We start from the raw sequence: 89,743 nt of genomic DNA, 5'->3' as shown, positions 1-89,743 counted from the left end.
AAATGTTTGCGAATTCGCCCATTTAATTCAGGCCCATATTGATGTACCCAACGCATAATCGTTGTATGAGCAATGGATAAACCACGCTCTTCCATCATTTCCACTAAATCCGCAAGCTTATGTTGTACCGTAGGTACTAACGTATAGTTAATAAAATGATGTCTCGTTGATAATGCTTCCACTTAAATACATTATTCTTTTCCATATGGATCACGCTCCTTTTTTAGATTCATACTATCAGTATGTCCAAGTTTGAGAAACCATTTTCATATACTTCACGTTTTTTGCACCAGACCCATAAAAACGTCATTCTTTCTCATCTAGCTTGTTAAGAAAGATTTTATACTTGGGGGTAGTGGAAATTCTTAAGTTGATGGGCATGTATGGTGACCCCTATATATAAACAAAACCGCAATTTGCGACTAAACTGCGGTTTTTCAACGTACAATGAATTACAAAAATTACTTGCAATGGTTCTGTTGCAAAGATGTCTAAGCAAAGTTAAAATTTAAAGAAAATGACTCGAGGGGCATGATACATGAGATATTTTAAAGGAAAACAATTCAAGAAAGATATTATTTTGGTAGCCTTTGGCTATTACTGTCGTTTTTCTTTAAGTTATCGTGATATATCTGAAATTTTGAGGGAACGTGGCATCTCTGTTCATCCGACAACCATTATGCGGTGGGTACATGAATATGGAAATCAGATGTATCAAATTTGGAAAAAGAAAAACAAATCCGCACAGCTATCTTGGCACCTGGATGAAACCTATATCAAAGTGAAAGGCGAATGGTGTTATCTCTATCGAGCAATCGATAAAGATGGACATACATTGGATATTCAACTTCGCAAAAAACGAGATCATCAAGCTGCATATGCCTTTATGAAAAGACTAGTGAAAACATTTGGAGAACCAACGGATCTCACAACAGACAAAGCGCCCGCGCTACTTTGTGCGTTCAATAAATTGAGAGAACAAGGCTTTTATAAGCATACCACTCATTGTACAATCAAGCATTTGAATAATCTCATTGAACAGGATCATAGACATATCAAGCGACGTTTTTCCAGATCCGCAGGATTTCAAAGTCTTCGCCATGCTTCACGCACCTTGAAAGGAATCGAAACAATTCATGCTATATATAAACGAAAACGAAGTTTGCAACAACCAAACTTCGCTTTTTCGACGTACAATGAATTACAACAATTTCTAACGATCGCATAAAATCTATCTGCAATCATACCAACTTTTTATCTGTTAAGAAACTTTGCAACAGAACCATTAAATCTCACCCAACCTGAATTTTTATCCGTTAAGAAACTTTGCAACGGAACCGTCTAGAGATCATTTATAGTTATTTTTAAAAATTTTGCGACAAAACTATTTAAAACATAATAATTGATAATTATCCTACCTTTATTAATGTAACTTGAGTTGACGTTATCGGAGATGCTGATAATGTTATACTACCGGTAGCTGAATTAATAAGACTCAATGTACTTCCTGCTGTTACAATAATAAGCTTTGTTCCAGTGGCAGGCTGAGAACCAATGCCCCCTGTAGGTGGAGTAGGATTAGAAAATATATTTCCACCTGGAACAGCTACATCATTCAAGACAAGTTGAACAGGAGAAACACTGTTTTCAGGAGATGTATCGAGAGGCGTGTAGAGATAATTAACAAGGTATACTCCAGCTGTAGCAATTGTTATTGTGTTACTTGCAAGAGTTAAATCAGCTGTTGTTCCTGCATCTGTTGTATCTAAGGGTAAAATACCATTAGATACAATTGTACCACCCGCTGTTGAATAGAAAGATCCTTTTGTTGTTAATGCAGCGGCTGTTAATCCTGTAGCCCCTGGAGTAGCACCAATTAATTGAGTTAATAAATTTAAGAGCAGTTGTAAACTTGAAGGGTCGATAATTAAAGAAAAGAAGAATGATGCAAGAGCGCTGTAGAATTGTTGTAACAAGGAAAGTAATTCGCTTAAGTCTGAATTAGGGGATTGTAGTACATTGATAATATTTTGAATTAATTGTTTTAGATAATTTCCTTCTGGAGAAGGTAGTAGTGAGTTTAGTAAATCTAATAATTGAGTAAATAAATTTAGTAACGCTAATCTTTTTGTATCACTTGGATTTTCAAAAAATGCTGCAATAGCCGAAACTAAAGAGTTTAGTAAAGTAATTAATTGGCCTAGTTGTTGGCTAGTAATTGGAACTGTTTGCGGATTGTTACAACATTCTGGAGTGAAAAAAATTGATTACAGCCGTTAAAACAATTGTTATGTTTCATATATTCCCTCCTAAATTTTCTAATATTTAAGCATTTTTTCTATTTTAAGAAACATAATAGACTAAAAATATTGTTTTCTTAGAATAGAACGCATAAATAATAATTAAGCTTTAAATCGGTACTTAATTATATCCATAATTTACACACTAATTATATGTTTTTAATAATTGAGTGCTTAGATTAAACACCTAAATGTAAGAATATATTTTAATTGGCCACGTTTATTTCCTAGGTTCGGTTATAAGGTTTCTTAACAGATAAAAAATTGAGTAAAATACAGTCAAATTTTATGCAATGGTCAGTAATTGTTATACGTCAAAAAAACAAAAATCTGGCTTCAGACTTTTGTTTCTATAAGGCGTGAACGGTTTCGATACCTTTCAAGGTACATGAAGCAAGGCGAAGATTGTGAAATAAGATTATTAAGAAGTTTGATAGTACAATGCTTTGTATAGTTATAGAATTCGTTTTTCTTTAAAATAGCTCATATATCCTATTCCTCAAATCATTTTTCTTACATTCTAATTTTGTTTAGGAAACTTTGCACCAGAACCCGTACAATTAAAGAAATCGAAACCACCCATGCTTTATATAAGAAAAAAGGAGTCTTACATCAAACTCCTTTTTTTCGACGTGCAGTGAATTACAAAAAATATTTATAATTGCATAATAGTTGGTGATAAATACCGCATTTAATTATATGCTAAGAAACTTTGCACCGGAACCATTCATGGGTTGATTTTCATATAATGGTTTCATCAACCAATTAATACAAAGTAATTTATATAAAGCAAATTATTGCATAAAGCACCATTATCAGTGATTAATACAATGATTATAATGTCATCTGACTTTTTTCAAAAAATGTCGGAAAATAATACAAGGATTTTTGGTGATAATAGCAAATTTTTATGTATTAAAAGGAAAAGTCTGATTTTTGGGAGGTTTATATGGATCAATTTCGGGATAAATTAATGCAAGGTGCTATTCCCATTCATCAAATTGACAGAAATGGAGTACCTTTATATCAATTTGATGAAGTGAAATATAATGGGGAGCAATATATTATTATTTGGCATCCTATGTATTATCAATATGTAGCTTCTCATTGCACTGGAGAGTTTATTCCATTTAGTGGTCTAGTAAGAGTAGAATATATAAGAAATTTAAAAAATTCTTACCCGGCTGAGAAAAGAACATTTCATATATAAACTAAAATTTATTTGAGAGGTGTGCTATTTATGATTGAGAAATGGCTTACTATTTTTGAAATTGAAAAAGAAACAAAAATTCCTTATGTAACTATTAAACGCTATATCAGATTACATGGTCATCATCTGAAAATAAAAAGGAAAGGTAATAGTTATTTAATTGCAAACGATTTTATTCCTTTATTACTAAAACTACAATTATATTATCAAGAAGGTAAAGATATTAATCAAATAGAAGAGGTGCTATCTTCCACACATGTATTACCTGAAATAAAGATAGATTATCAAGAAAAATCCACGGTAGTTCTTGTAACAGAAACTTTAATACATATGAATGCGAGTTTATACGACTTGAATAAAAAATACGACGCAATAGTTAATGAATTTCAAAAACAAAAGGAATATATGGATAAACAGCTTAAAGAACGAGATGAAATTTTGTTGCAAATTATTCTAAAAGGGGATTCTTTACATAAAGGAGTTGCTAAATATAAATCTCATAAAAATTGGTGGGAATTTTGGAAACTATAATAGTTTAAAGGCGGTAAATACCAACTTGAATTTAATCTATCTTTTTCTGACATAAAACTCCTTCCTTAAAAATATGAAAATTTAAAATGCCTATTTTAGGAGGGAGATGAATGTCGATAGGCACAAACCTAAGTTTTTTGTATAATAGAAAAGGTAAAAGACAATATACATTAATCCATGAAGCATATAAAATTTGCATCTATCTAACTTAAGAAAATAAGTCTTACTTCCAAGAGCCGCTGGTTGTAATCGTTTCCTTAATTATGAAATGATACTGATAAAGAATCTAGGAACAGATTAACCTATCGTTTTGCTTTGCAAAGCTCACCTAATAAAAAAAGAAAATAAAATGATATGATTACAAGAAGTAATAGTATTGTGCTAAAAGTTACATTAAAAAATCAATCAAATACTTTTTCATGCAACAAAACGATCTTTCATGATTCAGGTCTAATCTTACATAGCAAAAAATAGAAATATCGCTTTAATATGATAATAGAGTCAAAATATCAAAAAGAGAATCTAGAAGATAATAAATTGTTTATAAACACTGAAATTCGCATAGTTACTAAGTAAATCGTGTTATAACTTTTTATTTTTAAATGAATCTATTAATTTGATTATTAAATTTAATGAGTAATTTTTTATTTATAATAATAGGTGTACCATCATTATTATAAAATCGATGTTATTTGGAATGATAAAATTAAACAAGAAGAATATTTTTGTGAATAACTTCTTCTTGGCATTAAAGCCTATTCTAGGATACCCACAAATAAGCAAATTTTTAATTTGAATTTTAAAGAGTGATATTAAGTAAGTTAAATAGAATAATAATTATACTTTTAACATATACTCTACAAAAGTAGACCCTACTTTTGTTTTGCTTCTATGACCCTTACAAATTAAAGGAAATGTAGAAGTTATTTCTATTATAAACAATATACTGTTGGGGGAGATGAAATTGTTAAGAGATCGTGATAAAAAAATAATACAAGCTTTGCAAATTTTTCGTTTTATGTCAAGGGATCAAATTGCCAACTTATTTTTTGCAGACGTAAAAAAACCTATTACATCTGCAAATTTTGTATTAAAAAGATTAAGGAGAGAAAAGTATATTGATGCCTATGTAGCTAATCAGCCATATATTTATTTTCCGGAGCCATCTATTCTTAAAAAGAATTCTCAAAAAATAAAACATTATTTAGCTATTGTGGATTTTTATATAGGTGTATGTAAATATGAATATCCAACTATTTTTGAGGTAGAAAAAAGGTATAGTCCTGGATATGTCCAGCCAGATATATTTATGATTTGGCAGGGGAGATTATTTTTTGTTGAGGTTCAACTTTCTAGATATTCATCAAAAGTAATGAAAGAAAAATTAAATCGTTATGTAAATTACTTCAAGTCAGAATCATGGGAGCACAAAAAAATAAAATTTGACCTTAATACTTCACCCGTAATTTGGATTATTTCGAAAAATCCATATGCCATAAAAAATGATAATCTTCAAATTATCCAAACTTCTAGTACGGACGATTTATTTAGCAATAACTTAATATAAAATTCCATGTAGTATATATATCGTAAGAATTGGTCTTTTATACCAAAAATTATTAAAATATTGCTTATTTCACCAAAGTATCATTAAAAAGACACCAAGACAGGTAAAATTAGTTAAAATATATAAAGTAATGGCTTAAGGGGGGAAGGTAATGGGACATAGAATTAAAGAAATAAGAAAAAATAATGGAGATACGTTAAAAACATTAGCAAATAAAATTAACTATGACTACAGCAATTTATCTAAAATTGAAAGAGGAATATATAATCCCTCCTTAATTTTATTACAAAAAATTGCTAGTATCTACGCTGTTGATATTAAATACGTACTGGGAATAGAACAGAATGACGAGTGTTCATTAGATGAAACTCAATTTATAAAGGATATTGACTTGAACTCGACAGATTTACTAAAAAAATACAATTTGATATTGGATGGTAAACCGGCTACAAAAGGTGAAGTAGAATTAGTTATACAAGTAATTCGCAAATTACGTGAAACTTTACAAAAGCAAAAATAACAATAATTTTGAATACTAATTTATGCACATCATGTATTAGCTGTTTATTTAATTCATAAATTGGATGATTTAGGTTATTAAAATTTTGAAAATTAAGAAAATGAGTTTTTACAGACTCTGTAGTTTAAAAAACGTATGCTTAATAATTAGCACACGTTCTTAAATAATTTGTGTTCATAATAGATGGTTAAAGCTATATGCTCTAAGATAGTAAAACTATACTTATATACAACTAGACATGAGGTGTGGAGGGATGTAAATCCTAATTATTAAATAAAGTCGTTACGATTAAATATAGCCATGCTATTTGTAACTCTGAATTCTCCATCAAGCTCTATTGGAACACAGTAGCCTCTTCCCGTTTTTCCTCCCTGTTTATTTTTGATAGTTTTTAAAATGAAACAATATAAAGTGTCATTTAGATTAATAGTAAATATATTTGCTAAATTACTTTCCCAAGCTGTTTGGTAAACGCTATATAATAAACTTTCCGTTTTTTGATTACTACAAATATCTTTTAAATTTTTATTAATAATATTTTTTTTAGATAAATGTAATAATTTTAATAAATTATAATCTATGTCAGTAAAAAAGAAGTCATCATCAATTTTTTTAAAGCTATATGTCCCTATTTTTTGAATCTGTTCACATTCTTCTATCATTTTGTAAAGTGTTGAATTCAAGTCAATCTTTGTTTTCATAATAATCTCCTTTATAATATGATTTTAATAAAATTAGATGGTGTAGTTAAATATCCTTGTTTAGTAAGTTTTTTGTACGTAAAGTTTTCTATTTTGCCTCTATATTTTTGAAATGTACAATTAGATTATAAGTAATTATGTAACAATTCGTAAATTGGAATTAATTCACACTTTAATTTTTTTTGCCAGCAGTTATATGGGAAACTTTGCAGATTATTATATGAAATAACCAATTTTAACTGGGATTGTTTATTTATTTTAGTGCGTAGTAAGTACATATAATCCTATGCTGACAAGTTTATTTTGATGCATAAAAGGTTACTTTTATAGATATTGAAGCTGACTAAAATATGTATTATTGTACCTGTATATGCTTCTCTTGACTTTTTATTTCGTTTTTTATAGTAATTTGTTAGCCTATTCATAACTTAACTTCCTGGAGGAGTGCTTGAAGATAGGGAGGGAAGGAAGTCTACAATGTACAACATAGGTGCCATTCATAAATATAAAAGTAGAGTGAACACTGATTCAAACTAGAAATATTTGAGTCCTATGTATTAATACATTTTTTTGTACCACAGAAAATACAGATATTGACTGCAAAAATAAATGGGGGATAGTTCAATCGTTCTAGATTTGTATCGTGAGAAATTCTTTTGTTCCCCAAATGTATATTGAAAATATCAGCTGTTGATTGGGACACCCTGCCTAATTTTGTTCACCTTTGTATATCCTCATACTGTTTAGCTTGAAAAAGAAAGAAGAATATGTTAATTCTTCCCCCTTTTTTTTATGCGTACGATTCTACATGGTAAGAAACCAATTGAATACACAGTGACTATAAATAATCAGTTTCATAATGAATATTTTTTTTCGTTTATTCGGATAGATACAAAATTTATATGTTTTATTTATTAATATTGTTTGCACTATACCTTTTGGTACGCCTCCCTAAAATAGGTGTTTTACACTGCACATTGTTAAGAAAGATTATTCTTACAGGAAATGATACTAAGAGTGCGGTGTCCATAGTAAAAACTAGAGGTGCTATTCAAAAATTTTTCATTCCACCTCTTACCCCAATATTAATAATAAATATTGAAATGTGCAAAATCACACTAAATAAAGCAATAATAATATAGTGATAGTAAGTTTATGTCGTGTATTATTCGTTTGATGGTTAGTAAACATAAGTAAAACGGGAGTAAAATGCTACTTTATAAGGGGAGAGAACATCCCGAAATTAAAAAAATTCATTATTTTATGGGTTCTGTTGCAAAGTTTCTTAACAGATAAAAAGTTGGTATGATTGCAGATAGATTTTATGCGATCGTTAGAAATTGTTGTAATTCATTGTACGTCGAAAAAGCGAAGTTTGGTTGTTGCAAACTTCGTTTTCGTTTATATATAGCATGAATTGTTTCGATTCCTTTCAAGGTGCGTGAAGCATGGCGAAGACTTTGAAATCCTGCGGATCTGGAAAAACGTCGCTTGATATGTCTATGATCCTGTTCAATGAGATTATTCAAATGCTTGATTGTACAATGAGTGGTATGCTTATAAAAGCCTTGTTCTCTCAATTTATTGAACGCACAAAGTAGCGCGGGCGCTTTGTCTGTTGTGAGATCCGTTGGTTCTCCAAATGTTTTCACTAGTCTTTTCATAAAGGCATATGCAGCTTGATGATCTCGTTTTTTGCGAAGTTGAATATCCAATGTATGTCCATCTTTATCGATTGCTCGATAGAGATAACACCATTCGCCTTTCACTTTGATATAGGTTTCATCCAGGTGCCAAGATAGCTGTGCGGATTTGTTTTTCTTTTTCCAAATTTGATACATCTGATTTCCATATTCATGTACCCACCGCATAATGGTTGTCGGATGAACAGAGATGCCACGTTCCCTCAAAATTTCAGATATATCACGATAACTTAAAGAAAAACGACAGTAATAGCCAAAGGCTACCAAAATAATATCTTTCTTGAATTGTTTTCCTTTAAAATATCTCATGTATCATGCCCCTCGAGTCATTTTCTTTAAATTTTAACTTTGCTTAGACATCTTTGCAACAGAACCTTGTTTCTCAACTAAAACTTGTATATTACATACTAGTTCATTATTTTTAAGAACCATATCAATTTCCATTGTGTCATTTTCAAAAATTTGTGATATTTTAAGTTGTAATTTGTTTTCTTTCATGTATTCTTTTATCAGATCATACATTTTCTTTTTGTCAGTCTGATAATTATCTTCTGTGGTCAAAAAATCTAAGTTTAAATACTTTCCAGCTGGGAATGTGACTATATCTACGTCTTCAATTAGATGTTCGGAACCGACAGGATAGTAAGCTTTTTGGGGAATACCATCTGAAATAGTTTTATCTAAGTTTTCAATAGGATAAACATCAAATATCCCTTCTGTAGGTAATAATTGTTTCATTGGATATTTTGAGATGAAGTATTGAAATACCTCTAGATTTTCTTTCAAGTCTATACAATAACTTTTTCGTTCTTGATAATAAATTTCCTGAATACTATTTAACTGAGGGATCCTATTTTTTATTAAAGATAGAGTCCTTTGTAGTTTATTTTTCATTTTTACTAGTTGGTCTACTTTCATTTCCATCTGAGAGTATTTTCTTTCCAATATTCCGGTGATATTCATTTCTTTTTTCTTCATTATTGATGATATTTCTTCAATGGATAACCCAATTTCCTTGTAAAATAAAATCTGAATTAAGTGTTTTAATTCTTGATTTCCATAGTTACGGTAGTTGTTTTTTTCGATATTAGGTTGGATTAGTCCTTTATCCTCATAAAACCTAAGCGTTTCCTTCGTAATGCCAAAAACCTTAGCTATTTCACCTTTTTTCATTTGAATATCATTCATCTATAGTATCCTCCTATTTAATGATTCGATATAATAATTACATTATGAAGTGTGTTGCTGCTACACAGTCAATCATGCAATACTTTTTCTACAATGAAAGAAAATATTGCATGATTAATTTGGACTTGTATATGTGTTGGTAGTGAAAAAGTTCTGAGTTCTGTTGCAAAGTTTTCTAAACGAAATTAAAATGGAAGAAAAATGATTCAAGGAGCATGATGCATGAGATATTTTAAAGGAAAACAATTCAAAAAAGATATTATTTTGGTAGCCGTCGGCTATTACTGTCGTTTTCTTTAAGTTATCGCGATGTATCTAAACTTTTGGGAGAACGTGGCATATCGGTTCATCCTACAACCATTATGCGGTGGGTGCATGAATATGGCAATTTGATCTATCAAATTTAGAAGAAGAAAAATAAATCAGCACATTTCGCATGGTATTTAGATGAAACCTACATCAAAATCAAAGGAGAGTGGTGTTATCTGTATCGTGCGATTGATCGAAAAGGGTACACCTTGGATATTCAACTTCGTAAAACAAGGGATCATCAAGCCGCGTATATGTTTATGAAAAGGTTAGTGAAAGCAACAACAGTTCTCACAACAGATAAGGCTCCAGCTCTACTTTTTGCGCTCAAAAAACTGAAAAATAATGATTTTTATGTGGATACGAAACATTGTACTGTTAAGTATTTCAATAATCTCATTGAACAAGATCATAGACATATCAAGCGACGTTTTGTCAAATCCGCAGGATTTCAAAACCTCCGCCATGCTTCACATACAATCAAAAGAATCGAAACCATTCATGCCCTTTATAAACGAAGGCGAAGTCTTTCACAAGACTTCGCCTTTTCGACATACCAAGAATTACAACAGTTAATGATGATTGCTTAAATTCTATCCCTAATGTATCGATCTATGTATACTTTTTTAAAACTTTGCAACAGCACCCTTTAAAATATCTCATGTATCATGCTCCTCGAGTCATTTTCTTTAAATTTTAACTTTGCTTAGACATCTTTGCAACAGAACCAAACATGTACTCAAAGGAAACACGATTGATTTTTACTTGAGTAGGAAACGAGATGCAAAGGCTGCCAAGCGCTTTCTAAAAAAGTCTTGGCTTCTTGTCATGTCGCAAAACCTTGTATCATAATGTGGATGGTGATAAAGCGTATTCCGTTGCGAGACGGGAATTAAAAGCGCATACCACATGGTATGCCACTTCGAGTAAAAAAATATGTAAACAACATAATTGAACAAGACCATCGGTTTATTAAAAAACGCATTCGGAATATGCTTGGATTAAAATCATTACGAACTGCTACAAAAATGATTGCTGGAATAGAAGCCATACATACGATCAAAAAAGGACAAATCAACTTAAGGAAGCAGTCTGTCCAAAATCAAAATAGATGTATTCATCAGTTATTTCGGTTAACTGCTTAAGAGTGGATTCCATTCGGAATCTATGTCTTTTGTAGTCTTTGTTCATTATTTGCACTAGAACCATTTTTTATCCGTTAAGAAACTTTGCACCAGAACCGTTCTTTTTATATTTTTTATGTATACCATAGAACTTTTTCGAACAAAATATTAGTACCATATAGTTTTTTACGTATAAATTGGTCTAAGGAGGATACGATGAATGCATATAACAAACGTATTCAGGAAAAATCAAAAGATGTTTTTTTGGAATTATGCGAAAAAGAAAATTATAAGGTTTTAGGAAATTATATCAATATTTATACCAAAGTTTTGGTGAGGTGTAGACATGGTCACATGGTGAATATCATTCCTAGGAATTTCAAAACCGGTCAGCGATGTGCGAAATGTGCTGGAAACTGTAAGGAAGAAGCGAAGAAGAGTTTTTTAGAATTATGTGAAAAAGAAGGGTATATAGTTTTAAGTAGCTATATTAATAAATTTACTAAAGTTCAATTAAGATGTGTTCACGGTCACATAGTAAATATAGCTCCTGGGAAGTTTAAAATAGGCAGACGATGTGCGAAATGTGCTGGAAACTGTAAGGAAGAAGCGAAAAAAAAGTTTGATGACTTGATGAAATGTAATAGATATACAGCATTAACTAATTATAGAAATAGCGTGGCGAGGGTTCTAATTCGGTGTAATTGGTGTGATAAAGAATTTTTCGCTATACCCAAAAAATTGTATAGCAATAGTAGTGGTTGTCCTCGATGTGCTGGAAGGGACAAAGAAACTGCAAGAGAAAAATTTTATAGGAAACTAATATTGAATGATGTACAACCTTTAACTGACTATGTTGATGTTCGTACTACAGTAAAGGTTATCCATGAAAAATGTGGAACAATATGGGATATAAGGCCAAACCGATTTATGTATGAAGATAGTAATTGGTGTCCAGTTTGCAAAAAATAAAGGAGGAAGTGTTTATGCAAAAAATTGAAATGATAAAAATTGACGATGTAAAGGTAAAATCTAATCGTTATCAAAAGCTAAACAATGAGGTTGTTCAGCAACTGGCAGCGTCTATTAGGGAAATTGGATTAAAGAATCCTCTAATTGTAACGGAAAATAAAATTTTAGTTAGTGGCCTTCATCGTTTAAGTGCACTGAAAAATTTAGAATATACACAAGTCCCTGTTATTTACACGAATACAAATGAATACAAAAATGACATTGAGGAAATTGATGAAAACCTTGTACGCCAAACACTTGTTTTTATTGAAAAAGCGGAACAAAATGTCCGTAAAGTAAAATTGATGATTAAAGAACAAGAAAAGTTGTCGAGTACAGAGGGAAAAGAAATGACGGCATATTTAAATGATTCTAGTACAGTCAGGCCTATTCTAGACCGTTTAAAAGTAAGCTACAGCGATTTTAATGATTATAAAGATGTTATTTTAGGCTTAGATAATCCAGTATTACAATTCATGAAAAGAATTGAATTTGATAAGAAAATTCCGATAAATAAAATTACGTATATGACATTAGCGAATTTACCACGTGAATGGCAGTTTAAATTTGTAAATGAGCTAGGAAAAAATAATCCGAACTCTGAAATCAAAGCACTGGAAGTCGAATATAGCAAGTATAAGCGTGAATTAGAATTAGAAAAAATCAGATATGAAGCTGAACAAGTAGCGAGAAAGGCAGAGGAAGAACGGGTAAGAAAGGCAGAGGAAGAACGTAAACGTATAGAAGCAGAGCGCAAAATACATGAAGCTGAAGTAGAAAGAAAGCGTGTTGAACTAATGGGAAAAATGAAAAAGGCAAAGGCAGAGGAAGAACGACAAGCCCTTATAAGACGCCAAGAGGAACTAGAACGTCAAGAACGTGTTAGAAAAGAAGCGGAAGCAAGACGTTTAGAAATGCTAAAACAGCAACAGGAAGCAGAAAGAAAACGTATTGAGGAAGCGGAAAAAAAACGTAGAGAAGAAGACATTGAGAAAAAAAGATTGGATGAATATTATAAACTCTACAATACAACACCACCAGCCTTGACAAAAGAGGATAGTAAAAATCTATCAATCGGTGAAATTGTAAAGAAAAATGCTATAAACGAACAAGAAAATTATCGTGTGTTACATATTAAAGATACATTTACAGTAAATACATTTTTAAATCGCGTTGAGTATAGCGATTGGATTAACTCAATAGATGATCATGTATACCGTGTGGCTGATGCTGTTAAAAATCATGAAAGTGCATTACTTATTTGTCGTAATAAAGCCGATATGTTGAAAGTAATAACTGAAGTAGAAAGATGTGTGAATATGAAGAAGAATAGAGAAAACCTCGCTTAAGAATCAGTGCAAAATGAACGCTATAAAAATAAAACAGAACAAGGAGAATTCAGTATGACAGTAGAATGTTTATCTCTTCCGTGCATTGTTACATCAACATCTTATGGAAACAAATACACTACCGTACTTGATTATAGATTATTACAGAATCATGATTTAGAATTGTTCTCTAATAAAACTTCACAACGGGCAGTTAATAAAAGACGTGCACAAAAAATTGCGAGAGATTATTTCAATATTTTAACAAAGGGAGACGTTGGAGAACACGAAATTCCATTTCAATCTTCATTTGTTTGTAGTATGGATTTAAATGATCATGGAATAGATGAGGAATGTATTTATGAAGATGGCTTTTTAAAAATACCGATCATTAAGAAAATAGTGACCATCCGAGATGGTGGGCATCGAAAAGTTGCATCAAGTGACTTGATTGCTAGACTATACAATTTAATTGACGAGGCGAAAACAAAGCGTTCAAAAACATTTTATGAAGCCGTTTTAGATAAATTTCTTAATGTGAATTTCACTGTTGATTTTTATGCTAACTTAGAAGAGAAATATGGGAAAAGGTGTCTATTAGATCTTGGGAAAAGTGAGCCTGTTTCAGAAGGAAGAGCATTTTATTTTGTACAGGATAAATTTGTTGGGTCCATTGAACACTTAACAACGGAAGAAAATATCGCTATTACACTGAATTTGGATAACACTCGATATAGCAAATATGATGGATTAACAGTACCATTAAATTATACGACATCGATTTTTAAAAATATTGGTAATGCTTTCGCTTTTCAAGGGATTAATGATAGTGAAATGAATAATTATATCATTAGTTTTATGAGTGATGTTTTATTAAACCTTGAAATTGATTCGTTTGTTATTAAAAATGAGAAAATCGATTATTTAAGTGAATGCAAAGTTAATTATTTTACTGCTATAGCACGGTTATTAAAAAATGAGTTCGATCAAATGAAAAGGAAGTTAATTAATGAAACGATTGGAAGAGAGGAGGTTTATAGTAAGCTGAGTCAATCAGAAAAAGAAATTGTTCACGCAGCTTCAAAGCAATATGATCTAATGCAAAAGTTCGAGGGTATTAAAGAGCTCGTGCTAACAAAACACTTTAAAGAAAATATATCTCAATTTTCTTCAAGAAAGCAACAATTTGAAGCATAAGAGAGAAACTGTTTTGGTGCAAATAAAATTATAGGTTAAAAAGGTTCTGTTGCAAAGTTTCTTAACAGATAAAAAGTTGGTATGATTGCAGATGGATTTTATGCGATTGTTAGTAATTGATGTAATTCATTATACGTTTTCGTTTATATAGAGCATGAACGGTTTCAATGCCTTTCAAGGTACGTGAAGTATGGCGAATACTTTGAAATCCTCCGGATTTGGCAAAACGACGTTTTACATGTCTATGGTCCTCTATGAGATTATTTAAATGCTTCATTGTACAATGTGTTGTATGTTTATAAAAGCCTTGTTCCTTTAATTTTTTGAATGCATAAAGTAATGCTGGTGCTTTGTCTGTTGTTAAAACCGTTGGTTCTCCAAACATTTTCACTAACCTTTTCATAAAGGCATAGGCAGCCTGATGATCCCGTTTTTTACGAAGTTGAATATCCAATGTGTACCCTTTTTTATCAATTGCACGATATAGGTAACACCATTCTCCTTTGACTTTTATATAGGTCTCATCCAATTTCCAAGATAATTGTACTCTTTTATTTTTCTTCTTCCAAATCTGATAAATCAGATGGCCATATTCATGAACCCAACGCATAATAGTTGTTGGATGGACTGAAACACCACGTTCTTTCAAAATTTCAGAGACATCACGATAACTTAAAGAAAAACGACAGTAATAGCCAACGGCTACCAAAATAATATTTTTCTTGAATTGTTTTCCTTTAAAATATCTCATGTAATATGCTCCTCGAGTCATTTTCCTTACATTTTAACTTCGCGTAGAAATGGTCTGGCCCCATTTGGTGAGACAAAGAAAAAACACCTAGATAACATGTTTCCTAGAAGCTATAGGTGACATATTATCTAATTTTCTCTGAATCCGTTCATTATTATAGTAGTGGATGTATTCATCCACAGTTTGTATTATACTAGCATTATTCGATTGTTTTATATTTTGCGCATAGAATCCTTCGGATTTCAAATGAGAATGAAAGGATTCTATGAGGGCATTATCATGGCAGTTTCCTGTACGAGACATGCTTGTGATAATGCCTTTTTCTTTGGCATATGTTTGAAATTGTTTTGATGTATACACCTTTCCTTGATCCGAATGTAAAATCGTATCAATCACATTTCGCTTTTTTAAAGCCTCTTTTAGAGTATCTAATACAAGAGAAACATCCTGTGTCTCAGCTATTTTATAACTTACAATTTCATTGTTAAACCCATCTATAATAGATGAAAAATAAAGAGTCTTATTGCCGAACATCAAATATGTGATATCAGTGAACCATTTTTCATTAGGCTTGGTAGCTTTAAATCTCCGTTGTATTCTATTTTTAGCTACCACTGGTTCATGACCGAGTACAAATATCTTTTTCTTTTTTCTAACCCGAGATAATACGTTGTATTTTCTCATGATACGTAATACTTTTTTATGATTCATTACGATGTTAAATTGATCACGTAGACAAGCTGTAACCCGACGATATCCATACCGATATTTATGATGTTGACATATTTCTATTACGGTTTTTTCTTCATGGTTAGTTACTGTTTTCTCCTGCTTTTTCCAACGATAATAAGTAGCACGTGAAATATTAAATATGGAACACAGTTCTGCAATTGTAAAAATTGATTGCCATTCCTTTATCATTTTCATTATTTCTTCTTTTCCTCCCACCTCCTTAAGATTTCTTGGCACTTTTCCAGCAATATAATCTTTGCCTTTAAATAACGTATTTCTAATTCTTTTTGTTCAAGTTCTGTTAACCTTTTTAAGCCTTTTCCATGTGCAGATTGTCTTCCAATAGATTGTTCAAACCGATAGGTTTCGCCTTCACGATACCATTTCATCCAAGTTTTAATTTGAGCTACATGTCTAATTCCTAAGGCATCCATAATTTCTTTATTTTTGAATCCTTGGTGTTTCATTTCAACTACTTTCCACTTTATTTCGGCGGGATAATGCACCTTTTTCCCCATACGAAAAACACCTCCATTAAAATCATAACTGATACTTACGATTTAGAGAGGTGTTTTTTATCGTCTCATTCTCAGGGTTCACTCCATACAGAAAGGATGGCGTTTTTGATGAATCCTATCATTTCAAATGAACTGAATCTTTTCGCACAAGAGCTACAATACTTTTTATCTCCAGTATTCCTACAAGATATCGCCGAACAAGTTGGCTTTGTACAGCGATCTAGCAAGTATCAAGCAAACGAACTCATTGCCCTTTGCGTATGGATCAGTCAAGAAATTGCTAGCACACCACTTACACAATTGTGCAGTCAGTTAGAAGTTTCCACTGGGGTACTTATGAGCTCAGAAGGACTGAATCAACGCTTTAATACAGCAGCTGTCGCATTTCTTCGAGAAGTCTTTACTTCTCTTCTCACACAAAAACTCTGTTCAAATCACTCACTTTCTGCACACGTGATTTCTACTTTCAATCGTATCCGTATATTAGATGCAACAGTGTTTCAACTGCCTGACCATTTCGCCACTGAATATCAAGGTTCAGGTGGGAGTAGTAATACCGCAGGCGTGAAAATCCAATTGGAATATGATTTACTTAGTGGTCAATTTCTTAACGTGCAGCTTGGACCAGGAAAGAATAATGATAAAACATACGCTACTATCTGCCTTGAAACCGTAGAAGCGGGCGATTTGTGTTTACGTGATATTGGTTACTTCGATTTAGGAGACTTACAAACTATTCATGATAAAAAGGCTTATTATATCTCGAGGTTGAAATTGAATACACGCATTTATATCAAGAACCCTGAACCAGAATACTTCAACAATGGTACGTTATAAAAAAGCAGACAGAGTACATCCAGCTTGATATGACACAAATGATGTCTGGTCTAATCCCTGGGGCATACATTGGCCAAAATCAGAAACTTCCAGCACGTGTTATTATCCATCGTTTAACCGATGATCAAACGCAAACACGTCTGAAAAACCAAGCGATACGTGAAAAGAAGAAAGGCATTGTCATGAAGGATAAAAGTAAACGTTTAATGGGCATGAATGTATATATCACGAACACGTCGCTAGAAGAAGTACCGACGAACTACGTGCATTCATTATATTCACTTCGTTGGCAGATTGAAATTTTGTTTAAAACGTGGAAGTCATTCTTTGAAATTGATGAATGTAAAAATATTAAAAGAGAACGCCTAGAGTGCCATTTATATGGACAACTCATCGGCATTCTCCTCTGTTTTTCTACGATGTTTCAAATGCAACAGTTTCTGCTTGAAAAGAAAAAGCAGGAGCTGAGTGAATACAAAGCGATTTATATGATTAAAGATTACTTTCCTTTACTGTTTCAAGCGATAGCCGTTGGCACAGAAGAACTTTTAAAAATTCTGCATCGCCTTTATCAGCTGCTCAAAAAAACGGTCGTAAATGTCATAGGTATAAGAAGATGACCGTCTTTGATATTCTAGGGATTGTGTATAAAACGACGGTGAAGCATAGACAAGCTGCCTAGCGAAAAAATCGCATTTTAATAGGCTTCTTTAGCATGTCTACTTTTTTAACACTTGCTAGTTTTGAAACAAGAATCATTTCGTATCTAGTAATTTACTTGGTTAGCTTGATGGGCATGGGGCGCACCAACAAAACGCGAATTTCGTACGCTAAGCAAAATTTTATAAATAAAAAGCAGATTTCCTATATGTTAAAGGAATCAACTCTTTATTTGTCTTGTTCCATTAAAGCGCCCTTTAATAGAATAACCATAGTAGAAGCGCAGATGCAAATTAGCTTATTCTCTTGAACGCGCCCGTCACTTTAAGAATAATTCTTCACAATCTATATAACCTTAAATGTTTTTTACTTCTAAAATTTAAACTAATAACCGAAATAAAAGTGGTAGTTCTCTTGAAGAACCACCACTTTTATTTCGGTTATTTTTATTTAATTCCTGAACCACAAAGAGGAATTATATTTTTTCGGTGCATTCTTATATTCTAAGTAACCTGCATAGTTGACTACTGTTGTGATGGTTTGTTGAATAAAGTATTCTTCAACATTTTCAATAGCAGTACTTGAATTTTTCTATATTATCTGAAGAGAAAATAGAAAAATTACTTAATGAATATAATCATAAAGATTTTTCGCTAACAATAAACAGGTTACTGTAATGAAAAGGGCACGAACATACCCACTTCCTTTTCTTATAGCAAATTTGGAGCCAATGATCCCTCCAGCAATTTGTGAAATTCCCATTATGAAGCCATACGTGTAGTTTACTTGTCCTAAATACATAAACATCAACAATGCACCAATATCACTTCCCAAATTAAGAAACTTCGCATTACCTGCTGCTTTTAAAAAATCATACCCAATAAATAAAAGAGAAAACATTAAAAATGAACCTGTTCCAGGACCTAGAAATCCATCATAAAAGCCAATAGCAAAAACAAAAAAAGTAAAAATAATGAAGTGTCGGCCGGACAACTCCTTATGAGTGGAAATACTACCCCAATCCTTTTTGAATATCGTATAAATAGCAACAGCACCGAGCATTATCAACATCAATGGCTTCAGTACCTCTGGGTTCATTAAATGAACTGTCCATGCACCTATTATGGAACCTATGAAAGTGAGTGGAAATAATTTAAACGCTGATTTCAAATCCAGGTTACCAGAACGATAAAACACAATATTACTAGTTGCACATCCCATTGTCGATGCTAGTTTATTCGTGGCTACTGCACTTGCTGGATTCAGTCCTGTAAATAATAAAGCTGGTAAAGCAATCAATCCACCACCACCTACAACTGAATCAATAAATGAAGCTAAAAATCCAAAAACAATCAAAATAATTAATACTGATGGGTCTAAGTAAAAATCCATATTATCAACCTTCCTTTAGTCACTATCAGAATAGTAACTAATAATTTGCTAAATGTAAAGAGTTATTGTAACGTTGAAATATAAAAACAAACATCGGAGGACGAAAAAAGTGGACTACATAGTGCATCAGCTTAAAAAAATTGGTTTTAATGAATATGAAGCTAAATCTTATGTATCTCTTGTTAAACAAGGTCCTGTTACAGCCTACCAAGTAAGTAAGGATTCAGGTATCCCAAGGGCGAGAATTTATGAGGTTTTGGGTAACCTTGTAGAAAAAGGGATTGTCCTAAAGGAAGAAATACATAACACCACTCGATATTCACCTCTACCTGTTGGGGTTTTTTTACAGAAGGCTCATTCAGAATGGAAGTCTACTTATGAAGTAATCAGTGAGTCGTTAAAAAGTCTAGAAACTTCCGAGGGAAAAGCGGATAATCGAGTGATTACTTTAAAAGACAATAAAACAATAATTAGCTATTGTCAGGCATTAATAAAAAAAGCAGAAAAGCGTATTGTCATTTCGATGTGGGATGATATGTACGAGGTGTTAAAGGAGGAACTGTCTGAGGTGGCTGATAAAGTCACGGTACAAGGTATTACCCTACATGTTGAAAATCCCATTAAAAGTCTAGAAATCCACCGTATAACACCTTATACAGAAACCCAGTCTACAAAAAATTGGTTTATTTTGTCGATAGATTCTAAAGAGATGATTTATGGACCATCACTTGAGAAACGTAGTGTTGCTTTCTATACAGATGACCCTGTTCATATATACCTATTAGAGGATTATGTGTGGCATGATGTGTTAGTGAATCGACTTGTCCGACGTAGCCAAGACAATTTGGAGCAATGGATTACTACAGAGCGAAGATCCTTCTTTATGGAAAAATAAGAACCATATTCAAAGGAGAAAGAAATAAATCATAAGTTAATGAAATGGAAAACTTATGCTTTATTTTATTCTGTGCCGTTTGTAAAGTGATAATAAAATTTTTAAACTTTAAGATATAAATGGAAAAGCTTTTCTAGATTTAGTTGACCTTTTAGTTGAAGAAGAATAGTCCTATAAACGGCTGTTTATGGCACTGGTTTGTTTTTTTTACAACAGCGTTAAAAACTCATCCATATCGAGTACCAAAACCCATATCCAAAAACAAAGTTTCTTATTTAAATTTGATGAGGTTTTTGGCACTATTTTAATAGATATATTTAGATAGGAAGTGAAATAATTTGATTTTTGGTTATGCTCGTGTCAGCACAGAAGAACAAAATCTCAATATGCAAATAGATACTTTGCAACAATATGGTGTAGAAAAGCTATATCAGGAGAAAATGACAGGAATAAAAAAAGATCGTCCGCAACTCGAAGAGTTGCTAAAAGGGTTCTGTTGCAAAGTTTCTTAACAGATAAAAAGTTGGTATGATTGCAGATAGATTTTATGCGATCGTTAGAAATTGTTGTAATTCATTGTACGTCGAAAAAGCGAAGTTTGGTTGTTGCAAACTTCGTTTTCGTTTATATATAGCATGAATTGTTTCGATTCCTTTCAAGGTGCGTGAAGCATGGCGAAGACTTTGAAATCCTGCGGATCTGGAAAAACGTCGCTTGATATGTCTATGATCCTGTTCAATGAGATTATTCAAATGCTTGATTGTACAATGAGTGGTATGCTTATAAAAGCCTTGTTCTCTCAATTTATTGAACGCACAAAGTAGCGCGGGCGCTTTGTCTGTTGTGAGATCCGTTGGTTCTCCAAATGTTTTCACTAGTCTTTTCATAAAGGCATATGCAGCTTGATGATCTCGTTTTTTGCGAAGTTGAATATCCAATGTATGTCCATCTTTATCGATTGCTCGATAGAGATAACACCATTCGCCTTTCACTTTGATATAGGTTTCATCCAGGTGCCAAGATAGCTGTGCGGATTTGTTTTTCTTTTTCCAAATTTGATACATCTGATTTCCATATTCATGTACCCACCGCATAATGGTTGTCGGATGAACAGAGATGCCACGTTCCCTCAAAATTTCAGATATATCACGATAACTTAAAGAAAAACGACAGTAATAGCCAAAGGCTACCAAAATAATATCTTTCTTGAATTGTTTTCCTTTAAAATATCTCATGTATCATGCCCCTCGAGTCATTTTCTTTAAATTTTAACTTTGCTTAGACATCTTTGCAACAGAACCATCAGTTCTTATGCTGTCAATCCAAACAAATGCTGGATACATCTATTCTGATTTTTGACAGACTGCTCCCTTAATTTGAGTTGCCCTTTTTTGATCATATGCATGGCCTCTATTCCAGCAATCATTTTTGTAGCAGTTCGTAATGATTTTAATCCGAGCATATTCCAAATGCGTTTTTCATCTTTTAATTCCTGTATCGCAAAGAGATAGGCTTTATCACCATCCACAGTTATGATACAGGGTTTTTTATCATGTCGTTTCCTACTCAAGTAAAAATCAATCGTGTTTCCTTTGGAATCAATTGCACGATATAAATACATGTTCTCACCTTTAATTTTGAGGTATGTTTCATCCACTCTCCAAGAATCATTCGTTGGTTTTAAATGTTTGCGAATTCGCCCATTTAATTCGGGCCCATATTGATGTACCCAACGCATAATCGTTGTATGAGCAATGGATAAACCACGTTCTTGCATCATTTCCACTAAATCACACAAGCTTACGTTGTACCGTAGGTACCAACGTACAGTTAATAAAATGATGTCTGGTTGATAATGCTTCCACTTAAATACATTATTCTTTTCCATGTGAATCACGCACCTTTTTTAGATTCATACTATCAGTATATCCAAGTTTGAGATAACAATTTCATATACTTCACGTTTTTTGCACCAACACCCTTTATTTCATTAAACTTTTTGTAATTTCCAAGTGGTATTTAGAATATACTTTTTATTGTTAGAATACTATAAAGGAGAGGTGGATTTAATTAATTTTAAAATTTGAATGGTACATCTAAGAAAAATATAAACTTTGTTTTGAAGAGAATATAATTTAGAATCATAATCTCAACTTGCTATAGAATCAATTTTAAAATCTATTTGTAATAAAGGTGGATTAATTAGGTCCAATTACTTAAAAGTAAAAGGGAGGAAACTATTTCATGCTGAATAAATTAAACACAGGAGATTTAATTAAGGTATATTCTGCAGGAATTTTAGAGGGACAAGGTAATTACATATGTACTTTCCAGGGTCAAAATTCATCATATTTATCCTGGAAAAATGATAAAGGAAATGAAGTTTATACTAGTATAAACTCAATTAGTGTAGAAATATTAAAGAGAAATGATATTCACCACACGGTTTCTAATCCTGATCATGAATCCAATTATCCTGACAACTATAACTCAAACTCCCATCAAAATCATGGATCCAATTATCCTGACAACTATAACTCAAACTCCCATCAAAATCATGAATCCAATTATCCTGACAACTATAACTCAAACTCTCATCAAAATCATGAATCCAATTATCCTGACAACTATAACTCAAACTCTCATCAAAACTATGAATCCAATTATCCTGACAACTATAACTCAAACTCCCATCAAAATCATGAATCCAATTATCCTGACAACTATAACTCAAACTCTCATCAAAACTATGAATCCAATTATCCTGACAACTATAACTCAAACTCCCATCAAAATCATGAATCCAATTATCCTGACAACTATAACTCAAACTCTCATCAAAACTATGAATCCAATTATCCTGACAACTATAACTCAAACTCCCATCAAAATCATGAATCCAATTATCCTGACAACTATAACTCAAACTCTCATCAAAACTATGAATCCAATTATCCTGACAACTATAACTCAAACTCTCATCAAAACTATGAATCCAATTATCCTGACAACTATAACTCAAACTCCCATCAAAATCATGAATCCAATTATCCTGACAACTATAACTCAAACTCTCATCAAAACTATGAATCCAATTATCCTGAAGATTATAATGTAAATCCTAAATAATAGTATAAGCACCAAGGGATATTCATTTCTGGTGCTGTTGCAAAGTTTTTTAACAGATAGGAGAAAGATACTCCAAGGAAGAGTGCATTCTTTTTGTATTATAGTGCAACTCTATATATTTAAATACTTCTATTCGAGCTTGTTCAAGAGCTTTAAATTTAGCACCTTGAATCAGCTCTCTTTTTATAGTTTTATAAAAGTATTCCATCAATGCGTTATCGTACAGGTTTCCTTTTCTACTGACACTCGAAATTCAGTGTGGATTAAAAATTACTACTTGTATACTGAGACCTTTGGTCTGTATGAATGATTAAGGTTCTGGTGCGAAGAATGAACAGAGATTACATAAGACATGGATTCCTAACAGAATTAGCTTTTATGCTGTCAATCCAAACGAACGCACGATACATCTATTCTGATTTTTGACAGACTGCGCCCTTAATTTGAGTTGTCCTTTTTTGACCATATAGGGTACCGCCACACATCCATCAACTTAAGGATTTAGACTATTTTTGAAGTTAAAAGCACGTTACTATTTTCTTATGTTAATGAGAAAGGGTGACGTGCTTTTTATGAATATGCATCAAAAACAAGAGTTATCTTTATTTGCCGAAGAGCTATATCGATATATGTCTCCCGCTACACTTAATCAATTAGCTATAAAAGCAGGCGGAATGAAACGAAAACGCAAGTGCCACGGGCACCATTTCTTATCTTTGTGTGTATGGTTAAATCAACAAATCGCTACTACCTCTCTTACTCAACTTTGTAGTCAATTAGAAACTTCAACAGGAATTTTATTAAGTCCGGAGGGACTTAATCGACGATTTAATTCGGATTCTGTAGCCTTCTTTCGCACTGTATTTACTACACTTCTACAAGCTAAAATTGGAGGAGTATCTAAGATTTCTCATTCTCTTTCTTCTTATTTTGAGCGGATTCTCGTCCTTGATTCTACAACTTTCCAAGTTCCAGATCGATTCGCAACTACTTATCCTGGTGCCGGAGGGTGTAGTCATACAGCTGGTGTGAAAATCCAACTAGAGTATGACTTGTTGAGTGGAAAATTTTCTGATGTGGAAATTGAACCAGGAAAACGAAGTGATCAGGCATATAGTGCGACTCGAACAGGCATGGCACAAAAGAATGAACTATATATTCGTGACTTAGGATATTTTCGTCTACAAGACTTTAAGTCTATTCAAGATAAGCAAGGATATTATTTATCACGTCTAAAGTTACCAACTAAAATATATAGAAAAGAATTTGAAACAGTGGTATTTAAAACAAAACCCGCTCAATTAAAACCGGTATATATACAAATTCATTTGGAAGACATCATGAAACAATTGCAGCCTGGCCAAGTGTATGAATTACATGGTGTATATGTAGGGAGTAAAGACAAACTTCCTACTCGAATTGTAGTTTATAGATGTACCGAGGAGCAAAAACAGAAACGTCTACGTGATCGAGCTATTCGCGAAAAGAAAAAAGGAATTACATATACAGAGCGTACAAAACTTTTACAAGGTATTACGGTATATATGACAAACATTCCTACGGAATGGGTACCAAAAGAGAAAATTTATGATCTATATTCACTGCGTTGGCAAATTGAGCTGTTATTTAAAATATGGAAATCTTGGTTTCAAATTCATCGTTGTAAATCTATTAAACAAGAACGATTAGAATGTCACCTTTATGGGCAACTCATTAGTATTCTATTATGTTCTTCTACTATGTTTAAAATGCGAGAACTCCTGTTACGTAAGAAACAGAAAGAGCTAAGTGAATATAAAGGGTTCTGTTGCAAAGATGTCTAAGCAAAGTTAAAATTTAAAGAAAATGACTCGAGGAGCATGATACATGAGATATTTTAAAGGAAAACAATTCAAGAAAGATATTATTTTGGTAGCCGTTGGCTATTACTGTCGTTTTTCTTTAAGTTATCGTGATGTATCTGAAATTTTGAGGGAACGTGGCATCTCTGTTCATCCGACAACGATTATGCGTTGGGTACATGAATATGGAAATCAGATGTATCAAATTTGGAAAAAGAAAAACAAATCCGCACAGCTATCTTGGCACCTGGATGAAACCTATATCAAAGTGAAAGGCGAATGGTGTTATCTCTATCGAGCAATCGATAAAGATGGACATACATTGGATATTCAACTTCGCAAAAAACGAGATCATCAAGCTGCATATGCCTTTATGAAAAGACTAGTGAAAACATTTGGAGAACCAACGGATCTCACAACAGACAAAGCGCCCGCGCTACTTTGTGCGTTCAATAAATTGAGAGAACAAGGCTTTTATAAGCATACCACTCATTGTACAATCAAGCATTTGAATAATCTCATTGAACAGGATCATAGACATATCAAGCGACGTTTTTCCAGATCCGCAGGATTTCAAAGTCTTCGCCATGCTTCACGCACCTTGAAAGGAATCGAAACAATTCATGCTATATATAAACGAAAACGAAGTTTGCAACAACCAAACTTCGCTTTTTCGACGTACAATGAATTACAACAATTTCTAACGATCGCATAAAATCTATCTGCAATCATACCAACTTTTTATCTGTTAAGAAACTTTGCAACAGAACCCAAAAGATTATATAACTACCTATACACAGTATAAGAAATTTTTAGAATAAGATATTATAAAAAACCACCCAAAAGCACTTGGTGGTTTTTTGGGTGGGGAATAAAGTGAATTTTAATTATTTCGTGTAAAAGATTTTAAAACAACATCTATATTATAATTAATTAGTCAAAATACAAATAAAGGTGAATAGAGAAGAATATAAAATTATTACTTATTAATCAGCATTAGAATCGGAATATAATTTACTGTTTTTTGATGAATTTATAGTTGTAATGAAATATAATTTTTCAAGATTTATCTAGAAGCACTTTTTATGAAACACTACTATTTATTTGCTTATGAACCACTTTATTATAACAACCATGTTTTACTACTTGCCTAACATCATCTACTTCAATTCCCATTATCGCTGTAATCTCTACAACAATTGTATGCTGTAGAATACTTACTACATATCCCGTTAATTGTAAATTAGGATTTTTACGATATGGAAATTGAACGTAATCCCCAATTGTTACTTTTGTTTTATGTTCCATTTGTCCCACCCCTGAATCATCATTAATTATTCATTAGGTTTCCCCTTTTTTTCTTCTTCATACTGTTTTGTTTAGCAAGTTTATAAAATGAAGAACGTTTAATATCATATTTTTTCATAGCTTCTACTACATTAATTGTATTGCAAAATTAAAATTAGCAAAATAGAGATAAATGCTTTATTATTGTTTCTGCTATATTTAAAAGTTTCTACCCTAAATACAATAAAAAAAGCAAAAAGAACTTGTAGAAATCACTACAAGTTCTTTTTCAGATAATGTATAAAAGGTGAATCAAACTATCTCATTACTCGTAACGGGGAAACCATCTTACATATGACTTGATTTCATCATATAACAAATATGAACATGTGGATATTTGTTTTTGAAAATTTTGTTAATTTATAAATATAAACCCATCTTCTCCCCTAAAAATCCCACTCATTCATATTACATAAACTACTTTAAATCAATGTTGATATCATAAAAAAATCAGGGTAAAAAACCTGTCATTAGTAGGGAGTTGGCGGACTAAATAGATTGTAGCACTGTCGAACTGGAATATTTCGGTTTTTGTTCATTATTTTTACCTCTTTATTTGCAGTATTTTGAATGTATACTTTTTTCGTGTTTAGAGAGCATTAGTATATTTGGTCGGAAGTTATAGTTTTAGGGAAAATGAAAGTAAATAAATATTCAAAAGTTTACCTTCAAGAATAGTAAAAAGAACCTGTTTTTTAGGGTTCTTTTTTTATTTAAATCATATTTGGTTGTTTTCCTTTAAAGGATATCATTTGTGTCTCTCCTTACGATACTTTCTAGAATATAGTCTCATTTAGAAAAGTTTACAAAAGAATCCTTTATTATTTGAGTTTTCATGTCAATTAAATTATGTTTAATAATATTAAGATTTAGTTATGTATCCTCTGAATGAGCTTTTTAAATATTTATTTGGATATAAATCATTAATCATTGCGTATGGACTTCCATTCCAGTATCTTACTACTGGTGTCCATAGTCTATTCCTTTTTAGCCACTTCATTGTGTATTGCTGTAATAATTGATTATCTGTCAGCTTTTCTTTTTCCTCAATTGTCCACTGTAATGCATCTAGCGCTTTCTCTCTCGTCCAAAAACCATTAGGTGTCATCTTAAATTCCCATTCTTTAAATTGATTCGGATATAAATCATTAATCATTGCATATGGACTATCATTCCAATATAATTGACAGGCTCCTCTCAATCCTGATTGAGTTAACCATTTATTTTCGTATATATTCTTCAACTGATCTGTATTTAATTTTTCTTTTTCTTCAATTGTCCATTTCAGTGCTTGTAACGCTGTTTCTTTCGTCCAAAATTTATTAGGAGCCTTAATAAATTCCCATTCTTTAAATCGATTTGGATATAAATCATTAATCATAGCATACGGGCTTCCATGCCAGAGCCCCCTTAAAGGTGCACTTAGTCGCCTTTCATTTAACCATTTTTGCCCATAAATTTGCAAGAGTTTTTGAGGCGATAATTTTTCCTCTTCTTCAATTATCCATTTTAATAATTGTAATGCCTTTTCTTTCGTCCAAAAATTTAACGGCGTCATTCTAAATTCCCATTCTTTAAATTGATTTGGATATGCATCATTAATCATCGCATATGGACTATTGTCATATTTATGCTTCAATACGCCACGTAATCGATACTTTGCAATTAATGAGTTATTCCAATTCTGTTTTATCTCTTCTTCGTTCCAATTTAAAATGTTTGTTACTAAATACCTTGTTACTCTTTTAGCCATTTCATTGTTTTCATCTAAATTCCAAGTATTTCGTGGAAATCTATTTCTTTTTCCATCTAATATCTCCTGATAGATGTCCTCTATAGTAATTGTGTTCATCTGCATCACGTAACCTTCACTTTATAATGTATTAATATATAGTTAAAATGATTTCAAACAATTATTAATATTGATAATATACGTTTTTAGTGGGTTGCAAACTGTACTTATCAATTAAACATGCATATAATTCTGCATACATGTTACGTTAACCACTTTTATTTACTGATATGTAGAGTTTAACGGTTTTTACATAGTAAATAGTAAATCTTCCTCCTGATAAGCACACCAATCGTAACACGTCATTTCTACCCGTACGTTTTCTTGTATAATTTGTTTAGGACCCTGTGGTGTATCGAGAAAATTCATCTGTAAAGCCGCGTGTTTATTGACAGTATACTGTAACGCGTTTTGTAATTGTTGAACGTCTAACGCTCCTTTGATTTAAATAGAAATCGGTTCATAATATAAGCCTGATTTTTCATCAATTTGATGTGCTAGCCATAATATTTTTCGATTTTCTGTAAGAGGGGCTTGAGCGTCGTTTATCACATGAGAACTTTTTGTTTTTAAAAATTGTTTCATAAATGTCCCTCCCAAAAATATAAAAAATAAGATTGAAACTGCTCTTAGCGTGAGTCTCATACAGTGTAGAATAGATATCCAAATATAATCCGGAATACTTAATTAAGATTTAACATTAAAAACATTACACATTTAGTATATTAAAATATAATAAATGTGTAACCCTCCAATTGGCTGTTATATAACTCAGCCAATGTATTAACTTCTTTCAGAAAGAAGGATAAGGGTGTTTCTATCCAATCCCCCAAAATGGGGGAATAAACAAAAATAAAGCATATTTGGTTCTGTTGCAAAGATGTCTAAGCAAAGTTAAAATTTAAAGAAAATGACTCGAGGGGCATGATACATGAGATATTTTAAAGGAAAACAATTCAAGAAAGATATTATTTTGGTAGCCGTTGGCTATTACTGTCGTTTTTCTTTAAGTTATCGTGATGTATCTGAAATTTTGAGGGAACGTGGCATCTCTGTTCATCCGACAACGATTATGCGTTGGGTACATGAATATGGAAATCAGATGTATCAAATTTGGAAAAAGAAAAACAAATCCGCACAGCTATCTTGGCACCTGGATGAAACCTATATCAAAGTGAAAGGCGAATGGTGTTATCTCTATCGAGCAATCGATAAAGATGGACATACATTGGATATTCAACTTCGCAAAAAACGAGATCATCAAGCTGCATATGCCTTTATGAAAAGACTAGTGAAAACATTTGGAGAACCAACGGATCTCACAACAGACAAAGCGCCCGCGCTACTTTGTGCGTTCAATAAATTGAGAGAACAAGGCTTTTATAAGCATACCACTCATTGTACAATCAAGCATTTGAATAATCTCATTGAACAGGATCATAGACATATCAAGCGACGTTTTTCCAGATCCGCAGGATTTCAAAGTCTTCGCCATGCTTCACGCACCTTGAAAGGAATCGAAACAATTCATGCTATATATAAACGAAAACGAAGTTTGCAACAACCAAACTTCGCTTTTTCGACGTACAATGAATTACAACAATTTCTAACGATCGCATAAAATCTATCTGCAATCATACCAACTTTTTATCTGTAAAGAAACTTTGCAACAGAACCAAAAATATAGAAAACAACCTGATATGCATAATTACATTTTAAATGCGATGTATCGTCATATACAATAGATATGAAAAAAATAAATTTGCACATTTTACGTGTCATTTAGATACGACTTACATCGAAGTTAAAGGAGAGTGGTGTTTACAAGGTGACTTAAATTAAAAAAGGTTGTAAGAGGCAAACTATGGGTACAGATCAAAATAGAAATGAATATGAAATACTGGATTCTTCATTCTATCATGAGTACACATCAAACAGATATCCTTTTGCGAAGAATCCAAACGTTATGAAAAACACCAATTATAAAAATATTAATTTTTCTTTTATTAGCAGTGCATTGGGTAGCATATTCAATACCTTTCCAATAAAAGTCTCTATATAAATAGCCTTAGTGCAAATGAGCGTGATTTGAGAATACACTCTTAAATAAACATACTAAGCATAAAAAATGAGAATTTTTAATTGAATTGCGTAATATTGTGTCTATCGATATCATTAAGTGTGTAGGAATAAATTGAATAAAAATATATAAAGGAAAAAGAAGAAGAAACCTTTATTAATTTAGAAATGGAGGAATTATATGACAAAGAAACACAAAAAAATATTATCTATGACATTAGCTACAGGTGTATTTGCTGGAACCTATATCCCCACTGCTTATACGGCATTTGCAGAAACCGAACCAAAAGAAGATTTAAATGAAAAGCAAACAAAAAACATTAATCAAAATAACCCTTCAATAGATTTAAAAGGTTGGTTTGAAAACCCTTACAAGGGAGTAACCTTTGACCAATTTATAAATGCATTTAATAACAATGCCTGGAATCCCCTATTAGTTGATCTTAAAAACAACGGGAATGCCGGGTCAGGTACGCTAGTTTTCTTAAAAGGCATGATGGGGACAGGGTTATCATTATTACCACCGCCAGCTAGTTTGTTAGGAAGTGTTTGGAATATATTTATGCCTTCTACTAATGGTGGAACAGATATGTGGAAGCAGTTAGAAACATATATTGAAGAAAAAATAGATAGTAAAATAAATGATTATCATAAATACCTTATGGGTGCTGAATTTAATGGAGCTATGCAATATATAAAAGAGTATCAACGGGTTTTACAAATATATAATGACAGTAAAAATAGAGTAGAAGCTCCAGGCACAGCAGTTATCACTGCTGCCAGAAATGCAGATACTGCGTTGAAAGCGTTTATTGCTATTATTCAAACTCCTGAAAAAGAAACAGATTCTGTATATCAACAAATAACAGCTCCAATCTTTGTACAAGCCGCCAATGCTCATCTCTTATTACAGAGAGATATGATTTTATATGGCAAAGAATGGGGAATGGATACAAATCAATGGCAAGGATATAAGGATAATCAGAAAAAACTGATTCAAGAATATACGAATTATGCTATGAAAGTATATAACGATGGTTTGGAAAAAAGGAAAAAAGAAGCTGAAGAGATTAATACGCAACAACCAAATAGAAATACTGACAGATGGAATCATATTAATAATTATGTAAGGGAATACACATTAAGTGTTTTAGACTTTGTAGATTTGTTCCCAGCAACAAATCCTGAAACATATTCTAAAGGCTTAATGCAAGAAAATTCTAGGCAAATTTATTCTTCTATTAAAGGCGCAGTCATACCACAAGGAGGAACAGGGGAAGGAACAACATGGGAAAACATACAAAAGATCCTAGATTCTCAAGCTTATACAGGGGATCTGTTCAAGCTTGATATACGATCCTATGATCGTATTGATGCTATTCAACCATGGTATTCTGATAAACTGTATGGTGGTTCTAATTGGACTACTCCAGGATGGACTGGAAATACAACTGGAGGAACTTTAAAGACTCTAATGAATCCTATTGATAATCCGATTATAAGAGTTAAGGCGCAATCAAGCCGTACTCCTAATTATATTGACTTTAAATTTGATACTGGGGGAGATAACCCATCCTTTGGTAGATATATTTCAGGCAGCGGCTCACACAAAGAAGATATTTTTGAATATCCGCATCAGAAACTTTCTCAAGTTCATGCATTTAACAAAAGTACCTATCCAGGATTTGAGGGTATTGATGCAGTAGTATTTGGGTTTGTCGACAAGAATTTGAATCAGTCGTCCACTTATCTAATGACAAATATGATAACAGCAATCCCAGCTGCGAAGTATAACCGTGGTATGGGTAATTTCCAACCACAAGTGGAATCTATACATGCTAAGCAAAAAGCGATGAAAACTGATACTACCAATTCCTATTTAGCATATGGCGTCGAAGTTTCTAAGGAACAGGAATATAAAATTAGATATAAGGTTGCAGCTAACGAGAATTCTAAAATCAGTCTTTCACATAGAAAGCCTGGTGGTAACTATGCAAAAATAGCTGACACCACCATTCCTATTACTGGAAATTTCGCAGATACTGTTAAAGGAGAATATGGTTCTTATAAGATTGTAGAAGGACCTACTGTTAAGTTAACAAAAGGTACACATGATTTGAAATTGGAAAATTCACAAGGTAAATTCTCCATAGATCAAATTGAATTAGAGCCAGTTGAGCAGGATCAGGTGATAGCACAAGATAACTTTGATGATAAACGGTTAAGTTGGGTCAATTTTGGTAGTATTGTAAATGGAGGTGTGACCGGTAAAGCTGGTATGATTGATGCAAATGGAAATACTTGGAATTTTATTCAAGATCAAGTATTACCCTTCTCTAAATATACCTTGAGTATAAAAGTGAAATTGAATTCCACAAATGGAAATGAGAGACAAAATGTAACGATTTACACAGATAATATGAAACGTGAGCGAATAACAAAAACAGTCGAACTTAAGGGGAACGCAGGCTATCAAGAAATACAACTAGAATTTATTACACGTAGAGATTTAGCAAACACTCATGTTGGGATTTTAACGTCAAATGGAGCATCGAATATATTATTTGATGATGTTAAAGTTATCGGTGCGAAAAAATAAGTTTCTTTTGCAAAATTAAAAAAGTATAAACAGATAGATAACCCACTTGAAAAAATTCAAAAGTAAGTATTCATAATGACGTTCGTACGAGCTGAATCATTTTCATTAGTAAATATACCTCATGCTCAATCTTTTAAAATAAAGATTGTGAATCATTATGTGAACAATTTTCAAGAGAATCTTTTGATTAAAGAGCATATATTTAAAACTAATTTTGAATTCTCTAACAGGGATGCGGCAACATCGCCATCAAACTAACTAAAATGAGATACCCCCAAACCGATAAAAATGGGAGTATCTCATTTTTATATATTTAACTCAATTTCTTTGTTCATGCAACAAAATTTGTATTTCTTACCACCGTTAGACCTACTTCACCTGTCACTAGGCCTATAACTAGACATATCAAACGATTTGGTGATTATGTAATTGACTTACAAAAGATCCCTCATCCAATAGAATAAAAAATACCTCTATAAAAGAAATAGGTCATAGTTAGAAATAAAAGTAAGCCTATATGACCTATTTTTACACGTATCTCGGCTGTACCCCATCATTACTATTATTTTTTAAAACACAAATAGCCCAAAATAAAAAAATCTGATTTTTTCTACAAATGAGGGAGCAGCAAGCTTATATAAAAGTTTATAATTAACTATCTTCATGTTCCTTGTCTAAAAAATATTGAATGTTTCTTTAAGAATTTGATGATATTGTTTCTCTGTTATTTTTTTGATATGGTCCCTCCTATATATCCCCTCCATAGTTTGTAGCATCAATGCAAGTAACTTGAGGAAGTTCAGAAGAGACTTCTCTTGGTTCTGTTGCAAAGTTTCTTAACAGATAAAAAGTTGGTATGATTGCAGATAGATTTTATGCGATCGTTAGAAATTGTTGTAATTCATTGTACGTCGAAAAAGCGAAGTTTGGTTGTTGCAAACTTCGTTTTCGTTTATATATAGCATGAATTGTTTCGATTCCTTTCAAGGTGCGTGAAGCATGGCGAAGACTTTGAAATCCTGCGGATCTGGAAAAACGTCGCTTGATATGTCTATGATCCTGTTCAATGAGATTATTCAAATGCTTGATTGTACAATGAGTGGTATGCTTATAAAAGCCTTGTTCTCTCAATTTATTGAACGCACAAAGTAGCGCGGGCGCTTTGTCTGTTGTGAGATCCGTTGGTTCTCCAAATGTTTTCACTAGTCTTTTCATAAAGGCATATGCAGCTTGATGATCTCGTTTTTTGCGAAGTTGAATATCCAATGTATGTCCATCTTTATCGATTGCTCGATAGAGATAACACCATTCGCCTTTCACTTTGATATAGGTTTCATCCAGGTGCCAAGATAGCTGTGCGGATTTGTTTTTCTTTTTCCAAATTTGATACATCTGATTTCCATATTCATGTACCCACCGCATAATGGTTGTCGGATGAACAGAGATGCCACGTTCCCTCAAAATTTCAGATATATCACGATAACTTAAAGAAAAACGACAGTAATAGCCAAAGGCTACCAAAATAATATCTTTCTTGAATTGTTTTCCTTTAAAATATCTCATGTATCATGCCCCTCGAGTCATTTTCTTTAAATTTTAACTTTGCTTAGACATCTTTGCAACAGAACCAATAAAATGATGTCTGGTTGATAATGATTCCACTTAAATACATTCTTCTTTTCCATATGGATCACGCACCTTTTTTAGATTCATACTAGCAGTATGTCCAAGTTTGAGAAACCATTTTCATATACTTTACGTTTTCTGCACCAGAATCATAAATTGAAACTGCATGTTGTTTCAGAATTTCAGAGACGTCAAGATAACTTAAAGTAACATGACGGTTATCAAAAATAATGCCTTTCTTGAACTGTTTTTCTTTAAAATGCCACATGTGTGATTCTCCTCGCTTCTATTTTTTTAGATTGTAACTAGGCTTAAGAAACTTTGTATCAGAACCCTGCTCATTAAATATGAAAAATATAAATTGGAAAAAACGCCCAATCAATAGGCTTATGAACGGCATACTCTATTAATGGAATGAAAAGAGAATAAAAACGGAGGAGATTAACATGATGAGAAAACGATTTTTTGATTTATGTGAGGGAGATCGAATAAAAGTGTATTCTGCAGGAAGATATGAAGGCGAAGGGATTTTTATTCGATTTACAGAAGAGAAATGCGAGGATTTTATTTATTGGATCAAACGAAATGGAAATGATTGTTATACAAGTTTAGATGTCATTAATATTGAAAAAATTCGTTATGGATATGGTTATCGTGATGAACATCATCATGAGTGTCATTGTAAAGGGGATTGTAAATGTGGGAAAAAGCGGGATTACAAAAGAGACGATAATTAATGTTAAATATAACGAAAGATAGTCTTTATGAAGGAGGCTTCTAGAGATGACTCAATCAATTGTATGTGAGTGTAATCGCTGTAAACGACACAAAGTATATGAAAAATGGAGAGTAAAATTAGGAGACCCTATTAAAGTATATTCGTTTGGTCATTTGTTGAAAAAATGTGGCACTTTTTTAGCAATGGAGTATTCGTTTGTCAAATGGTTAGATGCAGAAAAAAATTTGCATTTCACAAGTTTACACTCACTACACATTCAGAAAGTAATGTAAAGATATTAAAAATACAACAGAAAAAAGGGGGCTACAATATTAATTGCTACCCTCATTAAGGGAATTATGAAAAAATTCAGCAACATTGAAATGGCCCCATAAATTTGATACTTGTCAACATTTACTGGACACTAAATTAGATGAACATTATGAAAAATCTCTCTCAAATTCGATAGGAAAAAGATAATCTCAAGAAAAATGCATTCTTGTTGTATTGTAATACAACTCTATATATTTAAATATTTCTGTCCGATCTTGTTCAGTTGTTTAAATTAAGTCATACTGGTACTAATACTTACAAAAAGGTGTGAAATCAGTATGAAAAAAGAAAACTTATTTAAATGGAAACATTATCAACCAGACATCATTTTATTAACGGTTTTGTTGCAAAGTTTCTTAACAGATAAAAAGTTGGTATGATTGCAGATAGATTTTATGCGATCGTTAGAAATTGTTGTAATTCATTGTACGTCGAAAAAGCGAAGTTTGGTTGTTGCAAACTTCGTTTTCGTTTATATATAGCATGAATTGTTTCGATTCCTTTCAAGGTGCGTGAAGCATGGCGAAGACTTTGAAATCCTGCGGATCTGGAAAAACGTCGCTTGATATGTCTATGATCCTGTTCAATGAGATTATTCAAATGCTTGATTGTACAATGAGTGGTATGCTTATAAAAGCCTTGTTCTCTCAATTTATTGAACGCACAAAGTAGCGCGGGCGCTTTGTCTGTTGTGAGATCCGTTGGTTCTCCAAATGTTTTCACTAGTCTTTTCATAAAGGCATATGCAGCTTGATGATCTCGTTTTTTGCGAAGTTGAATATCCAATGTATGTCCATCTTTATCGATTGCTCGATAGAGATAACACCATTCGCCTTTCACTTTGATATAGGTTTCATCCAGGTGCCAAGATAGCTGTGCGGATTTGTTTTTCTTTTTCCATACTGATCACACACCTTTTAAAGTAGTAGTACCAGTATGGCCAAGTTTGAAAAATACATTTCAAGCATTTTGGGATTTTTGCACCAGAACCAGAAAAAGAGGCTCGTTCTGATACTAGAACGGACCCCTTTTTTAGTAGCTCCCTTTTTTAACTTGATTTGTATTTTCATTTATATAATCAATCAGATTTTGAATCATATCAATAGATAACTCATCAGGAATTTGAATACCAAATTTCTATTCAAGGTTCACCATTGATTCAACAACATCTAAATCCAATAAGTCTAAATTGTTCTGTAAAGGAGTTTGTTCATTAATTAAAGATTAATGAACAAACTCCTTAATATTTCAGTTATTTTTAAAGTCGGTTGTAAGATATACAATAGGCTTTGTCAGTAAGGTTTTAGTTTTTCGCAAGTATACTGATTCTTATTTAGAATCGTTAACGGTTATATCTTTGATTACACGTACAGCTAGAGTTTTGGTTATAATTATTGTTATGGCCTTGGTTACATGTGCAACCGGAATGCTGGTCATCATTGTTAGTATAATTTTGATTATACATACTACTAGAGTCTTGGTTATAGTTGTTTGTATATTCTTGATAATACACATTGCTCGTATTCTGATTATAATTTCCATTATAACTTTGCTCATACATATTACCCGTGTGCGGGTTATTATTGCTAGTATACCCTTTCATACAAAGCAACTCGATGCTTTGTATATAAAATGTACCTTCGGTTTCTCCAATCTCTATTCGTATACGATCGTCTTCCGGGAATACCTCTACTGTTTTTGTCATATATCCTTCTTCACAAGAAGTAAACGTAAGTGTTTCCTGTTTTCCATTACAATCCATCAGCGTTACATACCCTTTTCCAAGGCCTTCTTTTTTGGCACTCACACGTAACACATATCCATGATGGTCTTGGGCATGCAGATTTTGAGATACCCCTGCACTCCAGTTTGATAGAACTAATACAGAAGCGCCATCCATTTGTTGTACCGCTACCTTTCCTGTTTCGCGCCATCCCATTAATCCTTGTGTAAAGTCGCCATTTGTTAGGACATTTCGTGCATCATATAAATAACGTGCTTGCACTATGCGTGCATGTAAATCTGTATACAAATCATAGTTCATACCTGGAGCATCCGGTAACCAGGCATAGTGTACATAGGGAATCGACTGTACCAACTGATCGGCATTTTTAATATGATCTAAAGTAATATGATATTGTAACTCTTGTGCACTTGTAAATAATGCATCTACTGCTTGTTTTGCTAGATCATAAGCCTGTTGTGTTTCCATTCGCTTTTTCTCCATGTGTTGCTTCCATTTCTTTTCCTTATGTTTCACATGTGCCAATGCTTCGCCTGTTAGTGGTCCTTTTTCAATTACTTCTAAATTTCCTAATGTAGCGTATCCATCTGGATTAGAAATTTTAAATAAGACCCAAATACCTAAATTTTGATTAATATCTAATTCGCCTGTATCAATATGAAAATCAATTGGATGACGATCGTGACACTTCGCACGTTTTTTACCTAGATTTGACTGGCACGCATACCTACCAGAAGCATATCCATCTGTATATGGTGTAGGATATCCTTGGTTCATCACATACTGTGTAGATGGTTCACAACGAGTATCATCTCCACATGAAGAGCTAGACTGCATATAGGCCAAATCATCTGGCACATCCATAATGGCGTCAATTTCTTCCCCGTAACGGGTTACCATTAATTTTAAATCTTTACTACTTCCCACAAACCCTCTTACTCGGTAACGTGTATAGGGTTTTAATTTGGATTCATCTATCTTTTGATACACATATGTTGGAAATATGGTTCCATATATGTCTCGTGCTCCACCCATCTGAAGAAATTTCCCTTTAAAAATAGGATCATTGGATCCTATTATAATATCATTACTAAATGTCCAACCATTTCCAGGAAAGTCTCCGAAGTCCCCATTTTGGAGTAAATTACGAGACTGACTAAGTTGTTTTGCCTGTTTTACCTCATCCCATAACATTATTTTCTCCTGTGGATTTTGTTCATCTGACATACATTCTATCGAAATGGCCGCTTGATCTATTTCATAATCTGTCGTTTCTATTTTCAACGTGTTTTTCGTACCACTTGTAAACATAGGATTCACAACCTTTTTCACTTATTTGTTAAAAAGCAATAACATTTACTTTAGTACATAATTTGGTTTAATTGATAAACAGATCGTTCACCACGTTTTGGGCTTTTTCTAGATTCTGTTCTCCTTCAGATTCTAAAATTGTGGTATTTTCTGGGATAAACTCAATTTTGTCAATGATAATGTTGCTATAATGTCGATTTTCTATAATTATTTCAACACCTGATTGATTAAATGTGGTAACTAAAGTATTCAAGACATAGGAGACATATTCCGATCATTTGCAAAAGGATATCTGTTTGGCATATTTGTGTTATTCGATGAAGACTCCAATATTTCATATTGATTTTGATATGAATTCATCTTTTTCACTCCTTATGTGGTTCTTATTTTTAAGGTACCTAACAAACATATGCCAGGTGTCTCTTTACATATTCGTAATGCTCCTATGTATTCCTGTAATAAAGTTTCTACAAATATATCCATTATTTTTGGTAAAATATTAATTTTTTGGACCTTCTCTTTGTGTATTGCATGTATTTTTCTAAACTTTTAATTGTTTGTAGAACGATTTTTTTTATTTTTAGGAGTGAGGGAGGTTCTGGTGCAAAGAATGAACAGGGATTACATAAGACATGGATTCCAAATGGCATCAATGGTTCTGTTGCAAAGATGTCTAAGCAAAGTTAAAATTTAAAGAAAATGACTCGAGGGGCATGATACATGAGATATTTTAAAGGAAAACAATTCAAGAAAGATATTATTTTGGTAGCCTTTGGCTATTACTGTCGTTTTTCTTTAAGTTATCGTGATATATCTGAAATTTTGAGGGAACGTGGCATCTCTGTTCATCCGACAACGATTATGCGTTGGGTACATGAATATGGAAATCAGATGTATCAAATTTGGAAAAAGAAAAACAAATCCGCACAGCTATCTTGGCACCTGGATGAAACCTATATCAAAGTGAAAGGCGAATGGTGTTATCTCTATCGAGCAATCGATAAAGATGGACATACATTGGATATTCAACTTCGCAAAAAACGAGATCATCAAGCTGCATATGCCTTTATGAAAAGACTAGTGAAAACATTTGGAGAACCAACGGATCTCACAACAGACAAAGCGCCCGCGCTACTTTGTGCGTTCAATAAATTGAGAGAACAAGGCTTTTATAAGCATACCACTCATTGTACAATCAAGCATTTGAATAATCTCATTGAACAGGATCATAGACATATCAAGCGACGTTTTTCCAGATCCGCAGGATTTCAAAGTCTTCGCCATGCTTCACGCACCTTGAAAGGAATCGAAACAATTCATGCTATATATAAACGAAAACGAAGTTTGCAACAACCAAACTTCGCTTTTTCGACGTACAATGAATTACAACAATTTCTAACGATCGCATAAAATCTATCTGCAATCATACCAACTTTTTATCTGTTAAGAAACTTTGCAACAGAACCCAAAACCTCGTGTAATAACTGTGGATGGTGATAAAGCCTATCCCGTTGCGATACGGGAATTAAAAAATGAAAAAAGCATACCACATGGTATGCCACTTCGAGTGAAAAAACATTTAAATAATATGATTGAGCAAGACCATCGGTTTATCAAAAAACGAATCTGGACTATGCTTGGATTAAAATCATTACGAACTGCTACAAAAATGATTGCTGGAATAGAAGCCATGCATATGGTCAAAAAAGGACAACTCAAATTAAGGGTGCAGTCTGTCAAAAATCAGAATAGATGTATCCAGCATTTGTTTGAATTGACAGCATAAGAACTGATGCCGTTTGGAATCCATGTCTTATGTAATCTCTGTTCATTCTTTGCACCAGAGCCAATTTTACTTGGAAAGATTTTAAACAGAGTCCTAAAGTTTAGTGAATATTATCATCTATCTATGAATACATTTGCATTAAATCCAAAATAAGCATCATGAAAGGGTGTTTTTTGTGAGGAATAATTACAACAATGTGAATCAGGGCACTCCTAGAGAGTACCCTGGATATATAGGGGAAGAATATTATGGATATGAGGATTCCTCAGGATGTGATACGTACCCTGGGTATGCAACAACGCCTCAGGGGCAATGCCAACCACCATGCCAATGTCCTCCAGGAGCTAATATGCCTAGAACATTTAGGTGGGTTGTTCGAAATGCCACTGGTTCTTTAACCGTGCCAGTAGGATCACCAGTAAAATTTGATATTACTTCTGGAACAGACAATATTACATTTAACGGCTCAGATACATTAACCATTATGGATCCTGGAGTATATGTTTTAGAATATTTTGTTGTAGTAGAGGAAGCGTCAACATCACCAAGTATATTTACTATTTCTACTAATGGTTACCAAATTCGACGATCAATGACTAATACAACTGGTGGATTACTATCTCTTAGTTTAGTATTACCAATTGAAGAAGTGACTACTGTACAATTAATCAATAATAGTCTTGTCCCAAAAGTTTTAGTTAACCCGGTTAGTAATGGGGGAACAACAAGGCAAAGTGCCAGATTAAATGTATATCGTATCCAATAACACTAATGTTTTTTCGAAACCCATATACGCATTAAATTTAAATTATACACCGATAAGTAATACATTTTGTTATCTGTTGCAAAATATATTAGGTTCTTACGAACTTTTGGGGAGTGCTTACGACTTAGAATAATATCTATTCGCTTTGCTTTTTAAACATAATAATTCACAATCTATACAGAACGCGTTTGGTTAATAAATGGGCTCTGGTGCTATCGCTTATAAAGAGTGGATACAATGATTTTTTCTTATTCCCCGAAGGGATGGGCAAAGAAACCCAACTACAATATAAGTATATGCTCCCGTCTCCTCAAAACGGGAGCATAATTAGAAAAATCCTTATAAATACAGGGTTTTAATTGAAACATTTTAAATATTTATAATGATAAGGAGGAATATTTCTTGAAAAACGAGAGTATAGTGCACCACCAAAATAAATCTTTAAATAATTTGAATAAAAATATAAATGGAGCGAAGAAAGAAAATCTCACTTTTAGACGTTCAATCGATGTCCCCCCAAGATCACGAGTGTATTTACAATATTTTTCAAAATAAATTCCATATCCGGTTCAAAATCCAGAATTTTACAGATTGATACTTATGAAAAGCGAATCAATTTATAATTCTTCTAACATGATTCTATTAGATGATTACACTTGGGATGTCGATGATTATGTTGCTCATTTTCGCTTAACATTGCTATAGATACCAAATCATTATAAAAAAAGGATGATTTTATGAATCGATCTATTATTACCTATGAAGTTGAGATACCTCCGATGTCAACGATAAAACTAGAATTTTTCGCAGAAGATATGCTCCTAGGGTATGTATACCATGGTAATAGTAGTGAATTTATCATAGCAAAAGAGGGTACTTTTATACCTCAGCTTTATCCTGTTAACATTGCCAGAATGCGATATATAATTCTAGAATTAGAGAGTTTAAAAGAAAATAAAAATAGTAACCGTTAACTAGGGGTCTGTGTAATAATGGAATAAGAACGGCAATAAGACTTAATCATGTTATCCAAACTATTATGAGTTTTGCAACACCCTCCATTATAGGGGGGAATTTTGTTTTGTTAGCTTGATAGTGATGTGGCGGGACCCCTCATAGATGTAAGGTCTATGGGGCGTATTTAACAAGGTAAAATTAAATTTCACGTACCGCAATATTTTATTTAATACAAACAATACCCAAACAAATTATAATTGGGGTATTTTCGTGCGTCCGTTACGAAAGGGCAATGGGTGAAGAAATCTTGTTAGATTACTTATTTAATTTTTTAATCTAAAATACCTTTGTCATCTTTTCACCAAAAGGGCCTACAAACAGAAAAGCAACTTGTAATAAATATGTTATTTTTAATCACTCCTATTAGTTCAAAAAGAATTTCTTTAATTTGTTAGCCACCAGAAAAAAGCTTCCTTTGTACAAAAACTTCATATATTTAAACATAACTTAATGGGGGAGGCTATAAGTATGCATTTAAAAATACAAGAAAGAGCGAAGTGTATAAATGAATTGACTAAGCATCAAAAGAAACTAGAGCGCGAAAAAAATATATTAAAAAGTGAGTTTTATAGATTGTTGAAAGAAAATAAAAAATACAAAGATACTTCCGAAGAGATAAGAACATTGGATAATTAGTCTCAATTTAAAGTTTCATTTGAATTTTAGTCAACTGCAGAAATATGAAAATAGTTTAACTTTAGTACTTGGTTAGCTATAATTATTTTTGATATTATATTTATTCGTAAATTTGACACGGCCTTTTAGGATTTATACATGTTATACTTAATTGCATAGTAAATATATTGTATCTCAGTACATTACTTACTATTACTAGCATCCAAATAACTTAATATAATACGGTAAAAAGCCTCTTTTCAACGAGAAAAGAGGCTTTTTTTCATTAATGTTTAGTTGAGTATATGCTATAAATTAAAAAGGAATCTTTACACTAATTTTGTGAAATTTAAAGTCATAACTGTATTAAATACTTCTAATAATCATAATGATTACGAGAAAGTCAGCACCGGTTTAAAAAAAGCATATTTTAAGAAATATATATTTCTTTCATAGGATTAAGATAAGGATCATATATTATATCAACATGTTACATTGAAAGGGTGAATATATGATTTCATTGTATTCGGTAAGTTATATTTTAGTCACAGGTAATACTGCTATAAAAAAGGTAGCTAGAGTTCATGCCTCTTCAGAAGTTTTTGCTGTTAATAAGATTAAAAGAGAATTAGAACGTAGGTTTTCACATCCAACAAAAATTGAAGTTTTTCCGGTTTAAAAAAAGCAGAATCGTTCCTTGTTTTCTTATTAATTCATGTGTAATTAGTATATGTTAAAACTAATCTTTTTTAATTAAAATTCCGCTTGATTATCAGCATGGTACAATCGTAAACGACACCTAATATATCAAAGGGGTACGGTAACGATTCCTTCTTTTTGGAGCCATTCATAAAAATAAAACAAGAGCAAAAATGATATTTATCGTCTTATCCTTTTGTTTTTCCGTTAATTCGCTGATTGTATTGAAATACGGGTGTTGCAGAGTACTGAAAAAAAGTAAAGTAAACAAAAAATAACTCCAAAATTAACTTTTATTGTATATTTTGGAGTTACTTTATGTTTACTTACAAAACTGTAAGGAGTGCTTTTGTGCGCGGTTTGTTACAATAGAAGTACGATAACCCTTAATATGACAAACATTCCTACGGAATGGGTACCAAAAGAGAAAATTTATGATCTATATTCACTGCGTTGGCAAATTGAGCTGTTATTTAAAATATGGAAATCTTGGTTTCAAATTCATCGTTGTAAATCTATTAAACAAGAACGATTAGAATGTCACCTTTATGGGCAACTCATTAGTATTCTATTATGTTCTTCTACTATGTTTAAAATGCGAGAACTCCTGTTACGTAAGAAACAGAAAGAGCTAAGTGAATATAAAGCGATGTACATAATTAAGGATTATTTTTTACTTTTTTACCAAGCATTACACAAAAACACCCAAGAATTATCAAAGGTTCTCCTTCGTCTGTTTAACCTCCTACAGCACAACGGACGAAAATCTCATCGATATGAGAAAAAGACAGTCTTTGATATTTTGGGTGTTGTTTATGAGTATACCACTTCTACTCATCAGGTAGCATAGTAAAAAAATTGAAGCCCGTCAGGGTTTATTTGATATGCCTACTTTTATAAAATCTATAAAAGATAATAAAAAACTATATGGAAAGACCGCATTTTGTATAAAAATATACCTTAAGTTGATGGATGTGTGGCGGTACCCTATGCCCGTCACCTTAAGAACAGGCACCTTGCAACAGAACCCGGGATTTGATGAATATTATTTCCTAGTCAAGAATAGATATGTACTAAGTTCAAAATAATCTTTATGAAAGGATGTTTTTTATTTGAATCATTACGACAATATGAATCATAGCGGCCTTAGAGAAGAAACTAGATATGAAGAATCTCTAAGATATGAGAAATATCCGGAATATACAACAAGGCCTCAGAGAAAATGTCCACCATGTCCGCCACCATGTCCGCCACCATGTCCGCCACCATGTCCGCCATCGTGTCCACCACCATGTCCGCCACCATGTCCGCCATCGTGTCCCCCAGGCCCCCCAGGCCCTCCAGGTTCTGAAGGCCCCCAAGGCCCCCAAGGATATCCAGGGTCTCCAGGTCCTGAAGGCCCCCAAGGCCCCCAAGGATATCCAGGGTCTCCAGGTCCTGAAGGCCCCCCAGGCCCCCAAGGATATCCAGGGTCTCCAGGTCCTGAAGGCCCCCCAGGCCCCCAAGGTCCCCAAGGATATCCAGGGTCTCCAGGTCCTGAAGGCCCCCCAGGCCCCCAAGGATATCCAGGGTCTCCAGGTCCTGAAGGCCCCCCAGGCCCCCCAGGCCCCCAAGGTCCCCAAGGATATCCAGGGTCTCCAGGTCCTGAAGGCCCCCAAGGCCCTCAAGGATATCCAGGGTCTCCAGGCCCTCAAGGTCCAACCGGACCACCTGGAAATATACCATTTACAGTAGGGCGGATTGTTGCAAATGGTCCTACAGGTGCACAGACTGTAGCGGTAGGGGCAGCTGTAAACTTTAATACCAATGCTTTTACAACTAATATGAGTTTCAATGGTTCAAACACATTAACAGTAAATGAAACAGGGGGTTATGTATTAGACTTTCATCTTTGTTTAGCTGCAGGATCAGCATCACCAAATGTATTTAGCTTTGCTATAAATAATGGAGTTACTAATTTTGCATCTATGGTTAATACAGAAGGTGGACTAATTTCTCATAATATAGTACTATTCTTAGAGGCAGGTAATACCATACGAGTAATAAATGAGAGTCCTGTTGCGAAAACTCTGGTTAATCCACCCGGTAGTGGTGGGCTCGTACGACAATGTGCATCTTTATCCGTTTATCGTATTTTTTAGATTTTAATTATCTAGAGATACTAACCATATTACCACCAAGCTAAAAAAGCGAATACCTCAAAACGAAAATTCTATTCATTTTTGACTACAGATAACGAATTTTATGGTAGCTAGAAATGTATATATTATGTGATAAAAAGGCTAGTGGTCTTACTCACGTCAAGTAGACAATTGTAAAAAAGACTACGTAGCCATCAAAATGAAGTGTACCCCAATTGTTAGACTGGACTTGTCAACATTTACTAGACATTAAGTTAGGTGAATATTATGAATAGGCTTTCTCAAATTTGATAGGAGAAAGATAATCTAAAAAAGAGTGCATTCTTTTTGTATTGTAATATAACTCTATATATTTAAATATTTCTTTTCGAGCTTGTTCAGGTGTTTTAAATTTAGCACCTTGAATAAGCTCTCTTTTTATGGTTTTGTAAAAGGATTCCATCAATGTATTATCATAAGGACTGCCTTTTCTACTCATAAACTGAATCACCTTTCTCTCTTAACTTAGTGTCCAGTTTAGTGTACCATCTCCATATGATATTAAGGGTTCTGTTGTAAAGTTTCTTAAACCTAGTTACAATCTAGGAAAAAAGAAGTGAGGAGAATCACAAGTGCGATATTTTAAAGGGAAACAGTTCAAAAAGGATATTATTTTAATAGCCGTTGGCTATTATTGTAGTTTTTCTTTAAGCTATCGTGACGTTTCTGAAATTCTAAAATAACGTGGAGTTTCGATGGTTCTGGTGCAAATAATAAACAAAGGCTACAAAGGGCATAGATTCCTAATGGAATCCACTTTTAAGCAGGTAATCCAAATAACTGATGAATACATCTATTCTGATTTTTGACAGACCGGACCCTTAACTTAAGTTGACCTTTTTTGATCATATACATAACTTCTATTCCGGCAATCATTTTTGTAGTTGTGCGCAATGATTTTAATCCAAGCATATTCCGGATTCGTTTTTTGATAAAGCGATGGTCCTGTTCAATGATGTTATTTAAATATTTTTTCACACGAAGTGGAGTATCGTGTGGGAGGCGCTTTTCCTCTTTTAATTTCTGTATTGCAACGGGATACGCTTTATCACCATCGGCCGTAATTATACGAGGTTTTGTGACATGACAAGAAGCCAAGGCTTTCTTTAGAAAACGCTTGGCAGCCTTTGCATCTCGTCTATTACTCAAGTAAAAATCAAGCTTGTTTCCTGCGGAATCAACAGCACGGTATAAGTACATTTTTTGGCCTTTGATTTTGATGTAGGTTTCATCCACTCTCCAAGAATCATTCGTTCGTTTCAAATGTTTTCGAATTCGCCCATTTAATTTAGGCCCATATTGATGTACCCAACGCATAATCATTGTATGAGCGATGGATAAACCACGTTCTTCCATCATCCCCATTAAATCACGCAAGCTTAAGTTGTACCGTAGGTACCAACGTACAGTTAATAAAATGATGTCTGGTTGATAATGCTTCCACTTAAATACATTCTTCTTTTCCATATAGATCACGCACCTTTTTTAGATTCATACTATCAGTATGCCCAAGTTTGAGAAATAATTTTCATATACTTCACGTTTTTTGCGCCAGAACCTAATTTTGATAATATACGGTTAGTTTGGAATATTATAGGTACCATTGTGAATGGAGGTAACACAGGTAAAACGGGGATGATCAGTAAAAACGGAGATACTTGGACTTATATTCAAGATCAAATAACACCCTTCACTAAATATACATTGAGTATGAAAATGGAATTAGACTCCAATAATGGAGATAAAAGAAAAAGGGTAACGATATTCACAGATAATGCAAAGCATGAGCGAATAACTAAAACAGTCGAACTTAAGGGGAAATCAGGTTATCAAGAAATAAAATTAGAGTTTATTACAAAAAAAGATTTAGCAAACACCCATGTGGGGATTTTAACGTCAAATGGAACGTCTAATGTATTATTTGATGATGTTCAAGTTATAGGTGCAAAAAAAAGCTAAATTAATATGGGACCTAGCGCAAAATATTAGAAATATAAACAATAAAATTATTGAGTTTATATATATCGATTTTGATGATTCAAAAAGAAGTAATCAGTATTTAAAAAAGTAGATTAAATTAGAAGATTTCAGTTGTGAAATTTTAAAAAACAAATTCTCCTATCAAATAGTTGCTCACGTTATACAATTTCTTAAAAATATCGTAATTAATCGTATGTCGAAAATCCGAAATCTGACCTCAGATTTCAGATTTGTTTATAAAAAACATGAACAGTTTCAATGACTTTCAAAGTTTGTGAAGCCTGGTGGAGGCTTTACAAATTATTGTTTTACTTGTCTATGGTCTTGTTTTATGCGTTGTTTAAATACTTGATTATACATTGATTTATATTTTCTGAAAGTGTAATTCAGAAAATATGTAATATAGACCACAAAATTATAGTTATTTACTACTATGGATGTAAGGATCCCTTGATTTATATGCTATAAATGAATTTTAATAATTGCTATCGCAGAATTACATCCGTGTCCATTGAGCATTTCTTCCTCTTGAAACTAGCTTTATATGCCCAAGGGACTGGAAAGAAGCTAATGCTTTACTGATTGTACTTTCGGCTATGTCTGGGTAAACGCTACGAATATCTTCTTTAGTAAAAGGTTTGTTTTGTTTAAATATATAATTTTTAATTCGCTCCATTTTAGTATACCTACAAATAGAGCCCTGAACGGTGAGATGCAGATCCCGATATGCATCTAATATAATTGTTAAGAATATTTTCATCCAAAAACTGATATTATGCCCACTACAGTACCAATTAACTGAAGATTTAAAGATTGATTCATAGTATTTTGATTCATGCTTCTTTATATATTTATCTAAACATACATATTTTATAAATGTATGTTCATTTTTTATTAATAATAATTGCGTCAATATGAAAGCTAGTCTTCGATTTCCCTGATTAAAAGGAAGAATACAATAAAAGTTTAACATAAATCGAGCTATTAGTATCAGTGCATGGAGCTCCTTATCTGCCTCTAATGTATTATATTGCTCACATAATTGTTCTACAGATTGGGGGATAAGCTCCCGTGAAAGAGGACGATAGCTACTAGAATGCATCCCGTATTCCGGAACAACCGGCATGATAAATTGTTTTTTACGCCATTTTGCACTATCAGAAGTAATATAATGGATTAATTGAAAGTGTAATTCTTGTAGTGTTTCTGGATTGATGGGGAGCTTATAAAACTTCTTTTGTACAAGGGATAGTGTCTGATAATAACAAAATACGGCATCTTCTTCTGTTGTTCTGGGTAACATGTCGTTCAAAATGAGTTCTTTTAACCTCTTATTCGGAATTTTTATATCCATAAAAACAGTATTAAAGTTTTTTATGTAATGAAGGGGGATAGTTCTCTCCAAAATATTAAATATTTCAGGATTTCTCTCTTGATAAGCGGATAGTTTTCCTTTGTATTCACTAATTTCACTTATTAACTTTATCAGTTCTCTTTGTAGTTCTATATCTAAGTATTTGTCCTCAAAAAAATCTCTCATTTAATACCTCCATTGCTCCTTAAGTGTTACTACATAAATTAGTCTACCCTCGAAAATATTTTACAATAATTTTGTGCAATATTACTACTAAATAATTGATTATTAATTTAGTTCTAAATTCATGTTTCTATTCAAGTTCAATTACTTAAAATAACCAAATTACCATGGAAGATATAGGTGTAGAGACTTGAACTACTCACAATAAATTATTAAAACTCCCATGTTAATCATTTTACAATTGAAAACTTGGAATTACACTATTGTTCTACGATGTCTCGTCCCGTTCAATATGATCCGAATATAAAAAGAGCGGATTCCCTATTTAACGCAATATTAATGTCTTTCTTTAAACGAACAAAAGAATTCTTTCAAGGGTGTTTTTGCCCACTCGCCTCGAAAAGGGAGAATAATACAAAATAACCAAATTATATTTTGTATTATTCTTCTTCAAGTGAATGTTCTTGCATTAATCTGCTTAAAATATAATTTTCGTTGATGTTCTTAATGATTGTCTCCAAATTTGGTTTTGGTGCAAAAACGTGAAGTATATGAAAATGGTTTCTCAAACTTGGACATACTGATAGTATGAATCTAAAAAAGGAGCGTGATCCATATGGAAAAGAATAATGTATTTAAGTGGAAGCGTTATCAACCAGACATCATTTTATTAACTGTACGTTGGTACCTACGGTACAACTTAAGCTTGCGTGATTTAGTGGAAATGATGGAAGAACGTGGTTTATCCATCGCTCATACAACGATTATGCGTTGGGTACATCAATATGGGCCTGAATTAAATGAGTGAATTCGCAAACATTTGAAACCAACGAATGATTCTTGGAGAGGAAACGAGATGAAAAGGCTGCCAAGCGGCTTTCTAAAGAAGGTCTTGGCTTCTTGTCATGTCGCAAAACCTCGTATCATAACTGTGGATGGTGATAAATCGTATCCCGTTGAGATACAGGAATTAAAAGATGAAAAGCGCATACCACATGGTATGCTGCTTCGAGTAAAAAAATATTTAAACAACATAATTGAACAAGATCACCGGTTTATTACAAAACGTATTCGGAGTATGCTTGGATTAAAATCATTACGAACTGCTACAAAAATGATCGCTGGAATAGAGGCCATGCATATGGTCAAAAAAGGACAACTTAAATTAAGCGCGCAGTCTGTCAAAAATCAGAATAGATGTATCTAGCATTTGTTTAAATTGACAGCATAAGAACTGATTCCGTTTGGAATCAATGTCTTATGTAATCTCTGTTCATTCTTTGCACCAGAACCTTTTACATCTAGACCAATTTAATTGTGTTATTAAATGGATATTTCTAAATTCTTTTATTTAATTTAAAATGGCCATTCAATTAAAAGCTTTATTTATTTGTTATGTTTATTAATTTAATAATACTAATTATCAATAATAATCGCATTAATTTGATCGTAACCTACAATAAATACTGCACCATTACTTTTCACAAATGTTATAAGACCAGTTTCTTCATCAAAATGTACAAATGCATCCACGGAATGGGATTCTCCACCAATAATTAGAATGTCTACATCATCACCGGAGGTTAATTTCTTAAAAAGATTACATATAGGTGAAGAAAATTTATAATCATATCTTCTATGATCTAATTTTTTACGTTTTTCACCAATTTTATAATCATCATAAAAGTAATTACGTTTTTCACCAATTTCATAATCATCATAAAAGTAATTACGTTTTTCACCAATTTCATAATCATCATAAAAGTAATTATTCATGTATTTATCCCACCCTTTCTACTGCTTAAACTTACTATATTCACAAATTAAAAAAACGAGAGTGTATTTTTTCATAGTATTAAAAAATACACCAATAACACGGTTTTTTGAAAGTTTTTTCAACAATCCAACACTGGAATAATCTTATAGAATGTAAATACAGACACTTGAAATGTTTTATTTCCAAAAATCCATAGGATTTCAAAATCTGCGTCATGCTTCTCATATCTTAAGGTGCTAGAAGTCATTCATATTTTATAAATTGACAAAAAAATAAAAATAATTTTGGCTAGGCTCTGCTAGATAGAAAAATATTATTAATAAGGCTACTGACTAGAGCGGAAATTAACCTTTAGCATATAAAAAGACTAAGGGATGACAAAGGAGGTAGTTTATGAAAATTCGAAAGGCAATTATTCCGGCCGCTGGTCTTGGGACTAGATTTTTACCTGCAACAAAAGCTCAAGCCAAGGAGATGCTGCCGATTGTTGATAAACCTACGATTCAATATATTGTAGAAGAAGCTGTAGCTTCGGGAATAGAGGAAATTATTATTATAATAGGTAGAGGGAAAAGGTCAATAGAGGATCACTTTGATAGATCCTATGAATTGGAACATGCACTTTTAAGAAAAAAAGAACTAGCTGTTTTAAAGGAAATTCAGGAGATATCTAGTTTAGCAAATATTTATTATGTTCGTCAAAAAGAACCGAAAGGGCTGGGGCACGCAGTACTCTGTGCGCAGAGCTTCATTGGAAATGAACCTTTTGCTGTTTTGCTAGGGGATGACATCGTCATGTCTGATACACCTTGCCTGAAGCAAATTATCAATATTTTTGATTCTTACAACAGCTCAGTTGTAGCTGTTCAGAGCATACCAGAAAAAGATATCAGTAAATATGGAATCATTAGGCCGAAAGGGACGATGATTCAACCGAACCTTTTTAATATCGAGTGCTTAGTAGAAAAGCCCCAAAAGGAAGTAGCTCCCTCTAGATATGCAATAATGGGGCGTTATGTTCTAAGACCTGAAATTTTTAATATCCTAACAAAGCTTCCATTTGATCAGGTAAGTAATGAATTACAGCTAACAGATGCTATAAATGAGCTAAATAAGGGGCAAGCAGTATTAGCATATAATTTTGAAGGGAACCGATATGATATTGGTGATAAAATCGGCTTTATAAAAGCAACTTTAGACTTTGCTTTGCAAAGGGATGATATAAGAGACGAGGTTCTTGCATATTTAAGGGATATAAAAATACAAAAAAAAATTCAAACTAATAAGAGCGAGCTTGAATAATATGAAGATAGCTATTTTAGGTACAGGTTATGTCGGACTATCTACAGGTATTTGCTTATCGGAAATAGGGCATAGTGTTATTTGTATTGATACAGATGAACAGAAAATTAAGAGTCTAAATCAAGGGATTTCTCCAATATATGAACCAGGTTTGGAGGGTTTACTTACTCAAAATGCCGCAGCTGGAAGGTTGCAATTTACAAATTCTCATCAAGAAGGATTGAATGGTGTCGAGGTTATCATCATTGCTGTAGGAACCCCACAAATGGAGGATGGGAGAGCAAATTTATCATACCTTGAGCAAGCTGCAAAGGATATTGCGTCAAACATGTCCCAGAGTGCTGTAGTTGTAGTAAAAAGTACAGTGCCTGTTGGGACGACTGAACATCTTAAAAAAATTATGGAGGGTATATGTAAAGAAGATGTGACTTTTGAAATGGCTTCAAACCCAGAATTCTTAAGACAAGGCTCCGCCATCATGGATACACTGAAACCAGATCGAATTATTATCGGTTCTAAAAATGAAGAAGTGGCAAAGAAAATACAAGAATTGTATCTTCCGTTAAATGTACCATTTTTACTGACAGGTATTAAAAGTGCGGAAATGATTAAGTATGCTTCTAATGCTTTTTTAGCCACTAAAATTAGTTTTATTAATGAAATAGCTAATTTATGTGAGGCATTAGGTGCAGATGTTGAAGATGTAGCAAAAGGAATGGGAAAAGATAAAAGGATTGGAGAAGCTTTTTTACAGCCTGGTATTGGTTACGGTGGATCTTGTTTTCCAAAGGATATCAAAGCCTTGATTCATACTGCTAAGACACATGGGATCTCTTTTTCCCTATTAAAAGAAACCGTAGCAATTAATAATTTACAGCAAGAACTCCTTGTAGCAAAAGCAATAAATCGTTTGAAGAATTTAAAAGGGAAAAAGGTTGCGATGCTTGGTCTTGCTTTTAAGCCAGAGACTGATGATATGAGGGAAGCACCGTCAATCAAAATTGCACTTTCATTGGCCAAAATGGGGGCAGAAGTGGTAGCTTATGATCCAGTTGCGATTGATAATGCCAAAAAGATATTAGGAAATACAATTAGGTTTGCCAACTCAGTGTTTGAAGCAACAGTGGATGCGGATGCTTTATTTATCGTTACAGAATGGAAAGAGTTTAAACTTTTAGATCTTGGGGCATTGATGAAAATAATGAAACAATCAATTGTTTTTGATGGTAGAAATTGCTTTGAAGACAATCGAATTCGATCCTGTGAAAAAATTGAATATTACTCAATAGGAAGACCAGCAATTCTCATTGGAACAACATAAAGGATTTTGTTGTAAAAATTTTCAAAATAGAAAGAGTTTAAATATTCTTGTGTAGTAAGCAAAGGCGAATAATACCTGCAATTCATTATACGTCGAAAAAGCGAAGTTTGGTTGTTGCAAACTTCGCTTTTTCGTTTATATAGAGCATGAACGGTTTCAAGGCCTTTCAAGGTATGTGGAGCATGACGAATACTTTGAAAGGTTCTGTTGCAAAGATGTCTAAGCAAAGTTAAAATTTAAAGAAAATGACTCGAGGGGCATGATACATGAGATATTTTAAAGGAAAACAATTCAAGAAAGATATTATTTTGGTAGCCGTTGGCTATTACTGTCGTTTTTCTTTAAGTTATCGTGATGTATCTGAAATTTTGAGGGAACGTGGCATCTCTGTTCATCCGACAACGATTATGCGTTGGGTACATGAATATGGAAATCAGATGTATCAAATTTGGAAAAAGAAAAACAAATCCGCACAGCTATCTTGGCACCTGGATGAAACCTATATCAAAGTGAAAGGCGAATGGTGTTATCTCTATCGAGCAATCGATAAAGATGGACATACATTGGATATTCAACTTCGCAAAAAACGAGATCATCAAGCTGCATATGCCTTTATGAAAAGACTAGTGAAAACATTTGGAGAACCAACGGATCTCACAACAGACAAAGCGCCCGCGCTACTTTGTGCGTTCAATAAATTGAGAGAACAAGGCTTTTATAAGCATACCACTCATTGTACAATCAAGCATTTGAATAATCTCATTGAACAGGATCATAGACATATCAAGCGACGTTTTTCCAGATCCGCAGGATTTCAAAGTCTTCGCCATGCTTCACGCACCTTGAAAGGAATCGAAACAATTCATGCTATATATAAACGAAAACGAAGTTTGCAACAACCAAACTTCGCTTTTTCGACGTACAATGAATTACAACAATTTCTAACGATCGCATAAAATCTATCTGCAATCATACCAACTTTTTATCTGTTAAGAAACTTTGCAACAGAACCTCTCGTTTTAAATCGTTCACGGTATAATTCACTTTCATTAGAACATCTTTAATATCTAACGTACCACTATTTTTTAAATTGAATTTCTTTAAAATTTTATCCCCAGGTTTTAAATTATCTAAATTGAGAGAAGTGGTAGGCTGCATAGCAAGATCTAATGTCCCCGCGGCTAATGTGTTATTCGTCACAACTTGATCACTAAAATACGCATATGTCCCCCCACCAATTAAAGATAAACCAAGAGCGGCTGAAACGACTCCCATACCTAATTTCTTTTTCAAAGACATGTTTTATTCCACCCTATAGTATTTTTCCCTATTAAATCAAAAACCTTTCCTCATATAGGTGTAACATAAATTTGAATTTTTTTATTGATTATAAGATACACCTATATTGAAAAAAATCACAGGAATATTCTTTATGTATTAGGATCGCGTGTCCGTCGACATAAGAAACTTTATTTCCCCAATTATCCAAAAATCTTATTCTTTCTAAATAAGTTAAATAGAAAGAGCGAAGAAGTAACCAATAAAAAAGAGACTAAAAAAATATTTCGTAGTCTCCTTTTTGATTTTACTTATTGAACCATAGCAGATACGATTACAGTAAATTCAGAGGTAGCATTCTTAGGGTTAGCAATATAAAGAGATCTTTTTGATATAACACTTGTCCGATTGCCACTTAATACACCAGAGAAATGAGTAGGGTCCGTTGCAGCAGACTTATCTTCCATTACATTAAAGCTAATAAAGTCCGGATCTCCGCCTCCTATAACCTCCCATTTCAAATATTTTGTTCCTGCAGGAAGATTCTCAGTACTAAAGTTGCCACTTGAACGATTTTTCTGTCCTGGTTGTGGCTCTTTACCTGATCTTACTCTTGCAATCTCTACTGTCGCTTTTGTTTCCATATCCATTCCCCATTTCATAATAATTGTATATTTTAGTTAGGTTACTACAGCAACCTAACTAAAATATACAATTTGTAGAAAAAAATGGGTATTGAGAAATATTGCGGCGTCTTTATTCATAAATTAAAGCATATATGTTTATTCCAACTAATGATGTAGCATTCCTAACATTATCAATGTAGAGTTCTTTATTTTGTACTACTTCAGTTCGATTTTCGTGTAAAACATCACTAAAAATAAGGTCATCTATGTCCCAGAATTTATCTTCCATTACGTCAAAAAGAATATCATCTAAATCACCGCTACCTGCTAATTCCCATTTCAAAAAACTCGTGCCTTCGGGTAAAGTTGCAGTACTAAATAACTGACCTGGATATATAGTTGCTACCAATTGCCTCTTTTTTATCTTCATGTTCATTAGCCCCTTTTCCAATAAGCATCATTTACTAAAATATATATTTTTTAGAGGTATTTAGGTATTGATAAAATCTACAGAATACTTATTATTGGTGAATGCGAAAACATAAAGATAGTCTAAAAAAATTAATTTATTAGGTTGAGATTTTTTAATCGTTTAAAAAGGTATACCTTTACAAACGTAGGAGCCCTATCTATGAAACGTTGAAACATCAAGTTTACAAAGGTGATTCGAATTGTTTTATAAACGTTTATTTTTAATGAATACCTTTATAAACAAAAATGCTATAATTGTGGTAACAAGTGTAAGGAGAATACAAAACGTGGCAAATATTTATGGATATATACGTGTAAGTACAAAAGATCAAAATGAACAACGTCAGTTACATAAGATAATGGAACGAGGAGTGGAAGCTCGACGCATTTTTGTCGATAAAGCAAGTGGACGACATTTTGATCGCCCTCAATATCAATTATTACGAAAAATATTAAGTACAGGTGATATTGTTTACATAGATGCCTTAGATCGTATGGGCCGCAATTATGATGAGGTAATTTCAGAGTGGAAGTATATAACAAGAGAATTACAAGCTAATATTATTGTTTTAGAAAACGAAACTTTGTTTGATAGTCGTAAATTTCGTGAGATCGGTGACATGGGACGATTAATGGAGGATCAATTTTTATCTTTGCTATCCTACGTTGCGGATCAAGAGCGTAAAAAAATTCATCAGCGACAAGCGGAAGGGATTGCTGTCGCTAAATCTCAAGGGAAGCATTTAGGACGTCCTCAACTTACCCTTGCAACACTAAGCCCAAAGCAACTACATATAATAGAAGCAACTTATCTAAAGTGGAAAAATAGAGAAATAACAGGTGTAAAGTTTATGGAGTTACTTGGACTGAAGAAAAATTCTTTCTATAAAATAATGAAGGAATATAAAGGAAACGATATTAGAAATAACTTATGAAAAATAGGAGTCGAATGTATGGTAGTGTTTTCAAAATAAACTACAATCATTAGACATAGAAAAATACGCAATCATATTTATAAGAAATGTTCATCGTATTTTTTATTCCTTATTAAAAGACTATCGTGTAATTTACAAAATAAGTTACACGATGGTACACTCTAATTATATATTGACTTGCATAGCAATCTACTGAAAGGATATGAATTGATGCATAGCCAAATGCTTAAAGGGGTATTAGAAGGTTGTATTTTATATATCATCTCACAAGAAGAAATATACGGTTATGAACTAAGTACTAAATTGAATCAATTTGGATTTACGTTTGTAAGTGAAGGCAGTATTTACCCACTTTTATTACGTATGAAAAAAGAAAAGTTAATTGAAGGCACTTTGACAACCTCTAATCTAGGACCTAAACGTAAGTATTACCATGTAACAAATAAGGGATTAGAAAAATTAGAGGTATTTAAGAGAAGTTGGAATATCGTATCAACAACTGTAAATCAATTACTAGGAGAGGAAGAAAAATAGGTTTTTTAAGATTATGAAGAAACACGACGTCACCTAATTAATCGTAAATTCCAGAAGTGCTGAAATTTTTATGATATATAGATGGTAAATAATAAGAAACTCACTTCCCTTTTTCAATTGAAAAGGAGAAGTGAGTTTCTTATTTTAAATTATCCATTATAAGTCCATTTTCTAAACACTCTATTTAAAATGATAAAATCTGAGGGTATTAGCAAAGGCCTAAGTAAATTAGGACTTTTTATTTGGGGCTAAATTATAAATTAAAATGGATATTGAAATTACTAAAATTATAGCTGCCATAATTTGATCTAACATAATTGCAGCACTAACCATTATTATAGTAAAAATAACTAGGAATATAATAATTAATAAGTTTTTATTCATAATTTTCTCCTGTAATTAATTTAATAAAATATTCTTCCAAAGATAAGTTTTGTGATAAAGCTTCTTTCATTTCTAAATTTGATGTAATAATTTCCCCATTGTTAATAACCATAATCTCATTACAGAAGGTTTGAGCTACTTCTAATTGATGCGTTGAAATTAATATTGTATTTCCCTTTTTTGCGTAATTAATAAGAAAATCTTTTATTGCCTTCATATTAATTGGATCGATTCCTGAAATGAATTCATCTAGTAATAATAACGTAGGTTTTTTAAAAACTATTCCCATCAAACTGAGTTTCTTTTTATTCCCTAGTGACATAGCAGAGATTTTCTTTTCTACTTCATTTTGCAGAGAAAAATCTAAAAGTAGTTGATTTAATTCGTCATCTGTTAATGTTATTGAAAATAAGTCTGTTAATAAACGGATATATTCATTACCAGTTAATTCCGGGAAAATGAGTGGGTAATCAGGTAAAAACATTGCATCCTCATTTAATTTTACGCAACCTTTATAATCACTTGTAATTTGTGCTGCAATTTTTAATAAGGTAGTTTTCCCAGCTCCATTAGGACCTAATAAACCAACAATTTTCCCTTTAGGTAAAGTAAATGTGATATCTTTTAAAATACATTTAGTATCAATTGTTTTAGATACATGTTCAAATTCAATTATATTTTCCAATTATTTCTCTCCTATTAATTAATTTAATATATCTTCTAATATTTGTTGTTTGGATACTTTATAACGAATACATAAAGTTAAGATAAAAGAAAACATACTATTAACAATTATACATAGAGTGAATTGCACAGTTATATATAGAGAATCACTAATATTATCTGTTAAATACAAAGCAGTAGGTAACATTAAAAATGGTATAAAGAAACCTGTCATGAAATAATATAAGCCTTGTTCAATAAATTGTTTATCAGGATACTCATTAATTTCTTCTACGTTTAAATAATTGAAATGTGGGCTTAATATGTTTGGGATTGTACATATTAATACAAATAAAACCATACTAGAAGCATGAACTCCAATTAAAAGGAATAATAATTTTATAGAAATGTTTCCTATGCAAAAAATCATTAGGTCCCCTATAAATATAAACGGGAAAATGATAAGGTTTGTAATTAATAATTTGATTCGAAATACAAGCCAGATATTCTTTCCAGAAATCAAAAATAATAAGAGTAAGTTTTTATCGCTTTCAAAGGATATCTTTCCCACAAATCCTTTAATAATATTATGCACATAAAAATAAATAGGGAAAAACATTAAAAATACTAAAGCCAGATAATGAATTTTCATATTATTAGTTGTTAGAGATAAGATTGAAGAGAAAAAACCTAACATAGCCCAGAAAAATAAATTCCCATACAAGTTTGGAAGCTTTCTTTTAACATATTTTGAAGTTAAAACTGTTTTAAAGATGGCATAATTTTTAGGATTTAAACCTAATAATGCGACTCTATTTAACCCATTAAAGAAATACAATTTAATTCGATTTGAAATGCGATTGCTAGGAATATTTATTTTAATTAAAAGTATTACAGAATAAACTATTATTAAATATATAAAAATGCTAAAAAATAGTTTTTTATATTCAATAGAATCAATAATAAAACTAGCAAAAATATTATTAGGTAAATAAATGAAATGGAATAGTGAATTTACCCAATTTGAGAATACAGTTAATGAAAGGGTTTTTCCATTTTCTATCCATTTGTAAAATTCCTCTGGATTCACACCATTTCTTGTCAGTGGGAATTTTATAAACCACGGAGAAAATTTCAACCCTAATTGAAACATAAAATAGCAAATTAGAGTACGTAAGAAAACGGGCACAATGAAAATTGATAACCAATTCATATTTTTTTGTCGTTTAAAGCTGATATTATTATAGATATAAAAGCTAAATAAAGATATGAGCAGATAAGAAATAATGGATAGTACTAAAACTTTTAAATATACATATACACCTAATTCCAAAAAATTATTTATAGATAAAGAAATAGGTAAGAACCAAAACAAAATAGGGATAGATTTCCATATTAAATTTTCACCAAAAACCCATATATATTGATTTTTTTTAGGAATACCTAATATCGAAGATAACCATATATGGTCTTGGGTATTCATAAAATAATCGGATATTTTTTTCCCAATTACTATAGCATAAATAAGTACTATAAGAAAATATATAGACCAAATAAAGTAATTGAATGATATGTTGTTTAATAAAGAAATATTACCGAGTTTTTTTTGTGGGGTTATTAAAAAATAACTTAGCTTGCTAATAACAAAATAGGAAACAACATAAAAGAAAATTGAGTATAAAAAGCGATATAGTAGCAAAACTTTTAGAATTTGAAATCCTTTCATATTAAAATTAAGAAAGTTTAAATTTCCCCATTTATTTTTTGTTCTAATATATAGTCTCCACTTTAACCATTTTAAAAACATATTTACACCTTTTTCTAAAATTTTATATATCTTTCAATCTATTTAAGATTCATTGAAATAAATGATTCAATTAGTGCACTTATGATAAGTAAAATGCAGATTAAACCAAATAACTTGATTTTCTTTGTCCAATGCTTATTTTTGGTAAAATAAAAGGTTAGACCCATTAATCCTAAATATCCAGATAATAGTAAAGCTGGTATCTCAAAAATTCCATGCATCATCAATGTACCTAAAACTTTTGACATTGAATGATGTGTTGAAATTTGAACGCCCATAATAGATCCCAACCAAAATCCATTAAGAAGCAATATAATAATTGTTGGAATCCCCAATAAAAAGATGCCGGATGCAAGTCCAATGCAAACCATAGCATTTTTAGATAGGATGCTCAAGAACGTTTCCCAACTCGAATCATATTTGTAGTATTTTACAACTTCAGTTCCTTCAGGGTTTGCAGGAGTAATAAGACTAAATAATGCTAATCCTAAAATAACACTAATGAAAAATAAAGTAACTGTTATGGTTAGTAAAACTTTCCGATTGTTTAATAATTTCATAATTGTAAAACCACCCATTCTTATATTAATTTAAATAAAGACGCCCTTGTTAACAAGGGCGTCTTTATTTAAATTAATTAATATGCAATTGCTTTTTTAGTTGCCATTTTTCTAGCTGCAATTAGAATACCTGTAGTTAAACCGAAAGATGAAAAAGCACCCACGATTGCAAAAACAGTCATCCCAGCATTAATAGCATTTACTACGATAGTTGCATTTGCAGTAGAAATACCAGTAGCTGCTGCTACATCAGCGATCATTGTTAACATGTAATTGTCCCCCTATTTATGTTTGGAATTTGTTTGGCCTAAGAAGTCTCATCTTAAGCCAAATAAATTTAAAAATACGACGATACTAAAAAGGAAGAGATTAAGGCAAGAACAAGCCATGCTGCCCAAAATATAGTAGGTATTTTCTTAGAGCTATTTGACAAACAATAAATCCCCATAACTGTTAAAGCGAAACTTAGCATAGAAAATATTTCAAATCTAGATGATAAACTTAAGATAAATGTATTTTCTATACCTAAACTTTTTAAAGTATATCCTAAGCTTGTAATTGAAATATTGTTTTCAATTGATACCCCTTGTGCTAAAAAATTCACTAATTTACCTAAAATAACGGGTAATTGTGTTAAAAATGTAATGCTAAATATTTTGGAAAATGATACGTTTGCGCTCGTAATCATAACTAATAATTTATAAATTGCAGTCATGATTAATACACCAAATAAAAATTGAATAATAGATAACACCGACATAATTGCAGAAAATAAGGTTAACGTACTCTGCTTTTCTGAAAGCTCTTTAGGAAGTAAGGCCCCTATTTCACTTGTTCCAACTGCACTTTTTGAAATGATAAAGGTTATTAAAGTATTAATTAACAAGATAACAATAATATTTACTAACCCTAAACCGTTACCAGCCTTCATTTCATCAAAAACCTTTTTAGGTTTATAAAAGAGTTGTATTGCATATTTTAGTTTCTTTACAGAGAAAAACGATGATTTAATTGTAGTTTCCATTATGCGACCCCTTAATCAAGATAACTTTTTTTAATATCTTCATTAACAGATATAAATTTAACACAAAAAAGCAAGTTAAAAATATGTAAATTTGCATATTAGATATTTTTATTAAATAAATATGATAAAACTACTTTTTCACTGTTTAATTTGATAAGTGGTGCCTGTGAAGACATTGCGTAATAATGAATAATATATTTGTATTGATGTTATGTTATATTGTAGTATTTAATTTCTATGAAATTCAAAAATTCATTATGCTGAAAGGGGATTAATTATGTTACAACATAACATCAATACTTCAAACAAAAGGAAAAAAAGAATTATTATTTCGATGGTTATTGCGTTAATAGCTATCGTTGCAGCAGTTAATATTTTTATTATGCAAGGTAAGAAGAAGGGCGCATCAACAACGGCTGATGCTGTAAGTTTTGAGAAAGTGACAGAGCGTAAGCTGAATAATACGAAGTTAATTTCTGGTCAGGTGAAGCCTGGAAATATTGAAAGTTTCTATGCGGATCCGGCCAAAGGAAAAGTGAAAGATATTGAGGTAAAAGAGGGACAAGAGGTAGAGAAAGGTACGAAGTTATTCTCTTATAATAATGAAGAGATTAATCTTCAAATGAAGCAAGCTGAGCTTGATCAGAAGATGGCGGATATGCGTTATGATCAAGGGAAAAAGAAGATTGATTCGCTCAAGAAAGAAATTAAGAAGGCGAAAGATAGCGGAGCTGGGAAAGAAGTAACAGATCCGATGGACGAGCAAGTAAACGAATTAGAGATTGCTCAAAAGACAACTGATCTTGAGAAAGAAAAAGGGAAGTTGCAGAAAGAAGAGTTAAGTAAAAAGCAGAAAGAGCTTACGATTTATAGTAATTTCGCTGGTGTTGTTCAAAAGTTAGATAAAGATGCGGCGCAAAGTTCATCTCAAGCGTTAGGTGGTCAAGGAAAAGCGTTTTTACAAGTAGCTTCTAAAGATCCATTCCAAGTTCAAGGTACGTTAACTGAGCTTCAGAAGTCACAAATTCAAAAGGATCAAACATTCACTGTAACTGCAAAAGCAAATAGCAAGAAGAAGTGGACAGGTAAGATTACAGAGGTAAGTGAGTTCCCAACGAGCGCAGAGATGGCGCAAGCTGGCGGCGTGGGTGAAGCAACTCAAAATATGTCTCAATATACATATAAGGCAAGCCTTGATAGCCAAGATGGTTTATCTCCAGGGTACCATGTTTCATTACAAGTAAATTTAGAGAATACGACGATGCTTGCTGTTCCAACTAAAAGCATTGTAGAAAAAGGCGAAGATGCTTTTGTTTATATCGAAGAGAAAGGAAAGCTTCGTAAACAAAATGTGAAAAAAGGTGCTACTGATGGCGATTGGACAGAGATTATTGAAGGCGCAACAGTGGGGCAAAAGGTGGTTAAAAATCCTTCTGACAACGTGTATGACGGAATGGAAGTGAAAGAAAAATGATTACGTTAAATAATATTTCTAAAACGTACTATCAAGGTAAATTGGCAGTGCCGATTTTACATGGTATTAGTTTAACAATTCAGCGCGGTGAGTTCGTTTCTATTATGGGACCGTCTGGGTCTGGTAAATCAACACTTATGAATATCATTGGTTGTTTAGATCGTCCGACAGAAGGCAAATATATGCTAAATGATGTGAATGTCTTAACTGCAGACGAGGAAAAACTTGCTTTGATCCGTAATGAATATATTGGATTCGTATTCCAGCACTTTAATTTATTACCGCGCCTTTCTGCAGTAGAAAACGTTGAACTTCCACTTGTTTATGGAGGAATTAAGAAAGTAGAACGTCGTCAAAGAGCTCTTGAAGCGCTTAATAAGGTTGGATTAGCGGACAGGGTTCATCATTTACCAAATGAATTATCAGGTGGACAGAAGCAACGTGTTGCTATTGCAAGAGCGATTGCAAATAATCCAACATTTATTATGGCTGATGAGCCTACAGGTGCCCTTGATACAAAGTCTGGTGTGCAAATCATGGATCTTTTCACAAAATTAAATGCAGAAGGTACGACACTTGTTATGGTTACACATGAAGAAGAAGTAGCTGCCTATTCCTCCCGACGCATTGTACTACGAGATGGGAAAATCACAGAAGATAGAAGGTGCGCGGTATGAGTTTACTAGATAGTATAAAAATTTCCTTATCTTCTATTCTAGCTCATAAACTGCGATCAGCCCTGACGATGCTTGGAATTATTATCGGTGTCGGTTCTATCATTACTGTCGTTGCAATTGGACAAGGCGGTGAAGCCGTGCTGAAGTCACAATTTGTTGGATCCGGCAATCAAACAATTTCAATTCATTACAGTGGAGATATCAATGATCCCTTTGATATGGAAATGATGCAAACACCACAGATAACGGAAGAAGATATTTTTGAAATTAAAAAAATTCCAGAAATTGCACATATTGTTACAACAAATTCAAGTATGGAATCTCTTGATATTGAAGATAAAAAAGAGATGGTGAATATTACAGGATTAGACAATGAGTATTTCATGGTGAATAAAGTGAAAGTACTTAAAGGGCGTTCACTGCAAGAATTGGATGTGGATCAAGGTAATAACGTTGTCATGATTAATAAACAAATGGAAGAGAAGGTATTTAAAGATGTCAATCCAGTCGGTAAAATCATTGAAATAAAAGGTCAACCGATGCAAATTATCGGTGTCTATAAATCAGATAATGAATTCATGGGAATGGGACCATCAGAAGCACTAGTTCCAATTTCATTATGGCCGACACTGTATGGAAAAGATGAAATTCAAAATATTTCTGTTCAAGCAAAAAATGTAGATGATTTAGAACAAGCAGGTAAAAAAGCTGCGGATGTCTTAAACAGTCGCAAACCAATTGATGCAACTGGTAAATATGAAGTTATGAATTTAAAAGAGATTCAAGAAGGTATTTCAAAAATGACGGGTATTATGACAATGATCATCGGTGGTATCGCTGGTATTTCATTAGTCGTTGGAGGTATTGGTGTTATGAATATCATGCTCGTATCTGTAACGGAGCGTACACGTGAAATTGGGGTACGTAAAGCACTTGGTGCAACACGTAGTAAAATTTTATTGCAATTCTTAATTGAAGCAGTTATGTTAACGCTTCTTGGCGGTTTAATCGGAATTGGTCTTGGATATGGCGGGGCATATGTTGTTTCGACATTTGCGAAATGGCCACCGCTTGTTTCATGGGAGGTTGTTGTTGGAGGCGTATTGTTTTCAATGGCACTCGGTATTATTTTCGGCTTAATTCCAGCGAATAAAGCTGCAAAATTAGAGCCAATTGAAGCACTTCGCTATGAATAGTTTACTAGAGTAATAGAGATAAGTATCTCTATTACTCTTACATATTGTTTGAATCATCCTTTAAGAGGATTATATAAATAGAAGGAGGCGCTATAATGGAAGCGAATATGAATACACAAGAAGTAGATGTGAAAAAGCCATCATTATTTGGAATGATTACATCTCCTGGAGTACAATTTGAAAGAATGAAAACAAAGAAGAAAATTTGGGGGATGTTCTTCTTTGTGGCACTGTTACAAGGACTCTTAGGTGGTTTAAGTACGTATGTTATAAATACCTCACCTGAGATGCTTAAAATGAAAAAAGAGTTAGGTGAACTGGCTGGACAAAGTTCACTTACATCAGAAGTGATTTCTGGAATTGGCTCAAGTTTTGCTGGTGCAATGATTAGTACACTATTCATTGCAGCTATTTATAAGATGTTTATGATGATTTTTGGGAATGATACCCCTTATAAAACCCTAGTAAACATTGTAGTTTATACAAATATTGTCCTTATTATTGGTGGACTTATTAATACAATTTTAAGTCTAATTTTTGGTACTGGAATGACTCAATATACAAGTTTAGGATTATTATTTACGGAAGGTACATTTGCATATGGAATTGGTAATACAATTGAAGTATTCTATGTATGGAATTTAGCCTTAATTTGGCTTGGATTACATATTACAGCTGGATTAAGCAAAGTGAAAGCATCGATTCCAATTATTATTCTATTCATTATTAAGGCAGTCTTCTTAGCGGCAATTATTGTATTGATGGCTAAACTTTTACCAGGTATACCAATGTAGTTAATTTACGTTCATTATAAATAAGTTTAGTAAAAAAATTGCAACATTAATAACCGGTTCCTTAATATACAAGGTACCGGTTATTTTATGTCCAAATTGTGTCTAAACGTACAATTTTCTTTTTTTGATATGGTGACCCCATGCCCATCAACTTAAGAATTTACTTTACCCCCAATTGTAAAAAAACGCCATCCTTTCCTATTTGGAGTGAACCCTGAGAATGAGACGATAAAAAACACCTCTCTAAATCGTAAGTATCAGTTATGATTTTAATGGAGGTGTTTTTCGTATGGGGAAAAAGGTGCATTATCCCGCCGAAATAAAGTGGAAAGTAGTTGAAATGAAACACCAAGGATTCAAAAATAAAGAAATTATGGATGCCTTAGGAATTAGACATGTAGCTCAAATTAAAACTTGGATGAAATGGTATCGTGAAGGCGAAACCTATCGGTTTGAACAATCTATTGGAAGACAATCTGCACATGGAAAAGGCTTAAAAAGGTTAACAGAACTTGAACAAAAAGAATTAGAAATACGTTATTTAAAGGCAAAGATTATATTGCTGGAAAAGTGCCAAGAAATCTTAAGGAGGTGGGAGGAAAAGAAGAAATAATGAAAATGATAAAGGAATGGCAATCAATTTTTACAATTGCAGAACTGTGTTCCATATTTAATATTTCACGTGCTACTTATTATCGTTGGAAAAAGCAGGAGAAAACAGTAACTAACCATGAAGAAAAAACCGTAATAGAAATATGTCAACATCATAAATATCGGTATGGATATCGTCGGGTTACAGCTTGTCTACGTGATCAATTTAACATCGTAATGAATCATAAAAAAGTATTACGTATCATGAGAAAATACAACGTATTATCTCGGGTTAGAAAAAAGAAAAAGATATTTGTACTCGGTCATGAACCAGTGGTAGCTAAAAATAGAATACAACGGAGATTTAAAGCTACCAAGCCTAATGAAAAATGGTTCACTGATATCACATATTTGATGTTCGGCAATAAGACTCTTTATTTTTCATCTATTATAGATGGGTTTAACAATGAAATTGTAAGTTATAAAATAGCTGAGACACAGGATGTTTCTCTTGTATTAGATACTCTAAAAGAGGCTTTAAAAAAGCGAAATGTGATTGATACGATTTTACATTCGGATCAAGGAAAGGTGTATACATCAAAACAATTTCAAACATATGCCAAAGAAAAAGGCATTATCACAAGCATGTCTCGTACAGGAAACTGCCATGATAATGCCCTCATAGAATCCTTTCATTCTCATTTGAAATCCGAAGGATTCTATGCGCAAAATATAAAACAATCGAATAATGCTAGTATAATACAAACTGTGGATGAATACATCCACTACTATAATAATGAACGGATTCAGAGAAAATTAGATAATATGTCACCTATAGCTTCTAGGAAACATGTTATCTAGGTGTTTTTTCTTTGTCTCACCAAATGGGGCCAGACCACTGTATATTTCTACAAAAAGAATAACGTTTTTTGTGAATTATGGATATGAATTTATCTTAAGTGGATAGTCAACTGGCTGTACCACATATAGAGAGAAAAATTCACATTATTTTCTTGCGGAAATAGGTGGAGTCATAAGTACTACGTCGTCATTATCTTTTAACTGTACGCGAAAAATATATGCTGGCTGAGAAAAACCTTTTGTATCAGTAACGTGCTTTAAATTATACTCTGTAATAACTAATGTCTCACCTTCGAACTCTTCACCCGCTCCGAAAGGTCCCATAGGATACATATCTCCTTGTTGCAGTTTTTGAAATGCTTCTTTTGGAGAGATAATTTCGACGTCTCGTACTTTTTTACCTTTGGAATCGTAAATAGGTATCTTATCACCTTCATTACTTAACTCTAGTGATGTTTTTATAGTGACGTGAGACATATCTGTTTTTCCATAAGAATCAAATGGCATATTACCAAATTCTTTCACTTGATATGAAATAATTATTCCAAGTGTGACGAAGCTTACTGCAGTGGGTAAGATTAAATATTTGACTATTTGTGTGTGTGATTCTTTTTTTTTCAAAAAAATAAGAACTATATTTAATATACAATAACCTAGCATCATACCAATGGTATTATGAAGTAAATCGTCTAATTCCGCACTTCCACGAAGTGTTATAAATTGAAGAGTTTCAATAAATAAAGATGTTGTAATTGAACTGATTAACATCCATTTTGTTTTTAAAAAAACTTCACTAAATAGGGGTAATAAAATCCCTAGCGGAAATAGCATACCTATATTAACAATGATATGAAAAAAAGAATTAAATGAAAATTGATTCCATGCTTGTTGATACTGGCTCAGTACATCGAAATCAATTGTTCTTAAAAAGATATTCTCAGCTGAACGGCCAAATGTGGTAGCTAATATTACAAGGAAATAATATCCTACTATTAATATAAATAATATAATTTGTCTTTTAGTAAGTTTTTTTTCTTGTTCATTAATAAAATTCATTTTACACCTCTTTAGAATAATCTATATTTTATCTACCATTAATTAATGGTAAATTATTCGTATTTCCTTATTTGATATTTAGTGCTGATTCACTGAAAACATATATTCTTTGTATGTTTTTCGTGTGGATAGAATAAGCCCCATCATTAGCATGTTCGAAAATAAAGAGCTTCCGCCATATGATAAAAATGGAAGTGCAATACCTTTGACGGGCATTAATCCCACAATCATACCGATATTTTGAAAAAATTGTAACATTAGAACGCCTACAATTCCTGCGCATAGTAAGGTGCCGAATAAATTATCTGCAGAATTACCAATTATAAGTATTCGGGAAAGCATTAAGAAGAATATGCATATTATAAAAGTAGCAACTATAAAACCGCCTTCTTCGGCAATTGTGGCAAAAATGAAATCAGTATGTTTTTCTGGAATATAAACATTTCCAGAACCGAAGCCTTTTCCTTCTATCCCTCCACTACCAACAGCTAAAAGTGATTGTTGAGTTTGATATCCCTGATCTGTATGCTGAAATGGATCTAACCAGCCTAAAATTCGCGATTGTTGGTGAGGCTTTAATAAAGTAACTAACTTATTGAAGAAAATATCTGGATATTTTACGTATATAAATATTAAAGCAGACAATACAGTCATCGGAATTCCTGCACATAGTACGATTAACTTTTTTTGAATTCCTGACATAAATATAATACATGCAATGGCTGCCATATATAGGAACACCATTCCCGTATCAGGTTGACTATATACAAGTAACACAGGTGGAATAGTTATCAAAAATATTTTACCAATCAAAAGTAAATCGGTTTGAAATGTCCGTGCCATATACTGTGCATTATGTTTTACGACTAAACTTGCGGCCAGAAGAATTAAGGCAAGCTTAAAAAATTCAGCTGGTTGAATAGCACCAATAATTGGAAATCTAAACCACCTTTTTGCCCCTAATATTTCAGGTGTAAAACTTGACACTGGTAATACCTTTAAAATGATAATTGAGATGAACCCCACAATATAAATCGGCCAAGCTAATTTTTGTAATTGATCTAAATCGATATTGGCAACAATTAATAATAGAACAAAACCTATGGCGTAATTTACCATTTGTTTCATAGCAAAATTTTGGTTACCATATTGCCCGGTTTGCTGACTGCTGTATATTGCAACAATACTGGTGATACATAATATGAATAAAATAAAGATTAGTTTCTTATCTAATTTTTTAAAAAAAACTATTTTCCCCACCATTTCAACCCCCTAGACATTGTGGTATTTACTTTTTATAGGAACTATCCTGTTTTTTATGTGTACATTAACATGTATTAATATAATTTTACAATAATAAGGAGATATTGAACATTCTCAAAATTATCCATACTGATGAGGCTACTTTAAAAGGTGACTGATTAGTGTGGATAAGGAAAGTTTATTTAAATGGAGACATTATGAGCCTAATATTATTTTGTTGAACGTGAAATGGTACCTACGGTAAAACCTAAATTCTCGTGGCTTGGTGGAGTGCTTTTTAAGTCCTGCCTACTTTGCATGAGTCACTCCAAACTCATCTGAACCAGGCATGTAGTCAGACCATTTTTAGAATACGGGTATCACTATGACCTGGTTTAATAAATACCTCACACGAATCTTAAAATTCTTACATTATAATTTTTCTGAGTTACTCTTTGAATTTTTTCGGAGAAGTTCTTCAATAACCTTTGCTTTTTCATTCACCCTTGTTGCATATGTGTAAAGTAAGCACCCAGCGCCTTTCCACGTTTCTGCGATAGGTTTCCAAATGCTCCTCTCCGAACCGGACTTACACGTCTCCATGTATCCGACTCTCCATCTGTCATCTGCATTTTACATCTCGCCTTTGTGTTTTTTTAAATGACACTCTTTACAAAGAGCGATTGTTTTACGATTTCTCGCAATCATTTGTTGTTCGAGATATGATTTATTCGACTTTTCCCGAAGGTTTTTCAACCTTTTAACGTGATGCATGTGTATGGTTGTATTACTTCGTCCACATGATTCGCACGTTTCCGCTTTTATTCGATCTGAGAGCCTTGTTGTACTCATTGTGTATCTAGTATTTTGTACAACATCTGTTTGCTCTTTAGAAATTCCGTTTATTCTCGGAAAACTACGCTCGATAAAGTGGATTTGTTTTATACCTCTTTTTGTTTCATATTCCACTGTAAAGCGTCCATTTTTCATATACTTTTTCCGAATATGTTTGGTACGCTTTCTATATTTCGTAGCGAATGTTTTCAACATCGAATAAAACATGAAGTAAGCGAACCTGTGCATATGATTACTCACGTTCTCGGCTAGTCGATAATAGTTATACAATCCACGTATTTCACTGTTATACTGGGAAACAATCTCTAAGTCTTCATTTCGTTGAAAGTAATTTCTTGGTTTAGGCTTCCAAGTGCCGTTGGCACTCATTTGGATGGCTTGGTACTTTTGTAACTTATTTACCCATGCTTTATGTGGCATTTTTAATTGGACTTTGCCATTTAACAGTCTTATTTTTCTACCTAATTTATCCGTACGAATTGCTTGGCTTTTGAATATCTTGATTTCATATCCAAGAAACTGGGCTTGTTTATTTGATGCATTTGTTATTAACGTTTTCTCCATGGACAATTCCAATTTCAGCTTATCTTTGAGGAATTTTGCTATTTCTTCTTTTACCTGTTGGGCATCCTCTTTTGAACCGATGATTCCTATCAAGAAGTCATCTGCATATCTTACATAAGTAAGTCTTCTATATTCATTGTCCATTTGATTGCTGTAAGGCATTTGTGTCAGTTTTTTCTTCAGTACCTTCACTTCTTGCTTCCAGTTTTCGATACTATCAGAATCCTCTTGTTCATTGGTGTTATCAATTTTCTTCTCAAGCCTACGCATTTTACTTCGCACGTTTTCATATTCAGGATTTTTCTTTCGTCTCTTTCCTTGATTGAAGCTGTTCTTAAAAGATTCCATATATACGTCCAATTCATTAAGGTAAATATTTGAGAGTATCGGGCTTATAATACCACCTTGTGGAGCTCCACTATATGTATTGTGAAACTTCCACTCGTCTAAATACCCTGCACGTAAGAACTTCCAAATGAGCTCTATGAAATTTTCATCGGCAATTTTCCTTCGCAAAATTCCCACTAAAGTATGATGTTCAATGTTATCAAAGAAACCTCGAATGTCCCCTTCTATGAACCATTTACTTCCTGTAAAAGTACGTTTTATTTCTAATAGAGCGCTATGACAACTTTTATTTTTCCGGTACGCGTGTGAGGAATTAGAAAAGTTTGGTTCATAGATTGCTTCTAAAATCATGCGAATAACTTCTTGCACTAATTTGTCACAGAAGCTTGGTATTCCTAAAGGTCTTTTCTTACCATTTTTCTTCGGTATATAAACTCTTTTGGACGGGTAGGGTTGATAACGCTTATTTTTCAACACTTCAATGAGCTGTTCTACTTCTTCCACAGAAAATCCATCAATAGACCTTTGGTCTACTCCCATAGTTAATGCGCCATCGTTTTTACTTAGATTATTGTATGCCAGTAAAAAGAAATCTGGATTGTAAAGATTTCGATAGAGTCTTGTATATTGATACTTTTTATCAAGACTCTTCTTTCGCAGATTGCTTAGTACTACTTTTGGACATTGCATAGTGCCTTTCGCACCTCCCCAATTTGGTAATAAGCTAACAGACTGCCTTCCTTTGCCTTGTACTAGGCTTTCCCTAGCTCTGACTACTATGAAGGCTCCGTTGCCATATCAGATATTCATAAGCCATACTTCTTGACTGTTAGGTCTTGAAGTTATCCTTAATAGCCATTTGGGCATTCTGACTTAGGCAATCCCCATTTAGTAGACAAGGAACTTGCACATACGATTTCGGATACGACGTTCACACGTTTCTTCCATATAGAAGCGGGCAACAGATGACCCTATTCATGTAGGATGACATTCACTATCCTCATGACATCTGTTAAATCTCGTTTGTAAGCATCTTCCGAGATTAGTTACGGTAGTCTCCCTTGTGCTATCGTTCAAGCAGTCTAGCTTTTATCCTTATTCGTACTTTATATCTCGCCGTTCAGTCGTAGCTTGATGCTTAGCCAACTTACGGCTTTCTTGGCATGCTGTTGTCCCCCTTCAGTTTCCCTCCAAGGTAAACCAAGTGATACTAGGTCATTTAAGGTTAACCTAACGGCTTGCAATCACCGTTTTTCCTTGCCCCCTTATGGGCGCACGAAATCACCATAACAATATGGATACCTAAAATTTTTTTTATTTCCACCACAAGTGTACATCTCTGGATTTTGATCAACTTTCATCTTAGAAAAATTTTTGGCCGAATCTTCCGAGTGTTGTTTAACTTCTTGACTAGCAATAAAATCAATATACCCTGGTCCCATATTATAGCTTTGAATAATTGTCTCCATGCTAACATCTTTTTCCGTTCCATATTTGTACATTTGAGCAAAGTGTTTGACCCCTTGTCTAATGCTCAAGCTTGTCTCTTGAATTTCATTTGGCTTTAATCCCAGTGATTCAGAAGACTGCATAGGGTCGTTTCCCACACCTCTACTCTCTTGGTACATAATTCCTAATAAAACTGCTGTTTTACCTTCTAAATTATATTTTTCTAATTCTCTTTTCACGGTTAGCTCATATTGCAATAAGCGTTGTTCGGTAGCAATCGCTTTATTTCTTTGAATATTGGTTTTATGCTTAACATAAAATATTACAGACATGGTTCCTAAACCTAAAATACTAATAAAGAATAATATAATAAATCGTTTTTTAATCGTATGCTTCATACATTACTCCTCCTATAAAAAATCTGTACCTTTTTGGACTCAAAATTATTTTTTTAGGTGTAAAGTTTAATATAGGAATTTAAAGAAAAAACAACCGCCTGAATTGGGGATTTTTCAAGGCGGCTTATTTTTTGAATCGTTTCCTTCCTCCTACAAGTATTACACTTTTTTTTTGAAATTTTTTGTTCTTTGTTTTGCCCAATTGATACATTTCTTTTCAATTAAATGATACGATACTATAGAACAAAGTATTGTCATTGTAATACATAAGATAAGAAGGAAAAGGATAGGTATTTTTGTATACAAAAGTTTAAATAGTACCATCATGATTGGAAAATGACATAAATAGATACTATATGAAATTTCTCCCAAGTATACAAATACACTCTTATTTAAAATTTCTTTTATCTTTAGATTATTCATGGCCATTATAATCAGTATACTAACGCCAATTACGACACCCCAATCCTTTAATAGGAAAGCAGTATCACTACGAGAAATCAGCAAAATTCCAGTAGAGTATACATATAAAAAGATTCCTAGTGTGATAAGAAGATTTCTTTTTAAATTTTTCATATTTCTATATAAGTGGGTAAGTTTTTCCTGATGCTTAAAAAGTAACATTCCGACCATAAACATAGATGTGAAATGCAGTGTATCGGCATAACCATTATAAAATCCCTCAGCTTTACCAATATGCAACATATTAAGAAAAATACTAATTAAAGAAAAGCTCATAGCAAACAGTATCGTTTTCTTCCAACTCTGTTTATAAAATAGAAGGAATAACAAGGGAAACACGATAGATATACGCATTTCTTGAGCTAATGACCAGATAACCGGATTATAATTATCCGTAAAAAAGTTATTAAGAAGTACAAAGTGATTGATAATATCTAGTTTTGTTATTGGCCCTTGCCACTTATCATAGAACCAATCTCGAAGTCCTATAACTTCATATGATGAAAATAAAATAAATAAAGCAAAGGTGATAAATATCCAGAAATAATAAGGGATATAGATTCGTACAAATCTCTTAATTAAATATCCCCAATAATTTGTTTTTGAATGATAGAGTGCCATAGATAGCACAAAACCACTGAGTACATAAAAAATGATTACAGCTTCTCCACCAGCCCATAAAAACCTAAGAGGCGATAGTTTTATAGAATTAGGCAATGATGGTAGCATCAAACAAAAATGTCCGATTACCACTGTAATAGCTGCTAATCCCCGTATAGAATCTAACTCTTTTATTCTCTTACTCATAAAGTCTTCTCCTTGTAAATTGTAGATTTTCCTATAAATAAAGACTACTGTACTGTTCGGATATATTTTCAGGAGTACACTTAGTAGACAATCTAAGTAATAAATTTGTTCCATATTTACAAAAAAAATCAAACCGGTGTACACCGATATTTTAAGTACCTGCATAGTTGACCGCTGTTGTGATGGTTTGTTGAATAAAAAGGGGTACGGCAACGATTCCTCCTTTTCGGCTTATAGGGGTTCAGCCGATACGTGTAAAACTAGGTCATTGAGATATATTTTTCCTCAAAATCATTTTTGACTGCTATATACAACTTAAAGTCAAAAGGGACGATTTACATAAAGGAATGTCAGTACAGCATTTACGAAATACTTTCATTTTATGTCTATCAGAAAATGTAAAAAACTGTAGAAAGGAAAGCCTACACTTTTTTCTGTAAATAGAAATAAAACAACACACCATCTTGTGTATTAGTTACCCCATATTCTGCTTTATGAAGTTCTAAAATGTTTTTCGAAATAGCAAGCCCGAGCCCTGTTCCACCTTTTGAACGTTGACGAGCTGTATCTATCCGGTAAAAACGATCCCAAATTTTATCTAATTGTTCCTCTTCAATATGAACACCTTTATTTTCTATGCAAATCTTAATGCGATTTGACTCATCTATTGTGGAAATAATAATATCCTCTTTGTTAGGTGTATAACGGATTGCATTCGTAATGAAGTTGACAATTACTTGTTCAATACGATGTTGATTTGCAATAACTTGGGCCGGAGAAATATGTTTGTAAACATGAAGTTCTTTTTTCCCTATCTCTACTGTTAATTGTTCACAGATTTCTTCAATCACTGCATCGATATAAAAAGTATCCATCTTCATTTTATATGTGCCAGATTCAAATTTAGCCAATTCCAGCATGTCCAAAATTAACATATTCATCTTATCTACTTCTTTTTCCATTGCCTGAAAGTAATATTCTTTCTTATGTTCAGCTACTCCATCTTTTAAAATAGAAATACAACTTTTCATAATACTTAGTGGTGTTTTTAATTCGTGTGAAACACCTGAAATAAATTCTTTCCGTGTACTTTCTAACTTTTTTTCCTTTTCAATGTCTCGTTCTAACTGTTTAATGTGTGAATGGAGTGTATTCGATAGCATATTAATATTTTGCGATAAATCACCAATTTCGTCTTTTGAAGTAACCGGAATCCTCTCCGAAAAATCTAAATGCGCAATTTTTTTAGTTGTATGATTTATTCGTAATAATGGTTTTGCAATTTGTTTTGAATAATAGAAAGAAGCTAGAAAAACAAGAACTAATACAAATGCAATGATATATACATAATAATCTTTTACCATTTGCACCGCTTCATTTACAGGCTGTAACGATGCCATTGCAAATATATATGTTAATGTGCCATCTTTATCTTTTATTGGTTTGATTAATAATTTATATTTTATATCATTTTTTTCATAGTCAATAGTTTGCAGTGTATCTCGTATATTCTTACTTTCATTTAATAATAAATCGGATTGAAATTCTTTTATACTGTCCATAAATAAGTTATTTTTATAAATCGAGTCGACTCTTTCAGCTTTATCAGGAATTTGAAACTTTGTAACAATTCCTGATAACGAAGTATATGATACCTCTTTTGCAGTTTTTCCTTTCATTTTTAATTGCAAAGCAATTTCACTTATCTTCTTATTAAGTATTTTATTATTCCAATTTATATTTTCTCTCACATTTAAGGTAGCTGGAATAAATATCGAGTCTTTCTTTATTCCAGAAAGATAGATTTTCATGCCTGTCATTTGTATTCGCTCTACATTCTCTTCCAGCTAATCAAAACTCATCAGATTATATAAAGGAATTCTTATAGTTTCTTGTCCAATTTCTTTTTGCGCAAGGCGCTCCAATTTTATTTCTACATAAAAATCATCTGTATGCTTTAAATTTCCATAGCGATCTAACGTTGTAATCCACGTATTATTTTCTCGATAAAAGTCCTGTTCAAGTTTTTGAACTGCTTCTCCATTATTGCTACTTAAATAGCTTTTCTCATAAGAAGCCAGATTTTTTTGAATATCCTTCACTTTTCGATTCGCATAATATTGTTTAAAAAATATCGTTTGTCCAATAAAAATTGTTGCTAAAATCAACATACATAGCGCTGTTGTAAGAATAAATAATTTTAATACAATTCCTTTTCTCATATATCCCCCTCAAACTTATACCCCATTCGAACAACAGTCTTAATATACTTTGCTTTATCTCCTAATTTATTTCGTAAATTACGAATATGACTATTCACTGTACGATCATCACTAGTAAATTCATATCCCCAAACCTTTTTAATTAATTGTTCCCTTGTCAAAACAATCCCTTGATTCTGCATGAAATAGGTTAATATCTGAAACTCTGTATGCGTTAGACTAATGTCCATTCCTTCTGCCGTAACAACCCGCGAAGGAAAATGAACACAGATCCCATGGATAGATAGCATATCATCCTTATTATCCAAGGATATATTTTTAACTTCTTTACTTGCTAGTAATCGCTTTGCTCTTGCTAATAAAATAGGAGGACTATAGGGCTTTGTTACATAATCATCTGCTCCTAACTCAAATCCAAGTAATGTATCATCTTCATCTACACGTGCTGTTAGCATAATAACCGGAATCTGAGATGTTTTCCGGATTCTTCGGCACACAGACCAACCATCTAATTCTGGTAACATAATATCAAGAATGACAAAATGAACCTCTTCGCTTTCAAACAAAGATAACGCTTCTTTTCCATCTCTGGCTTCAAGTACTTTATATTGTTCGTTTAAGAAATAGTCTTTCAAAATTTCACGTAGAATATCTTCATCTTCAACAATTAAAATAGTTTTTGACATATTCTCTTTCTCCCTTTTATTCTAAATAGCTAAGGTTCTAAATGCTGTAATCTTATTTTGAATGAGTAGCAATTAACTTTGCTTCAATAATATATCGATCTGGTGCATCACCTATATAATCGAATGGATAGCAAGTTGTCAACGTTAATGTTGGTTCTTCTTTTTTTACTATGACCGTTCGATCATCCGCATGAGTAATCCACATTTTTGGATTTCATAGGTATAAATCTTTTTATCATACTCTACGATGAGAGTATCTTTTTTTTTAGTTCGCCTAAGTCTGCAAATAAAGTATCACGATGCCCACTCAGCACTGTATGACCTTGTTCAGATGGAACTGTATTAATACCACTGACAAACATACCAACGCCTTTTTTTAGCGTACTTTCATCAGCTCCCCAATGAATAGAAAACCTTTTCTTTATTTTCGGGATATTTAATGTAGCTACTTTTTCTCCTTCTTTATACTGCATTTGAGAAGAAGGCACTTGTGAGTTCACAGGATCTTTAGCAGAATGCGACTTTATTTCTAGCTCCTTAAAATGCTTTAGTTCTTTCATAGTTAAATCTTGCGCAGAACTTTTCCCTTTGTACCATTCAAAAGAAAAATAAGTCCCTATTAGAATCCCAATTATTACAAAAGTTAGTCCAATTCGGTTTAAAAATGGCACTTGTCATCCCTCCATGCAAAAAAATGGCAGGATATTCCTACCATTTTATTCTTTATATGCAAATGAACTCTTGTGTTTTACGCCTTAATTTTACGACGAGTAAATCCAAATACTGATCCTAGCGCTATAAGACATGCACTTAATGCCATCATTGTTACATTATTTGATGCTGTATTAGGTAACTTTTCACCTTTTGTAGCTTGCTTCGCAGCTTCTTTTTTCGCCATATCTTGTTTTTGTTGTTCCTGAATTACAGCTTCTTTTTTCGCCATATCTTGTTTTTGTTGTTCCTGAATTGCAGCTTCTTTTTTAACCATATCCTGTTGCACTTGTGCAACTTCTTCCTTTGTCATCGTTCCAGTAGAGGCACTTGCTACTGAGGAATAACCTACTGATAAAAGTGCCACTGCACAAATTGGTAAAAATTTATTTTTCAATTTATTTCTCTCCTTGTATGCTTTTTCGCATCGGATGCAATTATAGGTTATATCCAATATGTAAAGATGAGGTGCAGATTACATGCATTTCATTTAAAGAATTAATTACGTTAGAAAAAGAGGAATGATGTTTAGGGGTTATTTGTATACCTATCAACTTTAATGTTTTAAAGTACCCTCAAAACAAATATTTTCTCTCTATAGTTATTTTCACGGATATACCCGAGAAAAATCCAAAAGCGGCCATATGGGTGAAAAAATATAAAATGAGAGGTTCTGTTGCAAAGTTTCTTAACAGATAAAAAGTTGGTATGATTGCAGATAGATTTTATGCGATCGTTAGAAATTGTTGTAATTCATTGTACGTCGAAAAAGCGAAGTTTGGTTGTTGCAAACTTCGTTTTCGTTTATATATAGCATGAATTGTTTCGATTCCTTTCAAGGTGCGTGAAGCATGGCGAAGACTTTGAAATCCTGCGGATCTGGAAAAACGTCGCTTGATATGTCTATGATCCTGTTCAATGAGATTATTCAAATGCTTGATTGTACAATGAGTGGTATGCTTATAAAAGCCTTGTTCTCTCAATTTATTGAACGCACAAAGTAGCGCGGGCGCTTTGTCTGTTGTGAGATCCGTTGGTTCTCCAAATGTTTTCACTAGTCTTTTCATAAAGGCATATGCAGCTTGATGATCTCGTTTTTTGCGAAGTTGAATATCCAATGTATGTCCATCTTTATCGATTGCTCGATAGAGATAACACCATTCGCCTTTCACTTTGATATAGGTTTCATCCAGGTGCCAAGATAGCTGTGCGGATTTGTTTTTCTTTTTCCAAATTTGATACATCTGATTTCCATATTCATGTACCCAACGCATAATCGTTGTCGGATGAACAGAGATGCCACGTTCCCTCAAAATTTCAGATACATCACGATAACTTAAAGAAAAACGACAGTAATAGCCAACGGCTACCAAAATAATATCTTTCTTGAATTGTTTTCCTTTAAAATATCTCATGTATCATGCCCCTCGAGTCATTTTCTTTAAATTTTAACTTTGCTTAGACATCTTTGCAACAGAACCTAAAGTAATACCCTCAATTTTACGTTCTTCGTTTACTTTCTCTACTTCTTCTCTACTAAATAAGAAACTTCCATCTAAACGCCATGTGTCCTTATTGATTGGCGTTAGCTTTCCTTGCTTCATTAAATTATTAAAAATAAAGTGACTAATGTCTAAGTAACCTTTTACTTCATTTGTAGTCATAGTCATTTCATATACGTTAATCATTCTACTTCCTCCTCACACCTCATAATTTACATAATAATATTATGTTAATTAAATTTATAGTATTTACATTTTAAATAAATTATAACATACATCGATATGTATATTAGATTACTTATTGTAATAACATTAAATTTAATTTTCTTTTAAAATTCGATTTTATTAATGATTAAACTTTATGAATAAAATAGTATTTTTTAAATTAAATAATAACCATAGAAAATGGGAGATTTTCTATAGTTATTGTATATTATTATTTTATAAAATTTAATCTTAATATGTAATTTATTTTCTAATTGATTACGTTATAATATTTAATATAAAAGGAATTTATAAGGAGTTGAATAACATTGAAACTTGAATTAGATACTCTTCATAGTGTGAATTCTTTAGAAAACCTAGAGAAACAAAAACAAAATTTTACAAACATAATTGCATTATGGAGCCACGATTATATAAATGAAGCGGAATTAAAAAAAGAAAATAATGAAAGAGAAGATTCATATACATATGAAGGGTTTTCAGATGAAGAGATATTGTACTACTACTTGAATCGACAAACACATTTTGACCAAGAAAAACGGATTAAGGATGCATCAAGAACCCTATATGCACGTGATCTAAGTCAGTTTTATTTTTTTATTAAACAAAGTGAGGAATTTCTACAGAAAGATGTAAAAGATTATAAAGTTGGTCAAGTCTGGAGAAATCTTAGAAAACGACATATCCGTAATTATCAAAAATGGTTGTCTCATGAGGCAATCTCCTATCAATCTAAAAATAAATACAAGCCATCTACAATTAGTAGAAAGCTTGGTGTTATTCGTTCCTACTTGAAATGGCTATATGAAATCCAATTTATTCAGGACCCTCTACATGTTGAGATACTAAGTACAACTGTAAATAAACAACATAAACCTAAAAGGGAGTTATCATATGAGGAAGTAAAGCAGTTACTTCATTACTACAAGGATAATGAAATCAATTACGCTTTATTGTCAGTCTTAGCTACTACAGGTTTACGTGTTGCAGAAGTAGCACATGCAAAGTGGGATGACCTTGAGTATGACGCTATACGAGGACGATATTATTTAAAGGTTGATACAAAGGGAGATAATGAGCGGATTGTTTCCATTAATAAGAAGATTTTTAATCGGATTGCCGCATTTCGAATGCGGAGAAGATTACCTATAGACATTGGGAATAGAAATGGTGGAACAGTATTTCAAACTAAAAACCATACTGCTTATAGAGAGAATTATTTATCACAATATATTTCTAAAATCATTAAGGATACTCAGCTACCCTTTACAGAGAATTTCGGAATTACTCCCCACTTCTTTAGACATTTTTATGTACAGTACCTATATGATTACAAAGGATTAGCACCTCATATTATCGCAGCTGCAGTAGGTCATAAAAATGATCGGACCACTAAAGAAAATTACCTGAATCAGCGATTGACGAAAGATAATGATGCCGGTAATTTAATTTTGGAAGATGAATTTTAAATTTAACCTCTAAAATTAACTATTAGAAGGTTTAATATCATTAATTATAGTTATATATTTTTTACATAATTAAATTGGATTTATTGTCTATTTGTTTTCGTTTTCCTTCATCGTTCTGCATCAGGTTCTGTTGCAAAATAATGTCTTTGTTGAACTGTTTTCCTTTAAAATAACTCATTTATAATTCTCCTCGCTCTTTTTTGAAAAAATTTAGCGTACTTCTAACAATTTTGCAACAAAACTAAAAATTTAATGCCATTGAGTCCAGGCACGCCTAAACAGTCGTACATAATATACAGGAAAAGGAGTGCAAAATTTGTTTACAATAATTGAAAGGAGAAGATTTAATTGCACACAATTTTACATTTGAATTTAAGAGTTGATCCGACCCAATATATTTCACAGATTAGAGAAGTTCCTGATTATAATTACATTCATATGGTACGACAACCTCAGTATATGGTAGATCTTTCCCTTTTAAATGAGAAGGTTCATTATTTCAATAATATTTTTTCTCCAAAAGAATATGTAAAAAAAAATAATATTTCACTCTTACATGCTCACCATGGCCAATTGGGGATGCTATTACTTCCTTTTAAAGTTGAAACAAAACTTCCCTTGATAACAAGTATCCGAGGTAGGGATGCGACGCTAGCTAATCAGCCTATTGGTTATCTTGAGGGCATGAAATTGCTTTTTGATCAAGGCAATTGTTTTTTCCCGGTGTGTCGATATTTAGCGGATAGGTTAATTTCATGGGGCTGTCCTCCAGAAAAAATCAAAGTGTTATATGGTGGCGTCGATCTTAATCAATACGCTTATCGGGCTCCACTGAAAGAAGGGACTCAAAACATTTTATCCGTTGGTAGATTGGTGGAAAAAAAGGGACATCATATCTTAATGCAAGCTTTCAAAAAAATTAGGGATAAATTCCCTGATGCCACACTTACAATTATTGGGAAAGGTGAACTAGAAGAAGATATCAAATCTTTGGCCATCCAACTGAATTTAGGAGACTCTTTTCGTTTATTAAGTCATCTTCCTAAAGATCAAGTGCGAGAGCAAATGACCAATGCGGATATATTTTGTGCAGCTAGTTTAGAAGCTACTAATGGAGATATAGAAGGTATACCTAATACATTAAAAGAGGCCATGGCAATTGGGGTACCAGTAATTTCAACCAATCATGCGGGTATCCCTGAATTAATAACAAATAACAAAGAAGGCTTATTAGTTCAAGAAAACAGTGTAAACGAACTGGCAGATGCCCTTGAATTTATGCTAACTAATAGAGAGTTGTGGGAAAAATATACAGTGGCGGCTCGAAGAAAAATTGAACAAAATTTTGACCTCGTACAACAGCTTCAAAAACAAGCTGAATTTTATGATGAATTAGTAGGTCCTTATAAAGAGCATACAAAATGTTCAGTATCAATTCATAAAAAAGATAAAAACATCCTTAATAATTATATTCAAAAACAACAACAACAACAGCCTAAAGATGATGACATAATGGTAAGTCGGAAAAAAGATAAAAAGTCCAAAAGAGTCCAAAACGTAAAAAAAGCTCGTGATTATATTCAAAAGCTACAACAGCCGGAGGATAATAAAACAGTAGTATCTCGGAAAAAAGCCCAAAACGTAAAAAAAGCCCTTGGTTACATTCAACGGCTACAATAACCAAATTAAAGATACGAAATTAGGGGGATGAAAATGAAAGATTTTAAAGCAATTACTGTAACCAAAGGTAAAAAATATTTGGAGATTCACAATCCCACTAACTATTCAATGATAGGCATGGGGAGTCAAGGGGCAGTATTTAAACTTTCAGAAGATAAATGTGTGAAAATCTATTCGGACCCAGCACAAGCAAAAAGAGAGGGGAAAATTCTTAAAGCCGGACAACATTTATCTTTTATGCCAATGGTATATGATATAGGTTCAAACTATATAGTCATGGAATATTATAACGCTCCAACCTTAAAAGATTACCTTAAAGGTTGCATGTATATACCTGTTTCTATAGTAGAGAAGCTTTTAAATATATTAAAGAAATTAAAACAGACAAAATTCACCATGATAGACGCCTCTCTACACAATATTTTTGTAGTTAATAATGAAGTACTTAAGGTGATTGGCCATGAAGATTCCTTTCAAAAAAAATCTCCTGTACCATTACAATTATTAAGAGATTTACAAATAATCCTGCTAAAGGATTCATTCTTAGCCCAAGTAAAAAATCTTGAACCAGATACTTTCTATGAGTGGGATAAATATTTCAATCGTAGCAGTTTAGATTTCAGAAAAATTACCGTGCAGCATGGAGGACCAGGAAACGGAGTAAAAGTAGCTAGTGCAATTACACAAACACTAATTGGAAAAGGACATCAAGGGGCTGTTTATAGAGTTTCTGAAGACCGATGCGTAAAAATATTCGGGAAAATCGAACATGCGATTCAAGAAAAAAACGTTCTTCTATCAAGTCAACATTTGCCTTTTATTCCGAAGGTCTTTGAAACAGGACCAAATTATATTTTAATGGAATATTTATCAGGACCAGATTTAAATACCTTTCTAAAAAAGCAATCTGTGCTTTCTGAAGACATAACAAGACAATTACTCTATATATTGAAAAAAATGAAAAAATCAGGATTCAAACAAATTGATATCCCACTACGGCATATTATTATAACAAGTAATGGTTTTAAATTAGTCGATCATGTGTATTCATTTTCACGTGAACAAAAAATCCCTCTCGAGTTATTTAAAAACATGGAAGAAAGAAAATTTTTAGATTCTTTTCTAGAACAAGTAAAAGCAATAAATCCTAGCATCTATGCTAAATGGAAAAAGCAAAATTATCTATTAAATGATAATACATTCATATAGGCAGGGAAAGTTTGTGTTTTTGTTGTGGAAAAATACAGTAAAATATAATGGGACTTATTACGCTATGTTCATTATTTTTGAGATGGAAATCTTAGTTTCATTTCCTCATTTAGTCAAAAAATATAGTCCGCAGTAACTAATTACTGTACTTGTAATGACATAGGAATATTAATTTCCTATTTTCTCTCCTTGTTTAAAAGAATATCACTAAAATATGCAGTCGCTTTCAAATAAAAAATTATGGGTAATTGAATTAATGTCAGTCTATTCACAAAAAAACCTCCTGAATTGTGGAATGAAATTTTTGAATTTTCCTCGTATAAAATCCAACATAATATTTTTTTGACTTAAGATAATGAAAAAAAAGTAATTTATGCGCAAGACAGATTATTCGGTTTTTTAGAGGGCTTTAAAATTTTATGGAATAGAAAGGGTCGAAATTTTCACTATGAAAATCTTGGTGACAGGAGCAGTAGGCTTTATTGGTTTCCATCTCACAAAACGTTTGTTAGATCAAGATATCAACGTTATAGGTATAGATAATATAAATGATTATTATGATGTTTTTTTAAAGAAAGATCGTCTAAAGATATTGAAAAAAAGAAAAAATTTCAAATTCTATAAAACGGATATATCAAATAAAGAAAAATTAAATCAAATATTTAAAGATCAAAAAATTCATATAGTTATTAATTTAGCAGCTCAAGCGGGAGTGCGTTATAGTATTGACAACCCAGACTCTTACGCAACTTCCAACTTAGTTGGTTTTATAAATATTTTAGAGGCATGTAGACATTATAATGTAGAGCACTTAATTTATGCGTCCTCTAGTTCTGTTTATGGAGCTAATACAAACATTCCTTTTTCAACAAAAGACTCAGTAAATCATCCAGTAAGTTTATATGCTGCTACAAAGAAGTCTAATGAATTGATGGCTCATACGTATAGTCATTTATTTAATATACCAACCACGGGACTCAGATTCTTTACTGTATATGGACCTTGGGGAAGACCTGATATGGCTTATTACTCATTTACTCGAGATATAATCGAAGAGAATACAATTAGTGTTTTTAATAATGGAGATATGAAAAGAGATTTTACTTATATTGATGATATTGTTGAGACAATAATTCGATTACTCTATAATCCGCCGATATATAACGAAAGGTGGAATAAAGCTAATCCTGATCCAAGTTCAAGCTATGCTCCATACAAAATCTATAACATCGGTAACAATAATCCTGTTAAAATAATGAATTTTATTAATACGTTAGAAAAACTAATTGGAAAAAAAGCAAAAATAGAGTTCTTTCCCATGCAACAAGGAGATGTTAAAGAGACCTATGCAGATATCTCCGATTTGCAGGCTGATGTAGGATTTTATCCTTCAACAACTATAGAAGAAGGTTTAACTCAATTTGTAAATTGGTACAATATGTACTATGTAAAATGAAATTCTTTTACAATGTTTGTGGGTTCTTAAATACCAACAAACTAAAAAGGAGCTGTCAAAGACATCCCCCCTTTTACTAGTTATTCATTTATTTAATAGATCTTTTATTCGAAGCGATTGTAGATTCATAACATGTATATTTTGTTCTCCATCTAACCATTTGAGAAGCAAATAATCCATCGCTAAAAAGGTGCTTTTATTTTTGATACGCTTTGCGTCATTTGCACTAATTAGATGCATATAATTTTTTTGCACCTTCAAAAAATTACTTATAAAAAATGATGGAGTACTTGGCTATCACTAATCTTCACTTTTATAATCTCGTTTTTTCTCACAGTTGTATTCATCCTCACAGTGGTAATTATGATAGTGTTCATCACGATAACCATATTCATAACGAATTTTTTCAATATTAATAGCATCTAAACTCGTATAGCAATCGTTTCCATTTCGTTTTATCCAATAAATAAAGTCTTCGCATTTTTCCTCTGTAAACCGAATAAAGATACCTTCTCCTTCATATCTACCTGCAGAATACACTTTTATTCGATCACCCTCACATAAATCAAAAAAACGCCTTCTTTCCATGCTAATTGCCTCCCTTTTTTATATTTCATTCCACAAATAGCATATGCTCTAAGTAAGGTTTTTGATTGGGCGATTTAAAAGGTGCTGTTGCAATTTTTTTAACATACAATTAAATGAGGTATTTGTCACTAACTATTATGTAATTATAAATAATTTTTGAAATTCACTGTAAGTCGAAAAACAGGAGTTGGACGCTAGACTCCTGTTTTTTATACAAAGCATGGATGGTTTCGATTCCTTTGATTGCACGTGAAGCATGCCGAAGGTTTGATAAAGCGGTATTTCACATGCCTATGGTCTATTATTCAAATGCTTGATGGTACAATGATTGGTATGCTTATACAATTCTTGTTCTCTCATTTTATTGAACGCGGGAGCTTTGTTTGTTGTGAAAAAGGTTGGTTCTCCAAATGTTTTCACTATTCTTTTCATAAAGGCATAGGCAGCTCGCAAAATTGAATATCCAATGTGTGTCCATTTTTATCGATTGCTCGATACAGGTAACGCCATTCTCTTTTGGTTTTTATATAGGTTTCATCTAATTTCCAAGATAATTATACTTTTTTCTTTCTTCAAATTTGATAGACTAGATGGCCATATTCATGAAATCAGCGCGTAATAGTTGTGAAACACCACGTTCTTTCAAAATATCAGATACATCTTGATAACTTAAAGAAAAACGACAATAGTAGCCAACGGCTACCAAAATAATATCTTGTTTAAATTGCTTTTCTTTAAAATATCTAATGTATAATTCTCCTCACTCTATTTTGCGAAAGTTTAGCTTAGTTTTAACAACTTTGTAACAGAACCGTTGTTATTCATACTCAAAGTAAAATTCACCAGATATTTTTGCCATTTGAAGGTTTTTATCAAATATTTGAATTTCTAAATGACGTATTTGGACATGTTCATCATCAATAACATAATAGGGTAATCTTCCTACACTATATTTTACTACGTGATTAACATGCAATGTTTCTTGATAAGATAAAGCAATAGAGCCATCCCTAGAATTTTTTGAACATATTTCATTTTCATAAATTGGCTCGATGTATACATTAAGTAGGAAAGATAAACAACCTTTTATTTTTAAAGCATGTAAATCAACATCAACATATCCACAATGATCCACTTCAATAGATTTTTTACATGTTTCCTTTATCATAGAAATATGGCTTAAATCATACATCAACTTGGGGTTTGTTTCCTTTTGTATTCGGAATCCTTTTGGAATATTCAGTACAATGCTAAATGGTAGTCGATGATTCTTTTCTTTTACATTCGGATCTTTGTGTAAGTTAGATTCGATATTAGATGCAAGAGGATTACCTTGTAATTCACCTTGAGTATGGTCTTGGTATTTGCTGTCCATGAGATATGCCTCCCTTTATTCCGAAATTTCATTTTTAAAAATTGAAAATGAAAGTGTGCACTTATATATGTATGTAAAAATTTATTAAATATGTTTTTTATTTACCCAATCGTTAAATACATGTGCTTGGAGGTATTAAAAATAAATGGTGGCAATTTAATGGAAAGAAATTTTTTTCGATTCTTGTGAAGGGGGGACTTTCACATGCCCATCAACTTAAGAATGGAAACAAAATGAACTTTCGTTCTTATGAACGAAAAAACTCCTAAAATATTTTGTGTCCTTAAAAATAAGCATACCAAATAAACCTAGACTGGCTAAATTTCAAAAATTATGCAGTTTTTTTTGTTTTCTCAATCCATTATACTCATAAATAACACCCAAAATATCAAAGACTGTCTTTTTCTCATATCGATGAGATTTTCGTCCGTTGTGCTGTAGGAGGTTAAACAGACGAAGGAGAACCTTTGATAATTCTTGGGTGTTTTTGTGTAATGCTTGGTAAAAAAGTAAAAAATAATCCTTAATTATGTACATCGCTTTATATTCACTTAGCTCTTTCTGTTTCTTACGTAACAGGAGTTCTCGCATTTTAAACATAGTAGAAGAACATAATAGAATACTAATGAGTTGCCCATAAAGGTGACATTCTAATCGTTCTTGTTTAATAGATTTACAACGATGAATTTGAAACCAAGATTTCCATATTTTAAATAACAGCTCAATTTGCCAACGCAGTGAATATAGATCATAAATTTTCTCTTTTGGTACCCATTCCGTAGGAATGTTTGTCATATATACCGTAATACCTTGTAAAAGTTTTGTACGCTCTGTATATGTAATTCCTTTTTTCTTTTCGCGAATAGCTCGATCACGTAGACGTTTCTGTTTTTGCTCCTCGGTACATCTATAAACTACAATTCGAGTAGGAAGTTTGTCTTTACTCCCTACATATACATCATGTAATTCATACACTTGGCCAGGCTGCAATTGTTTCATGATGTCTTCCAAATGAATTTGTATATATACCGGTTTTAATTGAGCGGGTTTTGTTTTAAATACCACTGTTTCAAATTCTTTTCTATATATTTTAGTTGGTAACTTTAGACGTGATAAATAATATCCTTGCTTATCTTGAATAGACTTAAAGTCTTGTAGACGAAAATATCCTAAGTCACGAATATATAGTTCATTCTTTTGTGCCATGCCTGTTCGAGTCGCACTATATGCCTGATCACTTCGTTTTCCTGGTTCAATTTCCACATCAGAAAATTTTCCACTCAACAAGTCATACTCTAGTTGGATTTTCACACCAGCTGTATGACTACACCCTCCGGCACCAGGATAAGTAGTTGCGAATCGATCTGGAACTTGGAAAGTTGTAGAATCAAGGACGAGAATCCGCTCAAAATAAGAAGAAAGAGAATGAGAAATCTTAGATACTCCTCCAATTTTAGCTTGTAGAAGTGTAGTAAATACAGTGCGAAAGAAGGCTACAGAATCCGAATTAAATCGTCGATTAAGTCCCTCCGGACTTAATAAAATTCCTGTTGAAGTTTCTAATTGACTACAAAGTTGAGTAAGAGAGGTA

At 32.6% G+C, this 89,743-nt stretch carries 77 protein-coding genes and 25 pseudogenes (1 of these 102 running past the window's edge); 46 read left to right on the top strand and 56 right to left on the bottom strand.

Annotation, left to right across the window (positions count from 1 at the left end; translation table 11 throughout):
* Positions 1 to 205: pseudogene (locus MHH27_RS30540) on the bottom strand (IS6 family transposase); the annotation flags it as partial.
* A 333-nt stretch (positions 206 to 538) separates the two neighbouring features.
* Between MHH27_RS30540 and MHH27_RS30535 the strand changes: the two are divergent.
* Positions 539 to 1,228, top strand: a complete 690-nt coding sequence (locus MHH27_RS30535) for an IS6 family transposase (protein ID WP_340945511.1) — start codon at positions 539 to 541, stop codon at positions 1,226 to 1,228.
* A 609-nt stretch (positions 1,229 to 1,837) separates the two neighbouring features.
* Here the strand turns inward: MHH27_RS30535 and MHH27_RS30530 are convergent.
* A pseudogene (locus MHH27_RS30530) lies at positions 1,838 to 2,299 on the bottom strand (collagen-like repeat preface domain-containing protein); the annotation flags it as partial.
* 354 nt (positions 2,300 to 2,653) lie between these two features.
* Positions 2,654 to 2,777, bottom strand: a pseudogene (locus tag MHH27_RS30525) (IS6 family transposase); the annotation flags it as partial.
* A 472-nt stretch (positions 2,778 to 3,249) separates the two neighbouring features.
* Between MHH27_RS30525 and MHH27_RS30520 the strand changes: the two are divergent.
* The 4 genes from MHH27_RS30520 (at position 3,250) to MHH27_RS30505 (ending at position 6,128) form a co-directional block, all read left to right on the top strand.
* Positions 3,250 to 3,510, top strand: coding sequence for a hypothetical protein (locus tag MHH27_RS30520; protein WP_340945568.1), 261 nt, complete (start codon positions 3,250 to 3,252; stop codon positions 3,508 to 3,510).
* Positions 3,511 to 3,540: 30 nt separating this feature from the next.
* Positions 3,541 to 4,041 carry a hypothetical protein gene (locus MHH27_RS30515; protein WP_340945565.1) on the top strand — a complete coding sequence of 167 codons (501 nt, stop codon included), beginning with the start codon at positions 3,541 to 3,543 and terminating at the stop codon, positions 4,039 to 4,041.
* Between the two features lie 964 nt (positions 4,042 to 5,005).
* On the top strand, positions 5,006 to 5,608 hold the full coding sequence (locus MHH27_RS30510; RefSeq protein ID WP_340945564.1) for a replication-relaxation family protein: 603 nt from the start codon (positions 5,006 to 5,008) through the stop codon (positions 5,606 to 5,608).
* Positions 5,609 to 5,759: 151 nt separating this feature from the next.
* Positions 5,760 to 6,128, top strand: a complete 369-nt coding sequence (locus MHH27_RS30505) for a helix-turn-helix domain-containing protein (protein WP_340945561.1) — start codon at positions 5,760 to 5,762, stop codon at positions 6,126 to 6,128.
* Between the two features lie 269 nt (positions 6,129 to 6,397).
* Here the strand turns inward: MHH27_RS30505 and MHH27_RS30500 are convergent, their stop codons facing one another.
* The 4 genes from MHH27_RS30500 to MHH27_RS30485 all read right to left on the bottom strand — a co-directional run bounded on the left by MHH27_RS30500 (position 6,398) and on the right by MHH27_RS30485 (position 9,720).
* Positions 6,398 to 6,829, bottom strand: coding sequence for a hypothetical protein (locus MHH27_RS30500; protein WP_340945559.1), 432 nt, complete (start codon positions 6,827 to 6,829; stop codon positions 6,398 to 6,400).
* Positions 6,830 to 7,633: 804 nt separating this feature from the next.
* Complete coding sequence (locus MHH27_RS30495) at positions 7,634 to 7,759, bottom strand: helix-turn-helix domain-containing protein (RefSeq protein ID WP_340945556.1); 126 nt, start codon at positions 7,757 to 7,759, stop codon at positions 7,634 to 7,636.
* A 392-nt stretch (positions 7,760 to 8,151) separates the two neighbouring features.
* The gene (locus tag MHH27_RS30490) at positions 8,152 to 8,841 is read right to left on the bottom strand and encodes an IS6 family transposase (protein ID WP_340945511.1); all 690 of its coding nucleotides are present in this window, start codon (positions 8,839 to 8,841) and stop codon (positions 8,152 to 8,154) included.
* Positions 8,842 to 8,874: 33 nt separating this feature from the next.
* Positions 8,875 to 9,720: a MerR family transcriptional regulator gene (locus MHH27_RS30485; RefSeq protein WP_340945553.1), complete on the bottom strand. Its 846-nt coding sequence runs from the start codon at positions 9,718 to 9,720 to the stop codon at positions 8,875 to 8,877.
* A 222-nt stretch (positions 9,721 to 9,942) separates the two neighbouring features.
* Here MHH27_RS30485 and MHH27_RS30480 point away from each other — a divergent pair.
* The 5 genes and pseudogenes from MHH27_RS30480 (at position 9,943) to MHH27_RS30460 (ending at position 14,689) form a co-directional block, all read left to right on the top strand.
* Positions 9,943 to 10,619 (top strand): annotated as a pseudogene (locus MHH27_RS30480) (IS6 family transposase).
* Positions 10,620 to 10,770: 151 nt separating this feature from the next.
* A pseudogene (locus MHH27_RS32145) lies at positions 10,771 to 11,174 on the top strand (DDE-type integrase/transposase/recombinase); the annotation flags it as partial.
* A 195-nt stretch (positions 11,175 to 11,369) separates the two neighbouring features.
* On the top strand, positions 11,370 to 12,125 hold the full coding sequence (locus MHH27_RS30470; protein ID WP_340945550.1) for a hypothetical protein: 756 nt from the start codon (positions 11,370 to 11,372) through the stop codon (positions 12,123 to 12,125).
* Positions 12,126 to 12,139: 14 nt separating this feature from the next.
* Positions 12,140 to 13,513, top strand: coding sequence for a ParB N-terminal domain-containing protein (locus MHH27_RS30465; protein WP_340945547.1), 1,374 nt, complete (start codon positions 12,140 to 12,142; stop codon positions 13,511 to 13,513).
* Between the two features lie 54 nt (positions 13,514 to 13,567).
* Entirely contained in the window at positions 13,568 to 14,689 is a 1,122-nt protein-coding gene (locus MHH27_RS30460) for a hypothetical protein (RefSeq protein ID WP_340945545.1), read from the top strand.
* A 109-nt stretch (positions 14,690 to 14,798) separates the two neighbouring features.
* Here MHH27_RS30460 and MHH27_RS30455 read toward each other — a convergent pair whose 3' ends face one another.
* Complete coding sequence (locus tag MHH27_RS30455) at positions 14,799 to 15,440, bottom strand: IS6 family transposase (RefSeq protein ID WP_340945544.1); 642 nt, start codon at positions 15,438 to 15,440, stop codon at positions 14,799 to 14,801.
* Between the two features lie 87 nt (positions 15,441 to 15,527).
* Positions 15,528 to 16,690 (bottom strand): IS3 family transposase gene (locus tag MHH27_RS30450; RefSeq protein WP_340945454.1). Its coding sequence is split into 2 segments (ribosomal slippage): positions 15,528 to 16,423 and positions 16,423 to 16,690, totalling 1,164 coding nucleotides; the frame shifts between segments, so codons are not numbered across the junction.
* 108 nt (positions 16,691 to 16,798) lie between these two features.
* Between MHH27_RS30450 and MHH27_RS30445 the strand changes: the two are divergent.
* Positions 16,799 to 18,209 (top strand): annotated as a pseudogene (locus MHH27_RS30445) (IS4 family transposase).
* A gap of 602 nt (positions 18,210 to 18,811) precedes the next feature.
* Here the strand turns inward: MHH27_RS30445 and MHH27_RS30440 are convergent.
* Positions 18,812 to 19,579 carry a TSUP family transporter gene (locus MHH27_RS30440; protein ID WP_340945542.1) on the bottom strand — a complete coding sequence of 256 codons (768 nt, stop codon included), beginning with the start codon at positions 19,577 to 19,579 and terminating at the stop codon, positions 18,812 to 18,814.
* A gap of 109 nt (positions 19,580 to 19,688) precedes the next feature.
* On the opposite strand from MHH27_RS30440, the gene MHH27_RS30435 reads away from it, so the two are divergent.
* Together MHH27_RS30435 and MHH27_RS30430 are read left to right on the top strand one after the other, a co-directional pair.
* Positions 19,689 to 20,474 carry a TrmB family transcriptional regulator gene (locus MHH27_RS30435; protein WP_340945539.1) on the top strand — a complete coding sequence of 262 codons (786 nt, stop codon included), beginning with the start codon at positions 19,689 to 19,691 and terminating at the stop codon, positions 20,472 to 20,474.
* A 338-nt stretch (positions 20,475 to 20,812) separates the two neighbouring features.
* Positions 20,813 to 20,962: pseudogene (locus tag MHH27_RS30430) on the top strand (recombinase family protein); the annotation flags it as partial.
* Between the two features lie 57 nt (positions 20,963 to 21,019).
* Here MHH27_RS30430 and MHH27_RS30425 read toward each other — a convergent pair.
* Positions 21,020 to 21,709: an IS6 family transposase gene (locus tag MHH27_RS30425; protein ID WP_340945511.1), complete on the bottom strand. Its 690-nt coding sequence runs from the start codon at positions 21,707 to 21,709 to the stop codon at positions 21,020 to 21,022.
* A gap of 74 nt (positions 21,710 to 21,783) precedes the next feature.
* On the bottom strand, positions 21,784 to 22,362 hold the full coding sequence (locus MHH27_RS30420) for an IS6 family transposase (protein ID WP_340945535.1): 579 nt from the start codon (positions 22,360 to 22,362) through the stop codon (positions 21,784 to 21,786).
* Positions 22,363 to 22,718: 356 nt separating this feature from the next.
* Here MHH27_RS30420 and MHH27_RS30415 point away from each other — a divergent pair, with 356 nt between their 5' ends.
* Positions 22,719 to 23,603, top strand: coding sequence for a hypothetical protein (locus MHH27_RS30415; RefSeq protein ID WP_340945534.1), 885 nt, complete (start codon positions 22,719 to 22,721; stop codon positions 23,601 to 23,603).
* A gap of 49 nt (positions 23,604 to 23,652) precedes the next feature.
* Here MHH27_RS30415 and MHH27_RS30410 read toward each other — a convergent pair.
* Both MHH27_RS30410 and MHH27_RS30405 read right to left on the bottom strand, forming a co-directional pair.
* A pseudogene (locus tag MHH27_RS30410) lies at positions 23,653 to 23,917 on the bottom strand (IS3 family transposase); the annotation flags it as partial.
* Between the two features lie 62 nt (positions 23,918 to 23,979).
* A pseudogene (locus MHH27_RS30405) lies at positions 23,980 to 24,072 on the bottom strand (IS6 family transposase); the annotation flags it as partial.
* A gap of 103 nt (positions 24,073 to 24,175) precedes the next feature.
* Between MHH27_RS30405 and MHH27_RS30400 the strand changes: the two are divergent.
* A pseudogene (locus MHH27_RS30400) lies at positions 24,176 to 25,402 on the top strand (IS4 family transposase); the annotation flags it as partial.
* Positions 25,403 to 25,469: 67 nt separating this feature from the next.
* Entirely contained in the window at positions 25,470 to 26,159 is a 690-nt protein-coding gene (locus MHH27_RS30395) for an IS6 family transposase (protein WP_340945357.1), read from the top strand.
* A gap of 368 nt (positions 26,160 to 26,527) precedes the next feature.
* Here MHH27_RS30395 and MHH27_RS30390 read toward each other — a convergent pair whose 3' ends face one another.
* The 4 genes and pseudogenes from MHH27_RS30390 to MHH27_RS30380 form a co-directional block, all read right to left on the bottom strand.
* Positions 26,528 to 26,752: a DUF2187 domain-containing protein gene (locus MHH27_RS30390; protein ID WP_340945532.1), complete on the bottom strand. Its 225-nt coding sequence runs from the start codon at positions 26,750 to 26,752 to the stop codon at positions 26,528 to 26,530.
* A gap of 22 nt (positions 26,753 to 26,774) precedes the next feature.
* A pseudogene (locus MHH27_RS32140) lies at positions 26,775 to 26,891 on the bottom strand (recombinase family protein); the annotation flags it as partial.
* Positions 26,892 to 27,653: 762 nt separating this feature from the next.
* Positions 27,654 to 28,649: a DUF4046 domain-containing protein gene (locus MHH27_RS30385; protein WP_340945529.1), complete on the bottom strand. Its 996-nt coding sequence runs from the start codon at positions 28,647 to 28,649 to the stop codon at positions 27,654 to 27,656.
* 378 nt (positions 28,650 to 29,027) lie between these two features.
* A complete protein-coding gene (locus tag MHH27_RS30380; protein ID WP_325097659.1) occupies positions 29,028 to 29,168 on the bottom strand; it encodes an amino acid adenylation in 141 nt (46 codons plus the stop codon).
* A 346-nt stretch (positions 29,169 to 29,514) separates the two neighbouring features.
* On the opposite strand from MHH27_RS30380, the gene MHH27_RS30375 reads away from it, so the two are divergent.
* Positions 29,515 to 30,204, top strand: coding sequence for an IS6 family transposase (locus MHH27_RS30375; RefSeq protein ID WP_340945357.1), 690 nt, complete (start codon positions 29,515 to 29,517; stop codon positions 30,202 to 30,204).
* Positions 30,205 to 30,843: 639 nt separating this feature from the next.
* The gene (locus MHH27_RS30370) at positions 30,844 to 33,261 is read left to right on the top strand and encodes an insecticidal delta-endotoxin Cry8Ea1 family protein (protein WP_340945523.1); all 2,418 of its coding nucleotides are present in this window, start codon (positions 30,844 to 30,846) and stop codon (positions 33,259 to 33,261) included.
* 873 nt (positions 33,262 to 34,134) lie between these two features.
* Here MHH27_RS30370 and MHH27_RS30365 read toward each other — a convergent pair.
* Together MHH27_RS30365 and MHH27_RS30360 are read right to left on the bottom strand one after the other, a co-directional pair.
* Positions 34,135 to 34,824 (bottom strand): IS6 family transposase, encoded by a 690-nt coding sequence (locus MHH27_RS30365; RefSeq protein ID WP_340945511.1) that lies wholly within the window; start codon positions 34,822 to 34,824, stop codon positions 34,135 to 34,137.
* Positions 34,825 to 34,975: 151 nt separating this feature from the next.
* Positions 34,976 to 35,155, bottom strand: a complete 180-nt coding sequence (locus tag MHH27_RS30360; protein WP_340945521.1) for a hypothetical protein — start codon at positions 35,153 to 35,155, stop codon at positions 34,976 to 34,978.
* Between the two features lie 181 nt (positions 35,156 to 35,336).
* Between MHH27_RS30360 and MHH27_RS30355 the strand changes: the two genes are divergently transcribed.
* Together MHH27_RS30355 and MHH27_RS30350 are read left to right on the top strand one after the other, a co-directional pair.
* Complete coding sequence (locus tag MHH27_RS30355) at positions 35,337 to 35,624, top strand: hypothetical protein (RefSeq protein WP_340945519.1); 288 nt, start codon at positions 35,337 to 35,339, stop codon at positions 35,622 to 35,624.
* Between the two features lie 46 nt (positions 35,625 to 35,670).
* Positions 35,671 to 35,898, top strand: a complete 228-nt coding sequence (locus MHH27_RS30350; RefSeq protein ID WP_340945516.1) for a hypothetical protein — start codon at positions 35,671 to 35,673, stop codon at positions 35,896 to 35,898.
* A gap of 433 nt (positions 35,899 to 36,331) precedes the next feature.
* Here the strand turns inward: MHH27_RS30350 and MHH27_RS30345 are convergent.
* The 3 genes and pseudogenes from MHH27_RS30345 to MHH27_RS32135 form a co-directional block, all read right to left on the bottom strand.
* Positions 36,332 to 36,841, bottom strand: a pseudogene (locus MHH27_RS30345) (IS6 family transposase); the annotation flags it as partial.
* Between the two features lie 439 nt (positions 36,842 to 37,280).
* On the bottom strand, positions 37,281 to 38,993 hold the full coding sequence (locus MHH27_RS30340) for a pesticidial crystal protein (protein ID WP_340945514.1): 1,713 nt from the start codon (positions 38,991 to 38,993) through the stop codon (positions 37,281 to 37,283).
* Positions 38,994 to 39,060: 67 nt separating this feature from the next.
* Complete coding sequence (locus tag MHH27_RS32135) at positions 39,061 to 39,246, bottom strand: hypothetical protein (RefSeq protein WP_445688852.1); 186 nt, start codon at positions 39,244 to 39,246, stop codon at positions 39,061 to 39,063.
* 467 nt (positions 39,247 to 39,713) lie between these two features.
* Here MHH27_RS32135 and MHH27_RS30335 point away from each other — a divergent pair, with 467 nt between their 5' ends.
* From MHH27_RS30335 to MHH27_RS30305, 7 genes and pseudogenes are all read left to right on the top strand, one after another.
* Positions 39,714 to 40,403, top strand: coding sequence for an IS6 family transposase (locus tag MHH27_RS30335; protein WP_340945511.1), 690 nt, complete (start codon positions 39,714 to 39,716; stop codon positions 40,401 to 40,403).
* Positions 40,404 to 40,461: 58 nt separating this feature from the next.
* A pseudogene (locus tag MHH27_RS30330) lies at positions 40,462 to 40,779 on the top strand (DDE-type integrase/transposase/recombinase); the annotation flags it as partial.
* A 349-nt stretch (positions 40,780 to 41,128) separates the two neighbouring features.
* Positions 41,129 to 41,545, top strand: a complete 417-nt coding sequence (locus MHH27_RS30325) for a hypothetical protein (protein WP_340945509.1) — start codon at positions 41,129 to 41,131, stop codon at positions 41,543 to 41,545.
* A gap of 737 nt (positions 41,546 to 42,282) precedes the next feature.
* Positions 42,283 to 42,519 carry a hypothetical protein gene (locus MHH27_RS30320; protein WP_340945508.1) on the top strand — a complete coding sequence of 79 codons (237 nt, stop codon included), beginning with the start codon at positions 42,283 to 42,285 and terminating at the stop codon, positions 42,517 to 42,519.
* A 511-nt stretch (positions 42,520 to 43,030) separates the two neighbouring features.
* Positions 43,031 to 43,198: a hypothetical protein gene (locus tag MHH27_RS30315; RefSeq protein WP_340945506.1), complete on the top strand. Its 168-nt coding sequence runs from the start codon at positions 43,031 to 43,033 to the stop codon at positions 43,196 to 43,198.
* Positions 43,199 to 43,688: 490 nt separating this feature from the next.
* Positions 43,689 to 43,856, top strand: a complete 168-nt coding sequence (locus MHH27_RS30310; RefSeq protein WP_176535551.1) for a hypothetical protein — start codon at positions 43,689 to 43,691, stop codon at positions 43,854 to 43,856.
* A gap of 393 nt (positions 43,857 to 44,249) precedes the next feature.
* Positions 44,250 to 44,726, top strand: a pseudogene (locus tag MHH27_RS30305) (transposase); the annotation flags it as partial.
* A 308-nt stretch (positions 44,727 to 45,034) separates the two neighbouring features.
* Here the strand turns inward: MHH27_RS30305 and MHH27_RS30300 are convergent.
* On the bottom strand, positions 45,035 to 45,577 hold the full coding sequence (locus MHH27_RS30300) for a hypothetical protein (protein ID WP_340945496.1): 543 nt from the start codon (positions 45,575 to 45,577) through the stop codon (positions 45,035 to 45,037).
* The gene (locus MHH27_RS30295; RefSeq protein ID WP_340945494.1) at positions 45,567 to 45,710 is read right to left on the bottom strand and encodes a hypothetical protein; all 144 of its coding nucleotides are present in this window, start codon (positions 45,708 to 45,710) and stop codon (positions 45,567 to 45,569) included. The genes MHH27_RS30300 and MHH27_RS30295 overlap by 11 nt, the downstream gene beginning before the upstream one ends.
* Here MHH27_RS30295 and MHH27_RS30290 point away from each other — a divergent pair.
* The gene (locus MHH27_RS30290; RefSeq protein ID WP_340945492.1) at positions 45,700 to 46,017 is read left to right on the top strand and encodes a hypothetical protein; all 318 of its coding nucleotides are present in this window, start codon (positions 45,700 to 45,702) and stop codon (positions 46,015 to 46,017) included. The two genes, MHH27_RS30295 and MHH27_RS30290, sit on opposite strands and share 11 nt — an antisense overlap.
* A gap of 265 nt (positions 46,018 to 46,282) precedes the next feature.
* Here the strand turns inward: MHH27_RS30290 and MHH27_RS30285 are convergent.
* Positions 46,283 to 46,495 (bottom strand): annotated as a pseudogene (locus MHH27_RS30285) (IS3 family transposase); the annotation flags it as partial.
* A 133-nt stretch (positions 46,496 to 46,628) separates the two neighbouring features.
* On the opposite strand from MHH27_RS30285, the pseudogene MHH27_RS30280 reads away from it, so the two are divergent.
* A pseudogene (locus tag MHH27_RS30280) lies at positions 46,629 to 46,733 on the top strand (IS6 family transposase); the annotation flags it as partial.
* An 82-nt stretch (positions 46,734 to 46,815) separates the two neighbouring features.
* Here the strand turns inward: MHH27_RS30280 and MHH27_RS30275 are convergent.
* Positions 46,816 to 47,523, bottom strand: coding sequence for an IS6 family transposase (locus MHH27_RS30275; RefSeq protein WP_340945489.1), 708 nt, complete (start codon positions 47,521 to 47,523; stop codon positions 46,816 to 46,818).
* A 168-nt stretch (positions 47,524 to 47,691) separates the two neighbouring features.
* On the opposite strand from MHH27_RS30275, the gene MHH27_RS30270 reads away from it, so the two are divergent.
* Positions 47,692 to 48,015: a hypothetical protein gene (locus MHH27_RS30270; protein WP_340945487.1), complete on the top strand. Its 324-nt coding sequence runs from the start codon at positions 47,692 to 47,694 to the stop codon at positions 48,013 to 48,015.
* A gap of 517 nt (positions 48,016 to 48,532) precedes the next feature.
* On the opposite strand, the gene MHH27_RS30265 is transcribed toward MHH27_RS30270, so the two are convergent.
* Positions 48,533 to 49,576 (bottom strand): Fic family protein, encoded by a 1,044-nt coding sequence (locus MHH27_RS30265; protein WP_340945484.1) that lies wholly within the window; start codon positions 49,574 to 49,576, stop codon positions 48,533 to 48,535.
* 613 nt (positions 49,577 to 50,189) lie between these two features.
* On the opposite strand from MHH27_RS30265, the pseudogene MHH27_RS30260 reads away from it, so the two are divergent.
* Positions 50,190 to 50,780, top strand: a pseudogene (locus MHH27_RS30260) (IS6 family transposase).
* A 209-nt stretch (positions 50,781 to 50,989) separates the two neighbouring features.
* Here MHH27_RS30260 and MHH27_RS30255 read toward each other — a convergent pair.
* Positions 50,990 to 51,349, bottom strand: a complete 360-nt coding sequence (locus MHH27_RS30255; protein ID WP_340945481.1) for a hypothetical protein — start codon at positions 51,347 to 51,349, stop codon at positions 50,990 to 50,992.
* Between the two features lie 394 nt (positions 51,350 to 51,743).
* Here MHH27_RS30255 and galU point away from each other — a divergent pair, with 394 nt between their 5' ends.
* The 3 genes from galU (at position 51,744) to MHH27_RS30240 (ending at position 54,929) form a co-directional block, all read left to right on the top strand.
* Complete coding sequence (galU, locus tag MHH27_RS30250; RefSeq protein WP_340945479.1) at positions 51,744 to 52,652, top strand: UTP--glucose-1-phosphate uridylyltransferase GalU; 909 nt, start codon at positions 51,744 to 51,746, stop codon at positions 52,650 to 52,652.
* A gap of 1 nt (position 52,653) precedes the next feature.
* A complete protein-coding gene (locus MHH27_RS30245; RefSeq protein WP_340945476.1) occupies positions 52,654 to 53,973 on the top strand; it encodes a UDP-glucose dehydrogenase family protein in 1,320 nt (439 codons plus the stop codon).
* Positions 53,974 to 54,239: 266 nt separating this feature from the next.
* The gene (locus MHH27_RS30240; RefSeq protein WP_340945357.1) at positions 54,240 to 54,929 is read left to right on the top strand and encodes an IS6 family transposase; all 690 of its coding nucleotides are present in this window, start codon (positions 54,240 to 54,242) and stop codon (positions 54,927 to 54,929) included.
* A 55-nt stretch (positions 54,930 to 54,984) separates the two neighbouring features.
* Here MHH27_RS30240 and MHH27_RS30235 read toward each other — a convergent pair.
* The 3 genes and pseudogenes from MHH27_RS30235 to MHH27_RS30225 form a co-directional block, all read right to left on the bottom strand.
* Positions 54,985 to 55,272, bottom strand: a pseudogene (locus MHH27_RS30235) (TasA family protein); the annotation flags it as partial.
* Positions 55,273 to 55,562: 290 nt separating this feature from the next.
* Positions 55,563 to 55,895, bottom strand: a complete 333-nt coding sequence (locus MHH27_RS30230; protein WP_000448097.1) for a hypothetical protein — start codon at positions 55,893 to 55,895, stop codon at positions 55,563 to 55,565.
* A 112-nt stretch (positions 55,896 to 56,007) separates the two neighbouring features.
* Entirely contained in the window at positions 56,008 to 56,307 is a 300-nt protein-coding gene (locus MHH27_RS30225) for a hypothetical protein (protein ID WP_000694314.1), read from the bottom strand.
* Between the two features lie 328 nt (positions 56,308 to 56,635).
* On the opposite strand from MHH27_RS30225, the gene MHH27_RS30220 reads away from it, so the two are divergent.
* Positions 56,636 to 57,283, top strand: coding sequence for a recombinase family protein (locus tag MHH27_RS30220; protein WP_340945473.1), 648 nt, complete (start codon positions 56,636 to 56,638; stop codon positions 57,281 to 57,283).
* A gap of 210 nt (positions 57,284 to 57,493) precedes the next feature.
* Complete coding sequence (locus MHH27_RS30215) at positions 57,494 to 57,817, top strand: PadR family transcriptional regulator (protein WP_340945471.1); 324 nt, start codon at positions 57,494 to 57,496, stop codon at positions 57,815 to 57,817.
* Positions 57,818 to 58,193: 376 nt separating this feature from the next.
* On the opposite strand, the gene MHH27_RS30210 is transcribed toward MHH27_RS30215, so the two are convergent.
* The 5 genes from MHH27_RS30210 to MHH27_RS30190 form a co-directional block, all read right to left on the bottom strand.
* Positions 58,194 to 58,886: an ATP-binding cassette domain-containing protein gene (locus MHH27_RS30210; RefSeq protein ID WP_000427699.1), complete on the bottom strand. Its 693-nt coding sequence runs from the start codon at positions 58,884 to 58,886 to the stop codon at positions 58,194 to 58,196.
* Between the two features lie 18 nt (positions 58,887 to 58,904).
* Positions 58,905 to 60,671, bottom strand: a complete 1,767-nt coding sequence (locus tag MHH27_RS30205) for a hypothetical protein (protein WP_340945468.1) — start codon at positions 60,669 to 60,671, stop codon at positions 58,905 to 58,907.
* A 38-nt stretch (positions 60,672 to 60,709) separates the two neighbouring features.
* On the bottom strand, positions 60,710 to 61,231 hold the full coding sequence (locus tag MHH27_RS30200; protein WP_340945466.1) for a stage II sporulation protein M: 522 nt from the start codon (positions 61,229 to 61,231) through the stop codon (positions 60,710 to 60,712).
* Between the two features lie 77 nt (positions 61,232 to 61,308).
* Entirely contained in the window at positions 61,309 to 61,500 is a 192-nt protein-coding gene (locus MHH27_RS30195) for a hypothetical protein (RefSeq protein ID WP_016123852.1), read from the bottom strand.
* Positions 61,501 to 61,568: 68 nt separating this feature from the next.
* On the bottom strand, positions 61,569 to 62,255 hold the full coding sequence (locus tag MHH27_RS30190) for a YIP1 family protein (RefSeq protein ID WP_016123851.1): 687 nt from the start codon (positions 62,253 to 62,255) through the stop codon (positions 61,569 to 61,571).
* Between the two features lie 277 nt (positions 62,256 to 62,532).
* Here MHH27_RS30190 and MHH27_RS30185 point away from each other — a divergent pair, with 277 nt between their 5' ends.
* From MHH27_RS30185 to MHH27_RS30165, 5 genes are all read left to right on the top strand, one after another.
* Positions 62,533 to 63,729: an efflux RND transporter periplasmic adaptor subunit gene (locus tag MHH27_RS30185; protein ID WP_340945462.1), complete on the top strand. Its 1,197-nt coding sequence runs from the start codon at positions 62,533 to 62,535 to the stop codon at positions 63,727 to 63,729.
* Positions 63,726 to 64,406, top strand: coding sequence for an ABC transporter ATP-binding protein (locus MHH27_RS30180; RefSeq protein WP_016123849.1), 681 nt, complete (start codon positions 63,726 to 63,728; stop codon positions 64,404 to 64,406). The genes MHH27_RS30185 and MHH27_RS30180 overlap by 4 nt, the downstream gene beginning before the upstream one ends.
* Positions 64,403 to 65,602 (top strand): ABC transporter permease, encoded by a 1,200-nt coding sequence (locus tag MHH27_RS30175; protein ID WP_340945458.1) that lies wholly within the window; start codon positions 64,403 to 64,405, stop codon positions 65,600 to 65,602. Before MHH27_RS30180 ends, MHH27_RS30175 begins: the two co-directional genes overlap by 4 nt.
* A 95-nt stretch (positions 65,603 to 65,697) precedes the next feature.
* The gene (locus tag MHH27_RS30170; protein ID WP_340945457.1) at positions 65,698 to 66,396 is read left to right on the top strand and encodes a Yip1 family protein; all 699 of its coding nucleotides are present in this window, start codon (positions 65,698 to 65,700) and stop codon (positions 66,394 to 66,396) included.
* A gap of 289 nt (positions 66,397 to 66,685) precedes the next feature.
* A protein-coding gene (locus MHH27_RS30165) for an IS3 family transposase (protein WP_340945454.1) occupies positions 66,686 to 67,848 on the top strand; the annotation gives its coding sequence in 2 pieces (ribosomal slippage) (positions 66,686 to 66,953 and positions 66,953 to 67,848; 1,164 coding nt in all).
* Between the two features lie 144 nt (positions 67,849 to 67,992).
* Here MHH27_RS30165 and MHH27_RS30160 read toward each other — a convergent pair.
* Positions 67,993 to 68,904 (bottom strand): VanZ family protein, encoded by a 912-nt coding sequence (locus MHH27_RS30160; protein WP_340945452.1) that lies wholly within the window; start codon positions 68,902 to 68,904, stop codon positions 67,993 to 67,995.
* 78 nt (positions 68,905 to 68,982) lie between these two features.
* Complete coding sequence (locus tag MHH27_RS30155) at positions 68,983 to 70,167, bottom strand: FtsW/RodA/SpoVE family cell cycle protein (RefSeq protein WP_340945449.1); 1,185 nt, start codon at positions 70,165 to 70,167, stop codon at positions 68,983 to 68,985.
* 163 nt (positions 70,168 to 70,330) lie between these two features.
* On the opposite strand from MHH27_RS30155, the pseudogene MHH27_RS30150 reads away from it, so the two are divergent.
* Positions 70,331 to 70,408: pseudogene (locus tag MHH27_RS30150) on the top strand (IS6 family transposase); the annotation flags it as partial.
* Positions 70,409 to 70,578: 170 nt separating this feature from the next.
* Here MHH27_RS30150 and MHH27_RS32130 read toward each other — a convergent pair.
* The 12 genes and pseudogenes from MHH27_RS32130 to MHH27_RS30100 form a co-directional block, all read right to left on the bottom strand.
* Positions 70,579 to 70,668, bottom strand: a pseudogene (locus MHH27_RS32130) (lysozyme family protein); the annotation flags it as partial.
* The gene (locus tag MHH27_RS30145) at positions 70,647 to 70,778 is read right to left on the bottom strand and encodes a hypothetical protein (RefSeq protein ID WP_340945580.1); all 132 of its coding nucleotides are present in this window, start codon (positions 70,776 to 70,778) and stop codon (positions 70,647 to 70,649) included. The pseudogene MHH27_RS32130 and the gene MHH27_RS30145, both read right to left, overlap by 22 nt.
* 1 nt (position 70,779) lies before the next feature.
* Complete coding sequence (locus MHH27_RS30140; RefSeq protein ID WP_340945447.1) at positions 70,780 to 72,603, bottom strand: reverse transcriptase domain-containing protein; 1,824 nt, start codon at positions 72,601 to 72,603, stop codon at positions 70,780 to 70,782.
* A 575-nt stretch (positions 72,604 to 73,178) separates the two neighbouring features.
* A complete protein-coding gene (locus MHH27_RS30135) occupies positions 73,179 to 73,760 on the bottom strand; it encodes a lysozyme family protein (protein ID WP_340945445.1) in 582 nt (193 codons plus the stop codon).
* A 159-nt stretch (positions 73,761 to 73,919) separates the two neighbouring features.
* A complete protein-coding gene (locus tag MHH27_RS30130; protein ID WP_340945443.1) occupies positions 73,920 to 75,029 on the bottom strand; it encodes an acyltransferase family protein in 1,110 nt (369 codons plus the stop codon).
* A 422-nt stretch (positions 75,030 to 75,451) separates the two neighbouring features.
* Positions 75,452 to 76,663: pseudogene (locus MHH27_RS30125) on the bottom strand (sensor histidine kinase); the annotation flags it as partial.
* A gap of 63 nt (positions 76,664 to 76,726) precedes the next feature.
* A pseudogene (locus MHH27_RS32125) lies at positions 76,727 to 77,251 on the bottom strand (two-component sensor histidine kinase); the annotation flags it as partial.
* The gene (locus MHH27_RS30120; protein WP_340945441.1) at positions 77,248 to 77,937 is read right to left on the bottom strand and encodes a response regulator transcription factor; all 690 of its coding nucleotides are present in this window, start codon (positions 77,935 to 77,937) and stop codon (positions 77,248 to 77,250) included. The gene MHH27_RS30120 and the pseudogene MHH27_RS32125, both read right to left, overlap by 4 nt.
* Positions 77,938 to 77,989: 52 nt before the next feature.
* Positions 77,990 to 78,608 (bottom strand): annotated as a pseudogene (locus tag MHH27_RS30115) (class D sortase).
* A 77-nt stretch (positions 78,609 to 78,685) separates the two neighbouring features.
* A complete protein-coding gene (locus MHH27_RS30110; RefSeq protein ID WP_340945438.1) occupies positions 78,686 to 79,045 on the bottom strand; it encodes an LPXTG cell wall anchor domain-containing protein in 360 nt (119 codons plus the stop codon).
* A 328-nt stretch (positions 79,046 to 79,373) separates the two neighbouring features.
* Entirely contained in the window at positions 79,374 to 80,063 is a 690-nt protein-coding gene (locus MHH27_RS30105) for an IS6 family transposase (protein WP_340945357.1), read from the bottom strand.
* A 51-nt stretch (positions 80,064 to 80,114) separates the two neighbouring features.
* Positions 80,115 to 80,336: pseudogene (locus MHH27_RS30100) on the bottom strand (DNA-binding protein); the annotation flags it as partial.
* 347 nt (positions 80,337 to 80,683) lie between these two features.
* On the opposite strand from MHH27_RS30100, the gene MHH27_RS30095 reads away from it, so the two are divergent.
* The 4 genes from MHH27_RS30095 to MHH27_RS30080 all read left to right on the top strand — a co-directional run bounded on the left by MHH27_RS30095 (position 80,684) and on the right by MHH27_RS30080 (position 86,189).
* Positions 80,684 to 81,844 (top strand): tyrosine-type recombinase/integrase, encoded by a 1,161-nt coding sequence (locus tag MHH27_RS30095; protein WP_340945436.1) that lies wholly within the window; start codon positions 80,684 to 80,686, stop codon positions 81,842 to 81,844.
* 366 nt (positions 81,845 to 82,210) lie between these two features.
* The gene (locus MHH27_RS30090; RefSeq protein WP_340945433.1) at positions 82,211 to 83,524 is read left to right on the top strand and encodes a glycosyltransferase; all 1,314 of its coding nucleotides are present in this window, start codon (positions 82,211 to 82,213) and stop codon (positions 83,522 to 83,524) included.
* A 33-nt stretch (positions 83,525 to 83,557) separates the two neighbouring features.
* Positions 83,558 to 84,733, top strand: a complete 1,176-nt coding sequence (locus MHH27_RS30085) for a hypothetical protein (RefSeq protein WP_340945430.1) — start codon at positions 83,558 to 83,560, stop codon at positions 84,731 to 84,733.
* Positions 84,734 to 85,181: 448 nt separating this feature from the next.
* On the top strand, positions 85,182 to 86,189 hold the full coding sequence (locus tag MHH27_RS30080; protein WP_340945428.1) for an NAD-dependent epimerase: 1,008 nt from the start codon (positions 85,182 to 85,184) through the stop codon (positions 86,187 to 86,189).
* Positions 86,190 to 86,273: 84 nt separating this feature from the next.
* Here the strand turns inward: MHH27_RS30080 and MHH27_RS30075 are convergent, their stop codons facing one another.
* From MHH27_RS30075 to MHH27_RS30055, 5 genes and pseudogenes are all read right to left on the bottom strand, one after another.
* Positions 86,274 to 86,429, bottom strand: a complete 156-nt coding sequence (locus MHH27_RS30075; protein ID WP_340945425.1) for a hypothetical protein — start codon at positions 86,427 to 86,429, stop codon at positions 86,274 to 86,276.
* Between the two features lie 60 nt (positions 86,430 to 86,489).
* Positions 86,490 to 86,777 carry a hypothetical protein gene (locus MHH27_RS30070; protein ID WP_340945423.1) on the bottom strand — a complete coding sequence of 96 codons (288 nt, stop codon included), beginning with the start codon at positions 86,775 to 86,777 and terminating at the stop codon, positions 86,490 to 86,492.
* Positions 86,778 to 86,940: 163 nt separating this feature from the next.
* A pseudogene (locus tag MHH27_RS30065) lies at positions 86,941 to 87,525 on the bottom strand (DDE-type integrase/transposase/recombinase).
* Between the two features lie 69 nt (positions 87,526 to 87,594).
* Complete coding sequence (locus tag MHH27_RS30060; RefSeq protein WP_340945420.1) at positions 87,595 to 88,152, bottom strand: hypothetical protein; 558 nt, start codon at positions 88,150 to 88,152, stop codon at positions 87,595 to 87,597.
* Between the two features lie 324 nt (positions 88,153 to 88,476).
* Positions 88,477 to 89,743 carry the 3' portion of an IS4 family transposase gene (locus MHH27_RS30055; RefSeq protein ID WP_340945578.1) on the bottom strand. 176 nt of this gene lie beyond the right edge of the window, so only the last 1,267 of its 1,443 coding nucleotides appear in the window; its start codon lies off the right edge, out of view — the gene reads right to left on this strand; the stop codon is at positions 88,477 to 88,479.

The organism is Bacillus sp. FSL L8-0152 (assembly GCF_038006365.1).
In the GTDB taxonomy this organism is placed as follows: domain Bacteria; phylum Bacillota; class Bacilli; order Bacillales; family Bacillaceae_G; genus Bacillus_A; species Bacillus_A cereus.
This window is presented reverse-complemented; position numbering and strand designations above follow the sequence as displayed.

Coding starts and splice junctions, on each gene's coding strand:
- MHH27_RS30535 (WP_340945511.1), top strand. CDS start 539: ATGAGATATTTTAAAGGAAAACAATTCAAGAAAGATATTATTTTGGTA.
- MHH27_RS30520 (WP_340945568.1), top strand. CDS start 3,250: ATGGATCAATTTCGGGATAAATTAATGCAAGGTGCTATTCCCATTCAT.
- MHH27_RS30515 (WP_340945565.1), top strand. CDS start 3,541: ATGATTGAGAAATGGCTTACTATTTTTGAAATTGAAAAAGAAACAAAA.
- MHH27_RS30505 (WP_340945561.1), top strand. CDS start 5,760: ATGGGACATAGAATTAAAGAAATAAGAAAAAATAATGGAGATACGTTA.
- MHH27_RS30500 (WP_340945559.1), bottom strand. CDS start 6,829: ATGAAAACAAAGATTGACTTGAATTCAACACTTTACAAAATGATAGAA.
- MHH27_RS30490 (WP_340945511.1), bottom strand. CDS start 8,841: ATGAGATATTTTAAAGGAAAACAATTCAAGAAAGATATTATTTTGGTA.
- MHH27_RS30485 (WP_340945553.1), bottom strand. CDS start 9,720: ATGAATGATATTCAAATGAAAAAAGGTGAAATAGCTAAGGTTTTTGGC.
- MHH27_RS30470 (WP_340945550.1), top strand. CDS start 11,370: ATGAATGCATATAACAAACGTATTCAGGAAAAATCAAAAGATGTTTTT.
- MHH27_RS30465 (WP_340945547.1), top strand. CDS start 12,140: ATGCAAAAAATTGAAATGATAAAAATTGACGATGTAAAGGTAAAATCT.
- MHH27_RS30460 (WP_340945545.1), top strand. CDS start 13,568: ATGACAGTAGAATGTTTATCTCTTCCGTGCATTGTTACATCAACATCT.
- MHH27_RS30455 (WP_340945544.1), bottom strand. CDS start 15,440: ATGAGATATTTTAAAGGAAAACAATTCAAGAAAAATATTATTTTGGTA.
- MHH27_RS30440 (WP_340945542.1), bottom strand. CDS start 19,579: ATGGATTTTTACTTAGACCCATCAGTATTAATTATTTTGATTGTTTTT.
- MHH27_RS30425 (WP_340945511.1), bottom strand. CDS start 21,709: ATGAGATATTTTAAAGGAAAACAATTCAAGAAAGATATTATTTTGGTA.
- MHH27_RS30420 (WP_340945535.1), bottom strand. CDS start 22,362: ATGGAAAAGAATAATGTATTTAAGTGGAAGCATTATCAACCAGACATC.
- MHH27_RS30415 (WP_340945534.1), top strand. CDS start 22,719: ATGCTGAATAAATTAAACACAGGAGATTTAATTAAGGTATATTCTGCA.
- MHH27_RS30395 (WP_340945357.1), top strand. CDS start 25,470: ATGAGATATTTTAAAGGAAAACAATTCAAGAAAGATATTATTTTGGTA.
- MHH27_RS30390 (WP_340945532.1), bottom strand. CDS start 26,752: ATGGAACATAAAACAAAAGTAACAATTGGGGATTACGTTCAATTTCCA.
- MHH27_RS30385 (WP_340945529.1), bottom strand. CDS start 28,649: ATGCAGATGAACACAATTACTATAGAGGACATCTATCAGGAGATATTA.
- MHH27_RS30380 (WP_325097659.1), bottom strand. CDS start 29,168: ATGAAACAATTTTTAAAAACAAAAAGTTCTCATGTGATAAACGACGCT.
- MHH27_RS30375 (WP_340945357.1), top strand. CDS start 29,515: ATGAGATATTTTAAAGGAAAACAATTCAAGAAAGATATTATTTTGGTA.
- MHH27_RS30370 (WP_340945523.1), top strand. CDS start 30,844: ATGACAAAGAAACACAAAAAAATATTATCTATGACATTAGCTACAGGT.
- MHH27_RS30365 (WP_340945511.1), bottom strand. CDS start 34,824: ATGAGATATTTTAAAGGAAAACAATTCAAGAAAGATATTATTTTGGTA.
- MHH27_RS30360 (WP_340945521.1), bottom strand. CDS start 35,155: ATGTGGCATTTTAAAGAAAAACAGTTCAAGAAAGGCATTATTTTTGAT.
- MHH27_RS30355 (WP_340945519.1), top strand. CDS start 35,337: ATGAGAAAACGATTTTTTGATTTATGTGAGGGAGATCGAATAAAAGTG.
- MHH27_RS30350 (WP_340945516.1), top strand. CDS start 35,671: ATGACTCAATCAATTGTATGTGAGTGTAATCGCTGTAAACGACACAAA.
- MHH27_RS30340 (WP_340945514.1), bottom strand. CDS start 38,993: ATGTTTACAAGTGGTACGAAAAACACGTTGAAAATAGAAACGACAGAT.
- MHH27_RS30335 (WP_340945511.1), top strand. CDS start 39,714: ATGAGATATTTTAAAGGAAAACAATTCAAGAAAGATATTATTTTGGTA.
- MHH27_RS30325 (WP_340945509.1), top strand. CDS start 41,129: ATGCCTAGAACATTTAGGTGGGTTGTTCGAAATGCCACTGGTTCTTTA.
- MHH27_RS30320 (WP_340945508.1), top strand. CDS start 42,283: ATGAATCGATCTATTATTACCTATGAAGTTGAGATACCTCCGATGTCA.
- MHH27_RS30315 (WP_340945506.1), top strand. CDS start 43,031: ATGCATTTAAAAATACAAGAAAGAGCGAAGTGTATAAATGAATTGACT.
- MHH27_RS30310 (WP_176535551.1), top strand. CDS start 43,689: ATGATTTCATTGTATTCGGTAAGTTATATTTTAGTCACAGGTAATACT.
- MHH27_RS30290 (WP_340945492.1), top strand. CDS start 45,700: ATGAGTTTCAATGGTTCAAACACATTAACAGTAAATGAAACAGGGGGT.
- MHH27_RS30275 (WP_340945489.1), bottom strand. CDS start 47,523: ATGGAAAAGAAGAATGTATTTAAGTGGAAGCATTATCAACCAGACATC.
- MHH27_RS30270 (WP_340945487.1), top strand. CDS start 47,692: ATGATCAGTAAAAACGGAGATACTTGGACTTATATTCAAGATCAAATA.
- MHH27_RS30265 (WP_340945484.1), bottom strand. CDS start 49,576: ATGAGAGATTTTTTTGAGGACAAATACTTAGATATAGAACTACAAAGA.
- MHH27_RS30255 (WP_340945481.1), bottom strand. CDS start 51,349: ATGAATAATTACTTTTATGATGATTATGAAATTGGTGAAAAACGTAAT.
- galU (WP_340945479.1), top strand. CDS start 51,744: ATGAAAATTCGAAAGGCAATTATTCCGGCCGCTGGTCTTGGGACTAGA.
- MHH27_RS30245 (WP_340945476.1), top strand. CDS start 52,654: ATGAAGATAGCTATTTTAGGTACAGGTTATGTCGGACTATCTACAGGT.
- MHH27_RS30240 (WP_340945357.1), top strand. CDS start 54,240: ATGAGATATTTTAAAGGAAAACAATTCAAGAAAGATATTATTTTGGTA.
- MHH27_RS30230 (WP_000448097.1), bottom strand. CDS start 55,895: ATGGAAACAAAAGCGACAGTAGAGATTGCAAGAGTAAGATCAGGTAAA.
- MHH27_RS30225 (WP_000694314.1), bottom strand. CDS start 56,307: ATGAAGATAAAAAAGAGGCAATTGGTAGCAACTATATATCCAGGTCAG.
- MHH27_RS30215 (WP_340945471.1), top strand. CDS start 57,494: ATGCATAGCCAAATGCTTAAAGGGGTATTAGAAGGTTGTATTTTATAT.
- MHH27_RS30205 (WP_340945468.1), bottom strand. CDS start 60,671: ATGTTTTTAAAATGGTTAAAGTGGAGACTATATATTAGAACAAAAAAT.
- MHH27_RS30200 (WP_340945466.1), bottom strand. CDS start 61,231: ATGAAATTATTAAACAATCGGAAAGTTTTACTAACCATAACAGTTACT.
- MHH27_RS30195 (WP_016123852.1), bottom strand. CDS start 61,500: ATGTTAACAATGATCGCTGATGTAGCAGCAGCTACTGGTATTTCTACT.
- MHH27_RS30190 (WP_016123851.1), bottom strand. CDS start 62,255: ATGGAAACTACAATTAAATCATCGTTTTTCTCTGTAAAGAAACTAAAA.
- MHH27_RS30185 (WP_340945462.1), top strand. CDS start 62,533: ATGTTACAACATAACATCAATACTTCAAACAAAAGGAAAAAAAGAATT.
- MHH27_RS30180 (WP_016123849.1), top strand. CDS start 63,726: ATGATTACGTTAAATAATATTTCTAAAACGTACTATCAAGGTAAATTG.
- MHH27_RS30175 (WP_340945458.1), top strand. CDS start 64,403: ATGAGTTTACTAGATAGTATAAAAATTTCCTTATCTTCTATTCTAGCT.
- MHH27_RS30170 (WP_340945457.1), top strand. CDS start 65,698: ATGGAAGCGAATATGAATACACAAGAAGTAGATGTGAAAAAGCCATCA.
- MHH27_RS30160 (WP_340945452.1), bottom strand. CDS start 68,904: ATGAATTTTATTAATGAACAAGAAAAAAAACTTACTAAAAGACAAATT.
- MHH27_RS30155 (WP_340945449.1), bottom strand. CDS start 70,167: ATGGTGGGGAAAATAGTTTTTTTTAAAAAATTAGATAAGAAACTAATC.
- MHH27_RS30145 (WP_340945580.1), bottom strand. CDS start 70,778: ATGCAGATGACAGATGGAGAGTCGGATACATGGAGACGTGTAAGTCCG.
- MHH27_RS30140 (WP_340945447.1), bottom strand. CDS start 72,603: ATGCAATGTCCAAAAGTAGTACTAAGCAATCTGCGAAAGAAGAGTCTT.
- MHH27_RS30135 (WP_340945445.1), bottom strand. CDS start 73,760: ATGAAGCATACGATTAAAAAACGATTTATTATATTATTCTTTATTAGT.
- MHH27_RS30130 (WP_340945443.1), bottom strand. CDS start 75,029: ATGAGTAAGAGAATAAAAGAGTTAGATTCTATACGGGGATTAGCAGCT.
- MHH27_RS30120 (WP_340945441.1), bottom strand. CDS start 77,937: ATGTCAAAAACTATTTTAATTGTTGAAGATGAAGATATTCTACGTGAA.
- MHH27_RS30105 (WP_340945357.1), bottom strand. CDS start 80,063: ATGAGATATTTTAAAGGAAAACAATTCAAGAAAGATATTATTTTGGTA.
- MHH27_RS30085 (WP_340945430.1), top strand. CDS start 83,558: ATGAAAGATTTTAAAGCAATTACTGTAACCAAAGGTAAAAAATATTTG.
- MHH27_RS30080 (WP_340945428.1), top strand. CDS start 85,182: ATGAAAATCTTGGTGACAGGAGCAGTAGGCTTTATTGGTTTCCATCTC.
- MHH27_RS30075 (WP_340945425.1), bottom strand. CDS start 86,429: ATGCATCTAATTAGTGCAAATGACGCAAAGCGTATCAAAAATAAAAGC.
- MHH27_RS30070 (WP_340945423.1), bottom strand. CDS start 86,777: ATGGAAAGAAGGCGTTTTTTTGATTTATGTGAGGGTGATCGAATAAAA.
- MHH27_RS30060 (WP_340945420.1), bottom strand. CDS start 88,152: ATGGACAGCAAATACCAAGACCATACTCAAGGTGAATTACAAGGTAAT.